The organism is Variovorax paradoxus EPS (assembly GCF_000184745.1).
In the GTDB taxonomy this organism is placed as follows: Bacteria; Pseudomonadota; Gammaproteobacteria; order Burkholderiales; family Burkholderiaceae_C; genus Variovorax; species Variovorax paradoxus_C.
The window spans coordinates 5,464,507-5,576,185 of sequence record NC_014931.1; the positions used below are offsets into that span (position 1 = coordinate 5,464,507).

A 111,679-nucleotide genomic window follows, 5' to 3' on the forward strand; every position below is an offset into this window, starting at 1 on the left:
GGTGGCGGCAAGCCGCTCATCGCGGCTTATTCACGGCCGAGGCTGCGGACCTTGGCGGCCAGCATGTGCTCGACGTTGGGCGAGACGAACTTGTTGACCTCGCCGCCGAGCATGGCAATCTCGCGCACGAAGGTGCTGGAGATGAACTGGTACTTGTCGCTGGGCGTGAGGAACACGGTCTCCACATCGGGCATCAGCGAGCGGTTCATGCCGGCGAGCTGGAACTCGTAGTCGAAGTCGGTCACGGCGCGCAGGCCGCGCACCATGGCCTTGCCGCCGCGCGCCACCACGAAGTCGCGCAGGAGCCCCGAAAAGCTCTCGACGGTGACCTGGTCGCTGTAGGGCTTGACGGCCTCGCGCGCCATGTCCATGCGCTCTTGCAGGTTGAACAGCGCCTTCTTGTGGTGGCCCGCTGCGACGGCGACGATCACCTTGGAGAAGAGTTGGGTTGCGCGACGCACCACATCCTCGTGACCGAGGGTGATGGGGTCGAATGTGCCGGGGTAAACCGCGATGACGTTGCTGGCCATGGTTGCTTCTTCCTCATGCTGCCGGTGCGGCTTGTTCGGCGGATTATGCAGTTGCCTCCGAGGCCAGACGCAACAGGTGGGCATGCACGGCGCCGGCTTTCAGGTAACGAAAGCTTGCGAGGCCGAAGGCTGCCAGTTCCTCGTCGTTCCATTGGCGCGGGGCTTCGAGATAAACGACGCCGCCGGGGCGCAGCGTGCGGGCCGCGGCGCGCAAGGCCGGTTCATAGAGCGCAACGCTTTCGAAGGGCGGGTCGAGGAAGACGGCGTGCAGGCTGCCCGCCGTCGTGCGCTCGAGCGCCGTGACGCCGTTACCGCGGTCAATGCGCACGGCCTCGGCCGACAGCTTGGTCTTGGCGGCCTGCAGTTGCGCGATCAGCCCGGCGTCCTGCTCGCACAGCAACACATTCGCCGCGCCGCGCGATGCGGCCTCCAGGCCCAGTGCGCCGGTGCCTGCGAAGGCATCGACGCAATGCCAGCCCGGCAGTTCGCCGCCACCCGCGCCGGCCAGGCTTGCGAGCCAGTTGAAGAGCGTCTCGCGCACGCGGTCGGGCGTGGGGCGCAGGTCGGGCTTGTCGGCCACCGCGAGGCGGGTGCGTTTCCATTGGCCGCCGATGATGCGGACCTCGTTGGGTCGCACAGGGCGCGCGGGGCGCTTGGCTGCGGGCGGACGAGGGGCTGCGGTGGCTTTCTTTTGGGGCATGCGGCGAGCTTAACGCCGCGGCATCGGCGGCTGGCGGTCAGACGCCCGTCAACGCACGACGCGCCAGCATCGCGGCCAGCACGAGCATGGTGCCGCCGATCAGTGCATCGAGCATCCGCCAGGCGCGCGGACGCGCGAACACAGGCGCGAGCAGCCGCGCGCCGAAGCCGAGCGCGGTGAACCACAGGGCGCTCGCCATCGCGGCGCCCATGACGAACCAGACCTTGAGCAAGCCCGCGTACTGCGCGCCCGCACTGCCCACGAGCAGCACGGTGTCCAGGTAGACATGCGGATTCAGCAGCGTGAAACCCGCCGCCTGCGCCACCACCGCCGCGCGTGAGAGCGACACGCCCTGCGCCGTCGCCTGCAACGCGCCGGGCTGGCGCGAACGCCAGAGCGCGCGCAAGCCGTACGCACACAGGAACGCCGCGCCGAGCCCCGCGAGCGCGGTGGCCAGCATCGGCCGTCCTTGCAATGCGTGCGCCATGCCGGCGACACCCGCACCGATCAGCACCGCATCGCCGGCCGCGCAGAACAGCACGACCGTGCCCACATGCTCGCGCCGCAATCCCTGGCGCAGCACATAGGCGTTCTGGGCGCCGATCGCGACGATGAGCACCAGGCTCATGAGGAATCCGTTGAGGAAGGCAGTGGCGGTGAATTCGGCAGGCATGGTGCGATCTTGTGGCGCGCCGCGAATTAACTCAAACTAAACCTACTAACTTCAATTCAGTTTGGCTAATCACGATGCTTGACTACGCCGCCCTCAATGCCCTGGCCGCCGTCGTGCGCGAAGGCAGTTTCGAACGCGCCGCGCGCGCGTTGAACGTCACGCCCTCGGCCGTCTCGCAGCGCGTGAAGCTGCTCGAAGAGCGCATCGGCGGGGCGCTGCTGGTGCGCGGCCAGCCCTGTGTCGCCACGGAGGCGGGCCTGCAGTTGTGCCGGCACGTGGAGCGCGTGGGCATGCTGGAGCACGAACTGCGCGACGCCCTGCCCGCGCTCGGCATGGGCGGCGAGGCGCACGAACGCGTCACGGTGCGCGTGGCCGTCAACGCCGACAGCCTGGCGACCTGGTTCATGGCCGCGGCCGCAGCCTTCGCCGTGCAGGAGGAAGCCGCGCTGCTCGATCTCTCGGTCGACGACCAGGACCACACCGCCGAGCGCTTGCGCAGCGGCGCCGTGCTCGCGGCGGTGACCGCGCTGGCCGAGCCGGTGGCCGGCTGCAACAGCGAGTCGCTGGGCACGATGCACTACGTGGCCGCCGCGAGCGCCGACTTCGTGAAGCGGCACTTCGCCAAGGGCGTGGGCGCGCGAACGCTGGCGAACGCCCCGAGCCTGGTGTTCGATCGCAAGGACCGCCTGCAGGCTCGTTGGGTGCGCCGCATCTGCCACCGCAACGTCGAGACGCCGCGGCATTGGATTCCATCGCCGAACGCGTTTGTCGAAGCGGCGTGCGCGGGCATGGGCTGGGGCATGCATCCGGCCAGCATGGTGGCCGACGCGATGCGCGAGGGCACGCTGGTGGAACTGGTGCCGGGTTCGACGCTGCCGGTGCCGCTCTACTGGCAGCAGGCTCGCGCGGCGCCGCAGTTGCTCCGGCGGCTCGGCACGGCGGTGCGTGCGGCCGCCACCAGCGGCCCGCACGCGCTGGCCTGACGGTTACTTTCCGCCGACCACCACTGTCACCATCCGCTGCGGCTGCAGCTTGCGTGCAAACGCCGCCTTGATATCGGCCGCCGTGACCGCGTTCATGCGCGTGGTCCAGGTATCGAGGTAGTCCAGCGGCAGGTCGTGCCAGGCGATGTTCGCGACGTTGCCGATCAGCTTGTGATTGCTGTCCAGCAGCAACGGGAAGCCGCCGATCAGGTTGTCCTTCGCGGCCTTCAGCTCACTCTCGGTCGGGCCTTCGGCCACGAACTTCGCCAGCACTTCACGCGACATCTTCACCGCCTCTTCGGCCTGGTCGGGCCGGGTCTGGAAGCCGACGCGGAACGCGCCCGCATCGAGCCCCGGCGCGAAGCCGCTGTAGATGCTGTAGGTGAGGCCGCGTTTCTCGCGCACCTCGTTGGTCAGGCGCGAGACGAACCCGCCGCCGCCCAACACGTAGTTGCCGAGGGTGAGCGCGAAGTGGTCGGGATCCTTGCGCGGATAACCGGGCTGGCCGATGAAGACGTGGGCCTGGGCCGAGTCGAACGGAATGCGCTCGTCCTTCGACGCGGCCAGTGCGGCCACCGGTGCGATCGCGGGCAGCGGCGCGCAACTGTCGGTGGCTGGCAGGCGCGACAGCAACGTAGTCGCCACCGATTCCGCCTCGGCACGCGTCACCGCGCCCACGATGCTGAGCTTGGCGCGGCACGGCACGATGAGCTGCTGGTAGCGCTGGCGCATGGCGGCGGTGTCGATGCGCGCCAACGTTTCCTCGGTGACCTCCTGCCCGTACGGATGCACGCCGTAGACGGCCTGCGCGAACGCGCGGCCGGCGATGGTCGCGGGCTTGGTGTTGGACTCCTTGATGGAAGCGTTGATACGTTCACGTTCGCGCAGCCAGACGTCGTCGGGGAAAGAGGGCTCGCCGATCTCGCGCGAGGCCAGCGTCACGGCCTTGCCGAGCAGCGCCGGGTCGGACAGCGTGCGCAGCGAATAGCTCATGCGGTCGGTGCCCGCACTCACGTCGAAGCTCGCGCCCAGGTCGGCCCAGGCTTCGCCGAGGGCATTCTGGTCGAGCGCGGGCTCGCCGTTCTTGCCTGCGCGCACGCCCTTCTCGACCATCGCCGAAATCACGCTGGCCAGGCCCGCCTGCGGCGCCGGATCGCGCCGGCTGCCGGCATCGAAGTCGACCTGCACATCGACGATCGGCAGCGCGTTGGTCGCGACGAGATAGATCTTGGCGCCGTTAGCGAGCGTCCAGTGCTGGATGGGGAGCGCGGCCTGCGCAGTGCCAAGACCGAGGCCGAGCACGGCGGTGCCTGCGAATACGGCGCGCAGCGCCAGTTTCTTGAGAGTGATCATGAGGGTTCCGGTCTTTCAGCGCATCTCGCCCGCGGGTGCCGCGAAGCCGCGACCGCGGGGTTTGGCTTCGAGCGGCAAGGGACGCAGCGTGGCCACCGTGAGCTGGTCGTCGCCGAAGTATTTGGCGGCCACGGCCTGCACCTGGGCGGCGGTGACGGCCTGCAGCCGGGCGACGATGCGTTCGCTCGCGTCGAGCGGAAAGCCCTGAATCCAGTTGCTGCCGAGTTCGCGCGCCTGCGCCATCACCGAATCGCGCTTGTAGGTTTCGCTGGCAACCCACTGCGTCTTGACGCGGGCCAGTTCGGCCTCGCCAACGCCGTCCTTGGCGATGCGCGCCACCTGGGCGCGCAGCGCGGCTTCGACCACTTCGGCGCTCTTGCCGTGGGAGGGCACGCCGTCGAGCACGAAGAGCTGCGGACCGCGTCCGATGAAGCCCGAATAGGCACCGGCGGAATCGGCCACCCGATCGGGGCCCTGCGTAAGCGCGCGATCCAGCCGTGCACCTGCGTAGCCATCCAGCACGGCCGAGAGCACCACGAGCGCCCAGGAATCGCTGTTCGTGTCGTCGATGTTCGCAAGCTGCGGCACGCGGTAGGCGAGCGACACATAGGCCTGCTCGGCGGGCGCCTTGAATTCGAGGCGGCGGATGCCGCGCTGCACCGGCTCGACGCGCGGCTTGCGCGCGGGCACGGCACGCGCCGGGATGACGCCGTAGTACTTCTCGGCCAGCGCACGGACCTTGGCGACGTCCACGTCGCCGGCCACCACGAGCACCGCGTTCGCGGGCACGTACCAGCGCTTGTGGAATTCGCGCGCGTCGTCGGGCGTCATCGCGTCCAGGTCGCTCATCCAGCCGACCACCGGACGGTGGTAAGGCGAGGCCATGAAGACGGCGGCGCTCTGCTGTTCGCCGAGCAGCGCGCGGGGCTGGTCTTCGGTGCGCAGGCGCCGCTCTTCCTTGACGACCTCGATCTCGCGCTTGAACTCGTCGTCGGGCCACTGGTTGTTGGCGAAGCGGTCGGATTCGAGCTTCATCACCTGCTCGAGGCTGCCGACCGGGATCTGCTGGTAATAGCCGGTGTAGTCGCGCGTGGTGAAGGCGTTTTCCTGGCCGCCGAGCTGCGCCACACGGCGGGAGAACTCGCCGGGCTTGATGTCCTTCGTGCCCTTGAACATCATGTGTTCGAGCGCATGTGCCACGCCGGAAGTGCCGTCGACCTCGTCCATCGAGCCGACGCGGACCCAGACCATCTGCACCGCGGTCGGCGCGCGCCGGTCGGGCTGGACGATCAGCGTCATGCCGTTCGCGAGGGTGAATTGCTGGGGACCCGGAGCCGCCGCGGTGGCGGCGGAGGTGGAAGCGGGGGTCGGCGTGGACTGGGCATGGGCAGGCATGGCTCCGGACGCCATCAGCGCCACCGCCAGCACCGCACCAGACGCAGTACTGCGTGGCGAGAGGTGTTTCATAGAATGGGTCGGATTGTAAAAAGCTCCCGATGTTCAGTTTCTTCAAGAAAAAACCGCCTGCCGAAACCCCCGACACGCCGGCGCCCACCCCGCCGGCCGCGCCGGCCCCTGCCCCGGAGCCCGCACCCACACGCTCGGTGTTCTCGCCTTCGAGCTGGTTCGGCGCGAAGCCGGCGGCCGAAGAAGCCCCGGTGACGCCTGCGCCGACGCCGGCCCCGGCACCCGTGCCGCCGCCACCCCCAGCGCCAGCGCCCACACCTGTCGCGGCACCTGCACCGGTTGTCTCGCCTGCCCCGGCCCCCGTTGTGGCGCCCACACCAGTGCCGGCCCCGGTCGTGCCGGCACCTTCTCCGGCGCCAGCACCCGCGCCTGTCTTCGTTCCACCGCCTCCACCCGCTCCGGCCCCTGCGCCCGTCGCGGCAACCGCCGTCGCCACCGAACGCAAGGGCTGGTTCGACAAGCTCAAGACGGGCCTGCGCAAAACGGGCACCGGCATCCAGGCCGTGTTCGTCAACGCGCAGATCGACGACGCGCTGTATGAAGAGCTCGAATCCGCCCTGCTGATGGCAGACACCGGCGTCAAGGCCACCGAATACCTGCTCGACGACCTGAAGGTCCGCGTCAAGCGCCAGATGGCCACCGACGCGGCGCAGGTCAAGGTGCTGCTGGCCGAAGCCATCGCCGACCTGCTGCGCCCGCTCGAAAAACCGCTGGTCATCGGCCAGTTCACGCCCACCGTGATCATGGTGGCCGGCGTCAACGGCGCGGGCAAGACGACCTCCATCGGCAAACTCACCAAGCACCTGGCCACCGAGGGCGCCTCGGTGCTGCTGGCGGCCGCCGACACCTTCCGGGCCGCGGCGCGGGAGCAACTGCTGGTCTGGGCCGACCGCAACACGGTCGAGATCGTGAGCAACGAGGGCGGCGACCCCTCGGCCGTGAGCTTCGACGCGGTGAACGCCGGCAAGGCGCGCGGCAAGGACGTGGTGCTGGTCGACACGGCCGGCCGCCTGCCGACGCAGCTGCACCTGATGGACGAGCTCAAGAAGATCAAGCGCGTGGTCACCAAGGCCGACGCCAGCGCGCCGCACGAGGTGCTGCTGGTGATCGACGGCAACACCGGGCAGAACGCGCTCGCGCAGGTCAAAGCCTTCGACGAGACACTGGGTCTTACCGGCCTGATCGTGACCAAGCTGGACGGCACGGCCAAGGGCGGCGTGCTGTGCGCCATTGCGCGCGAGCGGCCGATTCCGGTTTACTTCATCGGCGTCGGGGAGAAGCTCGAGGATCTGGAGACCTTCAACGCGCGCGAATTCGCGCAGGCACTTCTGGGCTGATTTCGGCACGATCCCGGAGTAAAAAAAAAGCGGCCCCCGCTCGCGCCGGGGCCGCTTCTCACTTTTCTTCTTCTCTCCCTTCCCCCTGGTTCTTTTGCCGTACGGCCCATTGGGCTGCGTCGGAATGCAGTGAAGATATTCGGCGGAGCGAATGCTCACCAGTGCCGAAAGTCATTGCCATTCGACTTTTACTTCGGCGATCGGATTGCAATTACTACCAAGGTGTTCAGGCATCGACCATTGAGGGCCGGGCCGCCACCTTCGACCCGGCAAGCTCGGCCATCGCCTGAAGCAGCGCAGCCGCCACGACCGGCTTGAACAGCACCGGCACCTGCGACTCCCGCACGCGCTGCAGGCGGGCGGGCGAGGTCTCGCCGGTGATCAGCAGCAGTGGGATTTCGGCGCGGCCCTCGCCCGGCCGCTGGCAGAGGCGCAGGCCGGCATCGAGGCCGTCGACACCGTCGGCCAAGCGGTAGTCGCACAGGAGCAGATCGAACGGGCGCCCTTCGCCGTGCGCCTTTTGCAGGGCTGCGGCAGCGCCGGCCTCGTCGGCCACGGCGTGCGCATCGATCGCGTGCGAGCGCAGCAGGCCCACCATGGCCTCGCGGATCTCGAGTTCGTCGTCCAGCAGCAGCACGCGCCCCGGCAGCGGCGGCGCGATCCTGCGTTGCGGCACCGGCGCCAGGTCTCCCGTCTCGGAGGGAAAGGCCGGCTGCAGCCCGCTGGCCTGCGCACGGGCGAGCGGCAGCACGACGCGAAAGTGCGTGCCGCGCCCCGGACGCGAATGCATCTGCACCGGATGGCCGAGCAGCCGCGACAGCCGCTGCACGATCGACAGCCCGATGCCCAGGCCCCGTGAGCGGTCGCGGCCCGGATTGTTGATCTGATAGAACTCCTCGAAGATGCGGCCCGACTGCTCGGGCGCGATGCCGATGCCGGTGTCGCGCACCTCGACCCACACCGAATCGCCGCGCTCGCGCGCCATCACCGTCACGCCGCCGTGGGCCGTGTACTTGAGCGCGTTGTCCATCAGGTTGGACAGCATGCGGTGCAACAGTTGCGGATCGCTGTGCACCCACAGGCCGCTGGCGCGCACCCGCAATTGCAGCTGCTTCTGCTCGGCGCGCGCCGAGAACGTGTGATTGAGCGGCAGAAAGAGCGCGTCGAGCTGCACCGGCTGCGGCACCGGCGTGATCACGCCCGCATCGAGCCGCGAGACGTCGAGCATGGTGTCCAGCGATGCACCGAGCGCATTCACCGCACGCATCAGGCGCTCTGCGTTGCGGCCCTCGGGGCGGTCGCGCAGTTCGTTCTCGAGCGCGGCGCCGAAAAGCGCGATGGCGTGCAGCGGCTGGCGCAGGTCGTGGCTGGCCGTGCCGAGGAAGCGGGTTTTCTCTTCGCTGGCGCGCTCGGTGGCGGCGATCTGCTCGCCCAGGCGCGCGGCCAGGGCCTCGTTCTCGAAGCGCAGCATGAGCGACTCGGTCAGCAGCCTGTGCTGCCCGATGCCCGCGCGCAGCGTCAGCAGCAGGTAGGCCGCGCCGGCCGCCGCCAGAAAAAGATGGAGGCCGTCGCCCTGCCATGCCAGCGCGGTGATCAGGCCCAGCGACATCGGCAGGGTGTAGCCGAAGAGCGCCGACTTCAGCGGCCAGAGCGACTGCGCCGCCCGGGCGCAGCTGCCCACGATCACCGCCATCAGCAGCGAGGTCATCGGCAGGTTGTCGTAGGGCACGATGAGCCACGGCACCACCGCCGTGATCATGCTGACCAGCGTGACCATGCGGGAGATCTTGCGCGCCCAGTACGCGCTTTCCCGCGCAGGGCGCAGCGGGGTCCAGCGCGGCGTGAAGAAGACGTAGATGTCGGCAATCACCAGGCCGCCGATCCAGAACAAGAGGCTCAGGTTGCGAAGTTGCGAATAGATGATGCAGCCGAACACCACCACGAACGCCATGTGGGTCAGCGTCGAGACGATGTAGGTGTCGTAGACGGAAGCGACGTGCTCGCGCAGCACCCGCTGGCCGAGGGCGTGGTCGGCGGACGGGTCGCTGGACGCCACAGTCGGCAAGCTCAGAAGCTCGTCAATGCAGCGTGCTGATCAACTGGGCGCGCGAGCGCATGCCGAACAGCAGCAGGATGGTCGAGACGTGGTTCTTCACCGTGCCTTCGCTCAGGTTGGCGAGCTGGGCGATTTCCTTGTTGGCCTTGCCCTCGAGCACCCACTGCAGCACCTGCATCTGGCGCGGCGTGAGCTCCTGCCATGCGCTGGCGTGGGCGAATTCGGCATAGCCGGTGAGCGCCTTCGGAACGGTGGGCGGCGGGTTGTCGGCCGCATCGGGGTCCAAGAGGCCGCAGGCGCGGATGAAGCTCACCACCTCTTTCAGGTCGGCCGACTTGGGGAGGAAAGCGCTGGCGCCCAGCGCGAGCACGCCCTGCGCCAGCGTGCTGTTGCCCGTGCCGGACAGCACCACGATGCGCGCCGCCGGAAAGCGCAGCCGAAATTCCGCCAGGCCGCTCAATCCGTGGGTGTCGGGCAGCGCCAGGTCGAGCAGCACGAGGCCGATGGCGGATTGGTGGGCTTCGTACAGCGCGAGGGCGTCGGTGACGTTGCCGGCCTCGAAGACCTCGATGCGCCCGCCCGAAGAGCTGGCCTGCGCCTGCACCAGCGCACAGACCCCCAGGCGGAGCAGATCGTGGTCGTCCACGACCAGGATCGCGGTCGGTGCGCGAACTGGAAGACCCGCCCCGGCTGTCTCTGGCGGAGGCGTGGAAGAAGAATCGAAGGGAGCCACGCGTTTGATCTTAGCGGGGCAAAGGGCCGGCGACAGTGCCCTAAGTCATGCCGCGACGCACCCACTGGGCCGGAATTGCTACTTTTTCAGTAGCATTCGCAGCGCTTGCCCGCACTTGCCATCTGCCAGTGCCGTGGGCACCATCGAACTTTCGCCGCCGCATCGAACGGCGCTTCTTCAGGAGACTCAGGATGATGCACACCGCTGCCGCCCCGCTGGCTTCGAGCGACCGCAAGGTCGACCGGCTGCTCGCGCACTACGAGGAAAGCCACCGCAATCCGACCAACGAGCTGATCCACTACATCGCCATCCCGACCATCATGCTGAGCATCGTCGGGCTGCTTTTCGCGATTCACCCGTGGGTGGCCTATGTTTTCGTGGCTGCGAGCCTCGTCTATTACGCGCTGCTGCGCTCAGCGGCCTTCCTGGTGACGATGCTGGTGCTCACCGCGCTGGCCCTGGCGCTGGTGCATGCGATGGGCGGGCTCGTCTTGCCGATTTCAGCCGCCATCTTTGTCGTGGCGTGGATATTCCAGTTCGTGGGCCACAAGATCGAGGGCAAGAAACCGTCGTTCTTCGAAGACATCCAATATCTCTGGGTCGGCCCGCTGTTCGTTTTGTCGAAGCTGTTCCTGAAGATGGGCGTGCGTTGGTAGCTGCCGGTTTTCAGCTGCGCCGCGTGGGTTGCATGCGCATTGCCCTCGTCGGAAAACAGCAACCAGAGCACCACGACGACGGTGACGAGGCCCAGTCGGAGTTGGCTGCTCGTCCGGCGTCGGATGGCTGGTGCGATGTAGATGAAGCCGTCATCCCACAAGCGCAGCAGGGTCCGCTCACTCATCGCATGAACGCCTTGCTGTGAATCCGAAGACCGGAGGATTCTCTGCAATGGCCGCACGGCGCCTTCCCGCGAGGGCCCGCGCCTAGTTCTTCCGCACGTTCCAGTACAGGACGGCTGGCGATGGCAACAGTCCACTCACCACGCCACGGCGCACCGCGGCGAGCGCCTTGCCTTCGCCCAGCGGAGCGATCACGCCGCCTTCGAGTGCGCGCAGCTGGATTCGCGTGGCGATGTCCTTGCGCCTGACGAGATCTGTCGTCTCGATGAACTGCGACTTCAGTGCTTCCAGTTCCGGATCGGTCGGCCAGCCGAAGAAGCCCCTGTCACCGCTTCCGGTCAGCGCGGTGTAGGTGATCGGGTTGCTGGCATCCACGCCGCCCCAGAAGGTGATGAAGGCATTCCAGCCGCCGTTCTCCGGCAGGTCTTTCTTGGCTCGGCGCGTCACGAGCGTGGCCCAGTCGGTGGTCTGCACGTCGACGTTGAAGCCCACCTGCTTGAGCAACTGTCCGTAGACGGCGGGCATCTTGTTCAACGCCGGCACGTCGCCCGGCAGCAGGATGACGACGGGCTTGCCGTCGTAGCCCGATTCCTTCAGCAGCTTGCGGGCCTCCTCGAACTGCGGCTTGCCGGTGAAGAAGCCCGTCTTGTCGCTCGCATAGACCGAGCCGCACAGGTAGATCGAGGTGCAGGGCTTGTAGAAGTCGCGTACGGTGACCTGCGCGCGCAGCATGGCTTCCTGGTTGATGGCGAGCATGGCCGCCTTCAGCGCCTTCGGGTTGTTGAAGGGCTCGACCTTGTGGTTGTAGATCACGGTGAACGGCCCTGCGGGCATCACGTCGACCAGCTCGATTTTCTCGCTGGCGCGCATGTCGGCGTAGCGAGAGAGAGGCGCGATCTCGAGCATGTCGACCTCGCCGTTCAGCAGGGCGTTGACCTGCGTCTGCAGATCGCGCAGCAACACCCATTCGACGCGGTCCAGGTTCACCACCTTGCCGCCGGCGAGGCCCGAAGGTGCCTCCTTGCGCGGCACGTAGGCGGCGTTCCTGCGATAGATCACGCGGTCGCCGGGGCGAAAGTCCGCCTTTGCGAGCGTGAAGGGGCCGGAGCCGATCAGCTCGTCGATCTGCTTGTCGGCGGGCGTCTCGGCCACGCGCCTGGGCATGATGAACGGCACTGGCGGACTGGGCTTGCCCAGCGCGTCGAGCACGACACCGAAGGGCTGCTTGAAGCTCATGCGAAAGCCGTCGGGGCCTTCCGCGGCGATGCTGTCCATGGCCTCGTACATCTTCTGGCCGAGCGCGTCGCGCTTGGCCCAGCGGGCGAGCGAGCCAATGACGTCCTGCGAAGTGACGGGCGCGCCGTCGTGGAACTTCAGGCCCGGGCGCAGCGTGAAGGTCCAGACCTTGTTGTCGGCGCTGGCGGTGTATTTCTCGACCATCTGAGGCTTGATCGCACCCTTTTCGTCCATGCCGAAAAGCGTGTCGTAGATCATGAGCCCGTGGTTGCGCGTGCTGTTGGAGGTGGTCCAGATCGGGTCGAGGATCTTCAGGTCCGACGAAGGCACGGTGCGCAGCACGGTGTCGGCGGAGGCCGTGGCCGAGAACGCGAGGCACAGTGCCGGCAGGGCGGCCGTGAACGCGCGGCGCAGCGAGAGTGAATTGGCCATGAAGCCTTACTTTTTTCCGGAGGTGCCAGAGGGAAGCGGGAAAGGGGAGTCCGCGGACTTGCTCTCGCGCAGCTGGGCCAGCAGAGGTTCGAAGATGTCGAGCGAACCGGCCTCCGCATCGATGATCTTGCGCAGGATGCGGCGAAGGGTGCCCACCTCGGCCACGGAGAGGCAATCGACCAAGCGCGCTCCCACTTCTTCTTTCCCGAGGGGCTCAGCCATGCAGAACTTTCATGATCTGGCGCTACCGATATCTCGCAGCATTTTCGGGTCGACCACCACGAGCCCTTGGTATTCCAATGAAATCGCACCGGACGCCGCTATTTTTTTGAGCTGCCGGTTGACGGCTTGCCGGGTAGCGTGGAGAAGCATTGCCAGCTCCGCTTGGGATATCCGTACGCGAACCGAGGCCCCTCCCGATATGGCGACGCCGTAAAGCTGAGCAAGTCGACTCACGGTCAACGCGACCTGCTGCTGCAGCGAGCCCGCCGTCTGGCTTCGCAAGCTTTGAGCGTAGGTTCCATGCTGGCCCACCAGCATCAACGTCATGCTGCGCCAATGCATTGGAAAAGAATCGAGCAATTCGATCAGTAAAAGAGTCGGGAAATGAATTGCAACGACTTCCGTGTGGGCGCCAAACGCATAGACAACCCTGTTTTTCTTGGCAAATATTTGAGTAACGCCTGCCAGGCTGTCCGCGCCCAAAAGAAGAAAAGGAGATTGCTCGCCCAACTCGGTCACGCGAGACACCATGACTTGTCCGGACGCTATCAAGAATGTTCGAGGCGTTTGCTCCAATTCATTGGAAATTTCTTCACTTGGGTGATGATGCGCAACATGAGAGGCTAAAAGGAGGCGAGCCATCATCGAATGCGGCCAAGCTGAAAAAGCTGACGCTCTCCGCAGCGAAGCCTCCATCAGGACCATGTCATTGAAGCTACTTCGCAAGCCCATCATTTTCTCTTGACCTTCCCTCTTGATTTTCGACGGCGGGATAAGGTTCTGCCAGTGCCTTGAGGTCCAGAACCTGGATGCCGTTGTATTCCATTTGAAGAATTCCGGCAGAGGTCCAACTCTTCAATGCCTCACTGACCAATTGCCGACTGACGCAAAGAATTTCGGCGAGATCGTGCTGAGTCAGTCGCAAATGGATGTGGTCACTGGCATCCCGCACTCCGTATAGCGATGCAAGTTGATGTACCGTCAAACCAAGTCGATTCTTGAAAGCTCCAACGACTTGGCCGGCCGCCAAATCCATGGCTTCCCGCTCCTTGCCCAAAAGAAAATGACTCATCTCCTTCCATCGTTCCGGCTCTTCGTCGAGCAGCTCGAAGACGGTGTTTCCAGGAACATGAATGACGAGTGCGTCGGTCTGCGCGAAGTAAGTGAGCACACGTTCTTTCGCGTTCAGCATGTGCCAGAAACCCAGAAGGTCACCGGGTCCTCGCAGGATCATGCCCAGACGACGGGGGCTGTGGATGTCGCCCTCGGAAAACATCAGGTGGCCCTCCACGACAAGGAGGATTTTCGGTAACGGTGTGCCGGCCGATACCAAATCCCCGCGCTTATGCCAAGTCAGTACGGAAGCTACCAGCAGTTGGCTCATCGCGATGTCCGGCCACGCGGCGAAGCCCCGGAGCTGGCGAAACGCGCGCTCCATGAGCTGCTTGTTACTCGGAATGTACCGGCCAGTGACCAATTTTTCCTCCGTCGCACCCGTTGCAGATGCCCGGTTTTGCTTTGCAAGCATCGCCAAGTTCGCCATTACTGCATCAATTCCTGAATTTGCCAAGATAAATATTGGGCGCCCACGGTCTGTGCGAGCTGCACCTTCAACGGATCAGCCTGGCAAAAACAACGGATTTGTTCGGCAGCGGGATTTCAGTTATTCAATTGGAATACAGCCAAACTGGAATTTAATTTGCAATTCAAGCTATCCCAATTTGACCAGCGAATAACCCTGCCCGTAAATCGCCCTCAACGCATATCCATTTTCAGGTATGAGTTTCAATTTTTTGCGCACATTTGAAACACAGACATCTATGGGCCTGGACTTCGAGGATCGAATGTTTTTCTTCCAGACCTCGACCGAAATTTTTTCGCGAGGAATCAGCAGGTTGATATTCTTGAACAATTCAAAAGCAAGAATAAACTCCCTGGGCTTCAAATGGATTTGCTGGTCCCCCATCCATACCGAGTTCGAGCCTGAATCGAATCGATATTCACCAGATATGAATTTTCCCTCGGCCCTATGAAAAACCTCACCTCGCTGCGACAGCATTTCTATTCTCAACTTCAACTCTTCGTCATTGCAAGATGGGCAAACGATATCCAGTTTTCTAAATTCCGGAAATTTTCCATTCACATCGATCATTGAATTCAGCAAACCCAATGGAGCCACGAGCAGCAATGGAATATTGGAGGAATTTGAAATCTCCTTCAATTCCAACTTCATATCCTCGTCTTGCATTGCGATCAGCAAGCATTTGAATGCCACGCCCTTTCGCAGAATTACCAGCAGATCCTCCAATGAATAGACCTCCAGAGACGCGTGCCCCAAGGCGTCCAGTCGTCTGCGAAGGGGATTTTTTCGGCTGGTTGCGTCGTTCGAAAATTCGAAAAAACAGATGCTGCTTTTCTCGACATTTTCAAAATCACTTGATTTGTTTAAAGCCAGCATAAAAGCTCGAGCCTCCCCTGTTCATTTGAATTTTTCTAAAACATATTTAAGTTCTGCGTCGCAGTTTTTTCCGATCACGTGTTTCTTGTAGAAATTTTTTACGCGCGGACTTGCGACTATTTAGACACCCGATATCACGCAATAGAAACGTCGATCAATACGGAAGAGAAATTCGCCTCTTCCTGATTTGAATAGTGAGCAAACATCCAGGCGATTGCGCTTCATGTTGCGGTGTCCCGGTCATGGCGCGCCTCCCTCACCTCTGCTTCGAGCGAAGCCGTCGGTCTTCGCTTCGCAAGCGCTGCGCGACGCTCGGCCCACAGCACGATCAGCGCCCAAAGGTGCGTGACCACCCAGAACAGCGCAGCAAGCAGCATCAGCAGCCTGTCTATGCCGGCATCGGTCCAGAACCAACTCGCCGGCGCCTGCGCGCAGTGCGCCGAATCGACGGTTCCCGCGAGCGCAGTGGCTGCAAAGATGCGAAGAAGCTTGTTTGGCCCTCGCAGTGCATCGATGCGACTCATCTTTCGCGCAGCGCCTCGCGCGCCTTGTTGAGTGGCTTGAGCAGATAGTCGAGGACCGATTTGCTGCCCGTCTGGATATCTGCGGTAGCGATCATTCCCGGCACGATGGGGCGGCTCTTTCCAGACCTGTCCAGGAGGTGATCCACGTCGGTGCGGATGTAGACGCGGTAGTAGTAAACATCGCGCTTGACTTCGTCCTGGATCGTGTCGGGAGAGATCGTCGTGACCTTGCCCGTCAGGCCGCCGAAGATCGAGTAGTCATACGCAGTGAACTTGACTATCGCGTCCTGCCCCGAATGGATGAAAGCCACGTCGCGCGGCGAAATCCGTGCCTCGATCAGCAGTTTGTCGTCCAGCGGCACGATGCCCATGAACTTGCCACCGGGAGGAAGGACGCCGCCCACCGTGGTCACGGCGATGTCCTTGACGATGCCGCGCACGGGTGAGGTGAAGGTCAGCCGCGTCAGCGAGTCCGAGCGCCCGCGCGTGATCGAACCATGCGCTTCGACATCCGCATTCGCCTTGGCCAGTTCCTCACGCGCTTTCACGATGTATTGGTTGCGGGTATCGGCCGCCCTGGATTCGAGTTCGTTGATCTGGCGCTTCAGGCGCAGCACTTCGACATCGCTGGCAGCACCGCGTGCGACGAGCGGTTCAGTCAATGCAAGTTCGCGCCGCAGCAAGGTCAATGCTTGCGCAATGCCGGCCAGGGCACTCTGGAGGCTTTCGCGTCGCGAGCGATACAGATCGCTTTCGGTGTGCACAAGATCGGCATCCACCAGCACCTCCGCCGGAAATACCAGCGGCGTACCTCTGACTTCCGCGGTCAGCCGTGCGGACATGGCCATCGCTGCGCGGGCGCGCGACGCGCTTTCGTTCACCATCGATTCGGACTTGGTGCGATCGAACTGCGCCAGCACCTGGCCGGCGTTGACGATGTCGCCTTCGTGCACCTTGAGCTCGAACAGGATGCCCCCTTCCGGCGACTGAATCGTTTGTTCCTTGGAGGAGGCCACCACCTTGCCAGCACCGGTCGAGACTTCATCGAGCTCGAAGAACCAGGACCAGCCCAGCATCGCCACGAGCAATGCAGCGATCAACCAGATGAGCAACGACGACGGAGGAAGCGCCGGCTCGGAAGCCGCGTACTGAATTTCTTTAGTCATTGCCGTTGGAGAGCTTTCCCAGGACCTGCGCCTTGGTCCCGTCCATCACGATGCGGCCGCCGTCCACGACGATGACACGGTCGACCCACTGCAGCACCGGCAGCCGGTGCGTGGCCACGATCAGGGTCCGCGGCTCGAGCCAACTGCCGAGCGCAGCGATCACCTGGCGCTCGGTGAGTTCATCGAAGTGCGCGGTCGGTTCGTCGAGCAACAGGATCGACGGCTGCCGGATCAAGGTTCGGGCCAACAGCAATGCCTGTCGCTGGCCGCCTGAAAGACCGTGACCGCCCTCATGAATGAGCTCGTCGAGCCCTTGGGCGCGGGACTGCACGAAAGGCAGGGCACCGGACACGGCGACGGCCTCCATCACCTCGGCATCGGTCGCGAGCGGCATGCCCATCACGATGTTTTCGCGGACCGTTCCGTGAAACAGCCTTGCGTCCTGCGTCAGCAGGCTCATGTCCCGGCGCAGATCGGCCGGGTCTATCAACCCCAGTTCCAGGGCATCCAGAGAAACCTGACCCTGCTGCGGCGCCTGCAGCCCCGAAAGGATTTGCAGCAGCGTCGACTTGCCTGCGCCCATTCGGCCCAGCAACGCAACCTTCTCCCCGGCCTTGATATGCAGCTTGTCCACTTCGAGCGCGGGGCGCTTGTCGGTCTTGCCGTAACGAAACTGGACCCCCGCAAGGAGATAGTCGCCATGGAGTGCCGGTGCATGCACCAGCCGGGCCCCCTCGGGCTGATCGACCGGCCGCTGCATCAGCTGATCGAGCCCTTCGCGGGCGACCTTCGCCTGTTGCCAGCGCGTGAAAACAGACGACAGTTGCGCCAGAGGCGCGATCATCCGCGACGCGAGAATGGACGCTCCAACCAGTGCCCCGGTGGTCATCTCGCCCTTCATGACAAGGAAGCAACCGGCCAGCAACACCACCGCATAGGCGATGCCTTGCACCTCCTGGGTCCATGTCATCAGCAAACTGCTCAGAAAACGCTGGCGCATGCTGATGCCGGCTGCGACTTCGTTCATGTGATTCCATCGATTCTGGAAATGCGGTTCGGCGCGCATCAGCTTGATGTCGTCGATACCCTCCACCGCTTCCACCAGCATTGCATTGCGCAAAGCCGACTCGCGCATGCCCTCCTTGGCCATGCGGGCCAGGGGCCGTTGAGCCAGGAACCCTGGTATCAGCAGCAGCGGCACGGCGATCAACGCGACCCAGGCCAGCGGTCCTGCAACCAGCCACAGGACGACGACGAACAGCAGGAAAAAGGGAAGGTCGGCTACCGCGCCCACGGTGGTCGAAGTCAACAACTCGCGCACTTGCTCGACCTCGCGGACCTGGGCAATGAAGGAGCCGGTGGACTTGGAGCGAGCGTCGGTGCGAATGCGCAACGCGCGGCCGAAAACACGGTCCGATATCTTGAGGTCGACCCGCTTCCCGATCAGATCGGAGAGGTGGGTGCGAGACATCCGCAGCAAGAACTCGAAGACCAACGCCAGCATCACCCCGGCGAACAGCACCCAAAGCGTGGATTCGGATTGCGCGGGAATCACCCGGTCGTAGATCTGCATCGAAAAGACCATGGCCGACAACGCAAGCACGTTGGCAAACATCGATGCAAGCATGATGTCGCCGTAGCGGCGCCAATCGTGCAGGGCGATCGTCCAGAACCAGTTCGACCGATAGGGCTTGATGTATTCATCGACCCGCGCATCGGCTACCGCCGTTCGTGGACGCAAAGTGGCCAGCCGCAAGACGCGCGGCTGCAGCTCCTCGAGCGCCAGGCTTGTCTCGAGGCCCTCGTCGCCGCTCAGGACGACGCCGAGTTGGCCCTTTCCATCGGAAGTCCGGACAACGCCGACACTCCCATCGTCGAATTCAACGACCAGGGGCAGGCGCCAAGGGTCGCGCAACGCATCGCTGGAGGTGCTGAAGCGAAGCGCCAGTCCCAGTTGCCGTGCCATGCGCTCCAGCATCGCATCGAGCGGCATGCCGCGTTCCCAGGCCAGTTGAACGCGAACACTCTCTTCGGACGCTCCGATGCCGTAGTGGCGCGCCACGAAGAGCATGGCCTCGAGCCACGAGGGGTACTGCGATGGCAACGTCATGGCCGCACGTCCATTCCCTGAATGGTCTGGTTGTTCAGCCCATAGACCTCACGGGTCTGGCCGGTCGCACCGATGTAGGCGATGCGCTGGTCCCAAAGGTCGTGCTGGACGGCCTCTTCTTCCGCCGCCGCCTGGTAGATCTCTTGCTCGGCATTGAGCAGATCGAGGATGGAACGCGTTCCCAGCTTGTACTGCTCGCGATACAGGTCGCGCGCGATGGCGATGGTCCGCTTGCGTGACGCCAAGGCACCCAGGCGCGCCTGGGCTCCGATGATCTGCTCGCGAAAGCTCCGTGCCTGGTCTCCGACACGAAGCCGCGCGGTTTCCACACGCTGGCCGGCCGCCTCTTCGGCGGCGATCGCGGAGCGCACCTGTGCATCCAGCGCACCGCCCTGATAGAGAACAGATGACAGATTCAATGCAATGGAATGATTGAGGCCCCGTTCCGGGGCGTTGGAGTTGGCGTTGGTGCCAGCCATGGCCTTGTTCGCCGAGGCATCCAGGCTGAGCGTGGGATAGCGTTGCGCGCGCGCGATATCGATCTGTGCCGTGGCCGCCTGGCGTTCTGCCCGGGCGACAAGGACGTCGGGCAACAAGCCGTCGTCGGGGACGATATCCATGGGAATGGACCTTGCGAGCTGATCCGGCAGGGGGGCAATCACTTGCGGAACCGCACCTCCCAGAAGCGTGCGCAGACGTTCACGCCACTGCGCCAACTGTGTTTGCACCTGCAGACGGTTGGCTCGGGCGCTGTCGACACGCGACTCCGCCTGGATCGGATCGGACTGGGTACTGATGCCCGCGCTCGCGCGCAGTTGCGCCGTTTCCATCACCTTCTCGACGGCTTGAACCTGATCCTTGGCAATGTCCAGCAAGGTCTGATAGCGATGGACCTGTACCACGGCCTGCGCCGCTTCCAGGGCCACGGCGTCGAGTTGCTTCAGCACCATGGCTTGCTGGCGCAACACCTGCGCTTCGGATTGCTTGACCGCGCCGGATACCTTGCCGAAGTCGTACAGCATCTGCGAAGCAGAGATCGAAGCCTGGGTACCGCTGCGAGCAGTAGCCGCACCGTTGCTGCGGCTACCGCCCACGCCCACGCGAACTTGCGGATAGTAGCCAGCACGGGCGACGTCCACCCCTCCCTCGTGTTGCAACAGCGTGGCAATCGCATCGCCAATGGACGGGTGCCGGCCTACCGCCAGTTGCACTGCCACGGTCAACTCCAGGGGACCTGCCACGACCGGCATATCGAAAGCCTTCGATGGCGACATGGTGCCGAGGTCTCGAACGAGTTGGCTCGGTGCAAGGCGTCGTGCGGGCCGCAATTGCAAGGCACCCTCCGCGCCGCGTTCGTTCGCGGCGACCTCGCGCGGAGCCGATGCTGCGTCGTGCCGGCCTTGCGCCATCACTGGTGCACAGGCCAAGGCCAGCCCGGCCAGACCGGCAAATTGGAGAGTGAACATCACAACCGAAGCCCGCCCTCAGACAACGAACGTCACGGCAACGTCGCTGTCGACCAGCAACTGTCCCTGGTTTGCACCGACGCTGTTGTAGATCTTGTAGACCTGCTCGCCGCTGCTCACGGTTCCGGCCGGGGTGGATATCCATTGGCTGGAATTCGCCACGGTCACCGTATCGCCGGACCCACCGTCGATCACCAGTTGGTGGCGCGACACTTTATGGCCCAGCCCGTTGCCGAAGGTCGAGTTGTTGAAGACATTGACTGCCGCATTCATGTCCATGACGTCGAGCAAGGAAAGCTTCAGGTTCGTGTCTTTGGTACCGTCTCCCAAGTCGATGCGCTCGAAGTTGGCAATGCGCGACATGCCGACCGACACGTTGATGAAGCCGATGCCTGCGTTGCTGATGCCGGTCAAGTCGAGAGACGTCACGTCCGACAACTTCAGTGTGTCGATGCCATTGCCTCCGTCCACCCGGGCCAGTCGGTCATTGCTTTGAACGCCCTTCGACAGATAAGAGAGGTTGTCGGCATTCAGCACCACGGTGTCGTTCCCCGATCCGCTGTAGATGATGTCAGCGCCTCCATTGCCGACGATGGTGTCGTCTCCCGCGCTGCCGGTCAGGAAATTGCTTCTCGACGTACCCACCGCGCTCCCGCTGTCCGAGGGCAGTGCGCCCAGCGAAGCGCCACCGGTGAAGATCTTGCTGTTGTGGCCTTCTTTGGCGGAGGCGTTGTACGAACCCGCAAAGAAATCAGCGAGTCCATCGCCGTTGTAGTCGAACATGCCCACGAGCGAAGCCCCATCGGCCTGCTCTTCAGGAACAACAATGCCGGTTTTGTCACCCAGTCTCAGCGGATCGACTGCGTCGGTACCTGTCTTGCCGAAAATGATGTACGAGTCGTTGCTACTAAATGTCGCTGCACCAATTTTGCTAACCGAGGCGTCGGTCTTTGAGTAGTTATTTCCGTAGGTACTGATAGCGACGTCGGCCAACCCATCGCCATTGACGTCGCCAATGCCCGCCACCACGCTGTACGCGGTGACTTGGGTTCCTCTACGGCTGGTATCGATCACGAAACCATTGCTACCCAGGCCGGCTGCCGTGAGTGTGATTGGGCCTTCTTGGGTGCCGCCGAATACGACGAAAGCCTGATAGCCGTCCTGAACGATGACATCCGCGAATCCGTCGCCGTTCACATCGCCCGCCGCGCTGACCGCCTGCACTTGATTGGCCTTATCGGCGTTCGGGCCTGTGATCCAGGAACGATTTGCCGTGCTCGAGATGCCTCCCTCCCTGCTGCCAAAGAAGATGCCGTGGCTCGTTACCAGGTCGTTCAGACCATCGCCATTGAAGTCGCCCACTGCGTCGCTGTGCTGTGCCCCGTTGTAGGCGCCGCCTCCGGAGGACATGCCGAAGTTCAGATCCTTCTGGATGTTGGCCGAAGTGATGGCACCCGCGGTGCCGTATTGGACAGACGAAGTCTGCATATCCTTGCCGTCGCCGAGGCGAACGAAGTCGGACAGCCCATTGCCATCCAAATCACCCGCGGCACCAACGCCTCGGGTGCGGAATTCTTGAGAATTAACCCAGGCCGTACTTTTCTTGTCGCCAAGATAAACGTAGGCAGTCCCAAATCCATCTCCGTTCCTGTTGGCGTACTGGGTAACAACGTCGTTGACGCCATCGCCATTGATGTCGCCGATCCCCGATTGGTGATACACCGAAGGATTGCCGGGCGTGAGGTCGATAGTAGAGGCGCCGAGCACTCTTCCGCCAAGCAGAATGTCCCGGGCATCGCTGACGTATACGCCCGTCAAGACATCGTCGAAACCATCGCCGTTGACGTCACCGGCGCGTGCCGAACTCCAGACATACGTTGGTCCAACCTCTATGGGCTTCTCGGTCGGTCCCAGGATTTGAATAGAAAAGTCGTTGCTTGGGGCGCTGATGTTTCCGGCCGCATCTTCCGCTTCGACGCGGTATGACCGAGTCCCGTTGACTTGATACCGTGGGGTGAACAGCCACTCGCCCGATTCGTTGGCGGTGGTGGACCCCAGCAGCGCGTAGCCGCCGTCCAGGTGCGCGCCATAGACGCGGACGGTGCTGAACGCTTCAGCACGGCCGTTCAGTTGAGGCGTGTTGTCGTCGGTGACGATTCCTGCTCCGAACGCACCCATCTTCGTTCCAACGTTGTCGATGAAGGTAGTGATCGTGGGCGTCTCGATCGATGTGTCTACCCGGTAATCGGGGTTGTCAGCCACTGCGGCATGAGACAACAGGGCATTGTTTCCAGCCGCGTCCAGCAGCAGCCCTCCGTTCGGGGTCAGGCTGTTGGCAAGAATACTGATGCCGTTGCCATCGCTTTGACCTGGCATCACCGTGTACTCGAAGACCAGCTGAGTGGTCCCGCTGCCCGATGCGTATTTGGCCTGGACTGTGGTGCCACCGATGTTCAAGGCCAGTTGGGGCGATCCAGTGACGGTGGTCGCTTCGCTCAGGATGACCGTGACCTTGATCACATCGCCAGCATTCGCAGTCTGGTTTTGGATGGAGGTTGCGCTAGTGATGGCAACGCTCGTGATGACGCTGGGCGCACCATCAAACTCCTGGCTGGCCTGTGGAGCCGCCAGGCTGCCGTTGCCGCCCAGGTCCATGGCCGCGTTCGCGGGCACGTCGACAGTGATGACACCGCTGCCGATGGTCGGCGGCGTGACCACCAGCGTGTAGACGTTTTCGCTCACACGGCTGAAGGCGCCCTTGGTGCCTGCGCTGATGACCACGTCGGCGGCATTGAAGCCGCTGACCGGCTCGCTGAAGGTGAAGGTGAAGGTGACGTCGCCCGTGGCGGTGCCGACGGTGTCGTCGGTGATGGCCACGCTCGGCGCACCCGCTGCCGTCGTGTCGTAGGGCTGGCGGGCCTGCTTGGCCGTCAGGCTGTCGTTGCCGGCCTTGTCCTTGGCCGCACCGGCTGGCACGTCGACGGTAATGACACCGCTGCCGCCGGCCAGCGGCGTGACCACGAGCGTGTATTCGGTATCGCTCTTTTTGTCGAAAGCGCCCTTGGTGCCGGTGTTCAGGAGCACATCACCGACCTCGAAGCCATCGACCGGCTCACTGAAGGTGAACGTGAAAGTGATGTCCCCTGCGGCGGTGCCGGCGGTGTCGTCGGTGATGGCCACGCTTGGCGCGCCCGCTGCCGTCTTGTCGTAGGGCTGGCTGGCCTGAGCCGCAGCAAGGCTGTCGTTGCCGCCCAGGTCCTTGGCGGCACCTGCTGGCACGTCGACGGTGATGACACCGCCGCCGGTGGCAGGAGGCGTGACCACCAGCGTGTAGACGCTGTCGCTCACGCGGGTGAAGGCGCCCTTGGTGCCGGCGCTGATGACAACGTCGCTTGCGTCGAAGCCGGTGATCGGCTCGCTGAAGGTGAAGGTGAACGTGACGTCGCCCGTGGCTGTACCGGCGGTGTCGTCGGTGATGGCCACGCTCGGTGCGCCCGCTCCCGTCTTGTCGTAGGGCTGGCTGGCCTGCTGGGCCGACAGGCTGTCGTTGCCGGCCTTGTCCTTGGCCGCACCGGCTGGCACGTCGACGGTGATGAGACCGCTGCCGCCGGCCGGCGGCGTGACTACGAGCGTGTATTCGGTATCGCTCTTTTTGTTGAAAGCGCCCTTGGTGCCGGTGTTCAGGAGCACGTCACCGACCTCGAAGCCATCGACCGGCTCACTGAAGGTGAAGGTAAAGGTGACGTCTCCCGTGGCGGTGCCGGCGGTGTCGTCGGTGATGGCCACGCTCGGCGCGCCTGGCGCCGTCTTGTCGTAGGCCTGGCTGGCTTGCTTGGCAGCCAGGTTGTCGTTGCCGCCCAGATCCTTGGCCGCGCCGGCTGGCACGTCGACGGTGATGACACCGCCGCCGGTGGCCGGAGGCGTGACCACCAGCGTGTAGACGGATTCGCTCACGCGGGTGAAGGCGCCCTTGGTGCCGGCGCTGATGGCCACATCACCAGCCTCGAAGCCGGTGACCGGCTCGCTGAAGGTGAAGGTGAAGGTGACGTCTCCCGTGGCAGGGCCGGCGGTGTCGTCGGTGATGACCACGCTCGGTGCGCCCGGCGCCGTCTTGTCGTAGGCCTGGCTGGCCTGAGCCGCAGCAAGGCTGTCATTGCCGCCCAGGTCCTTGGCGGCACCTGCTGGCACGTCGACGGTAATGACACCGCCGCCAGTGGCCGGCGGCGTGACCACCAGCGTGTAGACGCTGTCGCTCACGCGGGTGAATGTGCCCTTGGTGCCGGCGCTGATGGCTACATCACCAGCCTCGAAGCCGGTGACCGGCTCGCTGAAGGTGAAGGTGAACGTGACGTCGCCCGTGGCGGTGCCGGCGGTGTCGTCGGTGATGACCACGCTCGGTGCGCCCGGCGCCGTCTTGTCGTAGGCCTGGCTGGCTTGCTTGGCCGCCAGGCTGTCGTTGCCACCCAGGTCCTTGGCCGCACCGGCTGGCACGTCGACGGTGATGACACCGCCGCCGGTGGCCGGAGGCGTGACCACCAGCGTGTAGACGGATTCGCTCACGCGGGTGAAGGCGCCCTTGGTGCCGGCACTGATGGCCACATCACCAGCCTCAAAGCCGGTGACCGGCTCGCTGAAAGTGAAGGTGAAGGTGACATCACCCGTGGCGGTGCCGGCAGTGTCGTCTGTGATGACCACGCTCGGCGCGCCCGCTGCCGTCTTGTCGTAGGGCTGGCTGGCCTGAGCCGCAGCAAGGCTGTCGTTGCCACCCAGGTCCTTGGCGGCACCTGCTGGCACGTCGACGGTGATGACACCACCGCCGGTGGCAGGAGGTGAGACCACCAACGTGTAGACGCTGTCGCTCACGCGGGCGAAGGTGCCCTTGGTGCCGGCACTGATGGCCACATCACCAGCCTCGAAGCCAGTGACCGGCTCGCTGAAGGTGAAGGTGAACGTGACGTCGCCAGTGGCAGCGCCGGCAGTGTCGTCGGTGATGGCCACGCTCGGCGCGCCCGCTGCCGTCTTGTCGTAGGGCTGGCTGGCCTGAGCCGCAGCAAGGCTGTCGTTGCCGCCCAGGTCCTTGGCGGCACCTGCCGGCACGTCGACGGTGATGACACCACCGCCAGTGGCCGGCGGCGTGACCACCAGCGTGTAGACGCTGTCGCTCACGCGGGTGAAGGCGCCCTTGGTGCCGGCACTGATGGCCACATCACCAGCCTCAAAGCCGGTGACCGGCTCGCTGAAAGTGAAGGTGAAGGTGACATCACCCGTGGCGGTGCCGGCAGTGTCGTCGGTGATGGCCACGCTCGGTGCGCCCGGCGCCGTCTTGTCGTAGGGCTGGCTGGCTTGCTTGGCCGCCAAACTGTCGTTGCCGCCCAGGTCCTTGGCGGCACCTGCTGGCACGTCGACGGTGATGACACCGCCGCCGGTGGCCGGAGGCGTGACCACCAACGTGTAGACGCTGTCGCTCACGCGGGCGAAGGTGCTCTTGGTGCCGGCACTGATGGCCACATCACCAGCCTCGAAGCCGGTGACCGGCTCGCTGAAGGTGAAGGTGAAGGTGACGTCACCCGTGGCGGCCCCGACGATGTCGTCGGTGATAGCCACGCTCGGCGCGCCCGCTCCCGTCTTGTCGTAGGCCTGGCTGGCTTGCTTGGCAGCCAGGTTGTCGTTGCCGCCCAGATCCTTGGCCGCGCCGGCTGGCACGTCGACGGTGATGACACCACCGCCAGTGGCAGGAGGCGTGACCACCAGCGTGTAGACGGATTCGCTCACGCGGGTGAAGGCGCCCTTGGTGCCGGCGCTGATGGCCACGTCACCAGCCTCGAAGCCGGTGACCGGCTCGCTGAAGGTGAAGGTGAACGTGACGTCGCCAGTGGCAGCGCCGGCAGTGTCGTCGGTGATAGCCACGCTCGGCGCGCCCGCTCCCGTCTTGTCGTAGGCCTGGCTGGCTTGCTTGGCAGCCAGGTTGTCGTTGCCGCCCAGATCCTTGGCCGCACCGGCTGGCACGTCGACGGTGATGACACCACCGCCAGTGGCAGGAGGCGTGACCACCAGCGTGTAGACGGATTCGCTCACGCGGGTGAAGGTGCCCTTGGTGCCGGCGCTGATGGCTACATCACCAGCCTCGAAGCCGGTGACCGGCTCGCTGAAAGTGAAGGTGAAGGTGACATCACCCGTGGCTGTACCGGCGGTGTCGTCGGTGATGGCCACGCTCGGTGCGCCAGGCGCCGTCTTGTCGAAGAGCTGGCTGGCCTGCTTGGCCGCCAGGCTGTCGTTGCCGGCCTTGTCCTTGGCCGCACCGGCTGGCACGTCGACGGTGATGACACCGCCCTGGCCGACTGGTGGCTTGACCACAAGCGTGAATTCGGTGGGGCTCTTTTGGTTGAAAGCGCCCTTGGTGCCGGCGCTCAGGACCACGTCGTCGATACCGAAGCCATCGACCACCTCGCTGAAGGTGAAGGTGAAGGTGACGTCGCCCGCGGCGGAGATGTCGTTGGTGATGGTCACGCTCGGAGCCATCGCATCTACGGTCGCCGTGGTGGGAGGACTGATATTTCCGGCAGTATCCTCGGCCACCACCGTGATCACAGTTCCGTCACCCAACGGGATTGTCGGTTTGATCGTGAACTTCCCTTCGGGATCGACCACCGCGACGCCGATAACCTTATCGCCAACCCTGGCGACCACGCGCCCCCCAGACTCGCCTATCCCGGTGATGGTTCCGCCATTCGTCGGATCCACAGTTGGTGCGATTGGCGGCACGCCATCTACGGTCGCTGTGGTGGGAGGACTGGTATTTCCGTCAGGATCCTTCGCCACCACCGTGATCACACTTCCATCGCCCGGCGGATTTTTCGGCTTGATCTCGAAATTTCCGTCGGGACCCACCACCACCTCGCCAATAACCTCGTCTCCAACCGTGACGATCACCGTACTCCCAGGCTCAGCCGTCCCGGTAATCGTTCTGCCATTCGTCGGCGCCACGGTCGGCGCGGCTGGCGCCACCAAATCCAGAATGTAAGGCCCACCACCATCGCCGCCACCGCTGCCCGCCAGCCCGGAAAGAGCAAGCCCGCCACCGAGCGCCCAAAACAGAACACTGAGATCAGTGCCTTCATGGATCAGCAGCGGCTCGATTGAGTCGATTGGCGTGTAGGTAGCGACCAGATCCGCCGGTCCCTCGGTCAACTTAACCAAAACCAGTTGCTGTTGGCCTTCTTCGTTGGAATCGCGAAGCACCAGATCGCTCTTGAGACCATTGAAACTCTTGAAAAAATCGCGAATTACAACGACCTTATTTCCAACATCGGTGACCAGAAGGTCATCGCCGACTCGCTTCATTTCCTTAATTTTTGTACTTGCGCTCGCGAATTGCACTACCGACGCTTCCGTCAGCCGAATTTCGCTCGACTGCGCGTTCACGCTGATCGCGGTCGTTTTAGTTGTAATAACAATTTCGCTCATGACTGGCCTTTGATACAAATTAATGAATACCGGAGTCGGACGTCCCACCTGAACGGTGAACATTCCTCCAAATTAGGAGTTTTTTAAATTGCAAGGAGATTCATCGCGTCGCATCAAATGACTCGACAGGCCAATCAATGCACCCAGTGAGTGCTCAGTAGAGCGCAATAAAAAAATAGAAAGTTTGCCGAATCGAAATCTTCACGCTTCTGGTGCGGAAGAAGGGAGCGGATTGTGTAATCCATCCAATCGAGAGCGAAACTCAAATGTCATGAGAGTTGCTTTTGACGGCGCCAAACCTTGTCAAATGTGAAAAGATGCCCATAGATAGAGGAACAATGGCTTCATCCAGCGCGGAACATGCCCGCTTAGACACCGCACAACATCCCCGTTTTATGCGAATAGTAGTAAGTGCGATGGCTGAAAAAGATCCAGCGGGGATACGAAAAGAAGTGGACTACCAGGCGGTAATTGATCTATTCGTACGAACATAGTGTTCGGGCGGTGGCGCTGAGCTCGGAAAATGCCTCACAGTGGCATTCATCGACCGGGTTATTCCAAAAAGAATTCCCAAAGGGTCTCGATGGTTTACTCACCAATTGGTCGATTTGGCCGCATTCAAGATGCCGAGTTCATCAGCAGGATGCTGGATGCTGCCGTTTAAACGGCGGTAGATCAGAATGGCCGGCCCGTCTTCCGCCCGATCGCAGTGCCACGATCCGGCCGGCATCCCGCGGTGCCAATCACCTACGCCCAGCCTTGGCTGCGCGTCCCACCGATGGCGCATCGGGCTCCGCACGCCGACCTACCCTCCGCCTGTGGCGCCATCCATCCCTGGTGCGGCGGGAATGACGTTCCAAGAACATGCGGCGATTCATCTGAAAAATCCGGAATTTTTGACCGCCTGCGACAATCAAAAACACCGTTCGTCAGTGCTTTTCGTCAGTGCTGCAAGGGACGGAAGGAGCGCCAAGCTGTTGATGCCAAAGGAATCGGGGTTCCATTCCCGGTGAGATAAGTCGCAAAGCCAGGCGGAACGGCCAGTAGCCTTTGGCTATCGACGCGATAAGAACTCAGGGGAACCCTGGGTTTAGCACTCCCTCTAACCGAGTGCTAATATGGCCAATACAAAGGAGTTTCCCCTGATGACAACGCTGTCTGGAGTCTCTGCCAACCAGCTGGCCGTCGCCAATCCATGGTCGATGGTCCCCCCGCTGGGCAACCTGGATGCTTACATTTCGGCCGCCAACCGCCTGCCGCTGCTCACGCTCGAAGAAGAGCAGGGCTTCGCTCGCAAGCTGCGCGACCAGAACGACCTCGACGCCGCCGGCGCGCTGATCCTGTCGCACCTGCGCCTCGTGGTTTCCATTTCCCGCCAATACCTGGGCTACGGGCTGCCGCACGGCGACCTGATCCAGGAAGGCAATGTCGGCCTCATGAAGGCCGTGAAGCGCTTCGACCCCGATCAAGGTGTGCGGCTGGTGAGCTACGCCATGCACTGGATCAAGGCCGAGATTCACGAGTACATCCTGAAGAACTGGCGCATGGTCAAGGTCGCGACGACCAAGGCCCAGCGCAAGCTGTTCTTCAACCTGCGCTCGATGAAGCAGGGCTTCAAGGCCGACTCGGCCGCGTCCGACAACGGCACGCACCGCGAAACGCTGAGCCCCGATGAGGTGTCGCAGATGGCGACCCGGCTGAACGTCAAGCCCGAGGAAGTGCTCGAGATGGAAACCCGCCTGTCGGGCGGCGACGTGCTGCTCGATCCGGGTCCGTCAGACGACGGCGACGAAGCCTTCGGCCCGATCGCCTATCTGGCCGATGCCACACAGGAGCCGACCGCGCTGCTCGAGTCGCAGCAGCGCGACCGCCTGTCGAGCGACGGCATTGCGACCGCGCTCGAAGCGCTGGACGCTCGCAGCCGCCGCATCGTGGAAGAGCGCTGGCTCAAGGTCAACGACGACGGCTCGGGCGGTATGACGCTGCACGACCTGGCTGCGGTGTACGGCGTGAGCGCCGAGCGCATTCGCCAGATCGAAGTCGCGGCGATGAAGAAGATGAAGAAGGCGCTGGCGGACTACGCGTAAGCCGCCGCCCTCTTTCAGCAAAAAGCCCGGCAATGCCGGGCTTTTTCATGGGCCTTTGGAGAGCGTCCGCAGAGCTCGCTTGGCGATGTAGCACGTCGCATCGGTGTCAGATTCCACGACCCATCGTTTGCACAGCTTCTCGACCCATTCCCCTTGCGTCTTGCTCGCATCGTTGAGCCAATTCGCGACCGAGTTCTGCACGTAGCGGCTGCCATCCGCTCGCAGCGGCTCGATCAGCGGCAATGCGCGCCAAGGTTCCGCCTTGAGTGCCTCGATCTGCGCACACCACACGCCGCGCGGGCGTGTGAGTTCGCTCGCGAAACGGCGGATGTTCGGATCGGCGTCGAACACCCACGGCTGCAGCAGCGCAAGCGCTTCATCGAGCGAGACGATGACCGCGTCCCGCACCGCCATCCAGGCGATCTCGCGCACGCCGAAATGCGAGTCGGCGGCGAAGCGGCGGACCGCTTCGAGCTGCGCCGGCAAAGGCAATCCGGAAAGCGCGACCCACTGCGCGGCCCAGCAGCGCGCCACATCGCTCGCGTGCGTGGCCAGCCGGTGCGCGACGGCATCGCGCTCGGCGTGAAGCGAGGTCAGGTCGTAGAGCGCGCGGGCGATGTGCGTATGCCGCTGCATCGGCTTGAAGGCGCCGAGCATGGCAATGGTGTCCACCAGACGTTCGCTTGTTGCATCGAGCCCGACGTGCCCTGCCACGCTGCGCGCCAACTGCGGCAGTTCAAGCGCCAGGAATTCGTTGAGATTGACGGTCTCGAGCAACCCGTCGTTGAGGGCGCGCAGCACTTCGGGCGGAATGAGCGCGATGCGAAAGGCGCCTTTGCGCGTCTTCAGGTGATCGACCGACGCAACAACAGCGACAGCGGCATCCACGCGCCGTTCCTCCTCAGGAACCCAGCAGCGTCTTCAGGTCCGACACCATCGACGGCACGCCCGCGCCGTAGCGCGCGTAGAGACGCAGCCGGCCCTGCGGGTCGTAGATGAAGCTCGCGGCCGAGTGGTCCATCGAATAGCTGGTGGGCGTCTTGCCGTCGACCTTCTTGTAGTAGACCTTGAAGTCCTTGGCCGTTGCGGCGAGCTCGTCGGGCGTCGGAATCAGCGCGACGAAGTTCGGGTCGAACGCGCCCATGTAGGCCTTCATCACTTCGGGCGTGTCGCGCGCCGGATCGACGGTGACGAACAGCACCTGCAGCTTGTCGCCGTCCTTGCCGAGCTGCTGCTTGACCTGTGCCATCTCGGTCATGGTGGTCGGGCAGACGTCGGGGCACTGCGCGTAGCCGAAGAACAGCACGACCGCCTTGCCCTTGAAGTCGGCCATCGTGCGGACCTTGCCGTCGGCGTCCTTCAGCGAGAAGTCCTTGGCGTAGTCAGCACCCGTGATGTCCACCGCATTGAAGCTCTGCTTCGGCTCGCTGCAGGCCGAAAGCCCCATGCCCAGGGCCGCCATCGCCATGCTGCCGGCGATCAGTTGGAGAGCGTTGCGCTTGTTCATGGGAGCGGTCGAGTTCGATTCAATGGAGATAGTGATCGACGAGCAGTGCCAGAAACAGCACGCTCAGATGGATCAGCGAAAAGCGGAAGGTCTTGCGCGCGAGCGTGTCCGAGTAGTTGCGCCAGAGCGCGAACGCATAGCCCGTGAAGCCGATGCTCACGACCACGGCGACCGCGAGGTACAGCCAGCCGCTCATGCCGTAGATGAAGGGCATGAGGCAGGCCGCGAAAAGAATGAAGGTGTAGAGCAACACCTGCAGCCGCGTGAACTCGTTGCCATGCGTGACCGGGAGCATCGGCAGGCCCGCCTTGCGGTAGTCCTCGACGCGGTAGAGCGCGAGCGCCCAGAAGTGCGGCGGCGTCCACAGGAAGATGATGAGAAAGAGGATCAGCGCCTCCGGACCCACGTCCCCGGTCATCGCAGCCCAGCCCAGCACCGGTGGCATCGCGCCCGAGGCGCCGCCGATCACGATGTTCTGGGGCGTGAGCGGCTTCAAGATCACGGTGTAGATCACCGCGTAGCCCACGAAGGTGGCGAAGGTCAGCCACATGGTGAGCGGGTTGACGGTGAACCACAGCAGCGCCGAACCCGCCGCGCACAGCAGCGCCGAGAACACCAGCGCCTGCAGGTCGCTGAGCTGCCCGCGCGCCGTGGGACGCCACGCGGTGCGCTTCATCTTGGCGTCGATGCCCTTCTCGACCAGGCAGTTGAATGCCGCCGCCGCGCCGGCCACCAGCCAGATGCCGATGCAGGCGAGCACGGCACGCTGCACGTCGAACCACGAGGGCAAGCCGGGCACGGCGAGCACCATGCCGATCAACGCGCAGAACACGATCAGCTGCACCACGCGCGGCTTGGTCAGCGCGTAGAACTGGCGCAGCACGTTCGCGGTGCTGGTGTGCTGAACGGGGATCGGGGTGCTCACGCTGGCGCTTTCTTCGAGGTGGAGGTCGTGGAGGTACCGCGTGCATTGTCGTCGGCACGTGCCGTTGCGGTTAAGGCGACTTCACGGCGGCTTTCGCACAGCGCCCAGGTCAGCACCACGGCCAGCGCTGCGGCGCCGCCGGTGTGCAGCACCGCTGCAGCCAGTGGCCAGCCGAGCAGCACGTTGCCGAGACCCGTGGCGAGTTGGAGCAAAGCGAGGCCCGCCAGCCAATGGGCCTGGGGGCGTAGCGCGTCGATGCGGCGCAGGCGCCAGGCGAGCACGCCGAGTGCGACGAAGACCGCGTAGGCCATCAGCCGATGCGCGTAGTGGATCGCGGTGAGCGCCGAGAAATCGAGTGGCTGGCCGTCGCCGGTCACACCGAGGTGGCGCCAGATCTCGAAACCCTGCGCGAAATTCATCGGCGGCCACCAGCTGCCCTGGCAAGTCGGGAACTGGGTGCAGGCGAGCACTGCGTAGTTGGTGCTGACCCAACCGCCGAGCGCGATCTGAAGCACCAGCAACACGGTGGTCGCGATCAATCCGTTTCGGAGGGCAGGCGATATCGGCGTGGGCAAACGGTCCGCGGCAGCCTGCCGGTAGTGAACGGCCTGCAAGCAGAGCAACGCCAGCAGCACGATGGCGCCGAGCAGATGCAAGGTGACGATCGCGGGAAAAAGCTTCCAGGTGACGGTCATCGCGCCGAAGGCGCCCTGCAGGCTGACCCAGACCAATGTGAATGTGGGCCATCCGGCACTGAGCGTCGCATGGTCGCGGCCATCGACGGGCGGAGCGCCCGTCCACGACTGGCGCAGCCGAACGATCCACGTTGCCACTGCGAGGACGAGGATCAGCACGCCCACACCCGTCGCCAGATAGCGATGGACCATCTCCACCCACGCCTTGCTGTGCGTCACCGGCCCGGTCGGCTGGGCCGACTGCGCCATCGCGATCTCGTGCCGCGCGCCGACCGGGCTGGCGTTGCCGTAGCAGCCGGGCCAGTCGGGGCAGCCGAGGCCCGAATCGGTCAAGCGCGTGAAGGCGCCGAACAGCGTGAGGTCGAAGGTGAGAAACAGCGTGAGCACCGTCAGCGCATGCAGCCGCCGCGCCGGGCCATGCCCCGCGTTGCGGCGCCACACCCAGACGAGCGGCCCGAGCGCGATCAGCACGCCGGCCGCCATCAGCCAGGCGATCGGTGCAAGGTCGTACAGGGAGCTCGTGTCCGTCATGGGCAAATCAGCGGCCGGGTTCGTCCCACGAGGACGAGGCGCGCAGCAGGCGATCGATGTCGCGCTTGGCGCGGCTCGCACCGGCGGCGTCCATGCGCGCGGGGAAACGCATCATCCAGTTGCCCATCGGGTCGACCACGTAGAGATGCTCGGCGAGGGCGTGACCGGAAACGGGGGCCAGCCACTTCGCCAACTGGTCGGCCGGCACGCGCAGCACCGTCGCGCCATGCAGGCCGTTGTTCAGGCGCTCGGGGATCGGCGCGGCATCGCTCACGAGCCAGACACGGTCCATGCGGTCCTTCTCGCGGCCAAGACTCTCGCGCAGTTGCCGCTGCAGGTACAGCTGCTGCTCGCACAGCGCATCGCAGGCCGCATCGGCCACCGCCACCAGCAGCCACTGTCCCTTGAGCGTGGCGACGTCGACCGGCGCGCCGTTGCGATCGGTGGCGGTCAGCCGGGGCAATTCGCGCTGCGGGTTGATCAGTTCGCCATAGACGCTGCGGCCTTCGGGCCGGATCACGTAATAGGTGAAGTACGAGGCGATGACGGGTGCGGCGCACATCAGCAGCACCGCGATCATCTTCCAGCGTCCGACGACCGTGCGCCGGCCCTCGGCGCCGTCGAGCGCCTGGTTGGGCGACGGCATCGAGTGCACCGTCAGGCCCAGCGGCTCGTCAGAGGCGGCGCTCATCGCGTGCGCGGCGCCGCGAGCGGCGGAAGGGGGTGATGAATTGGAACCAGACATAGAGGATGACGACGAGGGCCGAGAGGCCGAACCACTGGAATGCGTAACCGTAGTGCCTCTCCAGCCCCAGCGCCGGGGCCGGCCAGTCGCGCTGCAGGCCTTCGGAGGCCGGGCCGGTCTGCTGCAGCGACACGTCGGTGCGCAGCGGCAGCTTGGTTTCGGCACGGAACGCCTCCAGGTCGAGATTTTGCCGGATGGCCGAAGACCCCTCGGCGGCCGGTGCCTGCACGGGCGCGGAAGCCGCCGGAGCGGGCGCCGGGGCGGCCGCTGTCGACGATGTGCCCAGCTCGAGCAGATGGCTCGGCGGCGGCTCGATCAGGCCCGTGACCTCGACGATGCCGGCCGGCGTCTCGACCGCCCCGAGCTTCGTGCGATCGACGAAATTGCGCTGCACCCAGCCGCGCTGGATCATCACCGTCTGCTCGGTGCCTTCGAGCGCGAACGGCGTCAGCACGTAGAAGCCGGGCACGCCGTGCATCTGGCGGTTGTCCAGGTAGACCGTCTGCGGCGTGAGCCAGAGGCCGCGCAGGCGCACCGGCCGGTGCAGCGCATCGCTCGCCTGCGGCAGCGCGAGGAACTCGGCCTGGTCGAGCGCGGGCTTCTGCTTTTCGGCATCGATGCTGGCCTGCAGCGCTTCTTTCTGCGCCGCGCGCGAGAGCTGCCAGCGGCCCAGCGAGACGGTGGCGGCCAGCGTCAGGATGGCCGCGATGGTGACGAGCCAGAAGCGGCCTCGGCGGCGCGGTGCTTCGGCGTTCAGGGGTTCAGGGATCACTGGAGAGGACGGGGCGTGCGGCCGATAATGCGGGTCATGAAATATTTCGTCGCCCTGGTGTTCCTGGGGATCTTCGCGAGCCTCGGATTTGCGCTGTACTTCATGCTGAAGGACGGGCGCAACGGGCGCGCCAAGAGCGGCGGCATGGCGCGCGCTCTCACCTTTCGGATCGGCCTGTCGGTGTTTTTGTTCCTCTGCATGCTGCTCGCCTGGAAACTCGGCTACATCCAGCCCACCGGGCTCCCGCTCGGCAAGTAGATGGTGCTCGTTCCAGGAGAACCATGAAAAAGGCGCCTTGCGGCGCCTTTTTTCTGGAATGACGCGAGGCTCTTCGCTCAAAGCCAGTAAACCAGCATGTAGAGACCCAGCCACACCACGTCCACGAAGTGCCAGTACCAGGCGGCGCCTTCGAAACCGAAGTGGCGCTCGGGCGTGAAGTGGCCCTTCTGCAGTCGCAGCGTGATGAACAGCAGCATCAGCATGCCGATGAACACGTGCAGGCCGTGGAAGCCGGTCAGCATGAAGAAGGTCGAGCCGTAGGCGCCCGAACTGAGCTTCAGGTTCAGTTCTGTGTACAGGTGGTAGTACTCGTAGCCCTGCACACCCAGAAAGATCACGCCCAAGAGCACGGTGAGCCACATGAAGCGGATGGTCTGCGCACGATGGCCGGCACGCAGCGCGTGGTGGGCGATGGTGAGCGTCACGCCCGAGCTGAGCAGCAGCGCGGTGTTGATGGTGGGGAGCCAGAATGGACCCACGGTCTGGAACGGCTCGACGATGTCGGCCGGCGACCCGGTCACTCCAGCGGCCACGCTCGGCCACACAGCCTTGAAGTCGGGCCAGAGGATCGCGTTGTCCAGGCTGCCGAGCGTCGGCAGCGCATGGGTGCGGGCCCACCACAGCGCGGTGAAGAAGGCGCCGAAGAACATCACTTCCGAGAAGATGAACCAGCTCATGCTCCAGCGGAAAGAGAGGTCGATCTTGTGCCCGTACTGCCCGCTCTCGCTTTCGCCGATGGCCGCACGGAACCACACGAAGAGCGTGGCGAGCCAGCCGACCATGCCGGCCGCGAGCGACCAGGCGCCCCACTCGTGGCCATTGATCCACTGCGCCGCACCGAGGATCACGAAGAACAGACCGATCGCGGCCATGACCGGATAGGCCGAGGGTCCGGGCACGAAGTAGTAGGGCGTGGTGCCGTGGGTGGTTGAACTCATATCAGCTCCTGGCTTTCTTTCTTCTCTCGATTCAATGGATTCTTGTTTGTCGTGGGTTTCGTCAGCCCGTGGCAACCACATACCGCACCAGCAACACCAGCCCGACGACGAAGACGATCACCGCGGCGAATGCCACCGCGATGATGTGCAACGGATTCAGCTTGCCCAGGTCTTCCTGGTAGGCGCTGTTCTTGCGAACGCCGAAGAACGACCAGCCCACCGCCTTCACCGTGTCCCACAGCGTGGCCTTCGGCTTGTTCGATGGCGGAACGGTCATCACGAGCGCGGCTCATTGGCGGTGCTTGTGACTGCGGCCACCGGCGCGGCCGGCGTCTTGCCGCCCACCTCGAAGAAGGTGTACGACAGCGTGATGGTCTTCACGTCCTTGGAGATCTTCGGGTCGATCACGAACGCGACCGGCCACTGCTTCTTCTCGCCCGGATCGAGCGTGTACTGGTTGAAGCAGAAGCACTCGAGCTTGTTGAAATAAGGCGCGGCCTGCTGCGGCGCGTAGCTCGGGATGGCCTGCGCGGCCATGCGGCGGTTCTGCACGTTCTGAAACTCGTAAATCACCGTGTTGAGCTGGCCCGGGTGCACCTCGATGGTCCGCTCGGCTGGCTTGAAGTCCCAGAGGCCGCCGCGCACGTTGGAGTCGAATTCGACCTTGATCGTGCGGGTCATGTCGACCTGCGTGTTGTCGGGCACGCGCACGTTCTTGCCGCCGCTCGCACCGCCCGGCACCTCGAGCTCGGAGAGCGCGAGGATGTTGATGCCGGTCATCTCGCAGATCGCGCGGTACATGGGCACCAGCGCATAGCCGAAGGCGAACATGCCGCATGTCACGACGGCGAGCTTGCCCACCATGCGGACATTGGCGCGGCGGATGCGTTGGCCGAGACTCATGCGTGCTGCTCCGGTTCGTTGGCCAGCGGTCAGCGACCGCTGAAGAAGACCATGCGCACGATGAAGCCGATGAAGAAGATCACCGCGATGGAGGCCAGCGTGAGCCCCATGCGACGGTTGTTCCTTCTTTGCTCAGGCGTCGTCATTTCGTGCGGTCGATCAGCCGATCACCTTGGTGGCGGTCGCGTCGAGCTTGGGCGGATTCTCGAAGGTGTGGAACGGGGCCGGCGACGGCACTTCCCACTCAAGGCCTTCAGCCGCTTCCCACGGCTTCTGCGAAGCCTTCTCGCCCTTGCCGCGCATGGTCGGCAGCACGACGAAGAGGAAGAAGTACACCTGCGCGAAGCCAAAGAAGAAGGCACCGACCGAAGCGAGCGCGTTGAAGTCGGCGAACTGCATCGGGTAGTCGGCGTAGCGTCGCGGCATGCCCGCGAGGCCCAGGAAGTGCATCGGGAAGAAGGTCACGTTGAACGAGATCAGCGACCACCAGAAGTGCACCTTGCCGCGCGTTTCGTTGTACATCACGCCGGTCCACTTGGGCACCCAGTAGTAGAAGCCCGAGAACATGGCGAACAGCGAGCCGGCTACCAGCACGTAGTGGAAGTGGGCCACCACGTAATACGTGTCCTGCAGCTGCGTGTCGATCGGCGCGACCGCGAGGATGAGGCCGGTGAAGCCGCCCATCGTGAACACGAAGATGAAGCCGACCGCGAACAGCATGGGCGTCTCGAAGGTCATCGAGCCCTGCCACATCGTGGCGATCCAGTTGAAGATCTTCACGGCCGTGGGCACCGCGATCAGCATGGTCGCGTACATGAAGAACAACTGGCCGGTGAGCGGCATGCCGGTCGTGAACATGTGGTGCGCCCACACGATGAACGACAGGATGGCAATCGACGAGGTGGCGTACACCATCGAGGCGTAGCCGAAGAGCTTCTTGCGGGCGAAGGCCGGCACCACCTGGCTGATGATGCCGAAGGCCGGCAAGATCATGATGTAGACCTCGGGGTGGCCGAAGAACCAGAAGATGTGCTGGTACATCACCGGGTCGCCGCCGCCGGCGGGGTTGAAGAAGCTGGTGCCGAAGTGGCGGTCGGTCAGCGTCATCGTGATGGCGCCTGCGAGCACCGGCATCACGGCGATCAGCAGGTAGGCAGTGATGAGCCAGGTCCAGCAGAACATCGGCATCTTCATCAGCGTCATGCCGGGGGCGCGCATGTTGAGGATGGTCACGATGATGTTGATCGAGCCCATGATCGACGAGGCGCCCATGATGTGCATCGCGAAAATGCCAGCGTCCATCGAGGGGCCCATCTGCAGCGTGAGCGGCGCGTAGAGCGTCCAGCCCGCAGCGGGTGCGCCGCCGGGCATGAAGAACGAACCCACCAGCATCAGCGCCGCGGGAATCAGCAGCCAAAAGCTGAAGTTGTTCATGCGCGCGAACGCCATGTCGGAAGCGCCCACCTGCAGCGGGATCATCCAGTTCGCGAAGCCCACGAAGGCCGGCATGATGGCGCCGAACACCATGATCAGGCCGTGCATGGTGGTGAACTGGTTGAAGAGCTCGGGGTTCACCAGTTGCAGGCCGGGCTGGAACAGCTCGGCGCGGATCAGGAGGGCCAGGATGCCGCCCACCATCAGCATCGTGAAGCTGAACAGCAGGTAGAGCGTGCCGATGTCCTTGTGGTTGGTCGCGAAGACCCAGCGGCGCCAGCCGGTGGGTGCCGCGTGATGCTCGTCGTGGCCGTCGTGTGCGTGGTCGCCGTGGGCGTGACCGTGGGGGTCGAGGACTGCACTCATTTCGTTGTTCCTTGCAATTTCTTCTTCGCGGGGCGCTGCTGCTGGCGTATCACTTGCCGCGCAGGGCCAGCACTTCGGCCGGCTGCACCAGCTGACCCGTCTTGTTCGACCAGCTGTTCTTGGTGTAGGTGGCCACGGCCGCGAGATCGGTGTCGCTCAGCTGCTTCCACGCAGGCATCGCACCGTTGTTCTGGCCGTTGAGCAGCACTTCCAGCTGCACCTTGTGGTCGGCGGCAACCACCTTGGCCGAGCCGTCGAGCGGCTTGATCGGGCCGGCGCCCTTGCCGTTGGCCTGGTGGCAGGCTGCGCAATTGGCGGCGTAGACCTTCTCGCCACGCACCAGCATCTCGGGCAGCGCCCAGACCTTGGTCGGATCGTCGAGCTTGGCGGCGGCCTCCTTGCGCTTGGCCGCGACCCAGGTCGTGTAGTCGGCCGACGAGACCACCTTCACGTGGATCGGCATGTAGGCGTGTTCCTTGCCGCACAGTTCCTGGCACTGGCCGTAGTAGTCACCCACGGCCTCGGCGCGGAACCAGGTGTCGCGCACGAAGCCGGGAATCGCGTCTTGCTTCACGCCCAGCTGCGGCACGGCGAACGCGTGGATCACGTCGTTGGCGGTGGTGATGATGCGGACCTTCTTGTTGACCGGCACCACCAGCGGGTTGTCGACCTTGAGCAGGTAGTCGTCCGGCATCGCGCCCTTGGCGCCTGCGTCGGACATCGCGCGCTGCGAGCTGTCGAGCGTGGAGATGAAGGCCAGGCCCTCGCCTTCGCCGTTCAGGTAGTCGTAGCCCCACTTCCACTGGTAGCCAGTGGTCTTGATCGTGAGGTCGGCGTTGGTGGTGTCCTTCTGGGCCACCAGCACCTTGGTGGCGGGCAGCGCCATCACGATCACGATGAGGAAGGGAACGATGGTCCAGATGACCTCGACCACCACCGATTCGTGGAAGTTGGCGGCCTTGTGGCCCACCGACTTGCGGTGCTTCCAGATCGAATAGAACATGACCGCGAACACGGCGACGAAGATGACCGTGCACAGAATCATCATGATCGTGTGGAGCAGATGCTGCTCCTGAGCGATCTTGGTCACACCGACCGGAAGATTCAACTGGCGAACCGAAGGGCCGCCGGGCAGATCGTTGACTGCGTGCGCCGCGCTGCTGAAAGCCGCGCCGGCCGCCAGCAACAGATTCGCCGGCCTGTACTTATTGCGCCAAATGCTCTTCATCGTGTTCACGTTTCTTCAATTTTTTCGACAAACCCAACCGTGCAGCGCTGCGCAAGCCGCTTCAAGCGCCACGCAACGCCATGCGAATCTCGCGCGCCAGTGCTGCACGCAACTCCGGGCGTACATAGCGCCCCACCCTGACTGATTGCCCCTGCCCCGAGACCTCGATCAGCGAGCGATCGCTGGTCTGCGGTTCGATCCGCACCTCGTGCGGAAGAAATTCAGTGCGTTCGTAGTGCCCACCGTCCTCGAGCTCCACAACCAGCCGGCCGCCCTGCAATGCGATCCGTTCTCCATCGGTCGCATGCCGCGCGTACAGCATGAATGCGAAACCCACCGCGGCGAGTTCGAGCCAGGCGAATGGCAGAACCAGCGGCGCACCGTGCAGCCAGAACACCGTGCCGATACCGAGCGATACCACGCACAGCGACGCGTAGAGCCAGCCCAGCTGGCTCGGGGTCACCGAGCAATTGCGCTTCAGGAACCAGTGGATGCTCTGGCCTGAAACGGTGGCAAAACGAAACACGGAATTCGACACGGGCGAGTTCAGCAAATCGGTGCGTCGATGGTCGCCAAACCCCTCGTACGCCCTCGTACAAACGGGATCCGACAGCCCCTCGATCGCGGGACAATACCCGCGAGTTTCACGCAACGGCGGATTGTAGCGGGTAGATACCGGCGCTCGCAGGCCCTGTGGGACGCCTACGGGTCACTACTACTAGGCAATCACGCGCCGGGTCGACCTCGTTGCAGCATCGAGCGCATTTCGCGCAGCGACACCGCGCTTTCGGCCGACAGCGACACGCGCGGCGTCGGCTTGAAAGCATGGCCGTAGATGACCTCGAAGGTCAGCGCGATGTGGCCGTTGCCGCCCTCGGCCGGTGCCAGTTCGGGCAGCGCGTCCTTCAGTGCCTTGTGCCAGGCCTTGCCGCGCAGCGCCGGGAAGCGTTCCGGGTGCAGGTTGCGGCCCAACGTGCGCAACTCGGCCAGCGCCGCCTCGGGCGTGGCCCAGGTCAGCACGATGCGCTCCATGTCCATCACCGGCTCGGCGAAGCCGGCGTGCACCAGCATGTCGCCCCAGTCGTGCATGTCGGTGTATTCGTGGCCGGCCGCGGGCCAGCCGAGCCGGGCATGCAGCGCGCGCAGTTCGCGCACGGTGTCGGGGCCGAGGCAGGAGAACATCAGGAAGCCGTCGGTCGCGACCAGCTTGTGCCACTGCGAGATCAGCGCTTCGGGGTCGGCCGCCATGTGTAGCGACATGTTGGCCCAGAGCAGGTCGACACCGTCTTCGGGCGGCGCATCGAAGCGGGCCTTGCCGCCCTGCCAGCGGCGCGCGCTCCACCAGGGCGCAGCCAACGCCTCGCCGGTCTTGCCGGCCAGAGCCGGCTCGGGCTCGATCACATAGGAAGCGGCATCGCGGTAGCGGCGGGCCACGAGCTCATGCGCCTCGAGGCCGCCTCTGAGCGGCGCCCAGTCGGCCCAGGTGCGGGGCTGGGCCTTGATCCATTGCAGCCGGTCTTCCATGCGCCGGCCGATTTCCTCGTGCAGCCACGGCGAGACCTCGGCGGGCGCCAGTCGACGCCAGCGTTCGGCCGCCGTGGGGTCGATGGTCGGCGGTCTTCTTGCGGGGTCGGTGGCCATGGGGCCGTGAGTATATTGAGACCATGTTCAGCCACCGGGCCCTGAGGCCTTTCACCTCCCTGCTCGCGCGGCTGCCCAGCCAGTGCGAGGTCTGCCGCGCCTGGCCCTCTCAACCGGTGTGCGACGCCTGCGTCTCGCGCTTCGCCCCGCCGGCCGCGCGTTGCGGCGGCTGCGCGCTGCCGGTGCCGGAGGGCGTGGCCCGGTGCGGCGACTGCGTGCTGCACCCGCCGCCGCTGGATGCCTGCGTCGCCGCCTGCACCTACGCATGGCCCTGGCCCGACGCCATCGCCCGGTTCAAGTTTCGCGGCGACGCCGGCTGGGCCGGCCCGTTCGCGACCCTGCTGCGCAGTGCGCCCTGGGTGGAGCCGGCGCTGGAGCAGTGCGACATCGTGCTGCCGATGCCGCTCGCGCCCGGCCGCCTGCGTGAGCGCGGCTTCAACCAGTCGCTCGAGCTCGCGCGCCGCATGGCGCCGGCCAAGACCGACGCGACGCTGTTGCTGCGCACCCGGGAGACCCCCGCGCAGAGCGGCCTTTCGCGCGCCGAGCGCCTGCGCAACCTGCGCGGCGCCTTCGCCGTGGAGCCGTTGCGCGCGGACCGGCTGCGGGAAAAACGCATCGTGCTGGTCGACGACGTGATGACCAGCGGCGCCTCGCTGTTCGCAGCGGCCGGAGTGCTCCGGATGGCCGGCGCGGTGCATATCACCGCGGTCGTGCTGGCCCGGACAGATCCACCGCACTGACCGGTCGACGCGCGCCGCCGACAATCGGCGCATGTTCCATATCGTCCTGGTCCACCCCGAAATCCCGCCGAACACCGGCAACGTGATCCGGCTCGCGGCCAACACCGGCTGCACGCTGCACCTCGTGGAGCCGCTCGGCTTTTCAATGGACGACCGCCTGCTGCGCCGCGCCGGGCTCGACTATCACGAGTACGCCGAGGTGAAGCGCCATGCCGACTGGCAGGCGCTGATCGATGCGGAAAGCGCCGCCGCCGACCGCATGTTCGCCCTCACCACCCGCGGCACGCGCGCCGTGCACGACGTGCGATTCCAACCAGGCGACTGGCTGGTGTTCGGCTCCGAGACCAGCGGCCTACCGCCCGCGGTGCGCGACGGCTTCGCCGAACCGCAGCGCCTGCGGCTGCCGATGCGCGAAGGGCAGCGCAGCCTGAACCTCTCGAATGCGGTGGCGGTGACGGTGTTCGAAGCCTGGCGGCAAAACGGATTCAGCTGAGAAGGTGTGAGCAAACCTACTGTGCGGTCCGATCACGCACCTGCGGTCCTTACCGTACAGAGTACGGCTCCGGTCCTCGGCGCAAGCTCGAACCGCTCGCTACGGTTTCTTCACACCTTCTGACCCTTCGGGCAGCAAGGGCGCATCCGGTCGGCGCGGCGGAGCGTATGGATGACATGCCGGCGCGAAAAGCAGTCGCTGCGACCCGCTCCGGCATCGAGTCCCTCCCTCAATGCTTTGCCTCAAGGAGTTCCATCATGAATGCCAAGTCGATTGCCCTCGCGACCTTCGCCACGCTCGCCCTCAGCACCGGTGCCCAGGCCTTCCAGGGTGAACAGAACCCGCTGCCGCCGGCGCCCTTCCAGTCGACGCTGTCGCGCGCCGAGGTGCAGGCCCAGGCTCGCCAGCCGCTGAAGATCGGCAATGGCGGCACCGGTGTGGCCCAGCAGACCAACGGCAACACCGACCGCGCAGCCGTCCGCGCCAGCGCACTCGGCATCACCCGGCAAGGCGCCGCCACCTACGGCGAAGTGACCGACCGCCGGATGTAAGCAAAAAGCCGCTATTTCAGCGGTATCGGCGCGCCACCGACTCGGCCACGCACGCGGGCTTGGCGGCGCCTTCGAGCTCGATGGTGGTTTCCCAGGTCATCTGGAAACCATCGTCGGCAATCGGCTCCGAGCTCAGCAGCTTCATGCGCGCGCGCAGCCGCTTGCCCACCGGCACCGGCGACATGAAGCGCACCCGGTTCATGCCGTAGTTCACGCCCATGCGCGACTCGACCACATCGATCGCCGCCTCGAAGAATTTCGGCAGCAGCGACAGCGTCAGGAAGCCGTGGGCAATCGGCGCGCCGAAGGGGCCGGCCTTGGCCCGCTCGACGTCGACATGGATCCACTGGTGGTCGCCCGTCGCCTCGGCGAACTGGTTGACCTGCTCCTGCGTGATGGTGATCCAGTCGCTCACGGCGACTTCCTGGCCGACGCAGGCGGAGAGATCCTGAAGGGTCTGGAATGTCTTTTTGGTCATGCGGGGCATTCTGGTGCCAAGGGCTTGGGCGTGGCTGTCGGCATCGCGACAACCGGAGTCAGGGAAAAACCGGGTGCCTCGACTTCAGGCTTCGAGCCATTCGCAGATCGGCTGCCACTGCTCGAGGTCGCGCTGCACGCGGCCCGGTGCGATGTCGAACAGCGTGAGCCCGCGCGCTGCGAGCTGCACGTAGTTCTGGGTGTCGCGCAGCTCGCCCAGCACCGGAACGCCGAGTCCGGCGATGAATTCGTTGAGCCGGTCGGCCGCCAGGGTGCGGGCGTTTACGCGCATGCCCACGAGGCCGATCTTGGTTTTCTCGGCGCGGCGCTGTTCCATCAATCGATCGAGGAAATCGCGCGTCGCGTAGATGTCGAAGATGCTCGGCTGCAGCGGCACGATCACGCGGTCGGCCAGCGCCAGCACTTCCTTGAAGCGCCAGCCGTGCAGGCCGGCGGGCGTGTCGAGCACCGCGTGCGTGGTGCCGCGCGGCGGGCGCACCACGGTGCTGTCGCCGGAGGCTTCCCAGGTGGAAATCGGCCGGGCGATCGGCGGGCGCAGGCCCAGCCAGAGCCGCGAAGACTGCTGGCGATCCACGTCGCCCAGCATCACGGCATGGCCGCGGCTCGCAAAGTAACCCGCGATGTTCGTCGCGATCGTCGACTTGCCAACGCCACCCTTGGGGTTGGCGACCAGGACCACCGGCATGGGAATCTCCTCCAGAGCTGGATCAGGGCCGCATCGTAGTGCCTCGCCCTTTTGGGGGCGGTGAATCGCCTCCGGTTGCGCTATGTTCGCGGCATGACTACAACAACATCTTCGGGAAACCCCGCCGACGAATCCGGCGGCATCTACGTGATCGCGGCCCATCCGCACTGGCGCGATTCGCGCGTCAACCGCCGCATGCTCGCCGCCGCACGCGCAGTGCCGGGGGTGGAGGTCTGCGACCTCTACGGCAGCTACCCCGACTTCGCCATCGACGTCGAGGCCGAGCAGGCCCGGCTCGCGAAGGCCCGCCTTGTCGTGCTGGTGCACCCGATCCAGTGGTATTCGATGCCGGCGCTGCAGAAGCTCTGGGTCGACGACGTGCTCAGCTACGGCTGGGCCTACGGCCCCGGCGGCACCGCGCTGCAGGGCAAGGACTTCTGGCTGGTCGCGACCACCGGCAGCCCCGAGTCGAGCTACCACCCGCAGAACTACCACCGCTATTTCTTCGACGCCTTCCTGCCGCCCTACGAGCAGACCGCCGCGCTCTGCGGCATGCGCTTCTTGCCGCCGCTCATCTTCTACGGCGCGCGCAGCGCCGACGAGGCCGAGGTGACGGCGCATGTCGAGACCTACGCCCAGCGGCTCGGCAGCTACCCCGACTGGCCCGAGATCGAGGAGATCGACGCCTGCATCGCCTGCCCCGTGCCCGAAGCCGACCGCCCGGCCGAATCGGACGACATGGGCCAGGTGGTGTCCAGCACCTTCCACTCCGCGATGACGCGAAGCATCGCCTCCATACCCGCCGCCAACGAAGCCCGGAACAACGACAGCAACCGGGAAGGCACGGCCTGAGCATGGAACACGCACCCGCCTGGCTGACCAGCAGCCTGATCTACCTGGGCGCCGCCGTGCTGGTGGTGCCGCTGTCGAAGTTCCTCGGGCTCGGCTCGATCATCGGCTACCTCGTGGCCGGCATCGCGATCGGCCCGTGGGGCCTCGGCCTCGTGTCCAGCGTCGAAGACGTGCTGCATTTCGCCGAGTTCGGCGTGGTGCTGATGCTGTTTCTTGTGGGCCTCGAACTCGAACCCAAGCGCCTCTGGAACCTGCGCCGCCCCATCTTCGGCTGGGGTGCGGCACAGGTGCTGAGCTGCGCCGCAGTGCTCTTCGCCGTGGGCTGCGCGCTCGGGGCTGAATGGCGTGTGTCGCTGGTGGCATCGCTGGGCCTCGCGCTCTCTTCCACCGCCATCGCGCTGCAGGTGTTCGGCGAACGCAACCTGCTGAAAACGCCGAGCGGCCAGGCCGGCTTCTCGATCCTTCTGTTCCAGGACGTGGCGGCGATCCCGATCCTTGCACTGCTGCCGCTGCTGGCCGGTGCCACCGCCGCCGAGCATTCGCTCAGCGGGCTGGACCGCGCGCTCGAGGCGCTGAAGATCGTCGGCGTGATCGCCGGCATCATCCTCGGCGGCCGCCTCTTGCTGCGCCCCCTCCTGCGCTGGATCGCCCGCAGCAATACGCCCGAGATCTTCACCGCCGCGGCGCTGCTGCTCGTGGTGGCCATCGCGGCGCTGATGCAACTGGTGGGCTTGTCGATGGCGCTCGGCGCCTTCCTCGCCGGCGTGCTGCTGGCCGAAAGCGAATACCGGCGCGAACTCGAGACCGACATCGAGCCCTTCAAGGGCTTGCTGCTCGGCCTTTTCTTCATCGCAGTGGGCATGTCGATCAACTTCGGCGTGCTGATCGCGAGCCCCTGGCTGATGGCCGCGCTGGTGATCGGCTTCATGGCCATCAAGCTGGTCGTGATCTACGCGCTCGCCAGGGCGATGGGCCTGGCCTACCAGGAGCGGCCGGTGTTCACGCTGCTGCTCGCGCAGGGCGGCGAGTTCGCGTTCGTGGTGTTCCAGGCAGCGGGGCCGGACGTGCTGCCGCCCGAGATCACATCGCTCCTGATCGGCGCGGTGGCGCTGTCGATGCTGCTGTCGCCGCTTCTCCTGGTGCTGCTCGACAAGTTCGTGCTGCCGCGCTACAGCCGCAACACCGGCCCGCAGCTGGAGGAAATTTCCGAGCAGCAGGACGCCAAGGTGCTGATCTGCGGCTTCGGCCGCTACGGCCAGATCGTCGGGCGCATGCTGATGTCGCAGGGCCTGCGCGTGACGGTGCTGGACCACGACGCCGACACCGTCGAGGGCCTGCGCCAGTTCGGCTTTCGGGTGTTCTATGGCGACGCGACGCGCCTCGATCTGCTGCGCACCGCGGGCGCGGGATCGGCCAAGGCCATCGTGGTGGCGGTGGACGACATCGAGCAGTCGCTGGAAATCGTCGACCTCGTGAAGGAGAACTTCCCGCAGGCCCGGATCATTGCGCGGGCCCGCAATGTGACGCACCTGTTCCAGTTGCGCGACCGCGGCGTGACGGACGTCGAGCGCGAGGTGTTCGAGTCGTCCCTGCGCAGCGCGCGCGCCACGCTGGAGGCGCTGGGCTGGCCGGCGCACGAGGCGCGTGAGTCGACGATGCGGTTTCGCCGCCGGAACATCAAGCTCAGCGACGAGATCTATCCGCACTACAAGGACCGGGCCAAGCTGATCGCGGCCAACAAGGCGGGTCGCCAGCAGTTCGAGGAGCAGATGGCGCGAGAGCGCGAGGAGCGGCAGCGCCGCTCGGGGCGCGATTGGGACCGGATCGACGAGAAGGAAGAGGCGGATTCGTAGCCCGCCCTCCTGTCGTCAGCCTTCGAGTTTCAGCAGCCGGACGGCGTTGCCCTTCAATATCCCGGGCATCACCTCCGGCTTGAACCCTGCCGCCTCGAAGTCCTTCATCCAGCGGTCGGGCGTGATCAGCGGGTAGTCGCTGCCGAACAGGATGCGGTCCTTCAGCAGCGTGTTCGCGTACTGCACGAGCTGCTTCGGAAAGTACTTCGGGCTCCAGCCCGAGAGATCGATCCACACGTTGGGCTTGTGGGTGGCCACGCTCAGCGCCTCGTCCTGCCAGGGAAAGCTGGGGTGGGCCATGACGATCTGCATGTCGGGGAAGTCGATGGCCACGTCGTCCAGGTGCATCGGGTTGCTGTACTCCAGCCGCAATCCGCCGCCGCAGCGCATGCCCGAGCCGATGCCGCTGTGGCCGGTGTGAAAGATCGCCGGCAGGCCGTACTCGGCAATCACCTCGTAGATCGGCCATGCCATCTTGTCGTAGGGGTGGTAGCCCTGCACCGTCGGATGGAACTTGAAGCCCTTCACGCCGTGCTCCTCGATGAGCCGGCGGGCCTCGCGCGCGCCCATCTTTCCCTTGTGCGGATCGACGCTGCCGAAGGCAATCATCATGTCGCTGTTGTTTTTCGCGTGCTCGGCGATTTCCTCGTTCGGAATGCGGCGCCGGCCCATGTTCGACTCGGCATCGACCATGAACATCACCAGCCCGATCTTTCTTTCACGGTAGTACGCCACGCTCTCGGCAATGGTCGGGCGGCCGCTGGAGCCGAAGTACTTGTCGGCGGCGCGGTCGTACTCCTCGCCGTAGTTGTCGAACGGATTCCAGCAACTCACTTCGGCGTGGGTGTGGATGTCGATGGCGATCAGGTTCCGGTGGTCCATGTCGTGTCTCCGATGCGGGTAAATCCCTAGGATCCGAGGCATTCAAATGCCTTGAGTTGATTATTTATCATAACCATAATTCGACTCACACTCAAACCCGATCATGACCAATCCCGACCTCCAACTCGACATTCGCGACGACGTCGCCATCGTTCGCCTCGCGCGCGGCGCCAAGCGCAATGCGCTGTCGGACGGCCTGATCCTCGCGTTGCGCGACACCTTCGAGCAACTGCCCCCCACCGTGCGCGCCGCGGTGCTCGATGGCGAGGGCCCGCACTTCTGCGCCGGCCTCGACCTTTCTGAACTGAAAGAGCGCGACGCCGGCCAGGGCATGCAGCACTCGCGCCTGTGGCACGCCGCCCTCGACCTGATCCAGCACGGCCCCGTGCCGGTGGTCGCGGCGCTGCACGGCGCGGTGGTCGGCGGCGGGCTCGAACTGGCAAGCGCCTGCCACATCCGCGTGGCCGACCGCTCCACCTTCTACGCGCTGCCCGAAGGTTCGCGCGGCATCTTCGTGGGCGGCGGCGGCTCGGTGCGCATCCCCAAGCTGATCGGCGTGGCCCGCATGACCGACATGATGATGACCGGCCGCGTCTACAACGCGGAAGACGGCGAGCGCGCCAACTTCGCGCAGTACCTGGTCGACGAAGGCACGGCCTTCGACAAGGCCTTCGAGCTCGCCAAGCGCATCGCCACCAACGCGCCGCTCACCAACTACGCGCTGATGCACGCGCTGCCGCGCATCGCCGAACAGTCGGCCGACCACGGCTTCTTCACCGAGGCGCTGATGTCCGGCATCGTGCAGGCCGCGCCCGAAGCGAAGGAGCGCGTGCGCGATTTCCTCGAAGGCCGCGGCGCCAAGGTGAGCAAGGGATGACCGCCATCCGCTACCGTCCGCTCGCGTTCGGCGTGACCCGCGCGGTACTGCGCGACGGCGCGCCGGGCACGCAGTACCTGCAGGCCGAGACACAGCTCGAGGCTTATCGCGAGCGCATGACCGACCGCCTCGCGCACTGGGCCGAACACGCACCCGACCGCACCTTCATCGCCCGCCGCGAGCGGCTGGCCGACGGCAGCACCGGCGACTGGCTGCGTGTGTCCTACGCGCAGGCCCTGCAGGAAGCGCGCAGCATCGGACAGGCGTTGCTCGACCGCGGCCTCGATGCCGAGCGCCCGGTCGCGATCCTCAGCGAGAACGGCATCGAGCACGCGCTGCTCGCGCTCGGCTGCCTCTACGCGGGCGTTCCGTATTGCCCCGTGTCGCCGCCCTATTCGCTGGTGAGCCAGGACTTCGAGAAGCTGCGCCACGTGCTGGACACGCTCACGCCGGGCCTGGTGTTCGCCGCCGATGCAGCGCGCTACGGCCGCGCCATCGAAGCTGCCGTGCCGGCCGGCACCGAGGTCGTGCTCGCTGAAGGTCAGATCACGGGCCGCGCCACCACGCGCTTCGACATGCTCGCGTCCACGCCGGCCACGCCCGCCATCGATGCCGCGATGCGCGCGACCGGACCCGACACCATCACCAAGTTCCTCTTCACCTCGGGCTCGACCAAGATGCCCAAGGCGGTGATCAACACGCACCGCATGTGGTGCGCCAACCAGCAGCAACTGCGCCAGTCGATTCCCGCGCTGGGCGACGAGCCGCCGGTGCTGGTCGACTGGCTGCCCTGGAACCACACCTTCGGCGGCAACCACAACGTGGGCATCGTGCTGGACAACGGCGGCACGCTCTACATCGACGACGGCAAGCCCACGCCTGCGGGCATGGCCGAGACGCTGCGCAACCTGCGCGAGATTGCGCCCACCATCTACTTCAATGTGCCGACCGGCTTCGAGGCAATCGCGAACGCGATGGAAACCGACGCGGTGCTGCGCCGCAACCTGCTGTCGCGCGTGAAGATGTTCTTCTACTCGGGCGCTGCGCTGTCGCAGCCGATCTGGGACAGCCTGCACAAGACGCAGGAGGCCGAGGTCGGCGAGCGCATCGTGATGGGCACGGGCCTGGGCATGACCGAGTCGGGCCCGTTCGCGCTCTACGTCACCGGGCCTGAAGTGAAGTCGGGCGACATCGGCCTGCCCGCGGCCGGCATCGAAATCAAGCTGATCGAGGTCGACGGCAAGACCGAGGTGCGCTACCGCGGCCCCAACATCACGCCCGGCTACTGGCGCGCGCCCGATGCCACGGCCGAGGCCTTCGACGAAGAAGGCTTCTTCTCGACCGGCGACGCGGTGAAGTGGATCGACGACGCGAACATCCACCGCGGCCTGCGCTTCGACGGCCGCATCGCCGAGGACTTCAAGCTCGCCACCGGCACCTTCGTGAGCGTGGGCCCGCTGCGCGCGAAGATCATCGCGGCCGGCGCGCCCTACGTGCAGGACGCGGTGCTGACCGGCATCAACCTGAAGGAAGTCGGCGCGCTGATCTTCCCGACGCAGAAGGTGCGGCAGCTCGCGGGGCTGGGTGCCGACGCCACGATGCAGCAGGTGCTCGAAAGCGCACCGGTCCAGGCGCACTTCCAGCAAGTGGCGAACGACCTGGCCGCCATGGGCACCGGCAGCGCGAACCGCATCGCGCGCCTGCACCTGATGGCCGAGCCGCCCTCCATCGACAAGGGCGAAGTGACCGACAAGGGCTCGATCAACCAGCGCGCCGTGCTCAAGCACCGCGCCGCGCTCGCCGACGCGATGCATGCGGGCACGCTGCCCTTCACGCTGACGCCCCGCTAATTTCTTCCAGGAGACAACACACATGAAGATCGAAGGACAAGCCGCCCTCGTCACCGGCGGCGCATCGGGCCTCGGCGAAGCCACTGCGCGAGAACTCGCGCGCCTGGGCGCCAAGGTCGCCGTGCTGGACCGAAACGCCGAGCTCGCAGAAAAGGTCACCGCGGAAATCGGCGGCATCGCCTGCGCCTGCGACATCACCGACACCGACAGCGTCACCGCCGCACTCGACAAGGCCGCGGCCGCGCATGGCCCCGCGCGCATCCTGATGAACGTCGCCGGCATCGGCAGCGCCAAGCGCATCGTCGGCAAGGACGGCAACCCGGCACCGCTCGAAGACTTCGTGCGCGTGGTCAACATCAACCTCATCGGCGGCTACAACATGGCGCGCCTCTTCGCGGCACGCTGCGCCAAGCTCGACGCGCTCGACAACGGCGAGAAGGGCGTGATGCTCTTCACCGCTTCCGTCGCAGCCTTCGACGGGCAGGTCGGCCAGCAGGCCTACAGCGCCTCCAAGGGCGGCCTCGTAGGCATGACGCTGCCGATGGCGCGCGACCTCGCGCAGCACGCCATCCGCGTGTGCACCGTGGCGCCCGGACTCTTCGCCACGCCGCTGCTGCTGGAGCTTCCCGAAGCCGTGCAGCACTCGCTGGCCGCATCGATCCCGTTCCCGCCGCGCCTGGGCAAGCCTTCGGAGTTTGCCGAACTGGCCTGCCACATCGTGACGAACGGCCACCTCAACGGCGAAGTGATTCGCCTCGATGGCGCGCTCCGCATGGCGCCGCGCTGATTCCAGCCCCAGCAGCAAAAAACCGGAGACAAACCATGACCAACCGACGTCAGTTCGTGAACATGCTCGGCGGCACAGCCGCCATCGGCGCCCTGCATCCCCTCGCCGCGCTCGCCCAACTGGTGCAGCAGCAGGTGAAGATCTACTACGGCTTCCCTGCCGGCAGCGCAGGCGACAGCGTGGCGCGCCGCGTGGCCGACAAGGTGGGCAACACGCCCTTCACCCAAACGAACCCGGTGGTCGAGAACAAGCCCGGCGCGGGCGGACGCATCGCGTTGGACACGCTCAAGACCTCGCCGGCCGACGGTTCGGTGCTGTGCCTCGCGCAGGCCTCGGCGCTGTCGATCTATCCGCACATCTACACCAAGCTGGCCTACACCATTCCGGACTTCGCACCGATTTCCATCGGCGCCGTGATGACGCACGGCCTGGCCGTCGGCCCGATGGTGCCGGCCAGCGTGAAGACGCTGAAGGACTACATCGCCTGGGCCAAGGCCAACCCCGGCCAGGCCAGCTACGGCTCGCCGGGCGCTGGCTCCACGCCGCACTTCCTGGGCGCGCTGCTCGGCCTGAGCACCGGCGCCGACCTGCGCCACGTGCCCTACCGCGGCTCGCTGCCCGGCATCAACGACGTGGTGGGCGGGCAGATCGCCTCGTGCGTGACGCCGGCGGGCGACTGCCTGCCCTTCGCCAAAGCCGGCAAGCTGCGCGTGCTCGCCACCTCGGGCGCACAACGCCCGGCCTACCTGCCCGATGTGCCGACCTTCACCGAACAGGGCTTCCCGGAGATCGTCGCCGACGAATGGTTCGGCTTCTTCGCGCCGGCGAAGACGCCCGCACCCGTCGTCAACGCCGCGAGCACCGCGATCCAGGCCGCGCTCAAGGACAAGGCCGTGGCCGACGGCTTGCTGTCGGTCGGGCTGATCGCGCATGGTTCCTCGCCCGAGGAGATGAAGAAGTCGCTGCAGGCGGAGTACGAACGTTGGGGTCCGCTGGTCAAGAAGATCGGCTTCACCGCCGAGTCCTGAAGCAGCCGATGGATTACCGGCCCCGCCCCGAAGACGTCCGCTTTCTCCTGAACGCGGTGCTCGATGCGCCTGCGCGGCTGCAGGCGCTCGCGCCCTTCGCGGAGGTCGACGAGGCGCTGCAATCGCAGGTGCTCGACGAAGCCGCGCGCTTCGTCGGCGATGTCGTGGCGCCGATCAATCGCGAAGGCGACGAAATCGGCTGCCACTTCGACAAGGGCGAGGTCGTCTCGCCGCCGGGTTTCCGCGCGGCATACCAAGCCTTCGTCGATGGCGGCTGGCCCGCGCTCTCCGCCGCGACGGAAGACGGCGGCCAGGGCCTGCCCTCGGTGCTCGAAGCCGTACTCTACGAATGGCTCAGCGCCGCGAACCACGGGCTCACGATGGCGCCGGGCCTGCTGCACGGCGCCTACGCTTGCATCAAGCACCATGGCAGCGACGAACTGAAGAGCCGCTACCTGCAGAAGATCGCGACCGGCGAATGGCTCGCCACCATGTGCCTCACCGAATCGCACGCGGGCAGCGATCTCGGCCAGGTGCGCACGCGCGCCGTGCCGCAGGCCGATGGCAGCTTTCGGGTGAGCGGCGGCAAGATCTTCATCTCGGGCGGCGAACACGACCTGACGCCGAACATCGTTCATCTGGTGCTGTGCCGCTTGCCGGATGCGCCGGCCGGGCCGAAGGGCCTGTCGCTGGTGCTCATGCCCAAGCTGCTGCCCGATGGCGCGCGCAACGCGGTGCACTGCGAGCGCATCGAGGAAAAGATGGGCCTGCATGGCAGCCCGACCTGCTCGATGCGCTTCGACGACGCCACCGGCTGGCTGGTCGGCGAAGCGGGCCGCGGCCTCGCCGCGATGTTCGTGATGATGAATTCGGCGCGACTGCATGTAGCGCTGCAAGGCATCGGCCTGCTCGACGCCGCCTGGCAGAAGGCCGACGCCTACGCAGCCGAGCGCCGCCAGATGCGCGCACCTGGCGCCGTGCCCGCGAACCGGGGCACGGAAGCGGCCGACCTGATCGCCGAGCACCCCGCCATCCGCCGCATCCTCGACACGCAGCGCGCCTGGATCGACGGCGCGCGCACCCTCGCCTACCGCAGCGCGCTGATGCTCGATGTGGCCGCGCACGACGCCGACCCCAAGGCCCGCGAGCGCGCGCAGCGCTGGTGCTCGCTGGTCACGCCGGTGCTCAAGGCGGCCTGCACGCACCAGGCCTTTCACGGCGCGAGCGAATGCCTGCAGGTGTTCGGCGGCCATGGCTACGTGCGCGAGTGGGGCATCGAGCAAGTGGTGCGCGACGCGCGCGTGACGATGATCTACGAGGGCACCAACGAGATCCAGGCGATCGACCTCCTGGTGCGCAAGGTGCTGCCGGACGGCGGCGCCGCGATGTCGGCCGTGCTGCTCGAACTGCGCGACACGCTCGATGCATCGCGCGAGGCCGACGCCGATGTGCAGCGCCGGCTTGCGCAATTGCGGTATCTCGGCACGACCATCGCGATGTCCGCGCATGCCAACCCCGTGCTGCCGTACGAAGTGGCCGACGACTACCTGCGGGTGGTGATGCTCACGATGATGGCCTGGGCCTGGGCGCGCATCGAGGCAACGGACGAAAGCACCTCGGCAGGCCACGCCGGCCGGGTGCGAGCGGCTGCGGCTTTCCGCCGCTGGGTGCTGCCCGAGTTCGAGATGCGGCTGGGCATCGTCAAGCGCGCCTGCGAAGGCATCGCCCTTTCGCACGCAGCGGCAGCAGCGGAAGGTGTCGCGCGGTAGATTCCCAGCACTGCCTCGGCCGGTTACGCTCGGGGCCATGCCTGCTCCCGCCAAGAAAACCTCCACGAAGAACGAGCCCGCTGCCTCCGCACCGGGTCGTTCGGACCGGCTCGATGCCCGCGTGCTCGAAACCCTGGTCGGCTACAACGCCCGCCGCGCCTGGCTGATCATCAGCAGCGTGTTTTCGGAGCGCATGGCGCCCTACGGGCTCAAGCAGATCGATTTCTCGGTGCTCTCGCTGCTGGCGCACAACCCGGGCGCCACCTCGCGGCAGCTGTGCACCACGCTCGACATCCTGCCGCCCAATCTCGTGAGCCTCGTGGCCACGCTGGACAGCCGGGGGCTCATCGAGCGCCGGCCGCATCCACATGACGGCCGGGCGGTGGGGCTGCATCTCACCTCCGCCGGGGAAGCGCTGGTACGGGACGCCGAGCAGACCGTGGTGCAGTTGGAGGCCGACGCCAGCGCGCAGCTCACGGCGCGCGAGCGCGAGACGCTGATCAAGCTGCTGCAGAAGATCTATCTCTGAGAAAGACCCAACCGTTCGGGCTGAGCTTGTCGAAGCCTTGCGCGGCGCTTCGACAAGCTCAGCGTGAACGGTTTTTTTAGTTCTCTTGGCGTGAAATCGTGGGCGGGCTACAGGCCCCGTTCGACCATGTCGATCAGCCGCTGTCCCAGCGCCTGCGTGGTCTCCGCATCGAGCGTGCGCAGCGGCCCGTGAATGATGAGCAGCGCCAGCCCGTGCACCGCCGACCACGCGAGAAATTCCGCATTCGGGCGGCGCGCCGCATCGAGCACGCCGGCGTCCACCAACCGGTCGATCGCCGAACCCAGCAACTGAAACGGCCCCATGCCGCTCGCCCCTGCGGCCGTGGGCCCCACTTCGCCCTCGCCCTCCTCGGTCACCACGAACGCCGTGCGGAAGAGACCCGGCTCGGCCTGCGCGAACCGCAGGTAGGCCGTGCCGATGGCGCGCACCTGCGCACGGGCGAAATCGGCGGGCGGTTGGTCGAAATGCAGCACGGCCAGTTCGGACTCCATTGCCTTGGCAGCAGCCGAAAGCGCTTCGCCGCGCACCGCCAGCAGCAATTCCTGCCGGCTGCCGAAATGCCGGTACGCCGCATTCGGCACCACGCCCACGCGGCGCGTGGCCTCGCGCAGCACCACGGCGTCGGGCCCGCCGTCGCGCGCCAGTTCGACGCCCGCCTCGAGCAGCGCACGGCGCAGATCGCCGTGGCGGTAAGTGCTGCGGGCGGGCGGCAGGCTTTCGGGGACGTTGTTCAGCTTCATTTCGATTTCCATGTGGACACTGTCCATTATCCCTGCTATTCTTTGTGGACGGTGTACACAAAGTAGTTCCATCGTATTCGCGCAGAAGCCGCTGCGCATTCTTGAAACCTTTATCAGCCCAAAGGAAATGCCATGAAAGTTCAGTCTTACCTGTCCTTCGAAGGCCGTTGCGACGAAGCGATCGCTTTCTACAAGAAGGCGCTCGGCGCCGAAGTCGTCCAGCTCATGCGCTACAGCGACGCGCCGGCCGACGCGTTCGAAGGCAACACCGACGCCAGCTGCGCAGGCGCCACGCCCGGCCCCGACAAGGTGATGCATTCGGTGCTGCGCGTCGGCGAAACCGAGCTCATGCTCTCCGACGGCCAGTGCTCCGGCAAGGCGGAGTTCAAGGGAATCATGCTGTCGATCACCGCGTCCACCGATGCCGATGCGCGCAAGTGGTTCGATGCGCTGGCCGATGGCGGCCACGTCATGCAGCCGCTCACGCCGACCTTCTTCACCAGCAACTTCGGCATGCTGGCCGACCGCTACGGCGTGGCCTGGATGCTGGTGGTGGACGCCGCCAATTAACCCCGTTGCCGCCCGCCAAGACGGCCACCGAAAAGCAACCACCTCCAAGGAAATCTCATGTCTCCCATCCACGCCTACCTCACCTTCGACGGCAACGCACAGGAAGCCATGCGCTTCTACGAAAAGACCCTCGGCGGCACCATCCAGATGATGATGACCATCGGCGAAGCGCCCGACACCGAGCAGATGCCCGCCGACGTCAAGAAGCGGATCATGCATGCCTCCCTCGCCTATGGCGAAGGCATGCTCATGGCCTCCGACACCATGCCCGGCCAGACCTACGAAGGCATGAAGGGCTTCGGCGTTGCGCTGACGCTGGACACCGTCGCAGACGCGCGCCGCGTGTTCGATGCCTTCGCCGAAGGCGGCACCGTGTCCATGCCCTTCGAGAAGACCTTCTGGGTCGAAGGCTTCGGCATGGTGACCGACCGGTTCGGCACGCCCTGGCTCATCAACGGCGGCAAGCCGCTGGTTTAAAAAACGCAACGCCGCCTCGGCGGCCTTTTCAGGAATCCACTCCATGACCGACACACTCGACAACCGGAAGCGCTGGCTCGCATTGATGGTGCTCTGCCTCGGCGTCCTGATGATCGTGCTCGACACCACGATCGTGAACGTGGCATTGCCCTCGATCCGCACCGACCTCGGCTTCACCGAGACCTCGCTGGTGTGGGTGGTCAATGCCTACATGCTGACCTTCGGCGGCTTCCTGTTGTTGGGGGGCAGGCTCGGCGACCTGTACGGCCACCGCAAGCTCTTTCTGATCGGCCTCGTGCTCTTCACCGTCGCCTCGCTGGCCTGCGGCCTTGCCAATTCGCAGGTGCTGCTGGTCGCCGCGCGTGCGGTGCAGGGGCTGGGCGGCGCGGTGGTCTCGGCCGTCTCGCTCTCGCTGATCATGAATCTCTTCACCGAACCGGCCGACCGCGCGAAGGCGATGGGCGTCTACGGTTTTGTCTGCGCGGGCGGGGGCAGCATCGGCGTGCTGCTGGGCGGGCTGCTCACGAGCTCGCTGAGCTGGCACTGGATCTTTCTTGTAAACCTGCCGATCGGCGTGGCGGTGTATGCGCTCTGCGTGGCGCTGCTGCCCAACGCGCGCGGCCAGGCGCATGGCGAAAAGCTCGACGTGGCCGGCGCGGTCACCGTCACGCTGTCGCTCATGCTCGCGGTGTACGGCGTGGTCAACGGCAACGAGGCCGGCTGGGGTTCCACGCAGACGCTGGGCCTGCTCGGTGCGGCGGTGGTGCTGCTGGCCATCTTCATTGCCATCGAATCGCGCGTCGAGCATCCGCTGATGCCGCTCGGGCTCTTTCGCCTTCGCAGCGTGTCGGTCGCCAATGTGGTGGGCGTGCTGTGGGCAGCGGCGATGTTCGCGTGGTTCTTCATCTCGGCGCTCTACATGCAGCTGGTGCTGAACTACACGCCGATGCAGATCGGCCTCGCCTTCCTGCCGGCCAACATCATCATGGCGGTGTTCTCGCTCGGCCTCTCGGCCAGGCTGGTGATGCGCTTCGGCATCCGCAAGCCGCTCGCCGTCGGGTTGTGGCTTGCTGCCATCGGGCTCGCGCTCTTTGCGCGCGCACCGGTCAACGGCAGCTTCGTGGTCGACGTGCTGCCCGGGATGATGCTGCTGGGTCTCGGCGCGGGCATGGCCTTCAACCCGGTGCTGCTCGCAGCCATGAGCGAAGTCGATCCCGCCGACTCGGGCCTCGCCTCGGGCGTGGTCAACACCGCCTTCATGATGGGCGGCGCGCTCGGCCTGGCCGTGCTGGCCAGCGCTGCCGCAGCGCGCACCGGGTCCATGGCAGCCGCCGGCGCGCAGTTGCCGCTCGCGCTCACCGGTGGCTACAACCTTGCATTTCTCGTCGGCGCCGTGTTCGCGGCACTGGCGGGTTTGATCGGGGCCTTGCTGCTTCGCACCGCACCGCCGGCGCAAATGCAGAACAACGAAGAGGCAGCGGCACCCCGCGGGGCGGCGAGCGAATCGGCGTCGTGACGATGAAGATGCGCACGACGCCATGCAGCCGCCGCTGTTTTTCCTCCAACGTTTCTATCTTTCTTTCAGGAGATCTCCCATGGCTCGCTATGTAGACGGTTTCATCGTTGCCATTCCCACCCAGAACGTCGAGGCGTATCGCAAGCTCGCACGCAAGGCCGGCAAGGTCTGGATGGAGTACGGCGCGCTCGAATACGTGGAGTGCATCGCCGACGACGTGAAGCCCGGCAAGCTCACTTCGTTCCCGCAGAGCGTGAAGCTCAAGGCCGACGAGACCGTGGCCTTCTCGTGGATCGTCTACAAGTCGCGCAAGCACCGCGACACGGTGAACAAGAAGGTGATGGCCGATCCGCGCATCGCGGCCATGGACCCGAAGACGATGCCGTTCGATGCGAAGCGGATGATCTTCGGCGGCTTCAAAAGCATCGTCGAGCTTTAAGCTCGCCCCCAGGCTCCGCGCACTTCGTGTCGCTTCTCCTCCCCCTACCGGGGGCAACACCTGAGGCCCGGCAAAGCCGGTTCCTCGGTGTTCCACGAAGGGGCCTGGCCCGCGGCCGGCCTCAGGCGAGGAAGCCGTCGTAGACGAGCTTCAGGCCCGTCAACAGCATGCCCAGGTACACGAAGCGATAGAACCACGTCGCGTCGATGCGCCTGGCGATGCGGATGCCCACCCACACGCCGAGCGGCGCGAACGGCATCAGCGCCACCGAGGTGGCCAGCGTGCGCAAGTCGATGAGGCCGAGCCACGCATAGGGAATCCACTTGCTGAGATTCACCACGAAGAAGAAGTACGCCATCGTGGCCGTGAACACCACCGGCTTGAGCCTGAGCGGAATCACGTAGGCATTGATCGGCGGCCCGCCCGCGTGGGCGATGAAGCTCGTGAAGCCCGACACCACGGTGAGCGCCGCGCCCACGCCGCGCGAGGGCAGCGGATCGTCGGGCTTGGGCGGAAACACGAGCCGCTGCGCCAGGAACAGCAGCGTGAACACGCCGACGATGCCCGCCACCGTGTGCGCCGACAGCACGCGGAACAGCAGCGTGCCGACCACCGTGCCGACGAGCCCGAACGGAATCAGGAACTTGAGCAGCGACCGGTCGAAGTCGCGCCGGAACGCGGCGATTCCCAGCACGTCCATCAGCAGCAACAGCGGCATGAGGATCGCCGCGGCCTGCGGCACCGTGACCGCGAGCGCCATCAAGGGCACCGCGAGCGAGCCGAAGCCCGCGCCGAAGCCGCTCTTGCTGATGCCCAGCAGCAGCACGGCCGGGATGGCGACCGCATAGAAATGCGGATCGGTGATGAGGGGAAAGTCCATGGGTGTGAAGAGCGCAAGCGCCGGGCGCAGAAAAAAGCCTGCACTGGCGGCAGGCTCGGCGAGCGTAGCAGGATGGTCTCGGGCGCGCGCGCCGTAGCTCTTCGCTTCCTCAGGCGGCCTGGGCTTGCTTCAGCGGATTCAGCACGAAGTCGAAATCCAGGCGCCAGCGGCCGTCGGCCTGTTGCTTCCACGGCGCGACCAGCGACTGGCGCACCGCGAACACCGCGTCCGAATCGAGCCACTGGTCGCCCTCGCGGAACACGTGCGTGATGAGGTTTTCATAACCGGGCGCCTCGATCTTGAAATGCAGATGCGCGGGCCGCCACGGATGGCGTTTGGTCGCACGCAGCAGGTCGCCCACGGGCCCGTCGACCGGAATCGGATAGGCCTGGGCCAGCACGCTCCTGAAATGCAGCGCGCCGTCGGGTCCGGTGCGCAGGCGGCCGCGGTTCTCGGCGTGGTCGAGCCCGTCGTGCTGCACGTCGTAGTGGCCGCCCTCGTCGGCCTGCCACACATCGACAACCGCGCCGGCCACCCGCTCGCCGTCGAGCCCGCGCACCGTGGCGTACACATCGCAGGGCACGCCCGCGGCGCCGTTGGCCACGTCGTCCCCATGCTCGTATTCGGGCGCGCCTTCCACATAGAAGGGCCCGAACACCGTGGCCTCTGTGCAGCCGGCCGGCTTGCCGTTGTTCATGGCGATGGTGAGCATCGAGAGGCCCAGCACGTCCGACAGCAGGATGAACTCCTGGCGCTTGTCGTCGCACATCTGGCCGGTGGCCGTGAGGTACTGGATGCCCTGGAACCATTCGGCTTCGGTGAGCTTCACCTCGCGCGCAAAGGCGTGCAGGTGCTGCACGAGGCTGGTCAGGATCTCGTGCAGCCGCGGATCGGGCGTGTCGGCCAGGCGCGCGAGCACGGCTTGGGTGATGTTGTCTTGGTTGAGGTTGCGCATCGTGGCTGTCTCCATGGTCCTGCCGTCGCCATGCCGGTCGTGTCCGGCCTTTTGGGGGTGCTGCGAACTGTAGGCCGCACGCCGCGCACCCGAAAGCGCCAGGGCGCAAATGATTTTTCCGCCCAGCGGAACGGTCGCGGGGTTGGCAGCCATCGAAGACGCGGCCCACCATGTGCCCGGCGCTGGTGGCTCGACGGGAATTTGTCCGACGCCGCATGGCCGGCCGTCTGCCAAAAACGCATTCCTTCGAGTCTTGGAGAACGCGCATGGATGAACGAACAGAGCGCAGCGCCCCGCCGCAACGCCGGCGAGGCGCGCCCGTGTGGATCTTGCTGGCCGCCGTCATTGCAGTGATCGGCGCCCTGCTCTATTTCCATGACGACTACCGCGCGAGCACCGCGCGCACCGCCGTGCCCGGGCCGGCGCCCGTTCCAGGCAAGTGATGAGGACGGACGCGATGATGTCGACCCCGCGCCCGGGCGCGGGCGCCGCGCCGACGACGGCGCGGACGGTGGTGATCGGCGGCGGCGCCGCAGGCCTCGAGTTCCTGACCAGGCTTGCGCGGCAGCGGCCCCACGGGCGCGGACGGCAAGGCCTCGTGCTCGTCGACCGTGCGCTCGCGCATGTCTGGAAGCCGCGGCTTCACGAGATCGCGACCGCGATGCAGAACCAGAGCGCGGCCGAGAGTTCGTTCCTCGCGCATGCGAACGCACATGGCTACCGCTTCGAGATCGGCGCATTGCGGTCGATCGATCCGTCGGCTCACGAGGTGCACCTGGACGCCCTGACAGGGCCCGACGGGCGCGAACTGCTGCCGCCACGCACGATCGGCTACGGGCAACTGGTGCTCGCGCTGGGCAGCGAAGAGAACGATTTCGGCACGCCCGGCGCACGCGAGCACTGCCTGTTCCTGAACACGCCGGCGCAGGCGATGCAGATTCGCGAAGCGCTCCTTGCGCGGGCCTTCAGACTCGCCCGCGGGCAGCAGGAGGCGCTGTCGATCGCCATCGTGGGCGGCGGCGCAACCGGCGTGGAGCTGGCCGCGGAAATCCGCGATGCGATGGACGCGCTCTGGCAGCACGAGCCCGGGCTGGAACGCGACCGCGTGCGGCTCACCGTGATCGAGGGCGCGGACCGCCTGCTCGCGGCGAACCCGCCGGAGGTGTCCGAGTACGCCCAGGCGTCCTTGTCCCGGCGCGGCGTGGCGATGGCGCTCGCCGAACGCGTGGTGGCGGTCGATGCGAACGGCCTGGCCCTCGCGAGCGGCAGGCGCGTCGATGCCGAGCTGAAGATCTGGACCGCCGGCATCCGGGGCCCGCGCGTGCTGGAAGATTCGCCCGAGCTGCCGCGCTCGGCGTCCGGCCGGGTGCGGGTCGACGAAAGGCTCCAATGCGATGGCGTGCCGCGCGTACATGCCATCGGCGATTGCGCCGAATGGATCGATCCCGCCTCGCAAAGACCCGCGCCCTACACCGCCCAGATCGCATCGGCCCAGGCCCGCTATCTCGCGCGTGCGTTCGCCTTGCGCATGGCCGGCTACGAGCCGCCGCCCTTCCGCTTCAAGACCGCGGGGGCCATCGTCTCGCTCGGCGAACCGGGCGCGGCGGGCAATCTCACCACCCGCTTCGGAAGGCGCAGCCGCGACCGGTTCATCCAGGGCATGAGCGCGCAACTCATCTATGCGGCGCTGTACCGCCGGCACGAATTCGAAGTGCACGGATGGCCGAGGGCGATGGCCCGGTGGCTGGCCGAGCGGCTCAGCCGCTCGTACGAGCCGGCGATCAAGCTGCACTAGGACTTCTGTCCACACAACGGGCATACCGCTTGCCGGACCGTTCCAGGCCGCTTGGGCAGGAACCGCAAGGACGACAAGTCACATGAACAACGAGCACCTGTACATCGGACGCTTCCGCCAGGATTCCTGGGAGTTCCTGCTGTTCGTCGTCCGCGTTTCGGGCGAAGGAAACATCTCGGGCGCCGTCGAGATCCAGCGGTTCGGCGCGACCCAGGGGACCTTCTCGTCCAGCGGAGTCTTCAAGACCCGGCAGCAGCTGACCACGCATCTCAAGCAGCGCGCCTGCCAGTGGGCACGCTCCCGCTTTGCGCAGGAAGCACGCCTCGAGGCCGCCGACCATGGCGCGTCGTTCAGGTGATGCGGGAGCACGTCCGAAAGGGCCTGCGGATGGCCCAGCAACTGTGCTGCGCAAGGATCGGGCTCGAGGTCCTGCGCCTGCAGGCCGGCCATGCGGTCGTCGTGCGCACACCGTGCGCCGTGCAAGTGGCCGAAGGAAAGGTGGCCGCATGCGAAGCCGACGTGGCCGACTTCATGGACAGCTTTGCATGGTCGGGCGGCTTGCACGAGTTCAGGCTCTGCCGTGCGCTCTACCTGCGGATGCTGCTGTCGAGCGCGCCCGCGCGGCTCGCCGCATGGAAGACGCCGGGCCGAAGCGCCGTCGGCATGTCGCGCTCGCAGCTTTACGAGACGGTCGCGCATCGGCTGGAGCAAGGGGAACTGCGGGAGATCGAGCACTCGATGTCCGCGCAGGAGCGCACGGTGTACGCATGCCTCCTTGCCTTCTACCGGCGCGCGGACGACGCGCCGCTGCCCTGAGCGCCAAGCTGCGGCGCGCGCGCCGTCGGGCATCTCGCTTGCCGCGCATTGCACAGGGCAATTGACGACCCGGCAAAGGAGATCGAATGACTACGAAATGGGTGTTGGTGGCCGACGAGGCGATCGCACGGATCCTGGTGCAGACGCGGGGGGCCGGCGCGCTCGACAGCGTCGAGGAACTGACAGATCCCGCGGCGCATGCAAAGGAATCGGACCTGGTGCGCGATGCGGCCGGCCGGCGGGCCGGCAGCGCGACCCACAGCGCCCGGCCCACCACCCCGCATCGCATCCGCAGTTCCGCCAACGCCACGGCATCCGCCGGGGAGAGCGAACGCCACCTCGAAGCCGCGGACTTCGCCCGGCGCGTCGCCACGCATCTGTCGGGCGCCCGGCAGCAGCGGCGCTTCGATGAGCTCGCGATCGTCGCGGCGCCGCGTTTCCTGGGGCTGCTGCGAAAGGCCATTGCCGACGATGTGGCGGGCTGCGTGACGCAGACCCTGGACAAGGACCTGGTGCACCTGACGAACGAGGAGATCGCCGCGCGCATCGCCACCCGCCCGGGCAACTGAAGACGCGCCGTGCGAACGGCCCGGCGTCCGCCGTACACCTGCTGAGCTTGCAGACATGCCATCCACGCGAACACGCACCCGCCCGCGTAGCGAACGGCGGCCGACCGCACCCATCGGCACCGGCACGGGTGCCGACGAGACCATGCGGCAACTTCGGGACATCCACCGACGCGGAAAGCTGCTGCTGTTCGTGGGCGCGGGCGTGTCCATGGGACTGGGCCTGCCGCCGTGGCAAACCTTGATCGAGCACATGGCCAGGGAACTGGACGTGGAAGCCACCGCCTTCGCGGACAAGGGCAGCTATCTCACGCTGGCCGAATACTTCCGGATCAAGCACGGCAGCATCGGCCCCCTGCGCAGCTGGATGGACCGCGAATGGCATCCCCGCGACGTGGAGCTGGGGAAGTCGCGCATTCACGAGCTGATCGCCAAGGGGCTCTTTCCGCTGATCTACACGACCAACTACGACCGCTGGCTGGAAAGCGCCTTCGAGCACCACAAGGTGGCCTACACGAAGATCGTGAGCGTGGCCGACCTCGCCAAGCTTCGGCCCGATGCCACCCAGATCATCAAGTTCCACGGCGACCTGGAGGACGACGCCTCCATCGTGCTGGACGAAAGCAGCTACTTCCGGCGCCTCGATTTCGAATCGCCGCTGGACATCAAGCTGCGCGCCGACGTGCTGGGACGCACCGTCATGTTCATCGGCTACAGCCTCGCGGACGTCAACATCAGGTATCTCTTCTACAAGCTCTCCCGCCTGTGGAAGTCGTCGGTGCCGAACGTCGCGCAGCCGGTGTCCTACCTGTTCTCGCCTTCGGCGAACGAAGTGCAGCGGGCGGTGCTGGGCCAGTGGGGCATCGAGATGGTCCACCTGGGCGGCGACCCGTCGCAGGCGCTGATCCGCTTCCTGGAGACGGTGCTCGACGACGAATAGCGGCGTGCCGCGCGTGCACGCCCGTGGGGTTCAGACGATGCCTTCCTGCCGGGCCACCGAGCGCCCGTCGCGGCTCCAGACGGTGAGCAGGAAATCTTCCTCTTCGTGACGCACGAGCCGGTGCAGTCCAATCGTGTCCAGGAGCGCATGGGCGGCCTCGGCATCCAGTTCGCGCGCATCGAACGGATGGCGCCAGTCGCAGGCGACGAGCACGCCGTCGCCGTCGAGCGAGGCGGCACATCGCTGCCCGAGATGGGCCACTTCGGCGGCATCCAGAAAAGAGCACAGCTCGCTGACAACGATGAGATCGAAGCGGCCCGCCGCCGCCGGCCACTGCGTGGGAACGCAATGCTCGGCGAATTCGACGTTGTGCAATGCGTGAACCTTCTGCCGGGCCTGGGCCAGCGCCGCGCCGCAGAAATCGCTGGCGAGCACCTGGTCGCACCGGGCGGCCAGCTCGAACGTGAGTTCGCCGCTGCCGCAAGCCGGCTCGAACGCGTGCACGAAACGCTCCCGCGGCAAGGCGTCCAGCAGCACCCGGCGCTTGCGCCGCTCGTACCAGCGCCGCCGCGTGCCATAGGGATCGCGCCGGCGATAAAGCACATCGAAATACACCTGCCTCGCCACCGGCGTGCGGTCGGCCGGCGAGGCACGCGATGCGGCGGGCGCGCTGCCCGAAGCTGATCCCGATATCGTCATGTCCACTTCCTGGTGTTGCGTGATGCGTTCACCCGGCAATCGGGATGCCAGCGGTGACCACGCCGTCACCGATCCTTTGGTTCCGCCGCAGCACGCTTGCAGCGCCACAGCTCCTCCGCATAGCAGCCGGCCAGCAGCAGCCCGCCGGCGATCACCGTCCCCACGTAGGCCGCCGGGAGCATGTCGCGCCGCGGCACCGGCGCGAACGATGCCGCGTCCCACCCACGGCCCAGGCCCACGAGCGACAGCGCCTGGTCCCAGTGCAGCGACGCGAGCAGCGCGATGGCGGCCAGCGGCAGGATTTCCTGCACGCTGTGCACCATCTGTTCCAGCGGCGAGATGCTGCGGCGCGGCGCGGCCCACCTCAGGTCGACGTACACCGTGAGTTCGTGCGCCACGAATGCCGCCATGCACAGTGCCAGCACGCCGGCATTCACCTCCAGCAGCAGCACCGCCAGAACGGCCACGCCCATCTCGGCGAACATGAGCACGTGCAGCACCGATTCGCGCACGCCGGCCGTCGCCTCGATGCGCGCGCGCCGGTGCAGGGCCCAGTCGGCCGCGCCCGCCGCCAGCCAAAGCGGCATTGCCACGAACATCAGAAGAAACTGCTGCGGCACCCGAGGCCTCCCGGACGGTACGGGGCTTCAAGCGCCCAAGGCAGGCTTGGCGATCATGAGCCAGAAGAGCGCCAGAAAAAGAAAGAACGCCGGCACGCCGAGCACTACCCACCAGCGAAAAAGCTGCCAGTAGCGCGGCGGCAGCGCAGTGCCCTCGCGCGCCGCTTCGGCCGCGAGGTCGCGCAGGCGCATCTGCAGCCACACCACCGGCAGCCAGCAGGCGATGGCCAGCACATAGCAGACGATCGAGGCCTTCAGCCATGGCGTGGACAGCGGCAACTGCAGCCGGTGCACCAGCCAGAAGCCGGTGAGCGGCTGCAGCACCGCGGTGGTCGCGGTGAAGAGCCAGTCGGCCCGCACCACCATGCGCGCAACCACGGCCACCGCACGCACATCGCGCGACAGCGTGGTCGCCAGCAGGTAGAACGCGGAGCCGAGGCCGGTGCCGAAGAGCAGCGTCGAGGACACCACGTGCAGGTACTTCACGAAGAGGTATTCCATGGATTCCTTTCCGCACGCCGCAACGCCGCGCGCCCCGGCGTGCGCCCGACGCCCGGCGCGTCCATGGCCCACAGGAGCGCGACGGCCGCGCACATCGGCAGGTTCTTGGAGAGCGGGCCGAAGGGATGGAGCCAGAACTCCGGCATCGCCCAGCTGATGGCCAGCGTGTAGAACGCGATCAGCGCGAGTTGCAGGGGCCACAGCAGCCGCGCCCGCCACCGGCCCGGCAGCGCGAGCGTTCCGATGCCCAGCGCCAGGTCGAAGAGCGCGGCGCCGTCGAGCAGCAGTTCGGCCCAGGCGCCGCCGGCGCCCACGCGCGCGAGCAGCGCCAGGCTCTGGTCGCGCGGATAAAGGCCAATGGAGACGACGAAGGTCCAGATCCATACCAACGCCACCGCCACCCGCAGCACCGGCAGCAGCGACCACAGCCATGCCGCCCGGCGCAACGCCTCGGCGCGGCCCGCGTCGACGAAGCGCTCGTGCGATCGCGGCGGACGGCCGAGCCAGCGGGTGAATTCGTCCGCCGGCGCGGCGTTGCCCTGCAGCAGCATGCCGGCCGTGTCGGCATCCAGAAAGCTGTGGCGCCATCGGCCCGCGATGCTCGCCGCACGCCGGAACGCGGCCTCCGGCATCGGCAGCAGCAACGGCCGCTGCCGGTGGCCCAGTTGGCGGCGCAGGTCCAGCAGGTAGGTGCGCAGCATCACCGCGCGCGCGCCCACAAAGGCGATGGTGCGGCTGCCCGGCAGACGGGCGTCGGCCAGCGCCAGCACGCCGGCCACCACGTCGTCGAGGTGCACGGGTTGCAAGGGCTGGCGTCCGCCGCCCGGCAGCGCCAGGAGCGGCATCACCGCCAGCGCGGCGAAGAACTGCGCGCTCGCGCCATCCTCGTGCCACACCAGCGAGGGCTGCACGATGGCCGATGCGACATGGCAGCGGCGCAGGCGGTCGTCCGCGCGCGCCTTGCTCCGGTGGTATTCGCTTGCGGCCTGCGCGTGGGCGCCGAGCGCGGAGATCTGGATGACGAGCGCCGCGCCGGCTTTCTCGCAGGCCTCGAAGAGCATGGCCGGGCCGCGGTGATGCACCGCGTCGAACTCGCCCGGCGCGTGCTCGCGCAACACGCCGGCCGCGTTGATCACCACGTCGCCGGGCAGGAGGTGCGGCATCCAGAACGACACCGGCGGCACCTCTGCGAGATCGGCGCGCAGCCAGCGCGTGCGCTGCTGCGGCCAGGCGGCGCGCTCCCGGGCGCTGGAGAGATCGCGCGCCGTGCAGACCAGCCGGGCACCCCGCCGCGCGAATGCCTCCGCCAGTGCATGCCCCAGAAAGCCGGCCGCGCCGACGATCACGATCCTCGCGGCGCGTGCGCCTCCTGGCGCGGCAGCGCGCTGTGTTTCAGCGGCGGCGTCCACGCTCGGCCACCGCGCATCCACACGCCAGCCCGAGGGCGAAGGTGGCATAGACGATCGCCATCGCGCGCGGGGACAGGTGGTGCTCGAAGCCCGGCCGGAGCCGCCGGGGCGTGATGGTGTAGTCGATCGCGAAGGCCGTGGCCGCCGTGGCCGCGGCGCGGGCGATCGCTGCGCCGGGCGAGGCCGCGGGCGGGCGCCTGGCATGGAGCCCCGCATGCAGCACGGCCCAGAACGTCGCGGTGCCGTGATGAATCGCGTAGCCCAGCGCCGTGTGCCGCCACGAGGGCTGCCGGGCGGCCAGCGCCTTGCGGCCCCACAGCCACTGGCTGGTCGCGTTGGTCGGCGCCGCGCTGCTGCCGGTTTCGCGGCGACCGCACCACGCGAGCGCCAGCGTCGAGGCCACGCTCGCGACGGCGCCCCCCACAAGGCCGGTGCGCACTGCGTCCCGCCAGAGCGTCGCCGCGCCTGCCGGTGGATGCTCGGGCTCCGAATGCCCTTGCGACGCGGTGCTGTGCCTGACTTCCGGATCGCCGGTGTTCATCGATATCTCCAAGGTCGTGCGCGAACGTGAAACATGGAACGTGGTCGACGTGGGCCATCGACTGCCAGCGACAGTCCCATACGCAGGCAGCGCCGGTGTCGTCGTTCGGACACCTCTGCTGTAGGTGCTGTCTCGCGGAAAAATTTGCAGCAGGACTGGCGGCGCGCTTGCCGCACTGAAGCGATGCCATTTCGGCAAAGCCGCGCAGGACCCTGTGTCACCTGCATCCGCCTGCTTACCGCCCATGCGAATTGCGGCGGGCATGCCGATTGCCGCCTGGTAGCCACCGATTCCGTCCTCGCCTCCAAAGCGACCACAGAAAGAAGCCCATGCCCGACGGCGACATCCGCGACGGCGCCTGCGTTCAATGGCGCCTGCAGCGCAACTGCGCCATGTCGCCGCGCAGCTTCATGCTGCACATCGGCGCGCTCGCCGCTGTCGTCGCCATGGTGGGCATCGCTTTTTGCGCCGCGGGCTATCCGCTGGTGCTGTGCTTCTGCGCCTTCCAAGTGGCGGCGCTGGCCGCCGCGGCCTGGGTGCATGCGATGCATGCGATCGACGGCGAACGCATCGTGCTCACGCCGGGCTCGCTCGAAGTGCACGCCACCCGGGGCCTGCGGTCGCAGACCTTCCGCTTCGACCCCTGCTGGGCCTGGCTGGAAGCGGCCCGCGACGATGCGGCCGGCTCGCGCCCGCCGGTGCTTTGCGGCGGCGGCCTGCGCGTGCCGCTGGGTACCTATGCCGCCGAGGCGCAGCGGCACCGCTTCGCGGCCGAATTCAGCCGCAGCCTGCGCCGCGCGCGCGCGGCCACGTTACATCTTCCTTCGCACGAGACCTCGACATGAGCACATTTCCCGGCCCCGCCCATCCGGTTCACCCCGCAGCACCGGGCGTCCACGACGCACATGGCACGCACGACGCGAATGACGCACACGACGAGCACCACGCCATGCCCTTCGGCTGGCGCCGCTGGGTGCTCGCCACCAACCACAAGGACATCGGCACGCTCTACCTGCTGTTCAGCCTCGCCATGCTGATGGTCGGCGGCGTGCTCGCGCTGGGCATCCGCGCCGAGCTGTTCCAGCCGGGGCTGCAGCTGCTCAATCCCGAGCTCTACAACCAGTTCGTGACCATCCACGGCCTGGTGATGGTGTTCGGCGCGATCATGCCGGCCTTCGTGGGCTTCGCGAACTGGATGGTGCCCCTGCAGGTCGGCGCCTCGGACATGGCCTTCGCGCGCATGAACAACTTCAGCTTCTGGCTGCTGCCGCCCGCGGCGGTGATGCTGGTCGCGCCCTTCTTCAGCGCCGGCGGCGCGGCCGCCTCGGGCTGGACGCTGTACCCGCCGCTCAGCCTGCAGATGGGCCCGGCGATGGACTTCGGCATCTTCGCGGTCCACATCATGGGCGCGAGCTCGATCATGGGCGCCATCAACATCATCGTCACCATCCTGAATATGCGCGCGCCGGGCATGACGCTCATGAAGATGCCGATGTTCTGCTGGACCTGGCTCATCACCGCCTATCTGCTGATCGCGGTGATGCCGGTGCTCGCGGGCGCGGTGACGATGCTGCTGACCGACCGCCACTTCGGCACCAGCTTCTTCCAGCCGTCGGGCGGCGGCGATCCGGTGCTGTTCCAGCACATCTTCTGGTTCTTCGGCCATCCGGAGGTCTACATCATGATCCTGCCGGCCTTCGGGATCATCAGCCAGGTGGTGCCGGCGTTCTCGCGCAAGCGGCTCTTCGGCTACTCCTCGATGGTGTACGCGACGGCCTCCATCGCGATCCTCTCGTTCATCGTGTGGGCGCACCACATGTTCACCACCGGCATGCCGGTGACCGGCCAGCTGTTCTTCATGTACGCGACCATGCTGGTGGCGGTGCCGACGGCGGTGAAGGTGTTCAACTGGATCGCCACGATGTGGGAGGGATCGCTCAGCTTCGAGACGCCGATGCTGTTCGCGCTGGGCTTCATCTTCGTGTTCTCCATCGGCGGGCTCTCGGGCGTGATCCTGTCGATCGCGCCGATCGACATCCAGCTGCACGACACCCACTACGTGGTGGCGCACTTCCATTACGTGCTGGTGGCGGGCTCGCTGTTCGCGATGTTCGCGGGCTATTACTACTGGTCGCCGAAATGGACCGGCGTGATGTATGCCGAGCGGCGCGGGCAGATCCATTTCTGGGTGTCGCTCGCGAGCTTCAACGTGGGCTTCTTCCCGCTGCATTTCCTCGGGCTGGCGGGCATGCCCAGGCGCTATGCCGACTACCCGATGCAGTTCTCCGACTTCAACCACGTCGCCAGCATCGGCGCCGCGGTGTTCGGCCTGGCACAGGCGTATTTCCTCTTCTTCATCGTGCTGCCGGCCATGGCCAAGCGCGGCGCACCGGCACCCGCGAAGCCCTGGGAAGGCGCGGAGGGCCTGGAATGGGAAGTTCCCTCGCCCGCGCCCTTCCACACCTTCGCCACGCCGCCGAAGCTGGACAGCACCGCGACGCGCGTGATGGGTTGATGCACAGCGAGTGCGATCTCGCGGAGGCGGCCCAGGCACGGCTCGCGGCAACGCCGGGACGCGGAGCTGGCGCTACAGGCAGAAGAAGCCCGGTCGGCCGGTCGGCGCCCCTCCACGCTGATGCCCGCCATGCTTCGATCGCTCGCCGCAGATTGCAAGCCGACATGGAGCAGCGCCAGAACGAGGAGCTGCGCAAGCATCGCGGATGCGGCCCGGCAACGGACTGGCCGCGCTTGCGTTCGAGTTCGGCGATCTATTCCGGGAGCCATCGATGCGGTCGGCGTTCCGGAAACAAAGTGCGCCACGTTACGTAACAAACACCGAAAGCAGCTCGCGGCACCGATGGCGGCCAGCTCCTCTCGGGGCGAAAAAGTCTTTTGAAATCAACCACATACCTTGCTTGTGGCGGGTGACTCGGGAACCTGGCCCGCGGGCGGCACGCATGTTGCGCTTTGTGTCTCCTTATTCCTCGAGGAGGTCGCCATGATCACAACCACCCAAGCCCCTATCGGCTCGATTCCGGCAGCTGCTGCCGACAACGGTGCGGCCCCCGTGGTCCTCGCCCAAGCCAACGTCACGCCGATCGCGCCCATGGGTGCGGCCGCGACGACGGCGGCGCCCACCGGGCCCGTGAGCCTGGGCTCGCTGTCCAACGCCACGCCCGGCACGGTGGTCGTGCGCGACGGCGTGCGGATTCCGGTCGACGGCAGCCAGAGCCTGATGGCCGGCGACCGCGTGATCGTTCCCGACGGTGGCCATGCCAACGTGCTGTTCCCCGGCTCGACCGCCAACAAGGCGCCGCTTTCGGGCGTCTTCGAGGGCGGTACCGACGCCACCATCGGATCGACCAAGCTGCCCGGCGGCCTGGAGCAGGTGAATGTGGATGTGGCTGCCGGCAACCTGGAAGTCACACCGGCCGACAGCGATGCGGACGCCGCCGCCGTGGCCGTGACCAAGAAGGCCGCGGGCGGCAGCGGCATCGGGCTGGGTGAATTCGCGCTCGGCGCGCTGGGCGCTATTGCCCTCGGCGCCGCCTTGAGCGGCGGCGGCGACGGCGGCGGCGGGGTTTCCTTCCTCGCTCCGGGCATTGGCGAAGGCGACGCGGACGCCGATGCGGATGCAGATGCCGACGCGGATGCGGACGGAGATGCAGATGCAGATGCCGACGCGGATGCAGATGCCGATGCAGACGCCGATGCGGATGCCGACGCTGACGCTGACGCAGATGCGGACGCTGATGCAGATGCAGATGCCGACGCTGATGCAGACGCCGACCACCTGCTCGATCCGGGTGACGGCGCCGCCGGCCATCTGATCGGGGCCCTGGACGACCTCCTCGGGCTGGGCGGCAACAGCGGCCCGGGCCGGGCCGTTTCCAGTTCGTCCGGCACGCTGGGATCGCTGATGCCTACCGTCGACGGCCTGACCGACCTGGTGGACGACGTGCTCTCGCCGATCGCGGGCAACGAGTTCACGGCCAACGATCCGAACGAATTCGACCCGGTGGACGACACGGTCGAGAACGTGCTCGTGGACATCGGCGGTGTGCTGACCCCCGTGGTCGACGGCCTGCTGGGCAACGGCCTGACGGATGCGCTCATCGACTCGCTGATCGGCCAGGTCGACTACCTGACCGATGCGGTCGGCAACATCCTGGAGAACGTGCTGGGCAGCGAGGGCCTGCTCGGCGGCGTGACCACCGGCCTCGGCATCGACGGCCTGGTGGACGGTTTGATCGGCGACGACGGCGTGGTCGGCCAGGTGCTCGAAGGCCTGCTGGGCGACGACGGTTTGCTGGACGGCCTGCTGGGCGATGAAGGCTTGTTGGGCGGGTTGCTCGGTGACGACGGCCTCCTCGGCGGCGTTCTGGGTGACGACGGTCTGCTGGGCGGCTTGCTCGGCGGCGATGGCGATCTCCTCGGCGGTGTCCTGGGTGATGACGGCCTGCTGGGCGGCTTGCTCGGCGGCGATGGCGGTCTCCTCGGCGGTGTCCTGGGCGACGACGGCCTGCTGGGCGGCCTGCTCGGCGGTGAAGGCGGTCTCCTCGGCGGCGTACTCGGTGACGACGGCCTGCTGGGCGGGTTGCTCGGCGGTGAAGGCGGTCTCCTCGGCGGCGTACTCGGTGACGACGGCCTGCTGGGCGGGTTGCTCGGCGGTGAAGGCGGGCTTCTCGGCGGCGTGCTGGGTGACGACGGCCTGCTGGGCGGTTTGCTCGGCGGTGAAGGCGGGCTCCTCGGCGGCGTGCTGGGCGACGACGGCCTGCTGGGCGGTTTGCTCGGCGGTGAAGGCGGGCTCCTCGGCGGCGTGCTGGGTGATGACGGCTTGGTGGGCGGCCTGCTTGGCGACGACGGACTCGTCGGCGGTTTGCTCGGCGGAGACGGCGCGCTTGCCGGCCTCCTGGGCAGCGAAGGTCTCTCCGGCGGTCTGCTCGGCGAAGGTGGGGTCGTGGACGGTCTGCTCGGACCCGACGGCGTAGTCGGCGAATTGCTCGGTGGCGACGGTGGTCTCCTCGGCGGCGTGCTCGGTGGCGAGGGCGGTCTCCTTGGCGGCCTCCTCGGTGACGACGGCCTCTTGGGTGGCGTCCTCGGCGGCGACGGCGGCTTGCTCGGCGGCGTATTGGGCGACGACGGCCTCCTGGGCGGTGTGCTCGGCGGCGAAGGTGGTCTCCTCGGCGGTGTACTCGGCGAAGGCGGCATCGTCGGCGGCCTGCTGGGCGGCGACGGCGGTCTCCTTGGCGTCGTGATCGGCGAAAACGGCATCGTCGGCGGCCTGTTGGGCGGCGACGGCGGTCTGCTCGGTGGCGTGCTCGGTGAAGACGGCATCGTCGGCGGCCTGCTGGGTGGCGACGGTGGCCTCCTCGGCGGGGTGCTCGGTGAAGACGGCATCGTCGGTGGCCTGCTGGGCGGCGACGGTGGTCTCCTCGGCGGCGTGCTCGGTGAAAACGGCATCGTCGGTGGCCTGCTGGGCGGCGACGGTGGTCTCCTTGGCGGCGTGCTCGGTGAAAACGGCATCGTCGGTGGCCTGCTCGGCGGCGACGGTGGTCTCCTTGGCGGCGTGCTCGGCGAAGACGGCATCGTCGGCGGCCTGTTGGGCGGGGACGGCGGCCTCCTCGGCAGTGTCCTCGGCCAGGACGGCCTCGTCGGCAACCTGCTCGGCGGCCTGCTGGGCGGCAACGGCCCGGCGGCCAACATCCTGGAGCCGGTCTCCTCGCTCACCGACGCCATCGAGCCGGTCGCGGCCAGCGTGACGCACGCGGTGTCCGGTGCCACGGCGCCCGTGACCGACATCCTGGCCGGCGCGGGCTCGACCCTCGCGCCTGTGACCACCGTGGTGGAAGGTGTCGGGCAAGCGGTCACTCCGCTGGTGACCGAGGTGGTGACCCCGATCACCAGCCTGGTCGAACACGCGGTGTCGCCGGTGACGAACATCCTGCACGGCCTCTTGGGCTGATCCCGCTGCGCGGACGGCACGAAGAAGCAAGGAGGGACCGGCGACGGTCCCTCTTTTTTTCGCGTGCGCTCTGGCCAACGCGTCGCATCGGACGGCCTCCTAGAATCATCGGCTCGGTGGCTCGGCAAGAAAAGCTGGAATCAGCCACTACAAGCCAAGCCCCCCGGAGACACACACCCGCCATGGACCGCTGGACCGAAATCGCCCTGCTCGTGCAGATTGCCGATGCCGGCAGCCTGAGCCGCGCGGCCGAGGCGCTGGGCCTCTCGAACGCCGCCGCGAGCCGCCACCTGAGCGCGCTCGAGGCCCGGCTCGGCGCGCGGCTGGTGGAGCGCAACACGCGGCGCCTGTACCTCACCGACACCGGCCGCGAATTCTGTGCACGCGCCAAGACCATCCTGGCCGACCTCGCCGATGCCGAGTCGACGGTGAACGCCACCGCGCTCAACCCGACCGGCGTGCTGCGCATCACCGCCTCGCTCTCGTTCTCGATCCACCACATCGCGCCGCTGTTGCGCGACTACACGCAGCGCTACCCGGGCGTGACGGTGCACGTGGAAGCGGCCAACCGCTACTTCGACCTGATCGACAACAACATCGACGTGGCGATCCGCACCCGCGAGTACGAGCCCGATTCGAACGTCACGATCCGCCGGCTGGGCGAGACGCGGCGCGTCCTCGCGGCGTCGCCGCGCTACTTCGCGCAGCACGGTTTTCCGAAGACGTTGGACGAGCTCAAGCGCCACAAGCTGTTGATCTACACCCACGCCAACAACCCCAACGAGCTGCGCTTCACACGCAAGGGCGAGACCCACACGGTCTCGGTCACCGGCCTGCTCGAATCGAACGACGGCCAGGTGCTGCGCGCCGCCGCGCTCGACGGCATGGGCATCCTGGTGCAGCCGACCTACATCGTCTATGAAGACATCGTGGCCGGCCGCCTCGTGCCCACGCTGGACGACTGGGACCTGCCGCACCTGACGATCAACCTGGCCTACCCGAGCCGCAAGCACCTGTCGGCAAAGGTGCGCAGCTTCATCGATTTCATGGCGGCGCATTTCCAGAAGATGGAGTACGAGCGCAAGTGGACAAGCCACTTCGGCGCCCATTGACGGCCCGCTGCGCCCGAAGACTGACCAACCGTTCACGCTGAGCTTGTCGAAGCGCCGCGCAAGGCTTCGACAAGCTCAGCCCGAACGGTTGTGGCCCTCAGTGCGAGCGGTCGATGCGGTTGGCGCCTTTCACCCAAAGATGTGCGTTTACGCACATCCCGCTCTCAGGCAGATCCGCACACTGGAACCGCAACCGCCGCACTCCGTGGCGGACCCTTCCTTTTTCAAGCTCCAAGGATCTGCCGTGACCACAACCGCCAACACCTCGCGCGCGCCGCTCGCATCGTCGTCGCTCTCATCGCCCTCTCCCGCCGCGCTGGACGATGCCGGCAAGCTGCTGCTGCGCGTGACCATCGGCGTGCTCGTGCTGCTGCACGGCATCTTCAAGCTGTCGGCCGGCGTCGGCTTCATCGGCGGCATGCTGGCCAAGGCGGGGCTTCCGGGCAGCATCGCCTACCTCGTGTATGTCGGTGAAATCGTCGCGCCGCTCCTGCTGCTGGCCGGTTTCTGGACCCGCGCCGCCGCCGGCGTGATCGTCATCAACATGATCGTGGCCCTCGGCCTCGTGCACATGGCCGACCTGTTCGCGCTGACCAAGCAGGGCGGCTGGGCGCTGGAACTGCAGGGCCTGTACCTGTTCGGCGCGCTGACCGTGGTGCTGCTGGGCGCGGGCCGCTTCAGCGTCGGCGGGACGAACGGACGCTGGAACTGATCTTCGGCGTCAGCCGGCGTCGCCACGCACCTGCGAGACCATCGACTCCAGGCGGGCGGCGTCAGCGACCAGCAAGGCCTTGCCGTCCTTGCGCAGCACGCCGCTGCGCACCAGCACATTGAGTTCGCGCGTGACCTGCTCGCGGTTCGTGCTGATCTGGCTGGCCAACGCCGCGTGCTTGGGAGCCGGCTCCAGCCGCGCCTGGTTGCCCTCGATGCCGGCGGTGCGCGCCAGGCGCAGCAGCTCGGCATGCAGCCGGTTCTGCACGCCGAGGGTGCTCAGGTCGATCACGCGTTCGGAGAGCTGGCGCACGAGTGACGCGAGCCGCTGCATCACACGCTCGGCCACCAGCGGCTCGTCGCGCAGGAGCGCCATGAAGGCGGGACGGTCGAGGCTGGCGACCACGCTGGGCTCCAGCGTCACCACGTCGGCGGAGCGCGGGCCGCCGTCGATGGCGGCGATGTCGCCGAAGTACTGGCCGGCCTCGGCATCGCGGAAGGTGACCTGCCGGCCATTGGCCGAATAGGTCGTCACCCGCACCCGGCCCGAGACCAGCAGGAACACCTCGCCCTGCTGTTCGGCGCGCAGGAGCAGCGGCTTGCCGGCCTCCACGCTGTGCCACAGGCATTGCTGGGCGAGCAGGCCCAGGCGCTGGTCGGAGAGGCCTTCGAGCAGCGCGATCTGGCGCAGCGCGAGGCTGGAGCGGGGGGTGGGTTCGGGTGTGGCCATGCCGGTCGGTGGGGGCGCGCGCATTATGCTCGGGTGCCGCTTCGAACCCGTTCATGGACAGACGTTCCCCGCCACCCCCTTCTTCCCCTTTTTCGCTGAGACCGCCCACACGGCGCAATCTCCGCTGGGCGAGCGGGCTGGTGCTGATGGGCTATGTGACGGTTCACCTGCTGAACCATTCGCTGGGCATCTATTCCTTCGCCCTCGCAGAGAGCGTGCTGCGGGTAGCACAGGCGTTCTGGCACAGCCTGCCGGGCACGGTGCTGCTGTACGGTGCCGCCTTCACGCACCTGGCGCTGGCCGTGGTCGCGCTGTGGGAGCGGCGCACCTTGCGCATGCCGCCGCTGGAGGCACTGCGCGTGCTGCTGGGCTTTGCGCTGCCTCTGCTCATCGCCACCCACCTGACAGCCATACGCGGTGCCTACGAGGCTTACGGGGTCAATGGCTCCTATGTTCGCGTGGTCTGGGGCCTGTGGAGCTGGCAGGGCGCGGCCGCGCAGCTCGGGATGATGGCCGCGGCCTGGACGCACGGCTGCCTCGGCCTGCATTTCGCGCTGCGGGCGAAGCCGACCTACCGGCGCTTCTCGTACCTGCTGCTGGCCTTTGCGGTGGTGCTGCCGCTCACGGCGGCAATGGGCTTCGTCTCGATCGGCCGCGAGTTCCAGTGGACCGGCGTGCCGACCGTGCCGGTGCCTACGGCTGCGCAGGCGCAATCCCTCGGTGAAGCCGAACAGAGCCTCAAGTGGCTCTATGTACTGGCGCTGCTCGCGCTGCTCTCGGCGCGCTGGGGACGCAACTGGTTTGCGCGCCTGTCGCGACAGCCGTCCATCGCGCTGCGTTATCCCGACCGCACGGTGCAGGTGCCGCGCGGCTGGAGCGTGCTGGAGGCGAGCCGTTCGCACGGCATCGCGCATGTGTCGATCTGCGGCGGCCGCGCGCGCTGCTCCACCTGCCGCGTGCGCGTGGTCGGCGCGCCCGAACACATCGGCGAGCCGGGCCGCGACGAACAGCGCACGCTCGAGCGCGTGCGCGCGCCGGCCGACGTGCGGCTTGCCTGCCAGTTGCGCCCGCATGGCGACATCGAGGTCACGCCGCTCTTTGCACCATTGCCCAACGAAGGCCGTCCCGCACCGGTCGGCAGCTTCGGGCGCGAACGCGATGTGGCAGTCTTGTTCGTCGACCTGCGCCGCTGGTCGGGCCTCTCGGAGCGGCAGTGGCCCTTCGACCTTGCCTATGTGCTCGACCGCTACTTCGCCACCGTCGGCGCGGCCGTGCGCGAGAGCGGCGGCGTGCCCAACCAGTTCATCGGCGACAGCGTGATGGCGATCTTCGGACTCGACTGCGACCTGCCCACTGCGTGCAAGCAGGCGCTGCGCGCGACCACCCTCATCGCCCAGCGCATGGACGCATGGAGCGAAGGCTTCGAGGCGCAGTTCGGCCAGCGCATGGATTTCGGCATGGGCCTGCATGCGGGGCGTGCGGCGGTCGGTGAAGTCGGCTACCTGGAGACCACCACCTTCACCGCCATCGGCGAAGTGGTGAACACCGCGAGCCGCCTGCAGGACCATTCGAAGACGGCCGCATCGCGCCTCGTCGTCTCGCTGTTCGCGGCGCAACAGGCCGGCGTCGCGGACACGCTGGGCGCGTGCGAAACGCTCACCGTGCGAGGCCGCTCCGAGCCGCTTCAAGTGCTGTATCCGCAGACCCAAGTTCTTCCCGGGTAGTTGACGAAAGCGGTGCGCAAACGCACAGCGCGAACCACGATGCGGTTTCACACTGCATCCCGTGGCAACGACGAATGTCCGCCGTCCACACAGCATTCATCCGAAGGGACTTTCATCATGAACACCAAGCAACTCATCGCTCTTTCCGCCGCCGCATTCGCCATGTTGGGCGCAGCGGGTGCCGCACATGCCGAAACCTACGAAGGCGTGCACGCGGTCACCTCGGCCGCGGCCCGCGCCGATGTGCAGACGGAAGCCGTGGCGGCTGCACGCAGCGGCAACATCTATTCGGACGCTGCCGCCGAGGGCGTGGCGATCTCCAACTCGACGCGCGACCGCAGCAGCGTTCGCGAGGAAGCCGTTGCCACGGCGCACGACCCTCTGCAAAGCCTGGACAAGCGTGCCTTCTATCGCGACCAGGTGCCTTCGGCCTACAAGAAGCCTGCCGTGTCGTTCAGCCGCCAGGCCGGCCTGTAATCGAGAACTTGCCTGCGGCCCGGCTCAGGGCCGCGCACCTTCCCACGCGTTCTGCAGCAAGGCACGAATCGCATCGCGCTCAAGCGGGCGCGGATTGGGATACTGGTTCTGCAGCGCGTGTGCGCAGGCCACATCGAGGTCCGATTCCTTCATGCCGATGTCGCGCAGCGCGACAGGCGCGCCGTTGTCGTGTGCGAGGTCGAACACGGCCTGTGCCGCGTTGCTTCCACCCAGCGCCTTCGCGATGCGCGCCATGGCTTCGGGCGCAGCAGCGGCGTTGTAGGCCAGCGCATGCGGCAGCACGATGGTGTGGGTCTCGGCATGCGGCAAGTTGAAGCTGCCGCCGAGCGTGTGGCACAGCTTGTGGTGCAGCGCCATGCCGACGTTGCCGAGCACGGTGCCGCAAAGCCATGCGCCGTAGAGCGCATCGCTGCGCGCGGCCGCGTCCTCTGCAAAGGCGCGGATCGCGGGCAACGCGCGGCCCAGCGCGGCGATGCCCTCTTGCGCCATCAGATCCATGATCGGGTTCGCATCGATGGCGTAGAGCCCTTCGGCCGCATGCGCGATGGCGTTGATGCCGCTCGTCACGCTCATGTCCACGGGCAGGGTCAGCGAGAGTTCGGGGTCGTAGATCACGGTGCGCGGCAGCACTTTGAAGTCCTTGCCGGTCTTCTTCATGCCCGCTTCGGTGATGCCGTAGATCGGCGTCATCTCGGAGCCCGCGTAGGTGGTCGGTATCGCAAGGATCGGCAGGCCCGAATCGAGCGCGATGGCTTTGCCGAGGCCGGTGGTCGAGCCGCCGCCGATGGCCACGGCGCAGTCGGCGCCCAGGCGCTGCGCCACTTCTCCCGCTTCGCGCGCGGTCTCGATGGGCACGTGCATCACGGCCCGGTCGAACACGCCGGCCGCATGCGCGCCCAGCATGTCGGCGATGCGCTCGGCCTGCGGTCGCTGCTCGGGCGTGGAGAGGACCAGCGCGCGCCGAGCGCCGAGCGCATCGATCTCGCGCGCCAGGTGCTGCAGCGAACCCGCGCCGAAGACCACGCGCTGGGGCGCGCTGTTGTAGACGAAGGATTGGACAGGCATCGCTCGATCTTTCGTGAAAAGGTGCGGGCGAGTGTCTACCCGCCCCGAGGGCGGTTCAACCGCGCGGGTGGAAAGGAGTTTTCCACCGGGCCCCGCCGTGGCGCACCGCCGTCGCACGGCGGGTTCGGGCTGCCTTCACACGGCCGAGTCGTCGAGGCAGGTCGCGGCCGTCCAGCCGTAGAGCCATTCGAGGGCGTCGTAGAAGCGCTCTTGCGGGCGACCGTTCCACATGCTGTTGCGCACCAGCCGTTCAACGCCCTTGGCGTGATAGATGCGCCCCATCTCGCGCGCAGACAGCACCACCCGTGCAGTGCGTGCAACGCGCGAGCGCTCGTACAGCGCGAGCGCGCCGGGCCAGTCGCCACCTTCGCGGCGCAGCGCAAGGCCCAGCGTCACCGCGTCTTCGCAAGCGGTGCAGGCGCCCTGCGCGAGGTACTGCACCATCGGGTGCGCCGCATCGCCCAGCAGCGTCGCGCGGCCGAAGGTCCATTGCTCGATGGGGTTGCGGTCGGCCGTCGAGTAACGCTTCCATGCTTTCGGAATGCGCAGCAGTTGCTGCACCTGTTCGCAGGTCGGTCGAAAGTAGCGCTGCACCTCGGCCGGGTCGCCGTCCATCGAGCCCCATTCCTCGGGCTGGTCGCTGTGGAAGGTGACGGCGATGTTGAACTTGTCGCCACCCTTGAGCGGGTAGTGCACCAGGTGGCAGTTGGGCCCGACCCAGATGCAGGGCGCGGTGAAGCGCAGCGCCTCGGGGAACTCGGCCGTGTCGACCACCGCGCGGAACACGACGTGGCCCGACACGCGGATGCCGTCGCCCACGTACTGCTGGCGCACCGCGGAGCGCACGCCATCGCAGCCGATCACGGCCTGGCCTTCGTGCCGGCCGCCCGCTGCGTCGATGAGCGTCACGCCGTGGTCGTCCTGCTCGATGTGCACGACCTTGGTCGAGGTGAGGAACTCGATGCCATCGGTCGTCTGCTTCACGCCTTCGAGCAGCGCGCCGTGGATGTCGGCGCGGTGGATCACCGCATAGGGGTTGCCGAAGCGCGCGCGGAATTGGTCCGAGAGAGAAATGCTCGCCACGCGCTTCGCATCGATGGCGTCGAACATCACCATCTCTTCGGCGTAGACCGCCTTGGCGCGCAGGTGCTCGCCCACGCCGAGCGCATCGCAGGCCGCGAAGGCGTTGGGGCTCAGCTGGATGCCCGCACCAAACTCGCCGATCTGGCTCGCCTGCTCGATCACCTTCACGCGATAGCCCTCGCGCACCAAGGCCAGCGCAGCGGCGAGGCCGCCGATGCCGCCGCCGGCCACGAGCACGGGGCGGGTGTCTTTCTGCGTGCTCATGTCACTTCAGGCCGAAGAGCTTGCGGGCGTTGTCGCGGCCGATCTTCTGACGATCGTTCTCGCTGATCTCGCAGGTGTCGAACCAGCGGGCCGCATCCTCGTGCTTCTCGAACGGGTAGTCGACCGAGTACATGATGCGGTCCGAGCCCACTTCGAGCATCGTCGAGAGCAGCGTCGGCGTGCGAAAGTTGCCGCTGGTGGTGATGTGCACGTTGCTGCGCAGGTACTCGCCGATCTCCTTGTCGCAGGGCATGCCGCGGCGACCCTTGCGCAGGATGTGATCGACGCGCCAGATGTTGAACGGAATGCCTTCGCCGAAATGGCCGAGGATCATCTGCAGCGCGGGGTGGCGGTCGAACATGCCGCTGGACATGAGGCGCAGCGCATGGATGGCCGTCTCCATCGCGAAGGCCCAGGTCGGGCCGGTGAGCCAGTGCGCGCCGTCGTAGATCGGTTCGCGGGCCAGCAGCGGATCGCGCGGGTGCATGTAGAACGGTTTCTTCAGCGCGGCGGCGGCGGTCCAGAAATCGTTGAAGCGCGCGTCGTCGTAGTAGACGACGATGTTCTCGTCGCCGACCTGCGAGAAGCCGTTGACAAGGAAGCCGTGGAAACCCAGCTGGTTCACGCAGCGCTCGAGCTCGCGCGCGGAGGCTTCGGGGTCTTGCATCGGCAGCGCGGCGAATCCACCGAAGCGTGTGGGGTGGCGCTTGACCTGCTCGGCCAGCACATCGTTGGCACGCTGCGCCACCTCGATGGCGCGCTTCGCGTCGGGGATGCCCTGCACCGCCGGCGAGTTGAGCGAGAGGATCGAGAACTCGGTGCCCCACTCGTCCATCTTCTCGAGACGCTGCTGCTCGAAATCGAGCAGGTTGCTTTTGAGACCTTGCCACACCTCGGGGCGGGCGTAGACCTGCGAGTCGGCGATCGTGAGGTCGATCGCGAAATGCTCTTCGAGGGCGATCTTGTTTTTCATGGGGGCCATATGGGTCATTGGGAATTCACTCCGGTTTGATGTTGAGCTTGTCCAGCACGTCCTGCCAGGTCTTGCGGTCGTCGGCGATGTAGCGCGCCAGTTGTTCGGGGGTGCCGGGGCGCGGGTAGGTTCCGAGCTCGCGCGACTTGGCGATCACGTCGGGCAGCAGCAGCGCCTCGTTCATGTCCTTGTTGAGCTTGGCGAGCACGAGCGGGTCGACGCCCTTCTTCGCGATCACCGCGAACCAGCCGTGCGCCACCGCGCCGGGCACCGTCTTGCTCGCGAGCGGGAACGATTCGAGCCCGGCCTCGACGCGATCGCCCATGCTGGCCAGCACGCGCATGCGGCCGCCCTGCACATTGCCCGCGACCACGTTGTAGGTCTCGACCATCATCTGGGTCTGGCCGCCGAGCGTCGCTTGCATGGCCTGCGCGCCACCGGGGTAGTGCACTTCGAGGAACTGCGCGCCCAATTGCAGGCCCAGCAATGCCGAAGCCAGATGCGGCGCGGTGCCGCGGCCGTTGTCGGCCACCTCGATGCCCTGCGGCTTGGCACGCGCGGCGGCGACGAAATCGGCCAGCGTCTTGTAGGGAGAGTTCGCCGGCACCGCGAGCATGAAGGGCGCGACCGCCGCGAGCGTGACCGGCACGAAGTCGCGGTTGAAGTCATAGGTCACGCCCTTGATCGTGCTCGGCGCGACCGAGATGGCCGAGCCCTGCACGAAGCCGAAGGTGTAACCGTCGCTTTGCGCCGCGAGGATCGCGTTCATGCCGATCACGCCGCTGCCGCCGGGCTTGTTGTCGACGATCACGCCCTGGCCCCATTTCTCGCCGAGCTTGGCGCCCACGTGGCGGATCAACACGTCGGGCGCCGACCCCGCGGGGAACGGAACCACGAAGCGCACGGCCTGGGTCGGCCACTTGGCAGCCGCGCCCTGCGCGTGGGCCAACGGTGCCGCCGAGAGAAGAAAAAGCATCACCGCGATGGCGCCTCGGCGCGTGGGTTCCAGGTTCATGGTCGTCTCCGTTTTTGCTTGATTATTCAAGTAATTGCGGCGGACTATATACTTGAATAATCAAGTACGTCTAGATGAAAACCCTTCCACAAGATCACGACCTCGAAAAGGCCATCCCGTTCCTGCTGGCGCGCGCCGGCGCCCGCATGGGCAATGCCTTTGCGAAGGCGCTGAAGCCCTACGGGCTCAGCCTGAGCGAATGGCGCGTGTGCGCATCGCTGCAGCACACGCCGCGGCAGACGTTGTCCGAACTGGCAACCCACGCTTCCACCGACCTGTCGGCGCTCTCGCGCATCGTCGACCGGCTGGTGGAGCATGAATTGATGGCGCGCGAGAAATGCGATAACGACAAGCGCGCCGTGCGTATTGCATTGACCGAACGCGGCCTGGCGCTGACCTGCGAACTGATCCCGCTCGCGCAGCACTACGAAGCGGTGGCGACCTCGGACTTCAGCGCGGCTGAGGTGAAGACGCTGCGCGCGATGCTGCTGCGCCTGTACGCCAACGCGACGCCGCTCGCCTGAGCGAGCGGACGTCTTCCTTTTCCATCAGGACGGCGAGACCTGCACCGTCGAGGCCGCGCGGCTATCGGTGATCGCGAAGCGCACCGGCAGGAAGCGCTCGATCACCGCGCAGTTGGTGCGCGTGTGCTCCGTCACCTCGCTGCAGGTGAATGCAGCGGGCTTGCGGCTCTGCCACGCAGCGAGCGCCAGCAGCAGCGCGAGCTGGTCGGCCAGGTGCGGGCCGACGGCCGCTTCGCTCTTCTGGAACGAACGAAGTTCCTTCACCAATCCATGCGCCACCTGCTCGGCGCTGAGCGTCTTCTCGCCGAACGCCGTGAACACCTCGGTGACGTGTTCGTAAGCCAGCGTGGCGATCAGCGCATTGCCCGGGCCTTCGTTCTGCCGCGCCGTACCGAAGCGCAGCTGCTCGCCGGACCATCCCATCGCGCCACCCAGCGTGTCGAGCTCGCGCGTCGGCACATGGCGCGGCAGGCCCGGTGCCAGGCATTCAGCATGGGCCGACTGTTGCGCGCCGCGCGCCATCAGGTCGAAAGCCTGCAGCGCGCCCGAAGCGGGCACGATCGTCGCCTCGACCTCGCCGCCACCCGCCGGGTAAAAACCGCAGCGGCGCAGTGTCAGTTGCAAGTCGGCACCGAGACGCCGCACCAGCGGCGCGAAGGCGCGCTCCAGAAAATGGAACGGCGGCGCCATCGGGTTGTGCGTGCCACCGCTCAGGTGCACCGTGCTTGGCGCGCCGGCCAGCAGAAGCGGCGGCAGCACAGTCTGCAGCACCAGCATGCAACTGCCCGCACTGGCGATCGCGAAGCGATAGTCCCCCGCGCGCACTGGGCCGGGCGCGAAGCTCAGCGACTGCGAACCGAGCTCCGCGCCTTCGACCAGCGCACCGCTGATCTCGGCCGCGGCTTTCACGCACGCGAGATGCTGGCGCATCAGTCCGGGCTTGGCGCGGCCCGCGCGAATCTTCTCGATGGCGAGCGGCTGGCCCGTCGCCACCGACAGCGCGAGGCTGGTGCGCAGGATCTGGCCGCCGCCCTCGCCTTGGGAACCGTCGAGTTCGATCATGCGCGGCCTCCTTCCTGTGCGATGGACGGCGCGGGCGCATCGAAGCGCTGCACCGTCTCGCAAAGAAACGCATCGAGCCCTGCCTCTTCAGCCTGCGGCAGCGGCGTGATCGGCTCCGCGGCGTTGGCCGCCAGCTCGGCTTCGATGAACGCGTGAATGCCGGGCCAGCGCGGGCTGGTCGCGGCTTCGCCGGCGCGCATCTTCACCTCGAGCAGCGCGTTGATCTCGTCGATGAGCGCGGCGTCGCGCACTGCATCGAGCGTGTGCTGCGCCAGGTCTGCGAAGCGCATCGGCGGCACGCCGGGTTGCGTGCGGATCCAGCGCGCGGCCAGCAGCGGGCGCAACACATAGAGGTATTTCTTGTAGCGCACCTCGTCGGCCTGCAGATGCTCGCGGAAGTTCTTCTTCGCCATCGAACTGTAGTGGTGCCACGCGCGCGCGTTCGAAAACACCGCCTCCGAGAGCGCGCGAAAACGCGGCATCGCCACTGCGTCGTCGCGGTACACGATGGGCGAGCGCAGCCACTCCAGCAGCGTAGGGTTCGACTCGCGCATCAGGCCCAGCGCCTTGCGCAGGTCCCAGCCGTTGATGTCGAGGTCACCGCTGATCGGCACCTCGATCACGTCGCGCCGCGGCGTCACCGTGAGATACCACGGCAGGCGGTTCACGTAGATGAAGCGCACGTCGTAGTCGCTGTCGGGCGAAGCGAAGCCCCAGCCGCGGCTGCCGGATTCGCAGGCGAAGAGGACGGTGACGTCGTGGCGCGCTTCGATGGCGCGCAGGTTGGCCATGATCTCCTCGCGCATGGCGGGGTCGATGGGGTGCGCGGAGCGGAGGAACTCCTGTTGTTCTTCTTTCTGCATGATTCGAAATCTCGTTGTTGTTTGTCGTCTTGTCTGTCTGTCGGTCAATCTGTCTGGCTTGCTATCGCGACGGCCAATGTGCGTCGGCGTGGATTCCACACGGTAAAGCACCAGATGCCCCACCACTCCTTGCCGTCGTCGAAGTAGTCGCTCCAGGTGCTGCGTTCGGGTTGGCGCTCCGGGTCGCCGACCCAATCGAGCACGACGACGCCCTCGCCTGGCAGCAGCCCCGTGCATCGGCAGAAGCGCGGGAACAGTGAGGCCCGCTCGGCTTCATCGGCAACGTGCAACGTGTACGGCGGATCGCCAAAGGCTTGGCAGAACCATTCGAACCACGAGACCGTTGCGAGATCGCGTGTGTACACGACGCGGTGCAGCGGCGCGAAGCTTTCGGCGGCGATCACTGCGGACGCATCGAGCGGCGTGGCGCGCGCGGCGTCGACATCGAACGCAAGGCTCGTGCTCAGCTTTGCAGCAAGCGAAGGATCGCGCGCGATCACGTCCTGCCGGTAGCGCTCGGCGAACGCGGCGATGTCATCGCACAAGAGACGCAGGGCTGCACGATGGTGCGCTTCGCCGACGTCATCGACATCCGCAGCGACGCCGTAGACAGCGAACTCGAAGCCCGAGCCGACGCTCTGCAGCGTTTCGCGCAGTGCGGCCACCTCGGCCTCTTCCTTCAGCGCGAGCGCATGCAGCTTGATCTCCGCATGGCCAGTCATGTTGTTCTTCATGATTCGGTGCTCCACAGCTTTTTGTTCTGCTCGACGACGTCCAGCATTCGTTGTGCGCGTCCGCGCGTCCATCCATCTTTGCGCGTCGCCAGCTCGCGAACGCGCGCTGTGAACGCGTCGTCGGCACATCGGCCCGCAAGCTGGCAATCGTGACGAAATCGTCCCGTCGAGGGCCTTCGGACCAATGTTTCAAGCAGGATTCTTCGAAGTTCGCCCCGCTCTTTTCCGGACAACTCGCACCGCTTGAGCAGGTGGCACAGCCGATCGCGCAAATAGCCGGACCGGTGGAATCGCGGGCTCAACTCCAGGTAAAGCATCGCGCCCTCGCGCCACGCGCCCTTGCCTTGCAGAATCCCATCCCGCGCTTCGTCGCTCCACAGCGCGAACACGGGGCTTTCATAGCGATGAAAGTCTTCCGCGGCCGCTTTCCAGGCAGTCCGAGCAGACGGAGAGTTGGCGCGCTTTCCGAAAGCCTCGCTCAAGCACTTCTTCAAGCGCGCCATTTCCGCTTCAGTCTGCCGAATGCATTTTTCGTCGATCCTCATCTTGGCCCTCTCGTGCCGGCCCTGATGGACGGCGCTTCTTACCCCTTCACGCAAACCACCTGCTTGAGCGTGTAGACCACCTCCACCAGATCCTTCTGCGCCTCCATCACCGCGTCGATGCCCTTGTAGGCCATCGGAATCTCGTCGATCACGTCGGCGTCCTTGCGGCATTCCACCCCTTCCGTGGCAGCGATCTGGTCGGCGACGGTGAAGAGCTTCTTCGCCTTGGTACGGCTCATCTTTCGACCGGCGCCGTGGCTGCAGCTCATGAAGCTCTCGGGGTTGCCCTTTCCGCGCACGATGTAGCTCTTGGCTCCCATGCTGCCGGGGATGATCCCGAGTTCGCCGGCCTTCGCGCTCACCGCGCCCTTGCGGGTCACGAGCACGTCTTCGCCGAAATGCGTCTCGCGGCTCACGTAGTTGTGGTGGCAGTTCACCGCTTCCACGTGCGCCTCGAAAGGCTTGGTGATCACCTTGCGCGCGGCCGCGACCACGCGCTGCATCATCACTTCGCGGTTCGCACGCGCGAACTTCTGGGCCCAGCCCACCGCACGCACGTAGTCGCCGAAATACTGGGCGCCTTCCTCGAAGTACGCCAGGTCCTGGTCGGGCAGGTTGCGCTGGTGCAGCTCGGCGTCCTTCTTCGCGAGTTCGATGAAGTGCGTGCCGATGGCGTTACCCACGCCGCGCGAACCCGAGTGCAGCATGAACCACACGGCGCCCGCTTCATCGAGGCACACCTCGATGAAATGGTTGCCGGTACCCAGCGTTCCCAGGTGCTTGTGGTTGTTCGTGTTCTTGATGCGCGGGTAGTCCTCGCAGATCAGGTCGAACTCTTCCACCAGCTTGGCCCAGGCGGCGTCGGTTTCATCGGGCGGCGTTTCCCACGAGCCCTTGTCGCGGCCCATGCGCTTGGGGTTCGATCCGTGCGGCACGGCCTTCTCGATCGCCGAGCGCAGCGGGCCCAGGTTGTCGGGCAGGTCGCGTGCGTTGAGCGTGGTCTTGCAGGCCATCATTCCGCAGCCGATGTCCACGCCGACGGCGGCGGGGATGATGGCCTTGAAAGTCGGGATCACCGAACCCACGGTCGCGCCGATGCCGTAGTGCACGTCGGGCATGGCGGCGATGTGCTTGAACACGATGGGCAGGCGCGCTGCGTTCTCGAGCTGCTTTTTCGCTTCGTCTTCCACGGGCACGCCGTTCGTCCACATCTTCACGGGGACGCCGTTGGCTACTTCATGCAGTTTGTAGTTCTGTTCCATTTTTTTTCTCTCTCTATTCTTTATCTGACTGACTGACTGACTGGCGGACACGGCGGCCCAAAACAAAAAGGAGGTGACGAGGAGCGACGGGTTGTGTACTGAGCTACCTGCCGAAGCAGACCGAGGATTGAACCCGGGACCTTCATGGCCAAGACCATGACGCTCTTACCTGTAAACCCGCCTGCATTCACCTCAAAACAAAAAAGCAGCGACAAAAATTCGACGAAACGTTCGTGCTCTACCACTGAGCTACGGTCTTTCGACCGACGGGATTCGAACCCGCGACCACGAGCGTTGGAGGCTGTAGTTCCGTCAGCATTCGCTGCAAAAAACAGTGCGACGAGGATGGCAAGACGTAGACCACGCCGGAGAACCGGCGCCGGGATTCGAACCCTGGTCAAACCAGATGTAGTCCTGCCTGCATTCGCACAACAACTTTCATCCCCGTTCGGCGACCAACAATCGATGCGAGGAGAAACATGGTTGGATGTACTCGCATCTGCATTCGCCGAACGACGACGTTCAATTTCTTTCTCGGATCGGGTGCCACAGGCCGAAGCCCGCGGCACCCTCTCTCTTTCTACTCAGATCGAAGTCTCTTCGATCACACCCACCCAGTGGTCGGCGCCCAGGCCGCCCGCGGCATACACCGCCAGCAGCTTGAACACTTCGTCGCTGAAGCCGCCGATGTTCAGCACATCGTCACGCTCCTGCGCCTGGGTGGTCGCATAGGGCTGGATGTCGATGCACACCAGCCGCGCCGTCGGGTTGCGCTCCTTGAACGCCGCCCATTCCTGCATCGTCGTGGTCCCGCGGCCACGTGCACGGTCGGCCCACGATTCGTTGTCGGACACCAGCACCACCAGATCGGCCTTGGCCTTCTCCTTGTTCAGCAATGCCAGCGGCGCGCTGCACGAGGTACCGCCGCCACCCACCGCCGCCAGCTTGGCCGCGTTGGTCATCACCGAATCACGCGGATTCAGTTGGAGCGACACCACCTTCGTCTCGAAGGGCAGCACACGCGCATCCGCATTGCGGCGCAGCACGGCGGCAGCGACCAGCGCAGCCACGTCGATGCAGCGCACCGCCGAAGTTGCAGAACCGCGGTGACCCGTCACTGGCGAGCTCATCGAGCCCGACACGTCGGGGCACACCACCACGCGGCCCTCGAACACCGGCACGTTGGCCAGCGCGAGTTCCATCGCGTCCTGCAGCGCTTCCTTCACCACATGCGGCACCTCGGCGCCGGTGGCAGTGAAGGCCGCCATCAGCTGATACGGCAGCACACGCGCCTTGGCCACGGCCTGCGGGTCACGCAGCTTGGCAGCCACTGCTTTGGCGAGGCCCGGCAGCTCGAACACGCCGTGGCGCGCAAAGGTGTTCAGGTTCTGACGCACCATCTGCCACGATCCACGCTGCGCGATCTGCGCCCAGCCCTGGGCATCGAGCTCCAGCGCGGTCAGCATCTGGAACGGAACGTCGGGCACCTCGAGCGAACGGTCGCGCTTGAAGCGTTCGAACGCCTGCGTCACCGGGGGCAGCGCCTCCAGCGCATACGGACGATCGATCAGCCATGCGAACCACGCGGCGCGCCATGCTTCCGCGGGCTTGGGGTGAACCATCTTCACCACGTCGGCCAGCGAAGGCGTGTTGCCCACCGAGGCGTTCAGCAGTTGCGCCTCGGTCGCTTGGAGCAGCCATTGCTGCACAAGCTTCTTCGGACGCGTACCGAGCGACTTGCGGCCCACGGCACCCGAACGCAGCATCTGCACGAAGTTGCGCAGCATCTTGCCGTTGTCCACCACGCGGGGGAACACCTTGGCGAGCAGCGACACGTCGCGCACTGCCAGCGTCGCGGCCAGCAGCGCGGGCATGTCCTTCATGTGGCCGGCACGGCGTGCGTACACGGCCGTCTTGGCGACGAACACCGGATCGACTTCGCGGGCCAGGGCCAGCACGGCGTCGAGCTGGTCTTGCGCGTGTGCGTAGAAGGTGTTGTTCAGGCAACCGGTCGCGGCGAGCTGCGCCAGCTGGTGCTTGGGCGACAGCGCGTAAGCCACGCCACCCGCTTCGTTGAGCGCATTGGCCGAAGGCAGCAGCGCGCCGCGCTGGGTCTGGAAGAGTTGAAGGTTGGCCATGTGACTTCTCCTTGTGGGGTTCTTTTTGTTCGTTCGTTTCTTGAATGTGTGATCCTTGTTGCAACGGGTGTGCCAGCTCCGGCCAGCCTGCTGGATAAATCACTCAAGTTATTGATTTGATTAGGATTTTTTCATTTTCCCGACCTCGGACGCTCGAAGTATCTTTGGCTTCAATTGAGTTTTCTTATAATTTTGGATAGCCTTTTATCCAAATCAATGAAGAAACCCATCGTCGTCATCGGCTTCCTCGGCACCCAACTCGATGCCGGCCAGGGCGCGGGCCGCTGGAACAAGTGGCGTCCCACCGTCTCGCTCGCGCAGCACGAGGACATGGTCGTCGCGCGCATGGAGCTGCTCTACACGCTGCGCCACAAGGCGCTGGCCGAGGTGGTGAAGGCGGACATCGCCACCGTATCGCCCGAGACCACCGTCAACCTCGTGCCGCTCGACCTCGAAGACCCATGGGACTTCGGCGAGGTCTACACGCGCCTGTACGACTGGGCGCGCGCCTACCCCTTCGACACCGAGCGCGAGCAGTACTGGACGCACATCACCACCGGCACGCACGTCGCGCAGATCTGCATGTTCCTGCTGTCGGAATCGCGCGTGGTGCCGGGCGTGCTCGCGCAGACCTCGCCGCCGAAGAAGCAGCGCGAGGGCGAAGGCGGCAAGTGCACGCTGATCGACCTCGACCTCTCGCGCTACGACGTGATCGCGCGGCGCTTCGATGCGGAGCAGCGCGACGCGGTCGCGTTCCTCAAGAGCGGCATCGCCACGCGCAACGCGCGCTTCAACGCGCTGATCGACGAGATCGAGCGCGTGGCCGTGCGCTCGCGCGCGCCGATATTGCTGGTGGGGCCGACTGGCGCGGGCAAGTCGTTCCTGGCGCGGCGCATGTTCGAGCTGAAGCAGGCGCGCCACCAGATGACCGGGCCGTTCGTGGAGGTGAACTGCGCCACGCTGCGCGGCGACGGCGCGGCTTCCACCTTGTTCGGCCACAAGAAGGGATCGTTCACCGGGGCCGCGAGCGATCGCCCCGGCTTGCTGCGCACCGCGAACCAAGGCGCGCTGTTCCTCGACGAGATCGGTGAACTCGGCCCCGACGAGCAGGCGATGCTGCTGAAGGCCATCGAAGAAAAGCGCTTCTTTCCGGTGGGCGCGGACAAGGAAGTGGAAAGCGACTTCCAGCTCATCGCCGGCACCAACCGCGACCTGCGCAGCGATGTGGCCGAAGGACGGTTCCGCGAAGACCTGTTCGCGCGGATCAACCTCTGGACGTATGACCTCCCCGGCCTCGCGCAACGGCCCGAAGACATCGAGCCGAATGTCGATCACTTGCTGGCCATTCACGCGGCCGAAAACCATCGCGTGGTGCGCTTCAACGCCGAAGCGCGAGCGGCGTACCTGCGCTTTGCGCAGAGCGGCGAGGCGATCTGGAGCGGCAACTTCCGCGACCTGTCGGCGAGCGTGACGCGGCTCGCGACGCTGGCGGATGGCGGGCGGATTCCGGTGGCGCTGGTGGAGGCGGAGATTGCACGGTTGCGGTGGCTGTGGAAGCGCGGTGGGCCGGCAGCGGCGGTCAGTGGCGATGTGGATCTGGATGCGTTGCTGGGTGAAGAGCGCGTGGCTGCGCTCGACTTGTTCGACCGGCTGCAGCTTGAAGCGGTGGTGCGGGTGTGCAAGCAGGCGCGCAGCTTGTCCGATGCAGGGCGTCAGCTGTTCCAGGCATCACGCGAGCAGCGCAGCGTGGTGAACGATGCGGACCGCCTCCGCAAGTACCTGGCGAAGCACGGCATCGAATGGGGCCGCCTCGCCGAGGCCTGAGCTATCCTCCGCGCCGATGACCACCCCTGCGCGCAACGTCCTCTTCATCTGCAGCCGCAACCAATGGCGCAGCCCCACCGCCGAACAACTCTGGCGCCGGCATCCGCAGATCGCGGCGCGCTCAGCGGGCACCAGTCCGAATGCGCGACACAGGGTCTCATTCGACGACATCGAATGGGCCGACGTCATCCTCGTGATGGAAGAAAAGCACAAGTCGCGGCTCGTGGCCGAGTTCACGCGGATGCTGGAGGGCAAGCCCATCCACGTGCTCGACATCCCCGACGAATACAAATACATGGACCCCGAGCTTGTCGACGAACTCCAGCGCTCGGTTGGCTCCATCCTCGACATCGATTGAACCCATGACCGAGCTCTACATCAGCACCGACGTCGAATCCGATGGCCCCATCCCCGGCCCGAACTCGATGCTCAGCTTCGGCTCGGCCGCCTACACGGCCGACAAGCAACTCATCTCCACCTTCAGCGCCAACCTCGAAACCTTGCCCGGCGCCGAAGCCGACCCGAAGACCGCCGCGTGGTGGCAAACCCAGCCCGAGGCCTGGGCCGCCTGCCGCACCGACCTGCAGGACCCAACGCGCGCCATGAAGAACTACGTGGCCTGGCTCAACGGCCTGCCCGCGCGACCGGTATTCGTGGCGTATCCCGCGGGCTTCGACTTCCTGTTCGTCTACTGGTACCTCATGCGCTTTGCGGGCGAGAGCCCGTTCAGCCATTCGGCGCTCGACGTCAAGTCGTTCGCGATGGCGATGCTCAAGCTCGACTACCGCGACAGCACCAAGCGCGCGATGCCCAAGCGCTGGTTCGACAAGCTGCCGCACACGCACATCGCGCTGGACGATGCCATCGAGCAAGGCGCGCTCTTCTGCAACATGCTCGCGGAAAACCGCAAGGCCGCGGGCCAGCCATGACCACAGCGCCGATCCGTCGCTGGTGGAAGCTCGCGCTGTGCGCGGTGCCACTGTTCCTGGGCGGCTGCGTGCAGTCGATGTTCTATTACCCCGACCGCGTGCGCTACGAAACGCCCGACGCGCTCGGCCTGCGCTACGAGAGCGTGCAGTTTCAGAGTGCCGACGGCACGCGCCTCACTGGCTGGTTCATTCCCGCCGTGGGCCGGCAGAAGAACCCGAAGGAGGCCAAGGGCACGGTGGTTCATTTCCACGGCAATGCGCAGAACATGTCGACGCACTGGCGCTTCGTGGCGTGGCTGCCCAAGCAGGACTACAACGTGTTCGTGTTCGACTACCGCGGCTACGGCGAATCCGAAGGCGAGCCGGAGCCCAAGGGCGTGTTCGAAGATTCGAATGCCGCGCTCAACCACGTGCGCTCGCGCGGCGATGTGGATGCGCAGCGCCTCTTCGTCTTCGGGCAGAGCCTGGGCGGCACCAACGCGATCGCGGTCGTCGGTTCGGGCAACCGCGCCGGCGTGAAAGCGGCGGCCATCGAATCGACTTTCTATTCGTATTCGTCGATCGCGAACGACAAGCTTTCGGGCGCGGGCCTGCTGGTGAGCGACAGCTATGCGGCCTCGAAGCACGTCGCGGCCATCTCGCCGATTCCGCTGCTGCTGATCCACGGCACGGCCGACCACGTGATTCCCCATGCGCATTCGCAACGTCTCCTGGCCGATGCGCGCGAGCCCAAGCGGCTGATCGAAGTGCCGGCCGCCGGTCACCTCGAGCCGATGTCATCGCCGCGCTTCGGCACCACCTACCAGCAGGCGCTGGCGGATTTCTTCGACGCATCGCTGCGTTCGACTACCCCATGAAGCACTTCGACGAAGCCGCCACCCGCGCGCCATTGGGTTTCGAAAAACTCGTGCCCGCATTGCGCGCGGCCTTCGCTGCCGAGGCGCAGGTGCCGCCGCGCCATGTGCACAGCATCGAGACTGCGGCGGGTGCGGACAAGGGCACCGTGCTCATCATGCCGGCGTGGAGCGACGCCGGGTTTCTCGGCATCAAGACCATCAACATCTTCCCCGGCAACAGTGCGCGCGGGCTGCCCGGCCTGCATGCGACCTATGTGCTGTACGACGCGCGCACCGGCGTGCCGCTCGCGATGATGGACGGCAACGAGATCACCGCGCGGCGCACCGCCGCGGCTTCGGCGCTCGGCGCCTCGTTCCTCGCGCGGAGCGATGCGCGCCGGCTGCTGGTGCTGGGCACCGGCCGCATCGCCCGCATGCTGCCGGCCGCGCATGCGAGCGTGCGGCGCATCGACGAAGTGACGGTGTGGAACCACCGGCCCGAAGGCGCCGAAGCCCTGGCCGCACAACTGCGCGCCGAGGGCTGGAACGCAGAGGCCGCGGTCGATCTGGAAGCGGCCGTGCGCAGTGCCGACATCGTCAGCTGCGCCACGCTCGCCACCGCGCCGCTGGTGCGCGGCGAATGGCTCGCGCCCCGGTCGCATCTCGACCTGATCGGCAGCTTCACGCCCGCGATGCGCGAGGCCGATGTGCAGTGCTTCGCAGGCGCGCGCACCTTCATCGACACGAGCGAGGCCCTGCAGAAATCGGGCGACCTGCTCGATGCGATCGCGGCCGGCACCCTGCGCGCGCAAGAGGTGCAGGGCACGCTCGCCGAGCTGTGCCGCGGCGAGCGCGCGGGCCGCGGCGGTCGAACTGGTGATGCGGAACGCACCGTGTTCAAGGCCGTGGGCAGCGCCCTCGAAGACCTGACCGCCGCCACGCTGGTGTGGCAAGACGCGGCCGCCTGAATCCGCCATTCATTCAGGGTAAGTCCTGATCGTTCGGCGGGGCCGGCAACCCATCTACGGGTCGTGCGCAATGGACACTCCATGGAACGAACGCTCGCCGCCGGGAGGCCGGCCGGCGTGTTCATGGCACGAAACTTGAAAGCAGCAAAAGGAACCCGGCGTTGGACGACAGGCGCATACGTCATACGGCTGATAGCGCCCGACACCGAGTAGCACTAATCTGCTAATGCGAAGAAATCAGAGAGGCAACCGCATGCTCACCATCCTTCAGAAAGCCAACATCCTCCGCAAGGTGGGGTTCGATGTTCCGGCGCGTCCGGACGACGACCTTTCCACCAATGCCGTGACCGGATCGACCGTGAAACCCGAGGGCATTTCCCAGAAGGCGCACGACTGGGCCAAGGCCATCGAGACCTTGTACGTGGCCTACGTCGCGGCCCGTGCCGCCAAGAGCCTGCGCGATTCCGAGGAAGTGCGGCAGACGGCGATGCTGCAGAAGCTTTCTTCGAAGGCTTACGCCTGAGGCGCTGAGCCTTTTCTTCCGCACCGCTCCACGAGCGATGCAAGCGCGCAGCCCGCCGGCTGGCGCTCTCTGCGGGAGTCCCTGAGCTTGTGACTCCCTCGCTTCACACGCAGGTTCATGCGGCGCCCGTACGCACGGCGCGCCGCGGGGCCTGCTTATTTACTTGCCTTGCGCCGACTGCACCGCCGGGTTCTGCATCGTCGAGATGACCTTGCTGTTCACGCGCGAGCCGCTGGTCACGTTCTGGTCGGGAGCGGCGGCGGTGGCCATGGCTTCCTGGTAGACCTGGGCCGGATCGCGTTGCGAAGTGAAGGGGTCCGCGCCGCGCGAGCCGCGGGTCACGTTCTGGTTCGGTGCATGGGCGGTGTCCACGGCTTGCTTTCTCATGGCTTCAGGATCGGCCGACGAAACGAAGGGGTCGGCGCCGCGCGAACCGCGGGTCACGTTCTGGTTCGGTGCGTGGGCGGCGGCGACGGCTTCGGCTTCGACTTCCGCGCGGCTGCGGCCGCCCGATTGCTGGGCCTGGGCGGTGGTGGTGACGGCGAGCACCGCGAATGCAGCGGCGAGGGCGAGTTGCGAGGTCTTCATGGTTGGTTCTTCATGCGAGTTGTTGGAGGGAGTCGGCCCGTGGATGCGGGAAAACCCTGACCAAGTCTCGCGGGGGCAAAAGGCAGTTCCATGACGGCCCCAGGCGAAGCTGGGTTGCCAATCGGGGCGACGACGCGTTGCGCGCGCTTCTGCTACGGAAGTTCTCGCACCGGGTCTGCAGAGGGCTCGACAATCCGCGCGCAACCGGCGGGGAGAAGCAAAATCCCACCGCCCCCTTCACTCCCTTCACCACGAAACACCCCATGGAATCACCACTCGGAACCGTCATCCTCTACGCCAGGGACATGCAGAAATCCGCGGCCTTCTACGCCCGGCATTTCGGGTTCATCACCAGCGGTGAAGTCGTCGAAGGGCTGATCGAATTGACGCATCCGGGCGGCGGCGCGGGCATCCTGATTCACCAGGCGGCCAAGTCGGTGAAGCTCGGGCAGGTGGGCGTGAAGCTGAGCTTCCACGTGAAGGACGTGAGGGCATTCGCCGCGGAGGCAGCCCTTCAAGGCCTGGCATTCGGCGCAGTGCATGAAGCCAACGGCTACGCATTCGCCAATGCCAAGGATCTCGACAAGAACTCGATCGGCATCTCGAGCAGGGCCTATCGGGACGCCACGGTGTGACGCAGCGGTGAGCGCGCGAAAATCCGTCGCGTTCAAGCCGACGCCCGCTGCCCGCAGCCCCCGATTCTCAAAGCGCTCGTGACATCCACCGACCTCAACGGCTTCATCCTCACTCGCCACTGGCGGGATGCGCCTACAGGCACGGAGATCGAGTACTGGCTCGCAACCGATGCGGGGCCGATCAAAGTGGTCCTGCCCTCCCAGACCTCTGTCGCATTCGTCGCGACGCAGCACAGGTCGCAGGTGGAAGCGCACCTCGCAACCATGCCGGGCATGGAAATACGTGAGCTCGCGCTGAAGACCTTCCACCAGGAACCCGTCGTCGGCATCTATGCGAAGCACTTCCGCCAGCTCGGCCGGCTGGCACGCGCTCTTCAGGCGCAGAACATTCCCCTGCTCGAAGCCGATGTGCGCCCGCACGACCGCTACCTGATGGAGCGCTTCATCACCGCCGGCGTGCTGGTGGAGGGCGGGCAGTCAAACGGCGCCACCATCGTCGATTGCAGGCTCAAGCCCGCGCCCGAGTACCGGCCGGCGCTGAAGGTGGTGTCGCTGGACATCGAGACGAGCCAGCACGAGGCGCTCTATTCCATTGCGCTGGATGGTTTGCCGGACCGCGTCGTCTTCATGCTGGGCGAGCCGCCGCGTGAATCCAGCGAACCAGATGAGCCGGGTGAGCCCATGGACTTCGCGCTCATCTATTGCCCGACCCGCAAGGCCATCATCGAGAAGCTCAACGACTGGTTCGAGCGGAACGACCCGGACGTCCTCATCGGCTGGAACGTCATTCAGTTCGACCTGCGGGTGCTGCAGAAAACGGCCAACGAATGCGGCGTACCGCTCCTTCTGGGGCGGGAGCGCCGGCCCATCGAATGGCGCACGCACCCTGGCAAGCAGGGCTACCTCTTCGCACCCACGCCGGGCCGCGTGATCATCGATGGCATCGACGCGCTGAAGGCTGCGGTATGGAGCTTTCCTTCGTTCAGCCTCGAGACCGTCTCGCAGACGCTGCTGGGCGAAGGCAAGGCCATCGGCGACCACTACGACAAGATGACCGAGATCGAGCGGCGCTACCAGGAAGACAAGCCCGGGCTCGCGCTCTACAACATCCGCGACTGCGAACTCGTCCTGCGCATCTTCGAGAAGGCGAAGCTGCTGCAGTTCGTGATGGAGCGCGCACAGACCACGGGCCTTCCGGCCGACCACTTCGGCGGCTCCATTGCCGCGTTCAGCCACCACTACCTGCCGCGCATGCATCGCCTGGGCTACGTGGCGCCGAGCGTCGGCGAGATTGCGAGCAAGGCCTATCCCGGCGGCTACGTGATGGACTCGAAGCCGGGGTTCTACGACTCAGTCGTGGTGCTGGACTACAAGAGCCTCTACCCCTCGATCATTCGCACCTTTCTTGTAGACCCGGTGGGCTTCGTGGAAGGCACCCATGCCGCCGACCCGGCGACAACCGTCAAGGGGCCGCAAGGAACCGTCTTCTCGCGCGAGAAGCACTGCCTTCCGGAAATCGTGACCACGCTCTGGCACGCGCGAGACGAAGCCAAGCGGGTGAAGAACGAGCCGCTGTCGCAGGCGCTGAAGCTGCTCATGAATTCCTTCGCCGGCGTGCTGGGTGCGACCGACTGCCGCTTCTTCAATCCCAAGCTGGTGTCCGCCATCACGCTTCGCGGGCACGAGATGATGAAGCTCACACGGGAGTTCGTGGAGAAGCGCGGGTACGTCGCGATCTACGGCGACACCGACTCCATCTTCATCTGGCTCAAGCGCACCCACACCAACGAAGAAGCGCACGCCATCGCGGCGACGCTGGCGAGAGACATCAACGCGTGGTGGACGCAGACCCTTCGGGAACAACATGGCCTCGCGAACTTCCTCGAGATCGAGTTCGACACCCACTACAAGAAGTTCTTCATGCCGACCATCCGCGGCTCGGAGGTGGGCAGCAAGAAGCGGTATGCAGGCCTCGGCGTCGATGCCAAGGGCAAGGAAGAGATGGTCTACCGCGGCCTGGAGATGGCTCGCAGCGACTGGACCCCGCTGGCGCGCCGGTTCCAGGAGGGGCTGCTCTCGCGCATCTTCCACGACGAGCCTTACAAGGAATTCGTGACCGACTATGCAGATGCGTTGCTGGCGGGCGAGATGGACGAGCTGCTCGTCTATCGCAAGCGCCTGCGCCACCGCCTCGATGCCTACCAGGTCAACGTGCCGCCGCAGGTGCGCGCGGCAAGAGTTGCCGATGACTACAACGCCCAGCTCGGGCGCCCGAAGCAATACCAGAACGGCGGCTGGATCCGGTACGTCATGACGCAGAGCGGGCCCGAGCCGATGGAGAACCGCCAGTCGCGCATCGACTACGAGCACTACTTAGCCAAGCAACTCCAGCCGATTGCCGACGCCCTCCTCCAGCCGATGGGCGAGAGCTTCATGGCTTTGACGACGGCACAGCAAGGTCTTTTCTAGCCGGGACAGCACCGCGTCGAAGCACCACCGGCGCTTCGCCGGCCACGCGTGCCCTCAACTGGCCGCAGCCACCATCGACATCCTGCCCCGCGGAATCGCGCAGTTTCGTCAGGATGCCCCGCTGGTGCAGCGTGCGCGCCATCGCTTCGCAGCGCTCCCACGACGGCCGGCTGAACGCCACGCCCTCCACCGCGTTGAACGGAATCATGTTCAGCACGCCGTACTTGCCCGAGAGCAGCTTGACGATGCCTTCGATCTCGTCTTGCCCGTCGTTCACGCCTTCGAGCAGCGCCCACTGGTACTGGATCGGATAGCCGGTCGCCCGCGCATAGCGCTCGCCCGCATCGACCAGTTCCTCGGGCGTCATGTTCGGTGCGCGCGGCAGCAGCGTCTTGCGCAGACCGGCCTTCGTCGTGTGCAGCGACAGCGCCAGCGCAGGCTTCACGCGTTCCTGCTGCAGCCGCTCGAACGCACGCGGATCGCCCACGGTGGAGAACACCAGGTTCTTGTGGCCGATGTTGCCCACCGTGCCCAGCAGCTCGATGGCCTCCATCACGTTGTCGAGGTTGTGCGCCGGCTCCCCCATGCCCATGAACACGACCTTGCGCACCTTGCGGCGCGTGCGTGCGAGTGCGACCTGGGCAATGATCTCGGCGCTGCCCACCTGGCGCAGCAACCCATCGCGACCCGTCATGCAGAACTGGCAGCCCACGGCGCACCCGACCTGCGACGACACGCACAAGCCATCGCGCGGCAACAGCACGCTCTCCACGGTCTGGCCGTCCGCGAGGGCGACCAGCAGCCGCTCGGAACCATCGGCGCCGGGGTGCACCGTGTGAATGCGCGCAAGGCCCGCGAGCTCGGCTTCGATGGCCGGCAAGGCCTCCATCAACGACGACGGAAAGAAGCTGTGCGGCAGGCGCCGGCCGCTGTCGCGCGGCAGCGCGTGAGACCACAGCCGCAAGATGCGCTGCTCGTGGCTCGGGCCCGCGCCGGCTTCGCGGAGTCTTCGTTTCAGTTCGTGGATACGCATGCGCTGATGTCTGGAGGCAAATGGGGCAATTGAAGAGATGGACGTTGGAACAGGTCAGCGGCGCTGCTTGAAACCGAACACCTCTTTCCAAGGCGCATCCCCGCTGTCGCGCTCCCACGCCGAGCCCACAGGCTTGTCCGTGATTTCGCTCAACGTGGGGTCCATCTTGAGGAAGGAATTCAGAGGGCAGATTTTCGGCGGATTGTCATCGAGCACGCTCTGGCTCTCTTTGCCGCTCTGAAAGATCCAGCCCGTGTCGTACGGGTTGTTCGGCTTCACCCGGTAGGCGAAGCCCACGGGCAATCGGTTAGGCCCCATGACCTGGTCCGACGCCAGGACCATCGGACCGAGCGCGGCGAACTTTTCCTCCCACGGCTCTTTCTTCTTCTTGAATGGCCACATGTCGATACCTCCTTCGCTTCAGTTCTTGATGCCCTTGACCCGCTCGATCAGCTTGCGCGCAAACCGCCCCAGCGTCATCGGCCCCAGCCGGTGGCTCAGGCGCGCCTTCTGCGCTTCGGGCATCTGGGTGCCGAAGCGCCGCAGCGTGTCCCTGATCGTCGTGTACTCCTGCTCATGTAGGCCCAGCTTGCCCTGCGCATCCGCGAGCCATTCGCTCGCGTTGATGACGCGCTCGCGCAACTGCGCATCGGTGCTGCTGCCGAAGCGGGCGATGAGCGTCTTGTAGACCTCGGCGCGCCCGGCCTGCTCGCCTTGCTGGCCGAGCACGCTTGCCTGGTCGATCATCGCCTTGGCCACCCACAGTTGCAGCGTGACGTCTTTCGCGTGGCCGTCGCGCCCAAGGAGCCGCGCGTAGCTTTCCAGCGCGGCTTCGGTATCGCCCGCCTGCTTGTGGGTCAGGCCCTGGCAGTAGAACGCGCGTGCCACGCGCCGGCGAAGGTCGATCACGTCGGAGCTGGCCCAGCGCGCAATGATGTCGCTGTAGACCGCCTGCTCTTCCTCGTGCCGGCCGAGCTTGTCGAGCGCCGCGCTCTTGTAGCCCAGGCACAGCGCCACGCGCTCCTGGATCGACATCGACAGCTCTTCGCCGTAGCGCGTGTCCATTTCGTCGGCGCATGCGATCACGCGATCGAGCTGGCCCAGCTGCTGCAGCATGTAGGTCTTGTTGGTCAGCGCGCGCGAGCACTGGTTGCGCAGCTCGGGATGGCTGGCTTCGATGTGTTCGGCCAGCACCTGGTCGGTCAGCTCGATGCCCTCGCGCTGCTTGCCGGCTTCGCCGAGTTCGTAGCCGCGCGAGATCGTCTCGCGTATCTCGTCGAGCTTGTCCACCGGCAGATCGGGAAAGTCGCCGCCGAAATCCGCGCCTGAGAGTCTGTCGAGCGTGACAAGGCAGGTCTGGCGGCTCGCGGCCGCCTTCGACAAGGTGTCGCGCATCGACTCCGAGGTGATGTTCCGAAAGCGCGCGACGATCTCGTCGTACACCACCAGCGCCTCGGCCGGACGGTCCACGAGCTTGAGCAGCAGGTAGCCCTTGTTGAGCAGCGCGCTGGCCACGATCTGCAGCACCTGCGCGTCGCTCTCGTCGGCCGTGAGCGCGAGCAGGCGGTCGTACGCCGCAATCGCTTCCTCGAAAGCCTCGGCCTCGCGCAGTTCGTGAGCCTGGGAATACAGCGCATCGACCACTTGCCTCCGCAATTCCGGCACCGCGTCGCGTCCGAAATCCGCCGCCAGCGCGTTCAGCATCGGCGCCTGCACGGCGGCCGGCTCATTGCGCAGGGCCATGATCTGCAGGCGCGCGTGAACGGCCTCTTCGCGCAGCGCCTGGCTCGCGCTCGCATCGACGCCCGATGCGGCCGCCTCGTACAGCGCGATCGCCTCGTCATTGCGGCCGGCTCCGCGCAGCACGCTGGCGGCGGCCATCGCCCCGCGCGTCGCGGTCAGCAGCAATGCGGCGTCGGTCTCGCCGGTGTGCCTTCCGAAGCGCGCGTGCACCGCCTCGTACACGGCGGCGGCGTCTTCCGAACGGTCGATGTCGCGCAGCGCCTGGCCACGCGCCATGCCGGCGCGCGCCACCCATCGCCGTACTGGCAGGAGCGTCGATTCGCCGAAGCGCGCGTCGAACGCATCGCAAACAGGCAGCACGTCTTCGGGCTCCTCCGCGTCGTAGGCGGTGCGGCACATCACCTCGGCCGTCAGCTCCTCGATGTCGGCGCCGGTGTGATGGCCGAAGCGCGCGATGAGCGCGCTGCGCAGCGCAGGGACTTCGTCGTCCCGGTCGAGGCGATACAGCACATGCGTCTTCAGCGCCATCGCGCGGCAGGCGCGCAGCGCGACGCCGGGCAACTCGTCGGCCAGGTGCGCGGCCAGCACGTCGTCGCAGGCCGCCAGCGCCAGCGCGTATTCACCGGCGTCGTCGAGCATGTCGGCGCGCAGGAATCCGGCGCGCGCATGCACTTCGCGCAGCGCCTCGCGCGGATCGCCGGCATAGGCCGCGAGCACTTCGCCGAGCATCGGGATGGCTTCCTCGACGCGCTGGCCGGCTTCGGCCAGAACCATCGCCTGGTTGATGCGTGAGTGCCCGACGCGTGCGGCCACGGAAGGCTCGGGCGCGTAGGCCAGGTCGCGCCAGACGGCATCGAAGGCCTCGCGCGATTCGGCCGGGTAGTTCAAGTCAGAAAGCAGCTCGCCACGCCAGATGCGGGCGCGCGCGACGATCTCGCGCGTGGCCTCGGGCGCATCGTTGGCGTAGCGGCGAGCGATGTCTTCGCAGTTGCGCACCATGTCGACCTTGGCGAACGCGCCGCCCAGCGAGCCGGCCACCACCGCGCGCTGGAAGGCCGCGTGGGCGACCCAGGTGCGCACTTCGGGCGTGGTCGCGTCGCCGAAGCGGCGCTCGACTTCTTCGTACGCCCCGATCTCGGAATTGGCTTTGCCGAGGGCGCGCCATGCCAGGCCCTTGGCGTTGAAGGCCTGCGCGATCCAGAGCGCGCGGCCGGCGGGGGCGGCATCGGCATGCGCGATCAGCGCGTCGCAAAGCGCGACGCGCTCGGCATGCCGGCCGAGCTGGGCGAGTGCCTCGCCTTTGCGCAGCCAGGCTTCGTAGAGGTGCTCTTCGAGCAGTGGGTCGTTGGCGGCGTGCAGGCGATCGATGACCTGCTCGGCTTCGGCAATGCTGGCCAGTGCTGCGGCTTCGGCTGCATTCGTTGTGCTCAATCGGTGTCCTTCCCTTGCGTGCCGCGTGGCACGCCGTGCGTCTGCCCGTCGCAGGCAGGCGCACTTTAAAGGAAGGTGGAATCGAGGACCGCCCGCCCCGTCAGGCGATCACCAACGCAGCTTGACCCCCACGCTCGCATTCACGCCGCTCTTGACCCGCGCGTCGCCGCTCGAACTCCACAGCTTGCCCAGCTCCGCGTACACGCCGACCTTGTCGGTCACCTGCAGCGTGGCGCCTGCCGCCAGTTCGGTGCTGGTGCCGCCGGTGCGCGTGGCGATGTCCGCGAAGCCGGCCGGGCCGACGAAGCGCGTGACGTCCGTGCCGCGGCCGCCGCGGTACACGTTGGCCCGCACATAGGGTTGCAGCACCCCGGCACCGGTGGCGATCTGGCCCTTCACGCGCACGCCGGCGCGCACGAGCGTGCCGTTGTGGCTGTCCTGCCGCACGAGCGCGCCGGGGATGGCCGTATCGCCCAGGTTCACGCGCTGGTGCACCAGTTGCAGCTGCGGCTCGATGGTCCAGTTCTGCGCGACGGCGAACGACTGCCCCACCTCGACCGACGCCAGCACGCTGTTGCCCTTGCCGCCGCTCGCAAGGTTCAAGGCGGGCGATGCGGTGTAGCGGTGGCGGCCGCCCTGCAGCACGCCGTCGACGTACAGGCCGCTCTCGTTCCTCCAGGTGGCGTAGGCGCCCAGGTACTGGCTCTTCTGGTCGTTGGCGCCGACCGCGAGGTTCGCCAGGCCGCTCGCGAAACCGTTCACGCGCATGTCGCCGTCGAGCTGGCCGACGTACACGCCCACGCGCCAGTTGGGGTCGGCCCACAGGTCGGTGCCGGCCTGGAAGCCCGTGAGGCGCCCCTTGCTCGTGGGGCTCACGGTGCCGCCCTGCGAGAGGGTGCGGTCGGTGCTGATGATGCGGCCCCACGCTTGGCGATAGCCCTGCGCCGGCGTGGCCGTGGCCGGGGCCGTGGCAGCGCCGAGGTCGTCGCCCGTGCGCTGATGCATGTTGCCGAGCATCGCCAGGCTGGATTGGCGCAGTTGCTCGGGCAGCGCCGCGTACAGCGGCACTTCGGCGCGGTAGGTGGGCACGCCGCCCAAGCCGCCGGCTCCCGTTCCGGTGCCCGTGCCGCCGCCGGGCGGAGCGACGGCCGCGGCGGTGGAGCGCAGATACCAGTTCTCGCCCGCGCCGCTGGCGTCGGCGGCATACAGCCGGTACTCGTAGGCCCCCGCATCGACGTGGCCGCCGGCCAGGTTGAATGCGCTGCGCGTGGTCTGCGCGGTCGTGGTCGCGCCGTTGATCGCGCTGATCACCTCGATGCCGTTGCCCGTGGTGAGCGCACCCAGGCCGCCCAGGTTGGTGATCTGCACGCTCGTCGTGCCGCTGGCGATGGCGGTCGCGCCGCTCAGGATGAGCCGGTCGCTCGCGCTTGCGCTGCCGCCCAGCGAGGTACCCAGTCGCAGCGTGCCGCCGTTGCCTGCCCAGGGGCCGTTGACGGTCAGCGTGGTGCCGGGTACCGCACCCACCAGCGACACCGTGCCGCTGTTGGCCATCGAGGCGATGGCCTGGCTGTTGCCGGCCAGGTCCAGCGCCGCACCCAACGCCACGGTGTAGGCGCTGCCGCCGCTCAGCACGTTGGCCGCGCCGGCGCGCAAGGTACCCGCCGCAACGAGGGTACCGCCCGCATGGGTGTCGGCGCCGCTCAGCGTGAGCACGCCCGCACCGGACTTCACGAGATCGCTGGCGCCGGAGATCGCGCCCGACCACGCGAGGTCGTGCCCGCGGGTGTCGATGGTGCCCGTGCCGCCCAGCAGCAGGGCGTTGTCGACGGCGAGCCCGTCGACATCGGCGATCACGCTGGCGGTGGCACCAGTGCCGATCGAAATCGCGCCCGTCATCGATGTCCCGGTGCGCAGCGTGAGGCTGTTCGCACCGCCCGTGAACGCAACGGCGGCGGCGCGCGTGACGCCGTCTGCGCCCAGCCCGCCCGAGATGACGCCGCCATTGATGAGCGCGAGGCCCGCCCCCGTCACGCCCACGCCGCCCGCGCCATTCGCGCCGGCCGGTCCGCCGTTGCTGTTGGCCCCGCCCGCGCCGCCTGCCCCGCCCGCGATGACGCCGGTGTTGGTGAGCGTCGCGCCCGCGCCGACCGATGCGAGGCCCGCGCCGCCGTCGCCACCGCCGCCCGGCGAACCGGTGCCGCCCGCGCCGCCGCCGGACGCACCGCCTGCGCCGCCCGCACCGCCGGTGATCGCGCCGGTGTTGCTGAAGACGACGGCCGCACCAGCCAGCGTTGCGCCGATGCCGCCGGCCCCACCGCCGCCGCCCGAAGCGTTGGCGCGGGAACCCGCCAGTTCGGCGCCGCCGGTGCCGCCCGCCCCGCCTGCGAGGGTGCCGGTGTTGGTGGCGCCCAGGCCCGGGGTCGTCGCGTTCAGGTAGAACCCGCCGCCTCCGCTGCCGCCGCCCCCGCCCTGCGAGAAAGCGTTGCCGCCCTGCCCGCCCGCGCCACCCGCGGACGACCCCGTGGCCATGTAGTTGCCGAGCGGCCCGTTGAGGATCGCGCCGTACCCGCCAGCACCGCCGCCGCCCGCAGCCCAATACCCGTCGCCGCCCGCGCCACCGGCACCACCGGTGTAGCTGTCGGACGAACCGGGAATGTTGTTCGCGATCGACGCGCCCTGGAAGCCGCCGCCGCCCCCGCCGCCGTAGCCATCGCCCGCGCCCGGGCCGCCCGTCTGCGCCTGGCCCGCGCCGCCGGCATCGCCCTGGAACACGCCCGGTCCCGACGACGTGCTGGCAGCCCCCGCTGCGCCGCCGGCACCCGGCGTGGCGGTGCCGAAGCTCCCGATGCTGGCACCGGCGCCGGCCGTGGCACCGCCGCCCGGCGTCGACGCGCCGCCCGCACCGCCGAACGCATTGAAGATCGTGTCGTTGAACCCGCCGCTGCCACCGCTGCCGTCGCTGCCACCGGCACCGCCGTTCAGCCGCGTGTCACCGACCGGCTGACCACCCGCACCGCCCGCCGCGAGCACCGGAACCACGCAGGCGACCAGGGCCGCCGCCGCGATGGCGCGCACGCCGCCCGTGCTGGAGGAGCGCGCAAGGCCGCGCGAGATTTCTGGCGCGGCGACCCAGGTGCCGAGCGTGGGATTCCAAAGGGTTCGGAAGATTTTGTTCATGGCTTCGACGCGTTCTTGGTTTGATTGATCGGGTTGGCACCCAGATGCAGCAGCAATCGCCTTGCTCCCCCTCCGCGCGCCGTTGATTTCGCATTTGCGAATCAAAAATGTAAGTACGCGTTGCGGTTACGCATATACCCGGGCCGAAGTACCTCGGATGCGCCTGATTTGTGAGACGCGGGGCCTCTTTGCGTCGGCTTGGACGCACGGTAGGTGGGGTACCTACTCACAGCGCCGGGAAGTAACAGATGCTTCGCGCGTGGTACGCGAGCCGAACGTGTTCTGCCGGGGGTGCAAGCCATGAAGACGAACGCCGTCGGCATTCGCGTTGGGCAACAACTTCGAGCCGTGCCCTCTCACCCCATCAACGACGATCCGCTGTCGCACCGCCAAAACACTGGCGGCGCGACAGCGGGATCTTTTCTTCCACTCGATCCGCCGTTGCCGGCAGCCGCACTTGCTTGAATGGAAGGAAGGCGCTCTACCTGCCGGAGGCGTAGTGGCGCACGAAGATGCGCGTTCCCGCACTCGGCTCGAACTGTTGCCACGCCAGCACCGCATTGCCCAGTTCGTTCATGCCGACATCGGGCGTGTTGGCCGCTTCGTCGCTGCTCTCTTGCAGCGCTTGCGCACCCCAGCCTTCGGCCAGCGTGTAGCGGGACGTGTAGAGGTCGCCCGGAGCCTGCGTCCACGCGGCCATCGCGTTGCTCGCGTCGTCCACACCCAGGCCGGGCAGACTGGTGAGCGCTTGCGAAGCAGCCGCCCGCACCACTGTGTCCGCGCCGAACGCCGCGCCCGGTGCCGCGGTTGCGGCCATGAGCGCGTTGTCTTGCCGGCCCCAGCTCACCACCGCCGCACCGGCCGCGTTCACGCGCAGCACCGGTGTGCTGAGGAAAGCCTGCGTCGACAGGAACGGTGCGCCCACGCGCGCCGTGCCGCCCTGCCATGCCCCACCCGAAAAGCGCTTGAACCACACGGCGCTTTCCCACGGGTTGCCGCCGCCGGGCAGGTCGGCCTGGCCCCAGGCCAGCAGCGCATTGCCGCCGGCGTCGATCGCCAGGTCGTGCGCGCCTATCGATTGCGAGGTGCCGGCATCGGGCACCAGCTCCGCCGCCGCGCCCCAGGTGCCGCCCGCGTTGGCGCTGTTGGTCCACAGCGATGAGCTGATGCCGGTGGAGCGCTTCCACACGGCCAGCGCTTCGCCCGAGCCCGCCACCACCACGGCCGGATCGCCGTTCACCACGCCCGAGACCTCGTCGGTCTCGATCAGTTCGGCCGTGCCCCAGCCGCCCGATGGCGTGTAGCGATTGGCATAGATGCTGAAGCGCGTGGCCGGGCCGATCTGCGACCACACCGCCAGCGCGTTGCCGTTGGCGTCGATGCCCGTGCTCGCGAAGCCGACCGTGCCGGCGCCTGTTTCCAGCAGCGCCGGTGCACCCCAGCCGGTGGCCGGGTCGACCTGCAGCGCCCACATGTCGTAGGCGCCCGGCGAACTCAGCTGCGTCCATGCCACCACGGCACGGCCGCTGTTCTTGTCGATGGCCACGCGAATGTCGCGCACGCTGCCGCTGTTGGCTTCCAGGCGCTGCGGCGCGCTCCAGCCGTCGCCCGGGCGGTAGAGGCTGCCCCACAGCCTGTCGATCGACTGGCCGGCCTCGAGCTGGCGCCACACGAGCAGCGCGCGCCCTTGCGAATCGACCGCCACCTTCGGCTGGCTCGCGCCGCCGGCGGACAGCGTGAGCGCATCGCCCCAGCCGAGCACGGGCGGCGCGGCGACGAAGGTGGCCGTCACGGCGAGCGCGGAATCCATCCGCACGGTGCACACGCTCGCATTGCCGCTGCAGGCGCCTGACCAGCCACCGAGCACCTGCCCCGCCGCCGGCGAGGCCGTGAGCGTGACCTGCGTGCCCGCTGCGAAATCCGCGCCGCAGCTGTCGGCGCAGTCGATGCCCGCGGGTTGCGAGGCGACCCGGCCGCCACCGGTGATGGCCACGTCCAGCCGATGCGTTGCGCCCGCGGGCGGGGGAAAGCCGATGGGCGGGAACAGGCCGCCACCCGAACCACCGCCGCCACCACCGCAGGCCGTCAAAGCCATCAGGGCCACGGTCCACACACCAGCCATCCATCGCCTGCAAGTGCTCTTCTTCGTCATGTCTGCCATTCCTCGTTCCCTGACGCCGGGGCCCGGCGCCTTCTGTGCTCGTTCAAGAGGGCCGGATCGTAGGAAGGCAAGCCGTTGCGGGCCATAGCACCATCGGGCACCTGCCCGAAGGTGCTGTTTCGCGGTGCGCGGTGTCTGGCTAGGCTCGACGCCTCCACCTCATACCGTTGCATGACACATTCACCGACTCCCCTTCTCTTCGCACTCCTGGCGGGCGCCGTGCTTGCAGTCGGGTGCGCCTCGACGGCGGTGACCGACGAGGCCATCGTCACCAACACCTCGCGCGCGCTCGGCTTGCCGCCCTCCGCGTTCACCATCTCGAACCGCGCCGACAGCGGCGTGCAGACCACCTTCATCGCCAGGACCGATGGCGGCCGCACGTACAACTGCTACGTCGAAGGCTCGGTGTCGGTCGTGGGCCGCGTGGTCAGCGATGCGATCTGCCAGGAGATGCGCCAGAGCGATGCGCCCGCGTCCGCGCGCCGCTCCAACGCCAGGCCGGCGACCGGCACCGCACCGGCGCCATCACCAGCACCGGCTTGCAATGCATTGCTGCGCGCCGCCGGCCGCTGCTGAAAGACCCGGCCGATCCTGCGATTCCCGCGCTGCGCCAACCGGTGTGGACAATGGCGCCCCACGAGGAGATGGCGCGGCCCGCCGGGCCCGCACCGAGGATCACCATGAAACTCCTGCTTGTCGACGATCACCCGCTGTTCGGCGTCGGCTTTGCGCATGCGCTCTCGCACGCGCGGCCCGACTTCGAGGTGGAGACCGCCCTGTCGCTCGGGCAGGGCGTGGAACGCGCCTCGCAATGTCCGCCCGACATCGTCCTCATCGACTACCGCCTGGGCGGCGAAGACGGCCTGGAGGGCCTGCGCCTCTTCGGTGTGCGGCATCCGCTGGTCTCCCGCCTGCTGATCTCGGGCGATGAAGAGCCGGCCCTGGCCGCGCGCGCACGTGCCGCGGGCGCGGCCGGCTTCATCGGCAAGTCGCAGCCGGTGGCGCGCATCGCCGCCGCGCTGGATGAAGTGGCGGCCGGCGGCGAGGCCTTCGATGTGCTGCAGCCACGCGCCGGCCTCGTGGCTTCGGGCCTCACGCCGCGGCAGCTCGAAGTGCTGCTGCTGGTCGCGCAGGGCCGCCAGAACAAGCAGATCGCCGCCGAGCTTCAGATCGCGGAGCGCACCGTCAAGCTGCACATCACCGCCCTCCTCGATGCGATGGATGCGCGCAACCGCACCCACCTGCTGGTGCAGGCGCGGCGCGCGGGGTTGATGCTGGACTTGCGATGAGCGCCCCCGCGCCCGCGCCCGCGTCCGCACCCACATCCGGCGTGCGCGCCTTCATCGCCTCGCGCCTGGCCTTCTCGGAGCTGCAGTTGCAGCAACTGGAGCAGATGATCCGCTCCACGCCCTGGGCGTGGCTCCTGGCCGCGATGGCGGGGTTTCTTTGCTACATCGAATACGCCGACGGCCCCGACGGCCAGCGCGTGCGCGTGTGGTTCGTCGTGTACTGCGTCATCGTCGCCGTGCGCATGGGCATCTGGCTCGCGTGGGTGTTTCGGCCGGCGCTTCGCGCCAACCTGCCGGCCATGATGCTGCCCGTCATCGCCCTCACCCAGCTCATGGCCTTCTCGCTGGGCGCGCTGAACGTGCTGCTGCGGCACGACGGACCGGCGCAGGCCGAGGCCATTCTTCACATCACCATGGTCACCGTGTCCCTGGGCGGCGCGATCCGCATGGCCACCATCGGGCGGGCGTCTTACGTCTACGTGGCGCTCATCCTCGGCCCCCTGGTGCTGCGCGACATGTGGTTCGGCGGCAGCTACCAGATGGCCATGGCTTCCATCGTGTCGCTGATCGGCATCTACACGGTGCTGAGCGCCAGGCTGCTGTCGTCCGCGCTGCACGAGATCCAGGCGCAACGCCGGCGCAATGCCGAACTGGTGATTGCGCTCAGCGCAGAAAACGAACGCACCCACGCGGCCCGGCAAACCGCCGAGGAAGCCGTGGCCGCGCGCATGCGCTTCTTCGCCTCCGCCAACCACGACCTTCGCCAGCCGCTCAACGCCATGGCACTGCTGGCGCAGACCGTGCACAACGTGAGCACCGAGCGCCATGTGAAAGAGATGTCGGAACAACTGGTGGCCTGTGCCGACGGCATGACCGACGTGGTGGACGACCTGCTCGACATCACCCGCGCCGACGCCGGCTCGCTCAGCCCGCTGTGGTCGTCCTTCGCCATCGACGAGCTGCTGGCCGAGTGCTGCCGGCCGCACCAGGCGGTGGCCGCCGCGAAGGGGCTGCGCCTGGAAATCTCTGCCGGCCACGTGGCCGTGCGCAGCGACCGGGCCTTGCTGGCCAGGGTCGTCACCAACCTCCTGGCCAACGCCATCCGCTACACGCGCGAAGGGCAGGT

107 protein-coding genes (2 of these 107 running past the window's edge) are annotated in these 111,679 nt (G+C 66.5%); 47 read left to right on the top strand and 60 right to left on the bottom strand.

Features of this window, described 5'->3' with window-relative positions; all coding sequences use genetic code 11:
• The 4 genes in view from pxpB to VARPA_RS25075 are tightly spaced (at most 43 nt apart) and all read right to left on the bottom strand, a layout consistent with a single transcriptional unit that may run on beyond the window.
• Window positions 1–20 carry the start of a 5-oxoprolinase subunit PxpB gene (gene pxpB, locus VARPA_RS25060; protein WP_013543388.1) on the bottom strand. 643 nt of this gene lie to the left of the window's left edge, so only the first 20 of its 663 coding nucleotides appear in the window; it begins with the start codon at window positions 18–20; the stop codon falls past the left edge of the window.
• Between the two features lie 6 nt (window positions 21–26).
• Window positions 27–530, bottom strand: a complete 504-nt coding sequence (gene coaD / locus VARPA_RS25065; RefSeq protein WP_013543389.1) for a pantetheine-phosphate adenylyltransferase — start codon at window positions 528–530, stop codon at window positions 27–29.
• Between the two features lie 43 nt (window positions 531–573).
• Window positions 574–1,230: an RsmD family RNA methyltransferase gene (locus VARPA_RS25070; RefSeq protein WP_013543390.1), complete on the bottom strand. Its 657-nt coding sequence runs from the start codon at window positions 1,228–1,230 to the stop codon at window positions 574–576.
• A gap of 37 nt (window positions 1,231–1,267) precedes the next feature.
• Entirely contained in the window at window positions 1,268–1,903 is a 636-nt protein-coding gene (locus VARPA_RS25075; protein WP_013543391.1) for a LysE/ArgO family amino acid transporter, read from the bottom strand.
• Window positions 1,904–1,977: 74 nt separating this feature from the next.
• Here VARPA_RS25075 and VARPA_RS25080 point away from each other — a divergent pair, with 74 nt between their 5' ends.
• Entirely contained in the window at window positions 1,978–2,886 is a 909-nt protein-coding gene (locus VARPA_RS25080) for a LysR family transcriptional regulator ArgP (RefSeq protein ID WP_013543392.1), read from the top strand.
• Between the two features lie 3 nt (window positions 2,887–2,889).
• Here the strand turns inward: VARPA_RS25080 and VARPA_RS25085 are convergent, their stop codons facing one another.
• Both VARPA_RS25085 and VARPA_RS25090 read right to left on the bottom strand, forming a co-directional pair.
• Complete coding sequence (locus VARPA_RS25085; RefSeq protein ID WP_013543393.1) at window positions 2,890–4,239, bottom strand: M16 family metallopeptidase; 1,350 nt, start codon at window positions 4,237–4,239, stop codon at window positions 2,890–2,892.
• Between the two features lie 15 nt (window positions 4,240–4,254).
• The gene (locus tag VARPA_RS25090) at window positions 4,255–5,706 is read right to left on the bottom strand and encodes a M16 family metallopeptidase (RefSeq protein ID WP_013543394.1); all 1,452 of its coding nucleotides are present in this window, start codon (window positions 5,704–5,706) and stop codon (window positions 4,255–4,257) included.
• A gap of 29 nt (window positions 5,707–5,735) precedes the next feature.
• Here VARPA_RS25090 and ftsY point away from each other — a divergent pair, with 29 nt between their 5' ends.
• Window positions 5,736–7,043 (top strand): signal recognition particle-docking protein FtsY, encoded by a 1,308-nt coding sequence (gene ftsY / locus VARPA_RS25095; RefSeq protein WP_013543395.1) that lies wholly within the window; start codon window positions 5,736–5,738, stop codon window positions 7,041–7,043.
• A 226-nt stretch (window positions 7,044–7,269) separates the two neighbouring features.
• Here the strand turns inward: ftsY and VARPA_RS25100 are convergent, their stop codons facing one another.
• Window positions 7,270–9,099 carry a hybrid sensor histidine kinase/response regulator gene (locus tag VARPA_RS25100; RefSeq protein ID WP_013543396.1) on the bottom strand — a complete coding sequence of 610 codons (1,830 nt, stop codon included), beginning with the start codon at window positions 9,097–9,099 and terminating at the stop codon, window positions 7,270–7,272.
• A 22-nt stretch (window positions 9,100–9,121) separates the two neighbouring features.
• Window positions 9,122–9,832, bottom strand: coding sequence for a response regulator transcription factor (locus tag VARPA_RS25105; RefSeq protein ID WP_013543397.1), 711 nt, complete (start codon window positions 9,830–9,832; stop codon window positions 9,122–9,124).
• Window positions 9,833–10,023: 191 nt separating this feature from the next.
• Between VARPA_RS25105 and VARPA_RS25110 the strand changes: the two genes are divergently transcribed.
• Window positions 10,024–10,488: a DUF962 domain-containing protein gene (locus VARPA_RS25110; protein WP_013543398.1), complete on the top strand. Its 465-nt coding sequence runs from the start codon at window positions 10,024–10,026 to the stop codon at window positions 10,486–10,488.
• Between the two features lie 32 nt (window positions 10,489–10,520).
• Window positions 10,521–10,694, top strand: coding sequence for a hypothetical protein (locus VARPA_RS31445; RefSeq protein WP_167330556.1), 174 nt, complete (start codon window positions 10,521–10,523; stop codon window positions 10,692–10,694).
• A 61-nt stretch (window positions 10,695–10,755) separates the two neighbouring features.
• Here the strand turns inward: VARPA_RS31445 and VARPA_RS25115 are convergent, their stop codons facing one another.
• The 10 genes from VARPA_RS25115 to VARPA_RS25160 form a co-directional block, all read right to left on the bottom strand.
• The gene (locus VARPA_RS25115; RefSeq protein WP_013543399.1) at window positions 10,756–12,339 is read right to left on the bottom strand and encodes an ABC transporter substrate-binding protein; all 1,584 of its coding nucleotides are present in this window, start codon (window positions 12,337–12,339) and stop codon (window positions 10,756–10,758) included.
• Between the two features lie 6 nt (window positions 12,340–12,345).
• Window positions 12,346–12,561, bottom strand: coding sequence for a hypothetical protein (locus VARPA_RS25120; protein ID WP_013543400.1), 216 nt, complete (start codon window positions 12,559–12,561; stop codon window positions 12,346–12,348).
• 9 nt (window positions 12,562–12,570) lie between these two features.
• Window positions 12,571–13,266 (bottom strand): Crp/Fnr family transcriptional regulator, encoded by a 696-nt coding sequence (locus tag VARPA_RS25125; RefSeq protein WP_013543401.1) that lies wholly within the window; start codon window positions 13,264–13,266, stop codon window positions 12,571–12,573.
• A gap of 10 nt (window positions 13,267–13,276) precedes the next feature.
• Window positions 13,277–14,104 (bottom strand): Crp/Fnr family transcriptional regulator, encoded by an 828-nt coding sequence (locus VARPA_RS25130; protein ID WP_013543402.1) that lies wholly within the window; start codon window positions 14,102–14,104, stop codon window positions 13,277–13,279.
• Window positions 14,105–14,272: 168 nt separating this feature from the next.
• Complete coding sequence (locus VARPA_RS30310; protein WP_013543403.1) at window positions 14,273–15,019, bottom strand: winged helix-turn-helix domain-containing protein; 747 nt, start codon at window positions 15,017–15,019, stop codon at window positions 14,273–14,275.
• Between the two features lie 221 nt (window positions 15,020–15,240).
• The gene (locus VARPA_RS25140) at window positions 15,241–15,543 is read right to left on the bottom strand and encodes a hypothetical protein (protein ID WP_013543404.1); all 303 of its coding nucleotides are present in this window, start codon (window positions 15,541–15,543) and stop codon (window positions 15,241–15,243) included.
• Window positions 15,540–16,643 (bottom strand): HlyD family type I secretion periplasmic adaptor subunit, encoded by a 1,104-nt coding sequence (locus VARPA_RS25145; RefSeq protein ID WP_234974847.1) that lies wholly within the window; start codon window positions 16,641–16,643, stop codon window positions 15,540–15,542. Before VARPA_RS25145 ends, VARPA_RS25140 begins: the two co-directional genes overlap by 4 nt.
• 58 nt (window positions 16,644–16,701) lie before the next feature.
• Window positions 16,702–18,819: a type I secretion system permease/ATPase gene (locus VARPA_RS25150; RefSeq protein WP_013543406.1), complete on the bottom strand. Its 2,118-nt coding sequence runs from the start codon at window positions 18,817–18,819 to the stop codon at window positions 16,702–16,704.
• A complete protein-coding gene (locus VARPA_RS25155; RefSeq protein WP_234974849.1) occupies window positions 18,816–20,285 on the bottom strand; it encodes a TolC family outer membrane protein in 1,470 nt (489 codons plus the stop codon). Before VARPA_RS25155 ends, VARPA_RS25150 begins: the two co-directional genes overlap by 4 nt.
• An 18-nt stretch (window positions 20,286–20,303) precedes the next feature.
• Complete coding sequence (locus tag VARPA_RS25160; RefSeq protein WP_013543408.1) at window positions 20,304–27,749, bottom strand: Ig-like domain-containing protein; 7,446 nt, start codon at window positions 27,747–27,749, stop codon at window positions 20,304–20,306.
• Between the two features lie 848 nt (window positions 27,750–28,597).
• On the opposite strand from VARPA_RS25160, the gene VARPA_RS31225 reads away from it, so the two are divergent.
• Both VARPA_RS31225 and rpoH read left to right on the top strand, forming a co-directional pair.
• Window positions 28,598–28,762, top strand: coding sequence for a hypothetical protein (locus tag VARPA_RS31225; protein ID WP_167330557.1), 165 nt, complete (start codon window positions 28,598–28,600; stop codon window positions 28,760–28,762).
• A 132-nt stretch (window positions 28,763–28,894) separates the two neighbouring features.
• Window positions 28,895–29,836, top strand: a complete 942-nt coding sequence (gene rpoH, locus VARPA_RS25165; protein ID WP_013543409.1) for an RNA polymerase sigma factor RpoH — start codon at window positions 28,895–28,897, stop codon at window positions 29,834–29,836.
• Between the two features lie 45 nt (window positions 29,837–29,881).
• Here rpoH and VARPA_RS25170 read toward each other — a convergent pair whose 3' ends face one another.
• Genes VARPA_RS25170 through VARPA_RS25195 form a run of 6 tightly spaced genes read right to left on the bottom strand, consistent with a single transcriptional unit; the run spans window position 29,882 to window position 35,011 of the window.
• The gene (locus tag VARPA_RS25170) at window positions 29,882–30,724 is read right to left on the bottom strand and encodes a hypothetical protein (RefSeq protein WP_013543410.1); all 843 of its coding nucleotides are present in this window, start codon (window positions 30,722–30,724) and stop codon (window positions 29,882–29,884) included.
• Between the two features lie 13 nt (window positions 30,725–30,737).
• Window positions 30,738–31,343: an SCO family protein gene (locus VARPA_RS25175; protein ID WP_013543411.1), complete on the bottom strand. Its 606-nt coding sequence runs from the start codon at window positions 31,341–31,343 to the stop codon at window positions 30,738–30,740.
• A gap of 19 nt (window positions 31,344–31,362) precedes the next feature.
• Window positions 31,363–32,268, bottom strand: a complete 906-nt coding sequence (cyoE, locus tag VARPA_RS25180; protein ID WP_013543412.1) for a heme o synthase — start codon at window positions 32,266–32,268, stop codon at window positions 31,363–31,365.
• Complete coding sequence (locus tag VARPA_RS25185) at window positions 32,265–33,494, bottom strand: COX15/CtaA family protein (RefSeq protein ID WP_013543413.1); 1,230 nt, start codon at window positions 33,492–33,494, stop codon at window positions 32,265–32,267. The genes cyoE and VARPA_RS25185 overlap by 4 nt, the downstream gene beginning before the upstream one ends.
• A 7-nt stretch (window positions 33,495–33,501) precedes the next feature.
• Window positions 33,502–34,185, bottom strand: coding sequence for a hypothetical protein (locus tag VARPA_RS25190; protein WP_013543414.1), 684 nt, complete (start codon window positions 34,183–34,185; stop codon window positions 33,502–33,504).
• The gene (locus tag VARPA_RS25195; RefSeq protein WP_013543415.1) at window positions 34,169–35,011 is read right to left on the bottom strand and encodes an SURF1 family protein; all 843 of its coding nucleotides are present in this window, start codon (window positions 35,009–35,011) and stop codon (window positions 34,169–34,171) included. The genes VARPA_RS25190 and VARPA_RS25195 overlap by 17 nt, the downstream gene beginning before the upstream one ends.
• 27 nt (window positions 35,012–35,038) lie before the next feature.
• Here VARPA_RS25195 and VARPA_RS25200 point away from each other — a divergent pair, with 27 nt between their 5' ends.
• Complete coding sequence (locus tag VARPA_RS25200; RefSeq protein ID WP_013543416.1) at window positions 35,039–35,269, top strand: twin transmembrane helix small protein; 231 nt, start codon at window positions 35,039–35,041, stop codon at window positions 35,267–35,269.
• Between the two features lie 77 nt (window positions 35,270–35,346).
• Here VARPA_RS25200 and VARPA_RS25205 read toward each other — a convergent pair whose 3' ends face one another.
• The 8 genes from VARPA_RS25205 to VARPA_RS25235 form a co-directional block, all read right to left on the bottom strand.
• Entirely contained in the window at window positions 35,347–36,228 is an 882-nt protein-coding gene (locus VARPA_RS25205) for a cytochrome c oxidase subunit 3 (RefSeq protein WP_013543417.1), read from the bottom strand.
• A gap of 61 nt (window positions 36,229–36,289) precedes the next feature.
• Window positions 36,290–36,505, bottom strand: a complete 216-nt coding sequence (locus VARPA_RS25210; protein ID WP_013543418.1) for a DUF2970 domain-containing protein — start codon at window positions 36,503–36,505, stop codon at window positions 36,290–36,292.
• Entirely contained in the window at window positions 36,505–37,131 is a 627-nt protein-coding gene (locus tag VARPA_RS25215; RefSeq protein WP_013543419.1) for a cytochrome c oxidase assembly protein, read from the bottom strand. Before VARPA_RS25215 ends, VARPA_RS25210 begins: the two co-directional genes overlap by 1 nt.
• Before the next feature lie 29 nt (window positions 37,132–37,160).
• Window positions 37,161–37,277 carry a cytochrome oxidase small assembly protein gene (locus tag VARPA_RS31760; protein ID WP_013543420.1) on the bottom strand — a complete coding sequence of 39 codons (117 nt, stop codon included), beginning with the start codon at window positions 37,275–37,277 and terminating at the stop codon, window positions 37,161–37,163.
• A gap of 13 nt (window positions 37,278–37,290) precedes the next feature.
• Window positions 37,291–38,931, bottom strand: a complete 1,641-nt coding sequence (ctaD, locus tag VARPA_RS25220) for a cytochrome c oxidase subunit I (protein ID WP_013543421.1) — start codon at window positions 38,929–38,931, stop codon at window positions 37,291–37,293.
• A 49-nt stretch (window positions 38,932–38,980) separates the two neighbouring features.
• A complete protein-coding gene (coxB, locus tag VARPA_RS25225; RefSeq protein ID WP_013543422.1) occupies window positions 38,981–40,159 on the bottom strand; it encodes a cytochrome c oxidase subunit II in 1,179 nt (392 codons plus the stop codon).
• Between the two features lie 61 nt (window positions 40,160–40,220).
• The gene (locus VARPA_RS25230; protein WP_013543423.1) at window positions 40,221–40,697 is read right to left on the bottom strand and encodes a DUF2244 domain-containing protein; all 477 of its coding nucleotides are present in this window, start codon (window positions 40,695–40,697) and stop codon (window positions 40,221–40,223) included.
• A 188-nt stretch (window positions 40,698–40,885) separates the two neighbouring features.
• Entirely contained in the window at window positions 40,886–41,800 is a 915-nt protein-coding gene (locus tag VARPA_RS25235; protein ID WP_013543424.1) for a biotin synthase, read from the bottom strand.
• Window positions 41,801–41,823: 23 nt separating this feature from the next.
• On the opposite strand from VARPA_RS25235, the gene VARPA_RS25240 reads away from it, so the two are divergent.
• From VARPA_RS25240 to VARPA_RS25250, 3 genes are all read left to right on the top strand, one after another.
• A complete protein-coding gene (locus VARPA_RS25240) occupies window positions 41,824–42,540 on the top strand; it encodes a ComF family protein (RefSeq protein WP_013543425.1) in 717 nt (238 codons plus the stop codon).
• A gap of 31 nt (window positions 42,541–42,571) precedes the next feature.
• The gene (gene trmL, locus VARPA_RS25245) at window positions 42,572–43,033 is read left to right on the top strand and encodes a tRNA (uridine(34)/cytosine(34)/5-carboxymethylaminomethyluridine(34)-2'-O)-methyltransferase TrmL (protein WP_013543426.1); all 462 of its coding nucleotides are present in this window, start codon (window positions 42,572–42,574) and stop codon (window positions 43,031–43,033) included.
• A 257-nt stretch (window positions 43,034–43,290) separates the two neighbouring features.
• Window positions 43,291–43,584 carry a hypothetical protein gene (locus VARPA_RS25250; protein ID WP_013543427.1) on the top strand — a complete coding sequence of 98 codons (294 nt, stop codon included), beginning with the start codon at window positions 43,291–43,293 and terminating at the stop codon, window positions 43,582–43,584.
• A 16-nt stretch (window positions 43,585–43,600) separates the two neighbouring features.
• Here the strand turns inward: VARPA_RS25250 and VARPA_RS25255 are convergent, their stop codons facing one another.
• Complete coding sequence (locus VARPA_RS25255; protein ID WP_013543428.1) at window positions 43,601–44,071, bottom strand: MaoC family dehydratase; 471 nt, start codon at window positions 44,069–44,071, stop codon at window positions 43,601–43,603.
• A gap of 75 nt (window positions 44,072–44,146) precedes the next feature.
• Window positions 44,147–44,767: a ParA family protein gene (locus VARPA_RS25260; protein WP_013543429.1), complete on the bottom strand. Its 621-nt coding sequence runs from the start codon at window positions 44,765–44,767 to the stop codon at window positions 44,147–44,149.
• Between the two features lie 93 nt (window positions 44,768–44,860).
• Here VARPA_RS25260 and VARPA_RS25265 point away from each other — a divergent pair, with 93 nt between their 5' ends.
• On the top strand, window positions 44,861–45,619 hold the full coding sequence (locus VARPA_RS25265; RefSeq protein ID WP_013543430.1) for an NAD(P)H-dependent oxidoreductase: 759 nt from the start codon (window positions 44,861–44,863) through the stop codon (window positions 45,617–45,619).
• Between the two features lie 2 nt (window positions 45,620–45,621).
• Window positions 45,622–47,472, top strand: a complete 1,851-nt coding sequence (gene kefC / locus VARPA_RS25270) for a glutathione-regulated potassium-efflux system protein KefC (RefSeq protein WP_013543431.1) — start codon at window positions 45,622–45,624, stop codon at window positions 47,470–47,472.
• A gap of 15 nt (window positions 47,473–47,487) precedes the next feature.
• Here the strand turns inward: kefC and VARPA_RS25275 are convergent, their stop codons facing one another.
• On the bottom strand, window positions 47,488–48,354 hold the full coding sequence (locus tag VARPA_RS25275) for a 4-hydroxyphenyl-beta-ketoacyl-CoA hydrolase (RefSeq protein WP_013543432.1): 867 nt from the start codon (window positions 48,352–48,354) through the stop codon (window positions 47,488–47,490).
• A gap of 103 nt (window positions 48,355–48,457) precedes the next feature.
• On the opposite strand from VARPA_RS25275, the gene VARPA_RS25280 reads away from it, so the two are divergent.
• The 6 genes from VARPA_RS25280 to VARPA_RS25305 are packed head-to-tail and all read left to right on the top strand — an operon-like array spanning window position 48,458 to window position 55,194.
• Window positions 48,458–49,231, top strand: a complete 774-nt coding sequence (locus tag VARPA_RS25280) for a crotonase/enoyl-CoA hydratase family protein (protein WP_013543433.1) — start codon at window positions 48,458–48,460, stop codon at window positions 49,229–49,231.
• Window positions 49,228–51,081, top strand: a complete 1,854-nt coding sequence (locus VARPA_RS25285) for a feruloyl-CoA synthase (RefSeq protein WP_013543434.1) — start codon at window positions 49,228–49,230, stop codon at window positions 51,079–51,081. The genes VARPA_RS25280 and VARPA_RS25285 overlap by 4 nt, the downstream gene beginning before the upstream one ends.
• A 22-nt stretch (window positions 51,082–51,103) precedes the next feature.
• A complete protein-coding gene (locus tag VARPA_RS25290) occupies window positions 51,104–51,868 on the top strand; it encodes an SDR family NAD(P)-dependent oxidoreductase (RefSeq protein ID WP_013543435.1) in 765 nt (254 codons plus the stop codon).
• A 35-nt stretch (window positions 51,869–51,903) separates the two neighbouring features.
• Window positions 51,904–52,896 carry a Bug family tripartite tricarboxylate transporter substrate binding protein gene (locus VARPA_RS25295; protein WP_013543436.1) on the top strand — a complete coding sequence of 331 codons (993 nt, stop codon included), beginning with the start codon at window positions 51,904–51,906 and terminating at the stop codon, window positions 52,894–52,896.
• Window positions 52,897–52,904: 8 nt separating this feature from the next.
• The gene (locus tag VARPA_RS25300; protein WP_013543437.1) at window positions 52,905–54,665 is read left to right on the top strand and encodes an acyl-CoA dehydrogenase family protein; all 1,761 of its coding nucleotides are present in this window, start codon (window positions 52,905–52,907) and stop codon (window positions 54,663–54,665) included.
• 37 nt (window positions 54,666–54,702) lie between these two features.
• Window positions 54,703–55,194: a MarR family winged helix-turn-helix transcriptional regulator gene (locus VARPA_RS25305; RefSeq protein ID WP_013543438.1), complete on the top strand. Its 492-nt coding sequence runs from the start codon at window positions 54,703–54,705 to the stop codon at window positions 55,192–55,194.
• Window positions 55,195–55,301: 107 nt separating this feature from the next.
• On the opposite strand, the gene VARPA_RS25310 is transcribed toward VARPA_RS25305, so the two are convergent.
• On the bottom strand, window positions 55,302–55,955 hold the full coding sequence (locus VARPA_RS25310) for a TetR/AcrR family transcriptional regulator (RefSeq protein ID WP_041944000.1): 654 nt from the start codon (window positions 55,953–55,955) through the stop codon (window positions 55,302–55,304).
• Window positions 55,956–56,087: 132 nt separating this feature from the next.
• On the opposite strand from VARPA_RS25310, the gene VARPA_RS25315 reads away from it, so the two are divergent.
• From VARPA_RS25315 to VARPA_RS25330, 4 genes are all read left to right on the top strand, one after another.
• The gene (locus VARPA_RS25315) at window positions 56,088–56,525 is read left to right on the top strand and encodes a VOC family protein (RefSeq protein WP_013543440.1); all 438 of its coding nucleotides are present in this window, start codon (window positions 56,088–56,090) and stop codon (window positions 56,523–56,525) included.
• Window positions 56,526–56,582: 57 nt separating this feature from the next.
• Window positions 56,583–57,002 (top strand): VOC family protein, encoded by a 420-nt coding sequence (locus VARPA_RS25320; protein WP_013543441.1) that lies wholly within the window; start codon window positions 56,583–56,585, stop codon window positions 57,000–57,002.
• 43 nt (window positions 57,003–57,045) lie between these two features.
• A complete protein-coding gene (locus VARPA_RS25325; protein WP_013543442.1) occupies window positions 57,046–58,518 on the top strand; it encodes a DHA2 family efflux MFS transporter permease subunit in 1,473 nt (490 codons plus the stop codon).
• A 79-nt stretch (window positions 58,519–58,597) separates the two neighbouring features.
• Window positions 58,598–58,957: a DUF1428 domain-containing protein gene (locus VARPA_RS25330; RefSeq protein ID WP_013543443.1), complete on the top strand. Its 360-nt coding sequence runs from the start codon at window positions 58,598–58,600 to the stop codon at window positions 58,955–58,957.
• A 121-nt stretch (window positions 58,958–59,078) separates the two neighbouring features.
• Here VARPA_RS25330 and VARPA_RS25335 read toward each other — a convergent pair whose 3' ends face one another.
• Both VARPA_RS25335 and VARPA_RS25340 read right to left on the bottom strand, forming a co-directional pair.
• Window positions 59,079–59,837, bottom strand: a complete 759-nt coding sequence (locus VARPA_RS25335; RefSeq protein WP_013543444.1) for a sulfite exporter TauE/SafE family protein — start codon at window positions 59,835–59,837, stop codon at window positions 59,079–59,081.
• 109 nt (window positions 59,838–59,946) lie between these two features.
• Window positions 59,947–60,792, bottom strand: coding sequence for an intradiol ring-cleavage dioxygenase (locus tag VARPA_RS25340; protein ID WP_013543445.1), 846 nt, complete (start codon window positions 60,790–60,792; stop codon window positions 59,947–59,949).
• 266 nt (window positions 60,793–61,058) lie between these two features.
• Between VARPA_RS25340 and VARPA_RS31450 the strand changes: the two genes are divergently transcribed.
• The 6 genes from VARPA_RS31450 to VARPA_RS25365 all read left to right on the top strand — a co-directional run bounded on the left by VARPA_RS31450 (window position 61,059) and on the right by VARPA_RS25365 (window position 64,909).
• Window positions 61,059–61,235, top strand: coding sequence for a hypothetical protein (locus tag VARPA_RS31450; RefSeq protein ID WP_013543446.1), 177 nt, complete (start codon window positions 61,059–61,061; stop codon window positions 61,233–61,235).
• A 17-nt stretch (window positions 61,236–61,252) separates the two neighbouring features.
• Window positions 61,253–62,587 (top strand): NAD(P)/FAD-dependent oxidoreductase, encoded by a 1,335-nt coding sequence (locus tag VARPA_RS25345; RefSeq protein WP_167330558.1) that lies wholly within the window; start codon window positions 61,253–61,255, stop codon window positions 62,585–62,587.
• Window positions 62,588–62,669: 82 nt separating this feature from the next.
• Window positions 62,670–62,945, top strand: coding sequence for a hypothetical protein (locus tag VARPA_RS25350; RefSeq protein ID WP_013543448.1), 276 nt, complete (start codon window positions 62,670–62,672; stop codon window positions 62,943–62,945).
• 29 nt (window positions 62,946–62,974) lie between these two features.
• Complete coding sequence (locus tag VARPA_RS30315; protein ID WP_049794468.1) at window positions 62,975–63,403, top strand: hypothetical protein; 429 nt, start codon at window positions 62,975–62,977, stop codon at window positions 63,401–63,403.
• Between the two features lie 86 nt (window positions 63,404–63,489).
• On the top strand, window positions 63,490–63,972 hold the full coding sequence (locus VARPA_RS25360) for a host attachment protein (RefSeq protein WP_013543450.1): 483 nt from the start codon (window positions 63,490–63,492) through the stop codon (window positions 63,970–63,972).
• Between the two features lie 55 nt (window positions 63,973–64,027).
• On the top strand, window positions 64,028–64,909 hold the full coding sequence (locus VARPA_RS25365; protein ID WP_013543451.1) for an SIR2 family NAD-dependent protein deacylase: 882 nt from the start codon (window positions 64,028–64,030) through the stop codon (window positions 64,907–64,909).
• Between the two features lie 30 nt (window positions 64,910–64,939).
• Here the strand turns inward: VARPA_RS25365 and VARPA_RS25370 are convergent, their stop codons facing one another.
• From VARPA_RS25370 to VARPA_RS25390, 5 genes are read right to left on the bottom strand one after another with little or no spacing between them, the layout of a single operon-like run.
• Window positions 64,940–65,647: a class I SAM-dependent methyltransferase gene (locus VARPA_RS25370; protein ID WP_234974852.1), complete on the bottom strand. Its 708-nt coding sequence runs from the start codon at window positions 65,645–65,647 to the stop codon at window positions 64,940–64,942.
• 26 nt (window positions 65,648–65,673) lie between these two features.
• On the bottom strand, window positions 65,674–66,201 hold the full coding sequence (locus VARPA_RS25375; protein WP_144299040.1) for a diguanylate cyclase: 528 nt from the start codon (window positions 66,199–66,201) through the stop codon (window positions 65,674–65,676).
• A gap of 54 nt (window positions 66,202–66,255) precedes the next feature.
• On the bottom strand, window positions 66,256–66,729 hold the full coding sequence (locus VARPA_RS25380) for a DUF2269 family protein (protein ID WP_013543454.1): 474 nt from the start codon (window positions 66,727–66,729) through the stop codon (window positions 66,256–66,258).
• Window positions 66,711–68,186 carry an SDR family oxidoreductase gene (locus VARPA_RS25385; protein ID WP_080559418.1) on the bottom strand — a complete coding sequence of 492 codons (1,476 nt, stop codon included), beginning with the start codon at window positions 68,184–68,186 and terminating at the stop codon, window positions 66,711–66,713. The genes VARPA_RS25380 and VARPA_RS25385 overlap by 19 nt, the downstream gene beginning before the upstream one ends.
• A complete protein-coding gene (locus tag VARPA_RS25390) occupies window positions 68,122–68,691 on the bottom strand; it encodes a hypothetical protein (protein WP_234974854.1) in 570 nt (189 codons plus the stop codon). The genes VARPA_RS25385 and VARPA_RS25390 overlap by 65 nt, the downstream gene beginning before the upstream one ends.
• Window positions 68,692–69,008: 317 nt before the next feature.
• On the opposite strand from VARPA_RS25390, the gene VARPA_RS30320 reads away from it, so the two are divergent.
• The 5 genes from VARPA_RS30320 (at window position 69,009) to VARPA_RS25415 (ending at window position 76,468) form a co-directional block, all read left to right on the top strand.
• Window positions 69,009–69,524: a DUF2244 domain-containing protein gene (locus VARPA_RS30320; protein ID WP_013543457.1), complete on the top strand. Its 516-nt coding sequence runs from the start codon at window positions 69,009–69,011 to the stop codon at window positions 69,522–69,524.
• Window positions 69,521–71,194: a cytochrome c oxidase subunit I gene (gene ctaD, locus VARPA_RS25400; protein WP_013543458.1), complete on the top strand. Its 1,674-nt coding sequence runs from the start codon at window positions 69,521–69,523 to the stop codon at window positions 71,192–71,194. The genes VARPA_RS30320 and ctaD (VARPA_RS25400) overlap by 4 nt, the downstream gene beginning before the upstream one ends.
• A gap of 483 nt (window positions 71,195–71,677) precedes the next feature.
• A complete protein-coding gene (locus VARPA_RS25405; RefSeq protein ID WP_013543459.1) occupies window positions 71,678–74,644 on the top strand; it encodes a hypothetical protein in 2,967 nt (988 codons plus the stop codon).
• A 182-nt stretch (window positions 74,645–74,826) separates the two neighbouring features.
• Window positions 74,827–75,756, top strand: a complete 930-nt coding sequence (locus tag VARPA_RS25410) for a LysR family transcriptional regulator (protein ID WP_013543460.1) — start codon at window positions 74,827–74,829, stop codon at window positions 75,754–75,756.
• 244 nt (window positions 75,757–76,000) lie between these two features.
• Window positions 76,001–76,468 carry a DoxX family protein gene (locus tag VARPA_RS25415; protein WP_013543461.1) on the top strand — a complete coding sequence of 156 codons (468 nt, stop codon included), beginning with the start codon at window positions 76,001–76,003 and terminating at the stop codon, window positions 76,466–76,468.
• Window positions 76,469–76,477: 9 nt separating this feature from the next.
• Here the strand turns inward: VARPA_RS25415 and VARPA_RS25420 are convergent, their stop codons facing one another.
• Complete coding sequence (locus VARPA_RS25420) at window positions 76,478–77,221, bottom strand: Crp/Fnr family transcriptional regulator (protein WP_013543462.1); 744 nt, start codon at window positions 77,219–77,221, stop codon at window positions 76,478–76,480.
• Window positions 77,222–77,250: 29 nt separating this feature from the next.
• On the opposite strand from VARPA_RS25420, the gene VARPA_RS25425 reads away from it, so the two are divergent.
• Both VARPA_RS25425 and VARPA_RS25430 read left to right on the top strand, forming a co-directional pair.
• Window positions 77,251–78,921 carry an adenylate/guanylate cyclase domain-containing protein gene (locus tag VARPA_RS25425; RefSeq protein ID WP_013543463.1) on the top strand — a complete coding sequence of 557 codons (1,671 nt, stop codon included), beginning with the start codon at window positions 77,251–77,253 and terminating at the stop codon, window positions 78,919–78,921.
• A gap of 117 nt (window positions 78,922–79,038) precedes the next feature.
• The gene (locus VARPA_RS25430) at window positions 79,039–79,398 is read left to right on the top strand and encodes a hypothetical protein (protein ID WP_013543464.1); all 360 of its coding nucleotides are present in this window, start codon (window positions 79,039–79,041) and stop codon (window positions 79,396–79,398) included.
• 24 nt (window positions 79,399–79,422) lie between these two features.
• Here VARPA_RS25430 and VARPA_RS25435 read toward each other — a convergent pair whose 3' ends face one another.
• The 4 genes from VARPA_RS25435 to VARPA_RS25450 form a co-directional block, all read right to left on the bottom strand.
• A complete protein-coding gene (locus tag VARPA_RS25435; protein WP_013543465.1) occupies window positions 79,423–80,484 on the bottom strand; it encodes a maleylacetate reductase in 1,062 nt (353 codons plus the stop codon).
• Window positions 80,485–80,619: 135 nt separating this feature from the next.
• Window positions 80,620–81,831, bottom strand: a complete 1,212-nt coding sequence (locus VARPA_RS25440) for a 3-hydroxybenzoate 6-monooxygenase (protein ID WP_013543466.1) — start codon at window positions 81,829–81,831, stop codon at window positions 80,620–80,622.
• Window position 81,832: 1 nt separating this feature from the next.
• The gene (locus VARPA_RS25445) at window positions 81,833–82,804 is read right to left on the bottom strand and encodes an amidohydrolase family protein (RefSeq protein WP_041943048.1); all 972 of its coding nucleotides are present in this window, start codon (window positions 82,802–82,804) and stop codon (window positions 81,833–81,835) included.
• A 25-nt stretch (window positions 82,805–82,829) separates the two neighbouring features.
• Window positions 82,830–83,819, bottom strand: coding sequence for a Bug family tripartite tricarboxylate transporter substrate binding protein (locus VARPA_RS25450; RefSeq protein ID WP_013543468.1), 990 nt, complete (start codon window positions 83,817–83,819; stop codon window positions 82,830–82,832).
• Window positions 83,820–83,893: 74 nt separating this feature from the next.
• Between VARPA_RS25450 and VARPA_RS25455 the strand changes: the two genes are divergently transcribed.
• Entirely contained in the window at window positions 83,894–84,343 is a 450-nt protein-coding gene (locus tag VARPA_RS25455; protein WP_013543469.1) for a MarR family winged helix-turn-helix transcriptional regulator, read from the top strand.
• A gap of 24 nt (window positions 84,344–84,367) precedes the next feature.
• Here the strand turns inward: VARPA_RS25455 and rtcA are convergent, their stop codons facing one another.
• The 6 genes from rtcA to VARPA_RS25485 form a co-directional block, all read right to left on the bottom strand.
• The gene (gene rtcA, locus VARPA_RS25460; protein WP_013543470.1) at window positions 84,368–85,405 is read right to left on the bottom strand and encodes an RNA 3'-terminal phosphate cyclase; all 1,038 of its coding nucleotides are present in this window, start codon (window positions 85,403–85,405) and stop codon (window positions 84,368–84,370) included.
• The gene (locus VARPA_RS25465; RefSeq protein WP_013543471.1) at window positions 85,402–86,268 is read right to left on the bottom strand and encodes a nucleotidyltransferase domain-containing protein; all 867 of its coding nucleotides are present in this window, start codon (window positions 86,266–86,268) and stop codon (window positions 85,402–85,404) included. The genes rtcA and VARPA_RS25465 overlap by 4 nt, the downstream gene beginning before the upstream one ends.
• A gap of 44 nt (window positions 86,269–86,312) precedes the next feature.
• On the bottom strand, window positions 86,313–87,002 hold the full coding sequence (locus VARPA_RS30325) for a hypothetical protein (RefSeq protein WP_013543472.1): 690 nt from the start codon (window positions 87,000–87,002) through the stop codon (window positions 86,313–86,315).
• A complete protein-coding gene (locus tag VARPA_RS25475; RefSeq protein WP_041943049.1) occupies window positions 86,999–87,547 on the bottom strand; it encodes a hypothetical protein in 549 nt (182 codons plus the stop codon). Before VARPA_RS25475 ends, VARPA_RS30325 begins: the two co-directional genes overlap by 4 nt.
• A gap of 38 nt (window positions 87,548–87,585) precedes the next feature.
• Entirely contained in the window at window positions 87,586–88,809 is a 1,224-nt protein-coding gene (locus VARPA_RS25480; protein ID WP_013543473.1) for an RtcB family protein, read from the bottom strand.
• A 584-nt stretch (window positions 88,810–89,393) separates the two neighbouring features.
• Window positions 89,394–90,947, bottom strand: coding sequence for a vWA domain-containing protein (locus VARPA_RS25485; RefSeq protein ID WP_013543474.1), 1,554 nt, complete (start codon window positions 90,945–90,947; stop codon window positions 89,394–89,396).
• Window positions 90,948–91,163: 216 nt separating this feature from the next.
• On the opposite strand from VARPA_RS25485, the gene rtcR reads away from it, so the two are divergent.
• From rtcR to VARPA_RS25515, 6 genes are all read left to right on the top strand, one after another.
• Window positions 91,164–92,771 (top strand): RNA repair transcriptional activator RtcR, encoded by a 1,608-nt coding sequence (gene rtcR / locus VARPA_RS25490; RefSeq protein ID WP_013543475.1) that lies wholly within the window; start codon window positions 91,164–91,166, stop codon window positions 92,769–92,771.
• A gap of 16 nt (window positions 92,772–92,787) precedes the next feature.
• The gene (locus VARPA_RS25495) at window positions 92,788–93,129 is read left to right on the top strand and encodes a low molecular weight protein tyrosine phosphatase family protein (protein WP_013543476.1); all 342 of its coding nucleotides are present in this window, start codon (window positions 92,788–92,790) and stop codon (window positions 93,127–93,129) included.
• 4 nt (window positions 93,130–93,133) lie between these two features.
• A complete protein-coding gene (locus VARPA_RS25500; RefSeq protein WP_013543477.1) occupies window positions 93,134–93,700 on the top strand; it encodes an exonuclease in 567 nt (188 codons plus the stop codon).
• Window positions 93,697–94,557, top strand: a complete 861-nt coding sequence (locus tag VARPA_RS25505; protein ID WP_013543478.1) for an alpha/beta hydrolase — start codon at window positions 93,697–93,699, stop codon at window positions 94,555–94,557. Before VARPA_RS25500 ends, VARPA_RS25505 begins: the two co-directional genes overlap by 4 nt.
• A complete protein-coding gene (locus tag VARPA_RS25510; protein ID WP_013543479.1) occupies window positions 94,554–95,504 on the top strand; it encodes an ornithine cyclodeaminase family protein in 951 nt (316 codons plus the stop codon). Before VARPA_RS25505 ends, VARPA_RS25510 begins: the two co-directional genes overlap by 4 nt.
• A 253-nt stretch (window positions 95,505–95,757) precedes the next feature.
• Complete coding sequence (locus tag VARPA_RS25515; RefSeq protein ID WP_013543480.1) at window positions 95,758–96,027, top strand: hypothetical protein; 270 nt, start codon at window positions 95,758–95,760, stop codon at window positions 96,025–96,027.
• A 159-nt stretch (window positions 96,028–96,186) separates the two neighbouring features.
• On the opposite strand, the gene VARPA_RS25520 is transcribed toward VARPA_RS25515, so the two are convergent.
• The gene (locus VARPA_RS25520; RefSeq protein ID WP_013543481.1) at window positions 96,187–96,615 is read right to left on the bottom strand and encodes a hypothetical protein; all 429 of its coding nucleotides are present in this window, start codon (window positions 96,613–96,615) and stop codon (window positions 96,187–96,189) included.
• Window positions 96,616–96,878: 263 nt separating this feature from the next.
• On the opposite strand from VARPA_RS25520, the gene VARPA_RS25525 reads away from it, so the two are divergent.
• Complete coding sequence (locus VARPA_RS25525; RefSeq protein ID WP_013543482.1) at window positions 96,879–97,250, top strand: VOC family protein; 372 nt, start codon at window positions 96,879–96,881, stop codon at window positions 97,248–97,250.
• A 78-nt stretch (window positions 97,251–97,328) separates the two neighbouring features.
• Window positions 97,329–99,719, top strand: coding sequence for a DNA polymerase II (locus VARPA_RS25530; protein ID WP_013543483.1), 2,391 nt, complete (start codon window positions 97,329–97,331; stop codon window positions 99,717–99,719).
• Here VARPA_RS25530 and VARPA_RS25535 read toward each other — a convergent pair.
• The 5 genes from VARPA_RS25535 to VARPA_RS25555 form a co-directional block, all read right to left on the bottom strand.
• Window positions 99,682–100,752 carry an RNA methyltransferase gene (locus tag VARPA_RS25535; RefSeq protein WP_013543484.1) on the bottom strand — a complete coding sequence of 357 codons (1,071 nt, stop codon included), beginning with the start codon at window positions 100,750–100,752 and terminating at the stop codon, window positions 99,682–99,684. The two genes, VARPA_RS25530 and VARPA_RS25535, sit on opposite strands and share 38 nt — an antisense overlap.
• A gap of 54 nt (window positions 100,753–100,806) precedes the next feature.
• A complete protein-coding gene (locus VARPA_RS30330) occupies window positions 100,807–101,154 on the bottom strand; it encodes an immunity protein Imm33 domain-containing protein (protein ID WP_013543485.1) in 348 nt (115 codons plus the stop codon).
• 18 nt (window positions 101,155–101,172) lie between these two features.
• Window positions 101,173–103,926: a hypothetical protein gene (locus VARPA_RS25545; protein WP_013543486.1), complete on the bottom strand. Its 2,754-nt coding sequence runs from the start codon at window positions 103,924–103,926 to the stop codon at window positions 101,173–101,175.
• Between the two features lie 108 nt (window positions 103,927–104,034).
• Window positions 104,035–107,103, bottom strand: a complete 3,069-nt coding sequence (locus VARPA_RS25550) for an autotransporter outer membrane beta-barrel domain-containing protein (protein ID WP_013543487.1) — start codon at window positions 107,101–107,103, stop codon at window positions 104,035–104,037.
• A gap of 481 nt (window positions 107,104–107,584) precedes the next feature.
• Complete coding sequence (locus VARPA_RS25555) at window positions 107,585–109,255, bottom strand: InlB B-repeat-containing protein (protein WP_144299041.1); 1,671 nt, start codon at window positions 109,253–109,255, stop codon at window positions 107,585–107,587.
• A gap of 180 nt (window positions 109,256–109,435) precedes the next feature.
• Between VARPA_RS25555 and VARPA_RS25560 the strand changes: the two genes are divergently transcribed.
• From VARPA_RS25560 to VARPA_RS25570, 3 genes are all read left to right on the top strand, one after another.
• The gene (locus VARPA_RS25560) at window positions 109,436–109,840 is read left to right on the top strand and encodes a hypothetical protein (protein ID WP_013543489.1); all 405 of its coding nucleotides are present in this window, start codon (window positions 109,436–109,438) and stop codon (window positions 109,838–109,840) included.
• 104 nt (window positions 109,841–109,944) lie between these two features.
• On the top strand, window positions 109,945–110,553 hold the full coding sequence (locus VARPA_RS25565; protein WP_013543490.1) for a response regulator transcription factor: 609 nt from the start codon (window positions 109,945–109,947) through the stop codon (window positions 110,551–110,553).
• Window positions 110,550–111,679: the 5' portion of a hybrid sensor histidine kinase/response regulator gene (locus VARPA_RS25570; protein ID WP_013543491.1), read on the top strand. Its footprint extends 715 nt past the window's final position; only the first 1,130 of its 1,845 coding nucleotides appear in the window; its start codon is at window positions 110,550–110,552; the stop codon falls past the right edge of the window. Before VARPA_RS25565 ends, VARPA_RS25570 begins: the two co-directional genes overlap by 4 nt.

What these genes read in the sequence shown, in the direction of transcription:
- coaD (WP_013543389.1), bottom strand. Translation starts at nt 530, where the DNA reads ATGGCCAGCAACGTCATCGCGGTTTACCCCGGCACATTCGACCCCATC.
- VARPA_RS25070 (WP_013543390.1), bottom strand. Translation starts at nt 1,230, where the DNA reads ATGCCCCAAAAGAAAGCCACCGCAGCCCCTCGTCCGCCCGCAGCCAAG.
- VARPA_RS25075 (WP_013543391.1), bottom strand. Translation starts at nt 1,903, where the DNA reads ATGCCTGCCGAATTCACCGCCACTGCCTTCCTCAACGGATTCCTCATG.
- VARPA_RS25080 (WP_013543392.1), top strand. Translation starts at nt 1,978, where the DNA reads ATGCTTGACTACGCCGCCCTCAATGCCCTGGCCGCCGTCGTGCGCGAA.
- VARPA_RS25085 (WP_013543393.1), bottom strand. Translation starts at nt 4,239, where the DNA reads ATGATCACTCTCAAGAAACTGGCGCTGCGCGCCGTATTCGCAGGCACC.
- VARPA_RS25090 (WP_013543394.1), bottom strand. Translation starts at nt 5,706, where the DNA reads ATGAAACACCTCTCGCCACGCAGTACTGCGTCTGGTGCGGTGCTGGCG.
- ftsY (WP_013543395.1), top strand. Translation starts at nt 5,736, where the DNA reads ATGTTCAGTTTCTTCAAGAAAAAACCGCCTGCCGAAACCCCCGACACG.
- VARPA_RS25110 (WP_013543398.1), top strand. Translation starts at nt 10,024, where the DNA reads ATGATGCACACCGCTGCCGCCCCGCTGGCTTCGAGCGACCGCAAGGTC.
- VARPA_RS31445 (WP_167330556.1), top strand. Translation starts at nt 10,521, where the DNA reads ATGCGCATTGCCCTCGTCGGAAAACAGCAACCAGAGCACCACGACGAC.
- VARPA_RS25115 (WP_013543399.1), bottom strand. Translation starts at nt 12,339, where the DNA reads ATGGCCAATTCACTCTCGCTGCGCCGCGCGTTCACGGCCGCCCTGCCG.
- VARPA_RS25120 (WP_013543400.1), bottom strand. Translation starts at nt 12,561, where the DNA reads ATGGCTGAGCCCCTCGGGAAAGAAGAAGTGGGAGCGCGCTTGGTCGAT.
- VARPA_RS25125 (WP_013543401.1), bottom strand. Translation starts at nt 13,266, where the DNA reads ATGGTCCTGATGGAGGCTTCGCTGCGGAGAGCGTCAGCTTTTTCAGCT.
- VARPA_RS25130 (WP_013543402.1), bottom strand. Translation starts at nt 14,104, where the DNA reads ATGGCGAACTTGGCGATGCTTGCAAAGCAAAACCGGGCATCTGCAACG.
- VARPA_RS30310 (WP_013543403.1), bottom strand. Translation starts at nt 15,019, where the DNA reads ATGCTGGCTTTAAACAAATCAAGTGATTTTGAAAATGTCGAGAAAAGC.
- VARPA_RS25140 (WP_013543404.1), bottom strand. Translation starts at nt 15,543, where the DNA reads ATGAGTCGCATCGATGCACTGCGAGGGCCAAACAAGCTTCTTCGCATC.
- VARPA_RS25150 (WP_013543406.1), bottom strand. Translation starts at nt 18,819, where the DNA reads ATGACGTTGCCATCGCAGTACCCCTCGTGGCTCGAGGCCATGCTCTTC.
- VARPA_RS25155 (WP_234974849.1), bottom strand. Translation starts at nt 20,285, where the DNA reads ATGTTCACTCTCCAATTTGCCGGTCTGGCCGGGCTGGCCTTGGCCTGT.
- VARPA_RS25160 (WP_013543408.1), bottom strand. Translation starts at nt 27,749, where the DNA reads ATGAGCGAAATTGTTATTACAACTAAAACGACCGCGATCAGCGTGAAC.
- VARPA_RS31225 (WP_167330557.1), top strand. Translation starts at nt 28,598, where the DNA reads ATGACGTTCCAAGAACATGCGGCGATTCATCTGAAAAATCCGGAATTT.
- rpoH (WP_013543409.1), top strand. Translation starts at nt 28,895, where the DNA reads ATGACAACGCTGTCTGGAGTCTCTGCCAACCAGCTGGCCGTCGCCAAT.
- VARPA_RS25175 (WP_013543411.1), bottom strand. Translation starts at nt 31,343, where the DNA reads ATGAACAAGCGCAACGCTCTCCAACTGATCGCCGGCAGCATGGCGATG.
- VARPA_RS25185 (WP_013543413.1), bottom strand. Translation starts at nt 33,494, where the DNA reads ATGACGGACACGAGCTCCCTGTACGACCTTGCACCGATCGCCTGGCTG.
- VARPA_RS25190 (WP_013543414.1), bottom strand. Translation starts at nt 34,185, where the DNA reads ATGAGCGCCGCCTCTGACGAGCCGCTGGGCCTGACGGTGCACTCGATG.
- VARPA_RS25200 (WP_013543416.1), top strand. Translation starts at nt 35,039, where the DNA reads ATGCGGGTCATGAAATATTTCGTCGCCCTGGTGTTCCTGGGGATCTTC.
- VARPA_RS25205 (WP_013543417.1), bottom strand. Translation starts at nt 36,228, where the DNA reads ATGAGTTCAACCACCCACGGCACCACGCCCTACTACTTCGTGCCCGGA.
- VARPA_RS25210 (WP_013543418.1), bottom strand. Translation starts at nt 36,505, where the DNA reads ATGACCGTTCCGCCATCGAACAAGCCGAAGGCCACGCTGTGGGACACG.
- VARPA_RS25215 (WP_013543419.1), bottom strand. Translation starts at nt 37,131, where the DNA reads ATGAGTCTCGGCCAACGCATCCGCCGCGCCAATGTCCGCATGGTGGGC.
- VARPA_RS31760 (WP_013543420.1), bottom strand. Translation starts at nt 37,277, where the DNA reads ATGACGACGCCTGAGCAAAGAAGGAACAACCGTCGCATGGGGCTCACG.
- ctaD (WP_013543421.1), bottom strand. Translation starts at nt 38,931, where the DNA reads ATGAGTGCAGTCCTCGACCCCCACGGTCACGCCCACGGCGACCACGCA.
- coxB (WP_013543422.1), bottom strand. Translation starts at nt 40,159, where the DNA reads ATGAAGAGCATTTGGCGCAATAAGTACAGGCCGGCGAATCTGTTGCTG.
- VARPA_RS25235 (WP_013543424.1), bottom strand. Translation starts at nt 41,800, where the DNA reads ATGGCCACCGACCCCGCAAGAAGACCGCCGACCATCGACCCCACGGCG.
- VARPA_RS25240 (WP_013543425.1), top strand. Translation starts at nt 41,824, where the DNA reads ATGTTCAGCCACCGGGCCCTGAGGCCTTTCACCTCCCTGCTCGCGCGG.
- trmL (WP_013543426.1), top strand. Translation starts at nt 42,572, where the DNA reads ATGTTCCATATCGTCCTGGTCCACCCCGAAATCCCGCCGAACACCGGC.
- VARPA_RS25250 (WP_013543427.1), top strand. Translation starts at nt 43,291, where the DNA reads ATGAATGCCAAGTCGATTGCCCTCGCGACCTTCGCCACGCTCGCCCTC.
- VARPA_RS25255 (WP_013543428.1), bottom strand. Translation starts at nt 44,071, where the DNA reads ATGCCCCGCATGACCAAAAAGACATTCCAGACCCTTCAGGATCTCTCC.
- VARPA_RS25260 (WP_013543429.1), bottom strand. Translation starts at nt 44,767, where the DNA reads ATGCCGGTGGTCCTGGTCGCCAACCCCAAGGGTGGCGTTGGCAAGTCG.
- VARPA_RS25265 (WP_013543430.1), top strand. Translation starts at nt 44,861, where the DNA reads ATGACTACAACAACATCTTCGGGAAACCCCGCCGACGAATCCGGCGGC.
- kefC (WP_013543431.1), top strand. Translation starts at nt 45,622, where the DNA reads ATGGAACACGCACCCGCCTGGCTGACCAGCAGCCTGATCTACCTGGGC.
- VARPA_RS25275 (WP_013543432.1), bottom strand. Translation starts at nt 48,354, where the DNA reads ATGGACCACCGGAACCTGATCGCCATCGACATCCACACCCACGCCGAA.
- VARPA_RS25280 (WP_013543433.1), top strand. Translation starts at nt 48,458, where the DNA reads ATGACCAATCCCGACCTCCAACTCGACATTCGCGACGACGTCGCCATC.
- VARPA_RS25285 (WP_013543434.1), top strand. Translation starts at nt 49,228, where the DNA reads ATGACCGCCATCCGCTACCGTCCGCTCGCGTTCGGCGTGACCCGCGCG.
- VARPA_RS25290 (WP_013543435.1), top strand. Translation starts at nt 51,104, where the DNA reads ATGAAGATCGAAGGACAAGCCGCCCTCGTCACCGGCGGCGCATCGGGC.
- VARPA_RS25295 (WP_013543436.1), top strand. Translation starts at nt 51,904, where the DNA reads ATGACCAACCGACGTCAGTTCGTGAACATGCTCGGCGGCACAGCCGCC.
- VARPA_RS25300 (WP_013543437.1), top strand. Translation starts at nt 52,905, where the DNA reads ATGGATTACCGGCCCCGCCCCGAAGACGTCCGCTTTCTCCTGAACGCG.
- VARPA_RS25305 (WP_013543438.1), top strand. Translation starts at nt 54,703, where the DNA reads ATGCCTGCTCCCGCCAAGAAAACCTCCACGAAGAACGAGCCCGCTGCC.
- VARPA_RS25310 (WP_041944000.1), bottom strand. Translation starts at nt 55,955, where the DNA reads ATGAAGCTGAACAACGTCCCCGAAAGCCTGCCGCCCGCCCGCAGCACT.
- VARPA_RS25315 (WP_013543440.1), top strand. Translation starts at nt 56,088, where the DNA reads ATGAAAGTTCAGTCTTACCTGTCCTTCGAAGGCCGTTGCGACGAAGCG.
- VARPA_RS25320 (WP_013543441.1), top strand. Translation starts at nt 56,583, where the DNA reads ATGTCTCCCATCCACGCCTACCTCACCTTCGACGGCAACGCACAGGAA.
- VARPA_RS25325 (WP_013543442.1), top strand. Translation starts at nt 57,046, where the DNA reads ATGACCGACACACTCGACAACCGGAAGCGCTGGCTCGCATTGATGGTG.
- VARPA_RS25330 (WP_013543443.1), top strand. Translation starts at nt 58,598, where the DNA reads ATGGCTCGCTATGTAGACGGTTTCATCGTTGCCATTCCCACCCAGAAC.
- VARPA_RS25335 (WP_013543444.1), bottom strand. Translation starts at nt 59,837, where the DNA reads ATGGACTTTCCCCTCATCACCGATCCGCATTTCTATGCGGTCGCCATC.
- VARPA_RS25340 (WP_013543445.1), bottom strand. Translation starts at nt 60,792, where the DNA reads ATGCGCAACCTCAACCAAGACAACATCACCCAAGCCGTGCTCGCGCGC.
- VARPA_RS31450 (WP_013543446.1), top strand. Translation starts at nt 61,059, where the DNA reads ATGGATGAACGAACAGAGCGCAGCGCCCCGCCGCAACGCCGGCGAGGC.
- VARPA_RS25345 (WP_167330558.1), top strand. Translation starts at nt 61,253, where the DNA reads ATGTCGACCCCGCGCCCGGGCGCGGGCGCCGCGCCGACGACGGCGCGG.
- VARPA_RS25350 (WP_013543448.1), top strand. Translation starts at nt 62,670, where the DNA reads ATGAACAACGAGCACCTGTACATCGGACGCTTCCGCCAGGATTCCTGG.
- VARPA_RS30315 (WP_049794468.1), top strand. Translation starts at nt 62,975, where the DNA reads ATGGCCCAGCAACTGTGCTGCGCAAGGATCGGGCTCGAGGTCCTGCGC.
- VARPA_RS25360 (WP_013543450.1), top strand. Translation starts at nt 63,490, where the DNA reads ATGACTACGAAATGGGTGTTGGTGGCCGACGAGGCGATCGCACGGATC.
- VARPA_RS25365 (WP_013543451.1), top strand. Translation starts at nt 64,028, where the DNA reads ATGCCATCCACGCGAACACGCACCCGCCCGCGTAGCGAACGGCGGCCG.
- VARPA_RS25380 (WP_013543454.1), bottom strand. Translation starts at nt 66,729, where the DNA reads ATGGAATACCTCTTCGTGAAGTACCTGCACGTGGTGTCCTCGACGCTG.
- VARPA_RS25385 (WP_080559418.1), bottom strand. Translation starts at nt 68,186, where the DNA reads ATGCCACCTTCGCCCTCGGGCTGGCGTGTGGATGCGCGGTGGCCGAGC.
- VARPA_RS30320 (WP_013543457.1), top strand. Translation starts at nt 69,009, where the DNA reads ATGCCCGACGGCGACATCCGCGACGGCGCCTGCGTTCAATGGCGCCTG.
- ctaD (WP_013543458.1), top strand. Translation starts at nt 69,521, where the DNA reads ATGAGCACATTTCCCGGCCCCGCCCATCCGGTTCACCCCGCAGCACCG.
- VARPA_RS25405 (WP_013543459.1), top strand. Translation starts at nt 71,678, where the DNA reads ATGATCACAACCACCCAAGCCCCTATCGGCTCGATTCCGGCAGCTGCT.
- VARPA_RS25410 (WP_013543460.1), top strand. Translation starts at nt 74,827, where the DNA reads ATGGACCGCTGGACCGAAATCGCCCTGCTCGTGCAGATTGCCGATGCC.
- VARPA_RS25420 (WP_013543462.1), bottom strand. Translation starts at nt 77,221, where the DNA reads ATGCGCGCGCCCCCACCGACCGGCATGGCCACACCCGAACCCACCCCC.
- VARPA_RS25425 (WP_013543463.1), top strand. Translation starts at nt 77,251, where the DNA reads ATGGACAGACGTTCCCCGCCACCCCCTTCTTCCCCTTTTTCGCTGAGA.
- VARPA_RS25430 (WP_013543464.1), top strand. Translation starts at nt 79,039, where the DNA reads ATGAACACCAAGCAACTCATCGCTCTTTCCGCCGCCGCATTCGCCATG.
- VARPA_RS25435 (WP_013543465.1), bottom strand. Translation starts at nt 80,484, where the DNA reads ATGCCTGTCCAATCCTTCGTCTACAACAGCGCGCCCCAGCGCGTGGTC.
- VARPA_RS25440 (WP_013543466.1), bottom strand. Translation starts at nt 81,831, where the DNA reads ATGAGCACGCAGAAAGACACCCGCCCCGTGCTCGTGGCCGGCGGCGGC.
- VARPA_RS25445 (WP_041943048.1), bottom strand. Translation starts at nt 82,804, where the DNA reads ATGAAAAACAAGATCGCCCTCGAAGAGCATTTCGCGATCGACCTCACG.
- VARPA_RS25450 (WP_013543468.1), bottom strand. Translation starts at nt 83,819, where the DNA reads ATGAACCTGGAACCCACGCGCCGAGGCGCCATCGCGGTGATGCTTTTT.
- VARPA_RS25455 (WP_013543469.1), top strand. Translation starts at nt 83,894, where the DNA reads ATGAAAACCCTTCCACAAGATCACGACCTCGAAAAGGCCATCCCGTTC.
- rtcA (WP_013543470.1), bottom strand. Translation starts at nt 85,405, where the DNA reads ATGATCGAACTCGACGGTTCCCAAGGCGAGGGCGGCGGCCAGATCCTG.
- VARPA_RS25465 (WP_013543471.1), bottom strand. Translation starts at nt 86,268, where the DNA reads ATGCAGAAAGAAGAACAACAGGAGTTCCTCCGCTCCGCGCACCCCATC.
- VARPA_RS30325 (WP_013543472.1), bottom strand. Translation starts at nt 87,002, where the DNA reads ATGAAGAACAACATGACTGGCCATGCGGAGATCAAGCTGCATGCGCTC.
- VARPA_RS25475 (WP_041943049.1), bottom strand. Translation starts at nt 87,547, where the DNA reads ATGAGGATCGACGAAAAATGCATTCGGCAGACTGAAGCGGAAATGGCG.
- VARPA_RS25480 (WP_013543473.1), bottom strand. Translation starts at nt 88,809, where the DNA reads ATGGAACAGAACTACAAACTGCATGAAGTAGCCAACGGCGTCCCCGTG.
- VARPA_RS25485 (WP_013543474.1), bottom strand. Translation starts at nt 90,947, where the DNA reads ATGGCCAACCTTCAACTCTTCCAGACCCAGCGCGGCGCGCTGCTGCCT.
- rtcR (WP_013543475.1), top strand. Translation starts at nt 91,164, where the DNA reads ATGAAGAAACCCATCGTCGTCATCGGCTTCCTCGGCACCCAACTCGAT.
- VARPA_RS25495 (WP_013543476.1), top strand. Translation starts at nt 92,788, where the DNA reads ATGACCACCCCTGCGCGCAACGTCCTCTTCATCTGCAGCCGCAACCAA.
- VARPA_RS25500 (WP_013543477.1), top strand. Translation starts at nt 93,134, where the DNA reads ATGACCGAGCTCTACATCAGCACCGACGTCGAATCCGATGGCCCCATC.
- VARPA_RS25505 (WP_013543478.1), top strand. Translation starts at nt 93,697, where the DNA reads ATGACCACAGCGCCGATCCGTCGCTGGTGGAAGCTCGCGCTGTGCGCG.
- VARPA_RS25510 (WP_013543479.1), top strand. Translation starts at nt 94,554, where the DNA reads ATGAAGCACTTCGACGAAGCCGCCACCCGCGCGCCATTGGGTTTCGAA.
- VARPA_RS25515 (WP_013543480.1), top strand. Translation starts at nt 95,758, where the DNA reads ATGCTCACCATCCTTCAGAAAGCCAACATCCTCCGCAAGGTGGGGTTC.
- VARPA_RS25520 (WP_013543481.1), bottom strand. Translation starts at nt 96,615, where the DNA reads ATGAAGACCTCGCAACTCGCCCTCGCCGCTGCATTCGCGGTGCTCGCC.
- VARPA_RS25525 (WP_013543482.1), top strand. Translation starts at nt 96,879, where the DNA reads ATGGAATCACCACTCGGAACCGTCATCCTCTACGCCAGGGACATGCAG.
- VARPA_RS25535 (WP_013543484.1), bottom strand. Translation starts at nt 100,752, where the DNA reads ATGCGTATCCACGAACTGAAACGAAGACTCCGCGAAGCCGGCGCGGGC.
- VARPA_RS30330 (WP_013543485.1), bottom strand. Translation starts at nt 101,154, where the DNA reads ATGTGGCCATTCAAGAAGAAGAAAGAGCCGTGGGAGGAAAAGTTCGCC.
- VARPA_RS25550 (WP_013543487.1), bottom strand. Translation starts at nt 107,103, where the DNA reads ATGAACAAAATCTTCCGAACCCTTTGGAATCCCACGCTCGGCACCTGG.
- VARPA_RS25555 (WP_144299041.1), bottom strand. Translation starts at nt 109,255, where the DNA reads ATGACGAAGAAGAGCACTTGCAGGCGATGGATGGCTGGTGTGTGGACC.
- VARPA_RS25560 (WP_013543489.1), top strand. Translation starts at nt 109,436, where the DNA reads ATGACACATTCACCGACTCCCCTTCTCTTCGCACTCCTGGCGGGCGCC.
- VARPA_RS25565 (WP_013543490.1), top strand. Translation starts at nt 109,945, where the DNA reads ATGAAACTCCTGCTTGTCGACGATCACCCGCTGTTCGGCGTCGGCTTT.